The sequence below is a fragment of the Bradyrhizobium sp. BLXBL-01 genome, from assembly GCF_051853025.1.
GTDB lineage: Bacteria > Pseudomonadota > Alphaproteobacteria > Rhizobiales > Xanthobacteraceae > Bradyrhizobium.
Genome location: NZ_CP182471.1, coordinates 6,218,208 through 6,327,975, shown reverse-complemented (window position 1 = coordinate 6,327,975; position 109,768 = coordinate 6,218,208). Strand labels below are relative to the sequence as shown.

109 protein-coding genes, 2 pseudogenes and 1 riboswitch (2 of these 112 only partly in view) are annotated in these 109,768 nt (G+C 64.8%); of the genes and pseudogenes, 46 read left to right on the top strand and 65 right to left on the bottom strand.

The genetic code is table 11. The features are described from left to right. The 6 genes from ACNJYA_RS29465 to ACNJYA_RS29440 form a co-directional block, all read right to left on the bottom strand. Positions 1-294: the 5' portion of a DUF1801 domain-containing protein gene (locus tag ACNJYA_RS29465; RefSeq protein ID WP_212254902.1), read on the bottom strand. It extends 144 nt beyond the left edge of the window; the window shows 294 of its 438 coding nt (coding positions 1-294); its start codon is at positions 292-294; the stop codon falls past the left edge of the window. 11 nt (positions 295-305) lie between these two features. Continuing rightward, positions 306-509 (bottom strand): hypothetical protein, encoded by a 204-nt coding sequence (locus tag ACNJYA_RS29460; protein WP_260374909.1) that lies wholly within the window; start codon positions 507-509, stop codon positions 306-308. Positions 510-552: 43 nt separating this feature from the next. Beyond that, positions 553-981 carry an SRPBCC family protein gene (locus tag ACNJYA_RS29455; protein WP_172786873.1) on the bottom strand — a complete coding sequence of 143 codons (429 nt, stop codon included), beginning with the start codon at positions 979-981 and terminating at the stop codon, positions 553-555. Next, on the bottom strand, positions 978-1,301 hold the full coding sequence (locus ACNJYA_RS29450; RefSeq protein ID WP_172786872.1) for an ArsR/SmtB family transcription factor: 324 nt from the start codon (positions 1,299-1,301) through the stop codon (positions 978-980). The genes ACNJYA_RS29455 and ACNJYA_RS29450 overlap by 4 nt, the downstream gene beginning before the upstream one ends. A 246-nt stretch (positions 1,302-1,547) precedes the next feature. Next, on the bottom strand, positions 1,548-1,997 hold the full coding sequence (locus ACNJYA_RS29445) for a DsrE family protein (RefSeq protein WP_439401151.1): 450 nt from the start codon (positions 1,995-1,997) through the stop codon (positions 1,548-1,550). Between the two features lie 40 nt (positions 1,998-2,037). After that, a complete protein-coding gene (locus ACNJYA_RS29440; protein ID WP_439401150.1) occupies positions 2,038-2,658 on the bottom strand; it encodes a hypothetical protein in 621 nt (206 codons plus the stop codon). Positions 2,659-2,960: 302 nt separating this feature from the next. Here ACNJYA_RS29440 and ACNJYA_RS29435 point away from each other — a divergent pair, with 302 nt between their 5' ends. Then, positions 2,961-4,526: an SUMF1/EgtB/PvdO family nonheme iron enzyme gene (locus ACNJYA_RS29435; RefSeq protein WP_439401149.1), complete on the top strand. Its 1,566-nt coding sequence runs from the start codon at positions 2,961-2,963 to the stop codon at positions 4,524-4,526. Positions 4,527-4,542: 16 nt separating this feature from the next. Further along, entirely contained in the window at positions 4,543-5,007 is a 465-nt protein-coding gene (locus tag ACNJYA_RS29430) for a DUF4399 domain-containing protein (protein WP_439401148.1), read from the top strand. Here ACNJYA_RS29430 and ACNJYA_RS29425 read toward each other — a convergent pair whose 3' ends face one another. The 10 genes from ACNJYA_RS29425 to pqqA all read right to left on the bottom strand — a co-directional run bounded on the left by ACNJYA_RS29425 (position 5,008) and on the right by pqqA (position 15,306). Then, positions 5,008-6,063, bottom strand: a complete 1,056-nt coding sequence (locus ACNJYA_RS29425) for a 2-oxoacid:ferredoxin oxidoreductase subunit beta (protein WP_025034408.1) — start codon at positions 6,061-6,063, stop codon at positions 5,008-5,010. It lies immediately after the preceding gene. 186 nt (positions 6,064-6,249) lie between these two features. Then, positions 6,250-8,097 carry a 2-oxoacid:acceptor oxidoreductase subunit alpha gene (locus ACNJYA_RS29420; protein ID WP_439401147.1) on the bottom strand — a complete coding sequence of 616 codons (1,848 nt, stop codon included), beginning with the start codon at positions 8,095-8,097 and terminating at the stop codon, positions 6,250-6,252. Beyond that, on the bottom strand, positions 8,067-9,866 hold the full coding sequence (locus ACNJYA_RS29415) for an FAD-dependent oxidoreductase (protein ID WP_439401146.1): 1,800 nt from the start codon (positions 9,864-9,866) through the stop codon (positions 8,067-8,069). The genes ACNJYA_RS29420 and ACNJYA_RS29415 overlap by 31 nt, the downstream gene beginning before the upstream one ends. Before the next feature lie 356 nt (positions 9,867-10,222). Continuing rightward, positions 10,223-10,900, bottom strand: a complete 678-nt coding sequence (locus tag ACNJYA_RS29410) for a hypothetical protein (RefSeq protein WP_439401145.1) — start codon at positions 10,898-10,900, stop codon at positions 10,223-10,225. Between the two features lie 13 nt (positions 10,901-10,913). Further along, positions 10,914-11,900 carry a prolyl aminopeptidase gene (gene pip, locus ACNJYA_RS29405; protein ID WP_439401144.1) on the bottom strand — a complete coding sequence of 329 codons (987 nt, stop codon included), beginning with the start codon at positions 11,898-11,900 and terminating at the stop codon, positions 10,914-10,916. Further along, positions 11,890-13,071 carry a pyrroloquinoline quinone biosynthesis protein PqqE gene (pqqE, locus tag ACNJYA_RS29400; protein WP_439401143.1) on the bottom strand — a complete coding sequence of 394 codons (1,182 nt, stop codon included), beginning with the start codon at positions 13,069-13,071 and terminating at the stop codon, positions 11,890-11,892. Before pqqE ends, pip begins: the two co-directional genes overlap by 11 nt. Further along, a complete protein-coding gene (gene pqqD / locus ACNJYA_RS29395; RefSeq protein WP_439401142.1) occupies positions 13,068-13,379 on the bottom strand; it encodes a pyrroloquinoline quinone biosynthesis peptide chaperone PqqD in 312 nt (103 codons plus the stop codon). The genes pqqE and pqqD overlap by 4 nt, the downstream gene beginning before the upstream one ends. 12 nt (positions 13,380-13,391) lie before the next feature. Continuing rightward, positions 13,392-14,147, bottom strand: coding sequence for a pyrroloquinoline-quinone synthase PqqC (gene pqqC / locus ACNJYA_RS29390; RefSeq protein WP_439403484.1), 756 nt, complete (start codon positions 14,145-14,147; stop codon positions 13,392-13,394). Between the two features lie 20 nt (positions 14,148-14,167). Next, entirely contained in the window at positions 14,168-15,097 is a 930-nt protein-coding gene (gene pqqB / locus ACNJYA_RS29385) for a pyrroloquinoline quinone biosynthesis protein PqqB (RefSeq protein WP_439401141.1), read from the bottom strand. Between the two features lie 128 nt (positions 15,098-15,225). Further along, on the bottom strand, positions 15,226-15,306 hold the full coding sequence (gene pqqA, locus ACNJYA_RS29380; protein ID WP_007595659.1) for a pyrroloquinoline quinone precursor peptide PqqA: 81 nt from the start codon (positions 15,304-15,306) through the stop codon (positions 15,226-15,228). A gap of 260 nt (positions 15,307-15,566) precedes the next feature. On the opposite strand from pqqA, the gene ACNJYA_RS29375 reads away from it, so the two are divergent. The 6 genes from ACNJYA_RS29375 to ACNJYA_RS29350 all read left to right on the top strand — a co-directional run bounded on the left by ACNJYA_RS29375 (position 15,567) and on the right by ACNJYA_RS29350 (position 20,143). Further along, the gene (locus ACNJYA_RS29375; RefSeq protein ID WP_036007354.1) at positions 15,567-15,824 is read left to right on the top strand and encodes a DUF6894 family protein; all 258 of its coding nucleotides are present in this window, start codon (positions 15,567-15,569) and stop codon (positions 15,822-15,824) included. 229 nt (positions 15,825-16,053) lie between these two features. After that, positions 16,054-17,454 (top strand): amidase family protein, encoded by a 1,401-nt coding sequence (locus ACNJYA_RS29370; RefSeq protein ID WP_439401140.1) that lies wholly within the window; start codon positions 16,054-16,056, stop codon positions 17,452-17,454. Positions 17,455-17,456: 2 nt separating this feature from the next. Continuing rightward, the gene (locus tag ACNJYA_RS29365; protein ID WP_439401139.1) at positions 17,457-17,933 is read left to right on the top strand and encodes a glutathione peroxidase; all 477 of its coding nucleotides are present in this window, start codon (positions 17,457-17,459) and stop codon (positions 17,931-17,933) included. Positions 17,934-17,944: 11 nt separating this feature from the next. Further along, positions 17,945-18,187: a DUF3297 family protein gene (locus ACNJYA_RS29360; RefSeq protein WP_029674077.1), complete on the top strand. Its 243-nt coding sequence runs from the start codon at positions 17,945-17,947 to the stop codon at positions 18,185-18,187. A 196-nt stretch (positions 18,188-18,383) separates the two neighbouring features. Then, on the top strand, positions 18,384-19,553 hold the full coding sequence (gene tarD / locus ACNJYA_RS29355; protein WP_439401138.1) for a D(-)-tartrate dehydratase: 1,170 nt from the start codon (positions 18,384-18,386) through the stop codon (positions 19,551-19,553). A gap of 302 nt (positions 19,554-19,855) precedes the next feature. Beyond that, entirely contained in the window at positions 19,856-20,143 is a 288-nt protein-coding gene (locus ACNJYA_RS29350) for a GIY-YIG nuclease family protein (protein WP_212254521.1), read from the top strand. 145 nt (positions 20,144-20,288) lie between these two features. Here ACNJYA_RS29350 and ACNJYA_RS29345 read toward each other — a convergent pair whose 3' ends face one another. Both ACNJYA_RS29345 and ACNJYA_RS29340 read right to left on the bottom strand, forming a co-directional pair. Continuing rightward, complete coding sequence (locus ACNJYA_RS29345) at positions 20,289-21,641, bottom strand: malonyl-CoA decarboxylase (RefSeq protein WP_439401137.1); 1,353 nt, start codon at positions 21,639-21,641, stop codon at positions 20,289-20,291. Between the two features lie 282 nt (positions 21,642-21,923). Then, complete coding sequence (locus ACNJYA_RS29340; RefSeq protein WP_212254523.1) at positions 21,924-22,724, bottom strand: AraC family transcriptional regulator; 801 nt, start codon at positions 22,722-22,724, stop codon at positions 21,924-21,926. A gap of 61 nt (positions 22,725-22,785) precedes the next feature. Here ACNJYA_RS29340 and ACNJYA_RS29335 point away from each other — a divergent pair, with 61 nt between their 5' ends. Continuing rightward, positions 22,786-23,958 carry an MFS transporter gene (locus ACNJYA_RS29335; protein WP_439364090.1) on the top strand — a complete coding sequence of 391 codons (1,173 nt, stop codon included), beginning with the start codon at positions 22,786-22,788 and terminating at the stop codon, positions 23,956-23,958. Positions 23,959-24,262: 304 nt separating this feature from the next. On the opposite strand, the gene ACNJYA_RS29330 is transcribed toward ACNJYA_RS29335, so the two are convergent. The 5 genes from ACNJYA_RS29330 to ACNJYA_RS29310 form a co-directional block, all read right to left on the bottom strand. Then, positions 24,263-27,415 carry an efflux RND transporter permease subunit gene (locus ACNJYA_RS29330; protein ID WP_439401136.1) on the bottom strand — a complete coding sequence of 1,051 codons (3,153 nt, stop codon included), beginning with the start codon at positions 27,413-27,415 and terminating at the stop codon, positions 24,263-24,265. A gap of 12 nt (positions 27,416-27,427) precedes the next feature. Continuing rightward, positions 27,428-28,621, bottom strand: coding sequence for an efflux RND transporter periplasmic adaptor subunit (locus tag ACNJYA_RS29325; RefSeq protein ID WP_025034426.1), 1,194 nt, complete (start codon positions 28,619-28,621; stop codon positions 27,428-27,430). Between the two features lie 400 nt (positions 28,622-29,021). Beyond that, positions 29,022-30,095, bottom strand: a complete 1,074-nt coding sequence (locus ACNJYA_RS29320) for a hypothetical protein (protein ID WP_439401135.1) — start codon at positions 30,093-30,095, stop codon at positions 29,022-29,024. 82 nt (positions 30,096-30,177) lie between these two features. Then, complete coding sequence (locus ACNJYA_RS29315) at positions 30,178-31,668, bottom strand: flavin-containing monooxygenase (RefSeq protein ID WP_439401134.1); 1,491 nt, start codon at positions 31,666-31,668, stop codon at positions 30,178-30,180. A 99-nt stretch (positions 31,669-31,767) separates the two neighbouring features. Further along, positions 31,768-32,217 carry a cupin domain-containing protein gene (locus tag ACNJYA_RS29310; RefSeq protein ID WP_024339447.1) on the bottom strand — a complete coding sequence of 150 codons (450 nt, stop codon included), beginning with the start codon at positions 32,215-32,217 and terminating at the stop codon, positions 31,768-31,770. Between the two features lie 187 nt (positions 32,218-32,404). On the opposite strand from ACNJYA_RS29310, the gene ACNJYA_RS29305 reads away from it, so the two are divergent. After that, positions 32,405-33,430 carry an AraC family transcriptional regulator gene (locus ACNJYA_RS29305; protein WP_439401133.1) on the top strand — a complete coding sequence of 342 codons (1,026 nt, stop codon included), beginning with the start codon at positions 32,405-32,407 and terminating at the stop codon, positions 33,428-33,430. Positions 33,431-33,438: 8 nt separating this feature from the next. On the opposite strand, the gene ACNJYA_RS29300 is transcribed toward ACNJYA_RS29305, so the two are convergent. Together ACNJYA_RS29300 and ACNJYA_RS29295 are read right to left on the bottom strand one after the other, a co-directional pair. Next, complete coding sequence (locus tag ACNJYA_RS29300; RefSeq protein WP_439401132.1) at positions 33,439-35,304, bottom strand: ATP-binding protein; 1,866 nt, start codon at positions 35,302-35,304, stop codon at positions 33,439-33,441. 121 nt (positions 35,305-35,425) lie between these two features. Then, positions 35,426-36,058, bottom strand: a complete 633-nt coding sequence (locus tag ACNJYA_RS29295) for a cupin domain-containing protein (protein ID WP_212254532.1) — start codon at positions 36,056-36,058, stop codon at positions 35,426-35,428. Positions 36,059-36,277: 219 nt separating this feature from the next. On the opposite strand from ACNJYA_RS29295, the gene ACNJYA_RS29290 reads away from it, so the two are divergent. The 11 genes and pseudogenes from ACNJYA_RS29290 to ACNJYA_RS29240 all read left to right on the top strand — a co-directional run bounded on the left by ACNJYA_RS29290 (position 36,278) and on the right by ACNJYA_RS29240 (position 54,580). Next, on the top strand, positions 36,278-37,969 hold the full coding sequence (locus ACNJYA_RS29290; RefSeq protein ID WP_439401131.1) for a peptide ABC transporter substrate-binding protein: 1,692 nt from the start codon (positions 36,278-36,280) through the stop codon (positions 37,967-37,969). A gap of 27 nt (positions 37,970-37,996) precedes the next feature. Further along, the gene (locus ACNJYA_RS29285; protein WP_212254533.1) at positions 37,997-38,947 is read left to right on the top strand and encodes an ABC transporter permease; all 951 of its coding nucleotides are present in this window, start codon (positions 37,997-37,999) and stop codon (positions 38,945-38,947) included. Positions 38,948-38,951: 4 nt separating this feature from the next. Next, entirely contained in the window at positions 38,952-39,827 is an 876-nt protein-coding gene (locus ACNJYA_RS29280; protein WP_212254534.1) for an ABC transporter permease, read from the top strand. Positions 39,828-39,880: 53 nt separating this feature from the next. Continuing rightward, positions 39,881-41,209 (top strand): NAD(P)/FAD-dependent oxidoreductase, encoded by a 1,329-nt coding sequence (locus ACNJYA_RS29275; protein WP_439364081.1) that lies wholly within the window; start codon positions 39,881-39,883, stop codon positions 41,207-41,209. Between the two features lie 7 nt (positions 41,210-41,216). Next, entirely contained in the window at positions 41,217-42,143 is a 927-nt protein-coding gene (locus ACNJYA_RS29270) for a 2-hydroxyacid dehydrogenase (protein WP_439364080.1), read from the top strand. Between the two features lie 195 nt (positions 42,144-42,338). Continuing rightward, positions 42,339-44,195: an ABC transporter ATP-binding protein gene (locus tag ACNJYA_RS29265; RefSeq protein ID WP_439401130.1), complete on the top strand. Its 1,857-nt coding sequence runs from the start codon at positions 42,339-42,341 to the stop codon at positions 44,193-44,195. A 444-nt stretch (positions 44,196-44,639) separates the two neighbouring features. Continuing rightward, positions 44,640-45,155 carry a hypothetical protein gene (locus tag ACNJYA_RS29260; protein ID WP_172786837.1) on the top strand — a complete coding sequence of 172 codons (516 nt, stop codon included), beginning with the start codon at positions 44,640-44,642 and terminating at the stop codon, positions 45,153-45,155. A gap of 302 nt (positions 45,156-45,457) precedes the next feature. Continuing rightward, entirely contained in the window at positions 45,458-48,787 is a 3,330-nt protein-coding gene (locus tag ACNJYA_RS29255; protein WP_439364078.1) for an adenylate/guanylate cyclase domain-containing protein, read from the top strand. Positions 48,788-49,028: 241 nt separating this feature from the next. Beyond that, the gene (locus ACNJYA_RS29250; protein WP_257187566.1) at positions 49,029-50,309 is read left to right on the top strand and encodes an HlyD family efflux transporter periplasmic adaptor subunit; all 1,281 of its coding nucleotides are present in this window, start codon (positions 49,029-49,031) and stop codon (positions 50,307-50,309) included. A gap of 12 nt (positions 50,310-50,321) precedes the next feature. Then, positions 50,322-52,505 (top strand): glycosyltransferase, encoded by a 2,184-nt coding sequence (locus tag ACNJYA_RS29245; RefSeq protein WP_439401129.1) that lies wholly within the window; start codon positions 50,322-50,324, stop codon positions 52,503-52,505. Between the two features lie 171 nt (positions 52,506-52,676). Then, positions 52,677-54,580, top strand: a pseudogene (locus tag ACNJYA_RS29240) (diguanylate cyclase domain-containing protein). A 31-nt stretch (positions 54,581-54,611) separates the two neighbouring features. On the opposite strand, the gene ACNJYA_RS29235 reads toward ACNJYA_RS29240, so the two are convergent. Continuing rightward, a complete protein-coding gene (locus tag ACNJYA_RS29235) occupies positions 54,612-55,835 on the bottom strand; it encodes a polyhydroxyalkanoate depolymerase (RefSeq protein WP_172786833.1) in 1,224 nt (407 codons plus the stop codon). Positions 55,836-55,990: 155 nt separating this feature from the next. On the opposite strand from ACNJYA_RS29235, the gene ACNJYA_RS29230 reads away from it, so the two are divergent. Further along, positions 55,991-56,647: a glutathione S-transferase family protein gene (locus ACNJYA_RS29230; protein WP_212254542.1), complete on the top strand. Its 657-nt coding sequence runs from the start codon at positions 55,991-55,993 to the stop codon at positions 56,645-56,647. A gap of 281 nt (positions 56,648-56,928) precedes the next feature. On the opposite strand, the gene ACNJYA_RS29225 is transcribed toward ACNJYA_RS29230, so the two are convergent. Beyond that, positions 56,929-57,153, bottom strand: a complete 225-nt coding sequence (locus ACNJYA_RS29225; RefSeq protein WP_172786831.1) for a hypothetical protein — start codon at positions 57,151-57,153, stop codon at positions 56,929-56,931. A gap of 182 nt (positions 57,154-57,335) precedes the next feature. Between ACNJYA_RS29225 and ACNJYA_RS29220 the strand changes: the two genes are divergently transcribed. Beyond that, positions 57,336-57,692, top strand: a complete 357-nt coding sequence (locus ACNJYA_RS29220) for a hypothetical protein (protein WP_439364076.1) — start codon at positions 57,336-57,338, stop codon at positions 57,690-57,692. 9 nt (positions 57,693-57,701) lie between these two features. Here ACNJYA_RS29220 and ACNJYA_RS29215 read toward each other — a convergent pair whose 3' ends face one another. Beyond that, positions 57,702-58,805: a mandelate racemase/muconate lactonizing enzyme family protein gene (locus ACNJYA_RS29215; RefSeq protein ID WP_439364075.1), complete on the bottom strand. Its 1,104-nt coding sequence runs from the start codon at positions 58,803-58,805 to the stop codon at positions 57,702-57,704. A gap of 173 nt (positions 58,806-58,978) precedes the next feature. Between ACNJYA_RS29215 and ACNJYA_RS29210 the strand changes: the two genes are divergently transcribed. The 4 genes from ACNJYA_RS29210 (at position 58,979) to ACNJYA_RS29195 (ending at position 63,309) form a co-directional block, all read left to right on the top strand. After that, the gene (locus tag ACNJYA_RS29210; protein ID WP_439401128.1) at positions 58,979-59,812 is read left to right on the top strand and encodes an AraC family transcriptional regulator; all 834 of its coding nucleotides are present in this window, start codon (positions 58,979-58,981) and stop codon (positions 59,810-59,812) included. Positions 59,813-59,948: 136 nt separating this feature from the next. Then, complete coding sequence (locus ACNJYA_RS29205) at positions 59,949-60,875, top strand: SMP-30/gluconolactonase/LRE family protein (protein WP_439401127.1); 927 nt, start codon at positions 59,949-59,951, stop codon at positions 60,873-60,875. Between the two features lie 177 nt (positions 60,876-61,052). Beyond that, entirely contained in the window at positions 61,053-61,646 is a 594-nt protein-coding gene (locus tag ACNJYA_RS29200; protein WP_172786826.1) for a GNAT family N-acetyltransferase, read from the top strand. 16 nt (positions 61,647-61,662) lie between these two features. Then, the gene (locus ACNJYA_RS29195; RefSeq protein WP_439401126.1) at positions 61,663-63,309 is read left to right on the top strand and encodes a GMC family oxidoreductase; all 1,647 of its coding nucleotides are present in this window, start codon (positions 61,663-61,665) and stop codon (positions 63,307-63,309) included. A 1,032-nt stretch (positions 63,310-64,341) separates the two neighbouring features. On the opposite strand, the gene ACNJYA_RS29190 is transcribed toward ACNJYA_RS29195, so the two are convergent. Next, positions 64,342-65,184, bottom strand: a complete 843-nt coding sequence (locus ACNJYA_RS29190; protein WP_172786789.1) for an AAA family ATPase — start codon at positions 65,182-65,184, stop codon at positions 64,342-64,344. A 105-nt stretch (positions 65,185-65,289) separates the two neighbouring features. Beyond that, positions 65,290-65,535 carry a GlsB/YeaQ/YmgE family stress response membrane protein gene (locus ACNJYA_RS29185; protein WP_172786788.1) on the bottom strand — a complete coding sequence of 82 codons (246 nt, stop codon included), beginning with the start codon at positions 65,533-65,535 and terminating at the stop codon, positions 65,290-65,292. A 288-nt stretch (positions 65,536-65,823) separates the two neighbouring features. Between ACNJYA_RS29185 and ACNJYA_RS29180 the strand changes: the two genes are divergently transcribed. The 3 genes from ACNJYA_RS29180 (at position 65,824) to sseA (ending at position 68,581) form a co-directional block, all read left to right on the top strand. After that, positions 65,824-66,999 (top strand): vWA domain-containing protein, encoded by a 1,176-nt coding sequence (locus tag ACNJYA_RS29180; RefSeq protein ID WP_260383638.1) that lies wholly within the window; start codon positions 65,824-65,826, stop codon positions 66,997-66,999. A gap of 127 nt (positions 67,000-67,126) precedes the next feature. Next, complete coding sequence (locus ACNJYA_RS29175; RefSeq protein WP_028179894.1) at positions 67,127-67,540, top strand: rhodanese-like domain-containing protein; 414 nt, start codon at positions 67,127-67,129, stop codon at positions 67,538-67,540. Positions 67,541-67,726: 186 nt separating this feature from the next. Beyond that, the gene (gene sseA / locus ACNJYA_RS29170; protein WP_439401125.1) at positions 67,727-68,581 is read left to right on the top strand and encodes a 3-mercaptopyruvate sulfurtransferase; all 855 of its coding nucleotides are present in this window, start codon (positions 67,727-67,729) and stop codon (positions 68,579-68,581) included. Positions 68,582-68,599: 18 nt separating this feature from the next. Here sseA and ACNJYA_RS29165 read toward each other — a convergent pair whose 3' ends face one another. Continuing rightward, entirely contained in the window at positions 68,600-69,355 is a 756-nt protein-coding gene (locus ACNJYA_RS29165) for a hypothetical protein (RefSeq protein ID WP_439401124.1), read from the bottom strand. A gap of 364 nt (positions 69,356-69,719) precedes the next feature. On the opposite strand from ACNJYA_RS29165, the pseudogene ACNJYA_RS29160 reads away from it, so the two are divergent. Then, positions 69,720-70,918: pseudogene (locus tag ACNJYA_RS29160) on the top strand (L,D-transpeptidase family protein). 54 nt (positions 70,919-70,972) lie between these two features. On the opposite strand, the gene ACNJYA_RS29155 reads toward ACNJYA_RS29160, so the two are convergent. Beyond that, entirely contained in the window at positions 70,973-71,935 is a 963-nt protein-coding gene (locus ACNJYA_RS29155) for a D-2-hydroxyacid dehydrogenase family protein (protein WP_439401123.1), read from the bottom strand. A gap of 130 nt (positions 71,936-72,065) precedes the next feature. Continuing rightward, complete coding sequence (locus ACNJYA_RS29150) at positions 72,066-72,281, bottom strand: hypothetical protein (protein ID WP_260382551.1); 216 nt, start codon at positions 72,279-72,281, stop codon at positions 72,066-72,068. A gap of 235 nt (positions 72,282-72,516) precedes the next feature. Here ACNJYA_RS29150 and ettA point away from each other — a divergent pair, with 235 nt between their 5' ends. Continuing rightward, positions 72,517-74,166, top strand: coding sequence for an energy-dependent translational throttle protein EttA (ettA, locus tag ACNJYA_RS29145; protein WP_439364067.1), 1,650 nt, complete (start codon positions 72,517-72,519; stop codon positions 74,164-74,166). Between the two features lie 7 nt (positions 74,167-74,173). Then, positions 74,174-75,400 carry a lytic murein transglycosylase gene (locus ACNJYA_RS29140; protein ID WP_439364066.1) on the top strand — a complete coding sequence of 409 codons (1,227 nt, stop codon included), beginning with the start codon at positions 74,174-74,176 and terminating at the stop codon, positions 75,398-75,400. A 182-nt stretch (positions 75,401-75,582) separates the two neighbouring features. Here the strand turns inward: ACNJYA_RS29140 and ACNJYA_RS29135 are convergent, their stop codons facing one another. Further along, a complete protein-coding gene (locus ACNJYA_RS29135; RefSeq protein WP_025034459.1) occupies positions 75,583-75,864 on the bottom strand; it encodes a hypothetical protein in 282 nt (93 codons plus the stop codon). 211 nt (positions 75,865-76,075) lie between these two features. Continuing rightward, positions 76,076-76,396, bottom strand: coding sequence for a hypothetical protein (locus tag ACNJYA_RS29130; RefSeq protein WP_172786779.1), 321 nt, complete (start codon positions 76,394-76,396; stop codon positions 76,076-76,078). A gap of 126 nt (positions 76,397-76,522) precedes the next feature. Here ACNJYA_RS29130 and ACNJYA_RS29125 point away from each other — a divergent pair, with 126 nt between their 5' ends. From ACNJYA_RS29125 to bfr, 3 genes are all read left to right on the top strand, one after another. Next, positions 76,523-76,837: a hypothetical protein gene (locus ACNJYA_RS29125; protein WP_260382555.1), complete on the top strand. Its 315-nt coding sequence runs from the start codon at positions 76,523-76,525 to the stop codon at positions 76,835-76,837. A 160-nt stretch (positions 76,838-76,997) separates the two neighbouring features. Beyond that, on the top strand, positions 76,998-77,270 hold the full coding sequence (locus ACNJYA_RS29120) for a (2Fe-2S)-binding protein (protein WP_172786777.1): 273 nt from the start codon (positions 76,998-77,000) through the stop codon (positions 77,268-77,270). A 132-nt stretch (positions 77,271-77,402) separates the two neighbouring features. Further along, the gene (gene bfr / locus ACNJYA_RS29115; RefSeq protein ID WP_172786776.1) at positions 77,403-77,891 is read left to right on the top strand and encodes a bacterioferritin; all 489 of its coding nucleotides are present in this window, start codon (positions 77,403-77,405) and stop codon (positions 77,889-77,891) included. A 101-nt stretch (positions 77,892-77,992) separates the two neighbouring features. On the opposite strand, the gene ACNJYA_RS29110 is transcribed toward bfr, so the two are convergent. The 4 genes from ACNJYA_RS29110 to ACNJYA_RS29095 all read right to left on the bottom strand — a co-directional run bounded on the left by ACNJYA_RS29110 (position 77,993) and on the right by ACNJYA_RS29095 (position 80,576). Further along, positions 77,993-78,595, bottom strand: coding sequence for an MSMEG_1061 family FMN-dependent PPOX-type flavoprotein (locus tag ACNJYA_RS29110; protein ID WP_439364065.1), 603 nt, complete (start codon positions 78,593-78,595; stop codon positions 77,993-77,995). Positions 78,596-78,673: 78 nt separating this feature from the next. Beyond that, the gene (locus tag ACNJYA_RS29105; RefSeq protein WP_172786774.1) at positions 78,674-79,027 is read right to left on the bottom strand and encodes a hypothetical protein; all 354 of its coding nucleotides are present in this window, start codon (positions 79,025-79,027) and stop codon (positions 78,674-78,676) included. A gap of 127 nt (positions 79,028-79,154) precedes the next feature. Then, positions 79,155-79,496: an MmcQ/YjbR family DNA-binding protein gene (locus ACNJYA_RS29100; RefSeq protein ID WP_439364064.1), complete on the bottom strand. Its 342-nt coding sequence runs from the start codon at positions 79,494-79,496 to the stop codon at positions 79,155-79,157. 18 nt (positions 79,497-79,514) lie between these two features. Next, complete coding sequence (locus tag ACNJYA_RS29095; protein ID WP_439364063.1) at positions 79,515-80,576, bottom strand: alpha/beta fold hydrolase; 1,062 nt, start codon at positions 80,574-80,576, stop codon at positions 79,515-79,517. 125 nt (positions 80,577-80,701) lie between these two features. Between ACNJYA_RS29095 and ACNJYA_RS29090 the strand changes: the two genes are divergently transcribed. Together ACNJYA_RS29090 and ACNJYA_RS29085 are read left to right on the top strand one after the other, a co-directional pair. Further along, positions 80,702-80,971, top strand: a complete 270-nt coding sequence (locus ACNJYA_RS29090; RefSeq protein WP_172786771.1) for a DUF2277 domain-containing protein — start codon at positions 80,702-80,704, stop codon at positions 80,969-80,971. A 93-nt stretch (positions 80,972-81,064) separates the two neighbouring features. Continuing rightward, positions 81,065-81,280, top strand: a complete 216-nt coding sequence (locus tag ACNJYA_RS29085; protein ID WP_172786770.1) for a hypothetical protein — start codon at positions 81,065-81,067, stop codon at positions 81,278-81,280. A 7-nt stretch (positions 81,281-81,287) separates the two neighbouring features. Here ACNJYA_RS29085 and ACNJYA_RS29080 read toward each other — a convergent pair whose 3' ends face one another. The 3 genes from ACNJYA_RS29080 to ACNJYA_RS29070 all read right to left on the bottom strand — a co-directional run bounded on the left by ACNJYA_RS29080 (position 81,288) and on the right by ACNJYA_RS29070 (position 83,147). Beyond that, the gene (locus tag ACNJYA_RS29080; RefSeq protein ID WP_212254557.1) at positions 81,288-81,785 is read right to left on the bottom strand and encodes a collagen-like protein; all 498 of its coding nucleotides are present in this window, start codon (positions 81,783-81,785) and stop codon (positions 81,288-81,290) included. 173 nt (positions 81,786-81,958) lie between these two features. Further along, positions 81,959-82,207 carry a helix-turn-helix domain-containing protein gene (locus ACNJYA_RS29075; protein WP_172786768.1) on the bottom strand — a complete coding sequence of 83 codons (249 nt, stop codon included), beginning with the start codon at positions 82,205-82,207 and terminating at the stop codon, positions 81,959-81,961. 172 nt (positions 82,208-82,379) lie between these two features. Continuing rightward, positions 82,380-83,147, bottom strand: a complete 768-nt coding sequence (locus tag ACNJYA_RS29070) for an SDR family NAD(P)-dependent oxidoreductase (RefSeq protein ID WP_439364062.1) — start codon at positions 83,145-83,147, stop codon at positions 82,380-82,382. 111 nt (positions 83,148-83,258) lie between these two features. On the opposite strand from ACNJYA_RS29070, the gene ACNJYA_RS29065 reads away from it, so the two are divergent. After that, on the top strand, positions 83,259-83,744 hold the full coding sequence (locus tag ACNJYA_RS29065) for a J domain-containing protein (RefSeq protein ID WP_172786766.1): 486 nt from the start codon (positions 83,259-83,261) through the stop codon (positions 83,742-83,744). Between the two features lie 91 nt (positions 83,745-83,835). On the opposite strand, the gene ACNJYA_RS29060 is transcribed toward ACNJYA_RS29065, so the two are convergent. The 3 genes from ACNJYA_RS29060 to ACNJYA_RS29050 form a co-directional block, all read right to left on the bottom strand. Next, positions 83,836-84,087 carry a hypothetical protein gene (locus tag ACNJYA_RS29060; protein ID WP_172786765.1) on the bottom strand — a complete coding sequence of 84 codons (252 nt, stop codon included), beginning with the start codon at positions 84,085-84,087 and terminating at the stop codon, positions 83,836-83,838. 240 nt (positions 84,088-84,327) lie between these two features. Next, a complete protein-coding gene (locus ACNJYA_RS29055) occupies positions 84,328-84,588 on the bottom strand; it encodes a hypothetical protein (RefSeq protein WP_172786764.1) in 261 nt (86 codons plus the stop codon). A gap of 157 nt (positions 84,589-84,745) precedes the next feature. Continuing rightward, positions 84,746-85,129 carry a RidA family protein gene (locus ACNJYA_RS29050; protein WP_439401122.1) on the bottom strand — a complete coding sequence of 128 codons (384 nt, stop codon included), beginning with the start codon at positions 85,127-85,129 and terminating at the stop codon, positions 84,746-84,748. A gap of 486 nt (positions 85,130-85,615) precedes the next feature. On the opposite strand from ACNJYA_RS29050, the gene ACNJYA_RS29045 reads away from it, so the two are divergent. Next, positions 85,616-86,050 carry a hypothetical protein gene (locus ACNJYA_RS29045; RefSeq protein WP_212254559.1) on the top strand — a complete coding sequence of 145 codons (435 nt, stop codon included), beginning with the start codon at positions 85,616-85,618 and terminating at the stop codon, positions 86,048-86,050. Between the two features lie 144 nt (positions 86,051-86,194). Here ACNJYA_RS29045 and ACNJYA_RS29040 read toward each other — a convergent pair whose 3' ends face one another. Further along, positions 86,195-86,890, bottom strand: a complete 696-nt coding sequence (locus ACNJYA_RS29040; protein WP_439401121.1) for a glutathione S-transferase family protein — start codon at positions 86,888-86,890, stop codon at positions 86,195-86,197. Between the two features lie 230 nt (positions 86,891-87,120). Then, complete coding sequence (locus tag ACNJYA_RS29035; protein ID WP_439401120.1) at positions 87,121-87,768, bottom strand: glutathione S-transferase family protein; 648 nt, start codon at positions 87,766-87,768, stop codon at positions 87,121-87,123. Positions 87,769-88,005: 237 nt separating this feature from the next. On the opposite strand from ACNJYA_RS29035, the gene ACNJYA_RS29030 reads away from it, so the two are divergent. Continuing rightward, positions 88,006-88,443, top strand: coding sequence for a VOC family protein (locus ACNJYA_RS29030; RefSeq protein ID WP_212254562.1), 438 nt, complete (start codon positions 88,006-88,008; stop codon positions 88,441-88,443). A gap of 333 nt (positions 88,444-88,776) precedes the next feature. Here the strand turns inward: ACNJYA_RS29030 and ACNJYA_RS29025 are convergent, their stop codons facing one another. From ACNJYA_RS29025 to ACNJYA_RS28990, 8 genes are all read right to left on the bottom strand, one after another. Further along, positions 88,777-89,304 (bottom strand): mismatch-specific DNA-glycosylase, encoded by a 528-nt coding sequence (locus ACNJYA_RS29025; protein ID WP_439401119.1) that lies wholly within the window; start codon positions 89,302-89,304, stop codon positions 88,777-88,779. 36 nt (positions 89,305-89,340) lie between these two features. Further along, positions 89,341-89,862: a hypothetical protein gene (locus ACNJYA_RS29020; protein ID WP_439401118.1), complete on the bottom strand. Its 522-nt coding sequence runs from the start codon at positions 89,860-89,862 to the stop codon at positions 89,341-89,343. A 100-nt stretch (positions 89,863-89,962) separates the two neighbouring features. After that, entirely contained in the window at positions 89,963-91,861 is a 1,899-nt protein-coding gene (gene thiC / locus ACNJYA_RS29015; RefSeq protein ID WP_439401117.1) for a phosphomethylpyrimidine synthase ThiC, read from the bottom strand. A 170-nt stretch (positions 91,862-92,031) separates the two neighbouring features. After that, entirely contained in the window at positions 92,032-92,640 is a 609-nt protein-coding gene (locus tag ACNJYA_RS29010; protein ID WP_439401116.1) for a thiamine phosphate synthase, read from the bottom strand. Continuing rightward, the gene (locus tag ACNJYA_RS29005) at positions 92,627-93,409 is read right to left on the bottom strand and encodes a thiazole synthase (protein ID WP_439364055.1); all 783 of its coding nucleotides are present in this window, start codon (positions 93,407-93,409) and stop codon (positions 92,627-92,629) included. The genes ACNJYA_RS29010 and ACNJYA_RS29005 overlap by 14 nt, the downstream gene beginning before the upstream one ends. 195 nt (positions 93,410-93,604) lie before the next feature. Continuing rightward, on the bottom strand, positions 93,605-93,802 hold the full coding sequence (gene thiS / locus ACNJYA_RS29000; protein ID WP_439364054.1) for a sulfur carrier protein ThiS: 198 nt from the start codon (positions 93,800-93,802) through the stop codon (positions 93,605-93,607). Between the two features lie 7 nt (positions 93,803-93,809). Continuing rightward, positions 93,810-94,820 (bottom strand): FAD-dependent oxidoreductase, encoded by a 1,011-nt coding sequence (locus ACNJYA_RS28995; protein WP_439401115.1) that lies wholly within the window; start codon positions 94,818-94,820, stop codon positions 93,810-93,812. After that, positions 94,808-94,936: riboswitch (TPP riboswitch) on the bottom strand. It overlaps the preceding gene by 13 nt. Positions 94,937-95,138: 202 nt before the next feature. Then, positions 95,139-95,699 carry a lytic transglycosylase domain-containing protein gene (locus tag ACNJYA_RS28990; RefSeq protein ID WP_212254570.1) on the bottom strand — a complete coding sequence of 187 codons (561 nt, stop codon included), beginning with the start codon at positions 95,697-95,699 and terminating at the stop codon, positions 95,139-95,141. Positions 95,700-95,928: 229 nt separating this feature from the next. Here ACNJYA_RS28990 and ACNJYA_RS28985 point away from each other — a divergent pair, with 229 nt between their 5' ends. After that, on the top strand, positions 95,929-96,129 hold the full coding sequence (locus tag ACNJYA_RS28985; protein ID WP_172787194.1) for a hypothetical protein: 201 nt from the start codon (positions 95,929-95,931) through the stop codon (positions 96,127-96,129). Here the strand turns inward: ACNJYA_RS28985 and ACNJYA_RS28980 are convergent, their stop codons facing one another. Beyond that, entirely contained in the window at positions 96,130-97,452 is a 1,323-nt protein-coding gene (locus ACNJYA_RS28980) for an ATP-binding protein (protein WP_439401114.1), read from the bottom strand. Positions 97,453-97,463: 11 nt separating this feature from the next. Then, on the bottom strand, positions 97,464-98,234 hold the full coding sequence (locus ACNJYA_RS28975) for a response regulator (RefSeq protein ID WP_172787196.1): 771 nt from the start codon (positions 98,232-98,234) through the stop codon (positions 97,464-97,466). A gap of 177 nt (positions 98,235-98,411) precedes the next feature. On the opposite strand from ACNJYA_RS28975, the gene ACNJYA_RS28970 reads away from it, so the two are divergent. Beyond that, a complete protein-coding gene (locus ACNJYA_RS28970; protein WP_439401113.1) occupies positions 98,412-98,951 on the top strand; it encodes a hypothetical protein in 540 nt (179 codons plus the stop codon). Between the two features lie 226 nt (positions 98,952-99,177). Next, complete coding sequence (locus tag ACNJYA_RS28965; protein ID WP_172787198.1) at positions 99,178-99,699, top strand: PRC-barrel domain-containing protein; 522 nt, start codon at positions 99,178-99,180, stop codon at positions 99,697-99,699. Positions 99,700-99,908: 209 nt separating this feature from the next. On the opposite strand, the gene ACNJYA_RS28960 is transcribed toward ACNJYA_RS28965, so the two are convergent. The 7 genes from ACNJYA_RS28960 to ACNJYA_RS28930 all read right to left on the bottom strand — a co-directional run bounded on the left by ACNJYA_RS28960 (position 99,909) and on the right by ACNJYA_RS28930 (position 108,374). Next, positions 99,909-100,739: an ABC transporter permease gene (locus ACNJYA_RS28960; protein ID WP_439364050.1), complete on the bottom strand. Its 831-nt coding sequence runs from the start codon at positions 100,737-100,739 to the stop codon at positions 99,909-99,911. Beyond that, positions 100,736-101,998: an ABC transporter permease gene (locus tag ACNJYA_RS28955; protein ID WP_439364049.1), complete on the bottom strand. Its 1,263-nt coding sequence runs from the start codon at positions 101,996-101,998 to the stop codon at positions 100,736-100,738. The genes ACNJYA_RS28960 and ACNJYA_RS28955 overlap by 4 nt, the downstream gene beginning before the upstream one ends. Positions 101,999-102,232: 234 nt before the next feature. Next, on the bottom strand, positions 102,233-103,282 hold the full coding sequence (locus tag ACNJYA_RS28950) for an ABC transporter substrate-binding protein (RefSeq protein WP_260382578.1): 1,050 nt from the start codon (positions 103,280-103,282) through the stop codon (positions 102,233-102,235). A 65-nt stretch (positions 103,283-103,347) separates the two neighbouring features. Beyond that, positions 103,348-104,457: an ABC transporter ATP-binding protein gene (locus ACNJYA_RS28945; protein WP_439364048.1), complete on the bottom strand. Its 1,110-nt coding sequence runs from the start codon at positions 104,455-104,457 to the stop codon at positions 103,348-103,350. 330 nt (positions 104,458-104,787) lie between these two features. Beyond that, the gene (locus ACNJYA_RS28940) at positions 104,788-106,356 is read right to left on the bottom strand and encodes a DUF4403 family protein (protein ID WP_439364047.1); all 1,569 of its coding nucleotides are present in this window, start codon (positions 106,354-106,356) and stop codon (positions 104,788-104,790) included. 129 nt (positions 106,357-106,485) lie between these two features. Beyond that, on the bottom strand, positions 106,486-107,124 hold the full coding sequence (locus ACNJYA_RS28935; RefSeq protein WP_172787204.1) for a Vgb family protein: 639 nt from the start codon (positions 107,122-107,124) through the stop codon (positions 106,486-106,488). 29 nt (positions 107,125-107,153) lie between these two features. Continuing rightward, on the bottom strand, positions 107,154-108,374 hold the full coding sequence (locus ACNJYA_RS28930; RefSeq protein WP_439364046.1) for a helix-turn-helix domain-containing protein: 1,221 nt from the start codon (positions 108,372-108,374) through the stop codon (positions 107,154-107,156). A 90-nt stretch (positions 108,375-108,464) separates the two neighbouring features. Here ACNJYA_RS28930 and ACNJYA_RS28925 point away from each other — a divergent pair, with 90 nt between their 5' ends. Both ACNJYA_RS28925 and ACNJYA_RS28920 read left to right on the top strand, forming a co-directional pair. Then, positions 108,465-109,259 carry a DUF899 domain-containing protein gene (locus ACNJYA_RS28925; protein ID WP_212254580.1) on the top strand — a complete coding sequence of 265 codons (795 nt, stop codon included), beginning with the start codon at positions 108,465-108,467 and terminating at the stop codon, positions 109,257-109,259. Then, entirely contained in the window at positions 109,256-109,531 is a 276-nt protein-coding gene (locus tag ACNJYA_RS28920; protein WP_212254581.1) for a hypothetical protein, read from the top strand. Before ACNJYA_RS28925 ends, ACNJYA_RS28920 begins: the two co-directional genes overlap by 4 nt. 1 nt (position 109,532) lies before the next feature. On the opposite strand, the gene ACNJYA_RS28915 is transcribed toward ACNJYA_RS28920, so the two are convergent. After that, positions 109,533-109,768, bottom strand: the 3' portion of a protein-coding gene (locus ACNJYA_RS28915; protein ID WP_212254582.1) for a dienelactone hydrolase family protein. It continues 493 nt past the right edge of the window; only the last 236 of its 729 coding nucleotides appear in the window; the start codon falls outside the window, past its right edge; the stop codon is at positions 109,533-109,535.

Here is a 109,768-nt window from a genome sequence, read left to right as displayed (position 1 = left end):
GAAGAGACCTGCGGGATCGGCCAGCGCCGCGCCCTTGGCGAAGGTCAGCTTCACCACCTCCTTGTAAGTCTCGCCGGTGCAGATGATGCCATCGTGCTCCCAGACGGGGACGCCGCGCCATTTCCACGCCTCGACGACGTCAGGATCGGCTTCCCTGATCAGGCCGCGGACGCGCGCGAGCATCGCGCCGCGCCAGTCGCCGAGCTCCTTGATCCGGCCGTCGATCAGTTTTGATGGCGAAGCGTTGCCTGCTTCCTTCGCGCTGCTCGTCTTCGCCGCCACGGGCTTCTTCATCATGGCCTCGTTCACGCGTTGCTGCGGCCGCGATAAGGCAGCGCGAACAGATACAGCCCGGTCGCGAGCAGCGGAATCAGCGGCACCAGCGCCAGGAAGCCGATCCACGCGGCCTGGACCTGCATCGTCATCGCCACGATGTTGGCGATGACGGCGAGCGTGAATGCCATCGACAGCCAGCGGTGAATTTGCCGAATCCACATCTGCGTGCTCATTGGGGACCTCCTGTTGGATTGATCGAAATGGACGCCGGCGGAGCTAGCTCGCCCGCGCCAGCAAATCGTCCAGCTTGGCCAGGAACTGCTTCCAGCCGGCATGCGCGCCGCCGAACGCCTGCTTCTGCGTCGGGCGGAAGCCCGCCTGCTCGACGCGCAGATGCGTACCCGCGCTGGTCGGCGTCAGCGTGAAGGTGACGATGCTTTTCAGATCGAAGGCGGCGTCCTCATGCGAGAAATTCCAGGTGTAGGCCAGCGTCTTCTGCGGCTCGATGGTGAGCACCTCGCAATCCAGCACGCCGCCCCACTCGCCGCGCAGGTTGAAGCGATGGCCGACGACCGGCTTGAAGTCGTTCTTCATCAGCCATTCCTCGATCAGATGCGGCTGCGTCAGCGCGCGCCAGAGCCGCTCGGCGGGATAAGCAAATTCGCGCTCGATGACGACGGAGCGCGTCTCGGCGGGTTCGTTCATTGGTCCATCCTCTTCAGGAGATCGTCGAGAGCGTCGAGCCTTTTCTGCCAGAACCCGGCCATCTGGCCGGTCCAGTCGATCAGCGGATTGAGCGCACCGGGCTGCGCGCTGTAATGGGTCTGCCGTCCTTCATGGCGGTCGCGCACCAGGCCCGCCTGCTTCAACGCGCCGAGATGTTTCGACACCGCCGGCTGCGACACGCCGGATCGCGCCGTCAGCGCCCCGACCGTCTGCTCCCCCTCGCGGCACAGCCGTTCGAAGATCGCCCGCCGGGTCGGGTCGGCGAGCGTCCTGAACAGGAGGTCGGGGGTGGAGGGCATGCGGGATCCATAACTAGGAAGTTATGGGTTTATGCATAACCGTAGAGTTATGGGTTAGTCAAGTGCGACGGGAGGATACAGCGACGGCCGGCGCAGCCCTCTCCCCGTCATTGCGAGGAGCCCTTGCGACGAAGCAATCCAGTCTGCCTCCGCGGAAGGATTCTGGATTGCTTCCGCCTTCGCTAAGGCTTCGGCGGACAAGTCGCTGCGCTCGCAATGACGGGGAGTGGCGGCGCCGTGCCCGGCCTACGGCCGGAGATACAAATACCCCTGCGATTGCAGCTCGGCCAACCGGACCACGCCGCCCTTCTCGGCGTTGACGAAACCCGGCAGCAGCTCGTTGAGCGTCACGTTCTGCGCTTTCATCGTGTTGCCGCAGGCGGCGAGCTCGACGCCGTCCTTGGAGAAATCGCCGACGCGCTTGCTGACATCGGGATTGGCCTGCGCCGAGTGAAACGCCTTCAGCGCCTGGCCGTGGATCACCAGCGCGATCGTCACATGCTCGGGGCCGCCGACGCCGTCGATGTGGTTCTGGATGTTGCCGAGCACGAAATTGACCTTCTCGGCATCGCTGAGGTGATAGACCACCTTCAGCTTGGCGCCGATGCCCGCCTCCGTTGCGGCTTTCGCGCTGGAGGCGCCGAGCGCTGCACCCAGTGCCGAGATGGCGCTCCACAAGATGTTCCGGCGGTTCATGACGATTTCCTTCGACGAGGCCAAATTTGCCGAAGGCATATCACTTGTGGCGTAGCGCCGCGAGTTCCTTGCGATCGGTCACCAGCGAAGCGCATTCGCTGTTGTCGGTGCGGTCGAGGCGGAAGATCTTGTCGTCGGCGCCGGCCGTCAGCGAGTGCTCGGCATCGTCGTCCGGCTTGTTGTTCTGCCAGACGCGCACCCGTTCGAGCCGGACGATCGCCGACTTGTCGTCCTTGGAGAGCGCAACGCCGATGCCGCCGCCCTCGCAATCGACGCCGCAGCCGAGCCGCACCTCGTTGCCGCTCTTGGTGAACACGGCGTGGTTGCACGAGCCGCTGGAATCGAAATCGCCGCTGCGATGACGGTACCTGAAACCGAGGCGGAAGGAGTTGTGAAGCTCCTTGTCCTCCTTGTCGAGTTCAGCCGAGATCAGCAGCTTCATCGAAGCGACCTTCTGCTTCGGGTGCCGCGCCAGATGGTCGGCATCGTAGCGGCGGACGAAGCAGGCATAGGCCTTGTTGCCGGGGGCGCCCGCATACATGCGCGTATTGAACGTCTCTGCCTCGGCCTTGCTGGCCTCGCGAATATCGTCGCCGTCCTCGGCCCGGGCAGTGCCGATGAATGCAGCCAGGGCGAGCGGAAGGACAAGGGCAAGCTTCATGATCGCACCGAACGCCTGATGGGCATTGGCCCGCCATCCGCGGGCCGGTCTGCCATTGGTCGCAGGCGCAGTGGAGCGCGTTCAACCGCCGCACGTCGCTCGATGTCGGGCAGCGGCCACGGCGGGCCTTAGTCACCACTCCAATCGAGAAGGTTCAACGGGTGCGACGACTTGATTCCTCGGAACCCGACGCCGGTGCTTGCTGCGACATTGTCTCGTTTCGTCAATGTGGTAGCCTTCACAGACGACCGCCTTTGGCAGTCGTAGGCTGGGGCTGCCTTGTAAGTTTGTGGAGTCCCCGCATGGGTGAAATTCGCAACTTCAGACCCGGAAATCCCGATGAGCCGCCGCCGCACAGCGGACTGCCTCGTCGTCTCGCCGCGATCATCGTCGGTGACATCGCCTCCTACAGCCGGTTGATGCAGGCCGACGAGGAAGGCACGCATGCCCGCGTCAAGCGGATCGAGCGCGACATCATCCAACCCAGCATTGTCGAGCACCATGGGAGTCTGGTGAAGACGACCGGCGACGGCTTCATCGCCATTTTCGACAGTCCCGTCGAGGCCGTTCGATGCAGCATCGTCATCCAGCAGAATCTCGTCGGTCGCAACGCCTCGATTCCCAAGCATTCCCGGCTCGAATATCGGATTGGCGTCAATCTCGGTGACGTCATTGTGGAGCCGGACGACATCTATGGTGACGGCGTCAACATCGCCACGCGTATCGAGGGCATCGCAGAGCCGGGGCAGGTCTACATATCCGGCGCGATCTACGAGCAGATCAAGCACAAGATCGTGTGCGGTTATGAGTCGCTCGGCGACCGCAAGGTCAAGAACATCACCGATCCCGTGCGCGTCTATCGCGTGCTGCCGGATGCAGATGCCGTCGGCAAGACACGAAGCCGGCGCGAGAACGTCCTGCTCTTTCTTCTGATCACGGCATTGCTGGTCATTGCCGGCTACGTGCTTTGGTACGTGCTGGTGCAGCACCGCAGCCAGGTGGGGCAACAGGCTGCCGCTCCCCCGATCGCGGCGCCGTTGGCTTCGCCGACGCCGCAATCCGTTCCGTCGTTACCGAGCCCGGCAGCACCGGCGCCACAAGCCGCACCCGCGGCCTCTCCGGTGCCCACAACGGTGCCATCGCCCGCAGCATCGCCTTCACCGTCTCCGGCATCCAGTCCATCGGTGACGCCGGTCCGGGAACCCGAGATGATCGCCATTCGCGGCGGCAGCTTCGCCATGGGAAGCAACGACGATCCGACCGAGCGTCCCGTCCACCAGGTCACGATCAAGCCGTTCTCGATCGGAAAATATCCGGTCACGGTGCGTGAGTGGAACGAATGCGCGGCTGCGAAGGCGTGTGCTTTCACCGCGACCGGCAAGGACGATGCACCGGTCAGCAATGTGAGCTGGACCGACGCACAGCAATATGCCGCCTTTCTGTCGCAGGCGACGAAGAAGCCGTACCGGCTCCCGAGCGAGGCCGAATGGGAATACGCGGCGCGCGGCGGTACGCAGACAAAATATTGGTGGGGCGACAAGCTCCAGCCTGGCATGGCCGGATGCAAGGATTGCGGCGATCTCGCAGCCGAGCAGCCGGCGAAGGTTGGCAGCTTCAAGCCCAATCCCTTCGGGCTCCACGACATGGGCGGCGGCGTCGACCAGTGGGTCGAGGATTGCTGGCACAAGAATTATCAGGGTGCACCGGTCGACGGTTCGGCATGGACCGGCGGCGACTGCTCATCGCACGTCCTGCGCTCGGGCTCCTGGAAGAACGATTCGAGATACGTGCGGCCGTCCAACCGCGATGGCTATGATACCAACGTCCGTTACCCCACGCATGGATTCCGTGTCGCGCTCACTCCTTGAGGCTGGAGGAGGTTTGATGAAAATCATTCGCTGCGCCGCGCTGGCGGCGGCGCTCGTATTGCTGCCAGTCGTTTTGCTGCCAAGCCCTGCTTACTCTCAGGGCAAAACCGCTCCCAAAGATGCAAAGCTCTATTTCATCACCCCGCAGGATGGGCAGAAGATCCGAGGTGGGTTCTGGGTCCGGTTCGGTCTGCGCAACATGGGCGTGACGCATGCCGGCGATGACTACCAGAACGCCGGTCATCATCATCTGCTGGTCGACGTCAACGAGCCCATCGACATCAAGGAACCGATCCCGCAGGACAAGTCCCATCTGCATTTCGGGGCAGGGCAAACCGAAACGTTTCTCGAGCTTCCGCCCGGCACGCACACGCTGCAACTGGTGCTGGGCGATGCGAAGCACTACCCCTTCGACCCGCCCGTCGTGTCTGACAAGATCACCATACGAGTCAGGCAGCCCGTTTCAGTCCGGCGCCGTTGATCACCGCAGGCTGGCGTTGATCTTGTCCAGCACCGCCGAACCCGGGCAGAGCGTGTCCGCCTCCAGCGCGTTGAGCGGGGTCTCGACCGTATTGAGATGCTCGTGCAGGTCGTCGGCATCGGGATCGACGTACAGAAGACCGGTGACGATCTGGCCCTTGGCGGCGTGCCGCGCGAGGAAGGTCTGGGCGCCGAGACGGTCATGCGGATCGTAGTCGGCGTCGATCTTGCGCAGCGCGATCTTGCTGCCGTCGTGCTGCTCGACCACCTGCACCGTGCCAGGCGCGTAGTCCACCGCGATCGGGTCGCGGCCGACCAGCACGTCGAGCCGGTTCACGGCGTCGTTGTGCTCGCGGACATAATCGAAGCTCTTGGTCGAGCCGGCATGGTTGTTGAAGGCGATGCAGGGGCTGATGACGTCGATGAAGGATGCGCCCTTGTGGCCGATCGCGGCGGCGATCAGCGGCACCAGCTGGCTCTTGTCGCCCGAGAACGAGCGCGCCACGAAGGTGGCGCCTAACTGCAGCGCGATCGCGACGAGGTCGATGGCGTTGTCGGTGTTGGTGACGCCCTTCTTGCTCTTCGAGCCGCGGTCGGCGGTCGCCGAGAACTGGCCCTTGGTCAGGCCGTAAACGCCGTTGTTCTCGACGATGTAGGTCATGTTGACGCCGCGCCGGATCGAATGCGCGAACTGGCCGAAGCCGATCGAGGCGGAATCGCCGTCGCCGGAGACGCCGAGATAGATCAGATCGCGGTTGGCGAGGTTGGCGCCGGTGAGCACGGATGGCATGCGGCCGTGCACGGAGTTGAAGCCGTGCGAATTGCCGAGGAAATAGTCCGGCGTCTTCGACGAGCAGCCGATGCCGGAGATCTTTGCCACCCGATGCGGCTCGATCGACAACTCGTAGCACGCTTCGATGATCGAAGCCGTGATCGAATCGTGACCGCAGCCGGCGCACAGCGTCGAGATCTTGCCCTCGTAATCGCGATGCGTGTAGCCGAGCGCGTTCTTCTTCAGGCCCGGATGATGGAATTTCGGTTTTGCGATGTAGGTCATGAACGTTTCTCTCTGCTCCCTCTCCTCGCGGTATCTTCTCGCGAAGAGAACGATCGAATAGTCCCCCGCTGTATCCACATCGTCATTGCGAGGAGCCCTTGCGACGAAGCAATCCAGAGTCTTTCCACGGAGGCAGTCTGGATTGCTTCGCTGCGCTCGCAATGACGATGTGGATGCGATTTACCATCATGACACGGCCTTGCGGAGCGGGGTCACCTTGAGGTGGTCCTGGTGGTCGCCAATGGCTTTGGCGATGAAGCGGGCGGTGATCGGCGTGCCGTCATAATGCACAATCGGCACCAGACGGACGGGATCGATGCCGTTCTCGTTGACGATGAGCTGGCGCAGCTGGCTGTCGCGGTTCTGCTCGACGACATAGACGAAATCGTGCTCGGCGAGGAAGCTTGCCACACTCGAATGGAATGGGAAGGCGCGGATGCGCATCCGGTCGAGCTGATGCCCGCGCGCCTCCAACAGTCCGATCGCCTCGTCCATCGCCGGCGAGGTCGAGCCGAAATAGATCACGCCATATTTGGTCGGCCGTTCCGCATTGGCCTGCAGCGGCCGCGGGACGAGGTCCTGCGCCGTTTCGAACTTGCGCACCAGGCGCTGCATGTTGTCGGCGTAGACCGTGCCTTCCTCGGAATAGCGCGCATAGCGGTCGCGCGACGTGCCGCGGGTGAAGTAGGAGCCCTTGGTCGGATGCGTGCCGGGATAGGTGCGGTAGGGAATGCCGTCGCCGTCGACGTCGAGATAGCGGCCGAAGTCGCGGCCTTCCTCCAGCATCTCCGCCGTCATCACCTTGCCGCGGTCATATTGCCGCGCATCGTCCCACTTCAGCGGACGGCAGAGCCGGTGGTTCATGCCGATGTCGAGATCGAGCATCAGGAAGATCGTGGTCTGCAGACGCTCGGCGAGATCGAAGGCGGCAGCCGCGAACTCGAAGGCCTCGGCCGGGTCCTCCGGGAACAGCAGCACGTGCTTGGTGTCGCCATGCGAGGCATAGGCGCAGGCGATGATGTCGCATTGCTGGGTGCGGGTCGGCATGCCCGTGGAGGGGCCGGCGCGCTGGATGTTCATGATCACGGCCGGAATCTCGGCAAAGTACGAGAGGCCGATGAACTCCGTCATCAGCGAGATGCCGGGGCCTGATGTCGCGGTGAAGGCGCGGGCGCCGTTCCAGGAGGCGCCGATGACGATGCCGATCGAGGCCAGCTCGTCCTCGCCCTGCACGATCGCATATTTCGCCTTGCCGGTTTCAGGATCGTGCCGGTACTTCTTGCAATGGGCGGTGAAGGCCTCCGCCACCGAGGATGACGGCGTGATCGGATACCAGGCGCAGACGGTGGCGCCGCCATAGACCGCGCCGAGCGCGGCGGCGCTGTTGCCCTCGATGAAGATGCGGTCGCCGACCTTGTCGGACTTCTTCACGCGAAGCCCGATTGGGCATTTCAGGTTCTGCAAGGCCCAGTCGCGCCCCAAGTGCAGCGCGTGGACGTTGGAGGAGAGTAGCTTTTCCTTGCCCTTGTACTGCTCGCCGATCAGCTGCTCGATCAGCTTGGGGTCCATGTCGAGCAGTGCACTGAGCGCGCCCAAATAGATGATGTTCTTGAACAGCTGGCGCTGGCGCGGATCGGTATAGGTCGAGTTGGTGATCGCGGTCAGCGGCACGCCGATCACGGTGATGTCGTCGCGGAATTTGGTCGACGGCATCGGCTTGGTGGAATCGTAGAACAAATAGCCGCCGGGCTCGATACCGGCGACGTCCTTGTCCCAGGTCTGCGGGTTCATCGCCACCATCAGGTCGACGCCGCCGCGGGCGCCGAGATAACCTTCTTCCGTCACGCGCACCTCGTACCAGGTCGGCAGGCCCTGGATGTTGGAGGGGAAGATGTTGCGCGGGGACACCGGCACGCCATGGCGCAGGATCGCACGCGCGAACATCTCGTTGGCGCTGGCCGAGCCCGAGCCGTTGACGTTGGCGAAGCGGACGACGAAGTCGTTTACGCTGCTGAGCGGCTTTTTGTCGGACATGTCGAACCTGCGTGGGTCATTTCGATGAAATATTTCTGCATGTCCCAGGCTCCGGTGGGACAACGCTCGGCGCACAGCCCGCAATGCAGGCAGACATCCTCGTCCTTCACCATTACGCGCCCGGTCTTGAGATCGCTGGACACGTAGAGGTCCTGGTCCGGGCGCGGCGAGGGCGCCTTCAGGCGCTGGCGCAGGTCGCTCTCTTCGCCATTGTCAGTGAAGGTGATGCAATCCATCGGGCAGATGTCGGCGCAGGCGTCGCACTCGATGCAGAGCGAGGTCGAGAACACGGTCTGCACGTCGCAGTTCAGGCAGCGATGGGCTTCGCCCAGCGCGAGCTTGACGTCATAGCCGAGCTCGACCTCGGCGCGGATGTCCTTCAGCGCAACGACCTTGTCGCGATGCGGCACCTTGTAGCGCTTGTCGTTGGAAATGTCGTTGTCATAGCTCCATTCGTGGATGCCCATCTTCTGCGAGGAGATTTGCACCTCCGGCAGCGGGCGCTCGGTGATGTCCTCGCCCGAGAGCATCTTGTGGATCGACAGCGCGGCGTCATGGCCGTGCGCGACCGCCCAGATGATGTTCTTCGGGCCGAACGCGGCATCGCCGCCGAAGAATACTTTCGGATTGGTCGAGGCGAAGGTCTTCGGATCGACCTTGGGCATATGCCATTTGTCGAACTCGATGCCGCAATCCTGCTCGATCCAGGGGAAGGCGTTCTCCTGGCCGACCGCGACCAGCACGTCATCGCAGGGAATGGTCTGATCGGGATCGCCCGACGGCACCAGATTGCGGCGGCCCTTGGCGTCGTATTCGGCTTTGACGTGCTGGAAGGTGACGCCGATCAGCTTGCCGGCGACATGCTTGAATGACACCGGGACCATGTAGTTGAGGATCGGGATATCCTCGTGGATCGCGTCCTCCTTCTCCCAGGGCGAGGCCTTCATCTCCTCGAAGCCGGAACGCACGACCACCGTGACTTTCTCGCCGCCGAGCCGGCGTGCGGTGCGGCAGCAGTCCATCGCGGTGTTGCCGCCGCCGAGCACGATGACGCGCTTGCCGATCTTGTCGACATGGCCGAACGATACATTGGCCAGCCATTCGATGCCGATATGGATGTTGCTAGCTGCTTCCTTCCGGCCGGGAATGTCGAGCTCGCGGCCGCGCGGCGCGCCGGAGCCGACGAAGATCGCGTCGTATTTCTCCGCGAGCAGCGCCTTCATGCTGTCGATGCGGTGACCGCCCCTGAACTCGACGCCGAGGTTCAGGATGTAGCCGGTCTCCTCGTCGATCACCGAGTTGGGCAGGCGAAATTTCGGGATCTGCGTGCGCATCATGCCGCCGGCTTCCGGGTCGGCATCGAACACGGTGCAGTGATAGCCGAGCGGCGCGAGATCGCGCGCCACCGTCAGCGAAGCGGGACCGCCGCCGACCAGCGCAATGCGCTTGCCGTTCTTCGGACCGGGCTTCGGCAGACGCTGCTTGATGTCGTCCTTGAAATCCGCGGCAACGCGCTTGAGGCGGCAGATCGCGACGGGCGTTTCCTCGACGCGGCCGCGCCGGCAGGCCGGCTCGCATGGACGGTCGCAGGTGCGTCCCAGGATTCCGGGAAACACGTTCGATTTCCAATTGATCATGTAGGCGTCGCTGTAGCGGCCTTGGGCGATCAGTCGGATGTATTCGGGAACCGGGGTGTGCGCAGGACAGGCCCATTGGCAATCGACCACTTTGTGAAAGTAGTCGGGGGCCGCGATATCGGTCGGTTTCATTCCTACCCTGTCCGCGCAGGCTCAAAGACCCCGCGGCCTTTTTTGTTGAGCTTTGGCGAGCGCTTAACGCGCTTCGATCTGGTTTCTGAATGACGTCATTGGGTTAGCTTATTAGAACCGTTCCGAAGTACAACGGCAAATTTGCCCGCTTCCCCGCTTTCATGGGAGCTGCGCGTGCACGGCATTAATGACCGCGCGCGGATGTGCGTGCGGTGCAGCATCGCACTCTGCTCCATCCCCGTCATTGCGAGGAGCACTTGCGACGAAGCAAATCCAGACTGCCTCTGCGGGAAGATTCTGGATTGCTCCGCTGCCTCGCAATGACGGCGTTGGCGGCAGCGCAGCAATTTCCAACGTCAGTTCTGTGCGATGTCGCTCTTCGCGAGGTCCCACATCAGGCAGTAGGTGCCGACGGAGATGGGGAGCGGGAAGGGCGCCGCAGCCGGGCCGGTGAAGCGCTCGGCGATGACGGCGGAGACCGCATTGACGTGCGTGCCGTCGATCAGGACGAACCAGTCGCGCGCGCCCTCGTTGCGCACCGCCGGAATTCCCGCCGTTGCGCCCGACAATTCCGGCTCGGTTTCGAGCAGATGCATCGAGATGATGCCGTCGCATTTGTCCGGCACGAGCTTCTCTTGCAGTGCATCACGCCAGGGCGCGGCATTATCAGGCGTCGGCCGCAGCCGCACCACGCCGAGCGCAGTGCCGCGCCCGGTGCCCTCGCTGATGGTGATGCGCGCGACCACGCGCAGCATGTCCTGAAAGCGCGCCATGGTCTGCCGCGACCAGTCGGTCGGGCTCGCGAGGCGCGCCTTGTAAGCGGGGCCGTCGAGCACGTCGAGAGCCTCGGTCGAATACAGGCACAAATATTTGGGATTGGCGGCGTGCGCGACATAGCGCCGCGCTTCGAGGAATCCGTCGATCGCGACGCGCTCTTCCAGATGCTCGCGATCGTACCAGCGGTTGAAATCGGCTTCATCCGAAGCGTCGATGTTCATCGACGTCAGCAGCATGCCCTTTCCGGCGAGCGGCATTCTTCTTGTCCTCTCATCGCCCGATCTTCGACGCAAGGTCCGCGATCGACTTCATGACCGCGTCCCTCACGCCGCCATCATAGAGCGAATGGCCGGCTTCTTCCACGATGCGAAGCTCGGAACCGGGCCAGACTTTCGCAAGGGCCTGGGATGTCGCGGGAGGACACAGTAGGTCATAGCGACCCTGCACGATGATGCCGGGAATGCCGGCGAGTCTTCCCGCATTCTGTAGCAGCTGGTTCTCTGTCATGAAGCTGTCGTTGATGAAATAATGCGCTTCCATGAACGGCGTCGCCGGCAATGTGCGCCAGACGTTGAGCGCGGCGAGGTCGAGCCGCGTCCGGGCCGGCTTGTGCTCGGACAAGGTGCGCTCGGTGTCGTGCCAGGCCTTCGCCGCCGGGCCATGCACGGCGGGGTCGGCATCGAGGATGCGGCGCCAATAGGCATCCACCGGCCGGTCGCGCTCCTCGGGCGGCAGCACGCTAAGGAAATCCTCGTACAGCGCCGGATGGAATTGCGACAGGCGCGAAGTGAAGGCGGTCTCGACCTCGGCCCGCGTGCCGAGAAACGTCGCGCGCAGCGCAATGCCCGAGACGCGCTCGGGGTAGGCCTCTGCATAAGCCAGCCCCAGCGTCGCGCCCCAGGAGCCGCCGACCAATATCCAGCGTTCGAAGCCGAATTTTTCGCGGATCGTCTCCATGTCCGCGATCAGATGCGCAATCGTGTTGTGCTCGCGCGATCCCTTGGGACGGCTGCGGCCGCAGCCGCGCTGGTCGAACAGCACGGCGCGGAAGCGGTCGGGATCGAACAGGCGGCGATGGTCGGGCTGGCAGCCGCTGCCAGGCCCGCCATGGAGATAGACCGCAGGGATTCCATCCGCGCGCCCGACGCTCTCGACATAGAGCTCATGGCCGTCGCCGACGTCGAGCATGTCGGAGGTCAGCGGCGCAAAGGGATCGGCGCGTTTGGCCGCTGTGCCTGCGTCCGCGTCAGGCGTCATTCTCGGGTTCCAGGGTGCCGCCGGCGAAGTTGCGGTAGAGGAAGCGGTTGGTTTCGCCCTCGGCTTCGGCTTCCGCCTGCTTGAAGATGGTCTCGTGCAGCGGCGACAGCGCGCAGGCCGGGTCGGTGTTGGCGGCATCCCCGGTCAGCGCGAAGGCCTGGCAGCGGCAGCCGCCGAAATCGATCTCGCGGAATTCGCAAGTCCTGCACGGCTCCTTCATCCAGCCGGTGCCGCGATAGCGGTTGAAGGCCTCCGAGTTCTGCCAGATCCAGGCGATCGAATGGTTGGAGCGCACCGATTCGAAATCGAGCCCGGTGATGCTCTCGGCGGCGTGGCAGGGCAGCACCTTGCCGGCGGGCGAGATGTTGAAGAACTGCCGGCCCCAGCCGCCCATGCATTTCTTCGGCCGCAGCGCGTAATAATCCGGCACGACATAGTCGATCGTCAGCCGGCCCTTCAGCCGCTCGCGCGCCTCTTCGACAAGGCGGGTGCACTCATCTAACTGCGCGACCGTCGGCATCAAGGCGGCGCGGTTCTTCAGAGCCCAGCCGTAATATTGCACATTGGCGACCTCGAGCCGGTCGGCATCGAGATCAAGCGCCATCTGGATGATGTCCGGCAGCTGGTGCAGGTTCTGCCGGTGCATCACCGCGTTCACGGTGAGCGGCAAATCGAGCTCGCGCGTCCATTTCGCGACCTCGAGCTTCTTGCGGTGAGCGTTCTTGTAGCCGGCGACACGATCGGCAAGGCCGTCCTCGATGCCCTGGAAAGAGATCTGCACATGGCAGAGCCCGGCATCTGCGAGATCGCTGAGCTTCTCGCGCGTCAGCAGCACGGCCGATGTGATCAGGTTGGTATAGAGCCCGGCGTCGCTGGCATGCTTGACCAGCTCGACCAGGTCCTTCCGCGCCGTCGGCTCGCCGCCGGAGAAATGCACCTGGAGCACGCCGATCTCGGCGAGCTCGCTCAGCACCTTCTTCCACTCGTCGGTGGTCAGCTCCTTGCCCGAGCGGTCGAGCTCGACCGGGTTGGAGCAATAGGGGCATTGCAGCGGGCAGCGATGGGTGATCTCGAGCAGCACCGCGAGCGGAATGCCGAACGTCTCCGCCGTCGAGCGCTGCTTCTCCAGCACCGCGAGGCTGTCGCTGGGCGGGATGGTCACGTCGCTCATGACGTCTTCTCCCTGATCTCGGTGAGAAAGCCCTTGTCGGCGAGGTCCTGCAGCATGACGATGATGTCGGCGAGGATCGCTTCGCGCGGCGCGGCGTATTTCGCCGCCAATTGATCGGCGACGTCGCCGACATTGCGCTCGCCGTTGCAGAGCTGCAAGACCTCGACCGCGATCTCGTCTGGCGCCAGCACCCGCTCCGGCGCCAGGATCACCCAGACCTTCCGCGTCTCGTCATATCTGAGCTTGGCATGCCGCGGCAGCACGGGGCGGCTTGCCTCGCTGACGCTGATGTTCCGCGGCCCGACCATAAGTCTAATCCCTCAGCTCGCTTTGGGCACGAACGCGCCCGGCGGAATGTGGCCCTCGACATAGGCATGCTGGAGCGCATCCAGCTGCACCCATAGCACGTTGGTCTTGAAGATCAGCGCGTTGCAGACCTGCGCGCGCTGCTCCGGCGTCGTGGCGTGCCTCTTGACATAGTCTAGCGCGAAATTGGCATCGCGCGGCGCCTGGGTCAGGCGGCGCTTGAAGTAGCTCATGATGTCGGGGTTGACGAAATCATAGTGCTCCAGCATGCCGGCGATGCGCTCTTCATGCAGGTTCGGCGCGAACAGCTCGGTCAGCGAGGAGGCGATCGCCTCCAGCGGGCTTTTTTCGCGGCAGAAGTGGACATAGGCCTCCACCGCAAAGCGCGTCGCCGGCAAGATGCCTTCGGTGGATTCCACGTATGCGGTGTCGAGTCCGAGCCCTTCGGTCAGCTTGATCCAGCGCTCGATGCCGCCCTCGCTGCCGACATCGCCGTCATGGTCCTCGATGCGGTGGCGCCATTCCACGCGCGTGGCGCGGTCGCGGAACCGCGAGATCACCACCGCGTCCTTGATCGGGATCGTGCTCTGGTAATAGTAGCGGTTGAGCGCCCAGGCCTGCACCTGGCCCTTGTTCAGCTTGCCGCCATGCAGCAGCTTATGGAACGGATGCAGGCTGTGATAGCGCGTGGCGCCGATGTGGCGCAGCGTCGCCTCCAGCTCCTCGGCCGAGTTGAGCCTCAAATCCTTGCCGATCGAGAGCGCGGTCATTCCAGTCAGTGATGCGGCGTTCACAACACGATCTCCGTTCCATCCGCGGGTATCTGCCAGCCCGCCTGTTCTACCATTTTCCGCTCCGGGGAGCCGGGCAGCAGCGCCGGATTCGAGTTGTTGATATGCAGAAACAGTTTCCTGTCGATATTGAGGTCGGCCAGCCGCGCGATGGCGCCATCCGCGCCGGACATCGCGACATGGCCCATGCTCTTGCCGGTCTTGTGGCCGAGCCCTGCCCTGATCATCTCGTCGTCGCGCCAGACCGTGCCGTCGAAGAACACCAGTGCAGCGCCGTCGATCTCGGCCTTGAGCGCATCGGTCACCTCGGCGCAGGCGGCGATGAAGTAGAAGAACTTGCCGGTGGCCTTGTCGGTGATCTTCAGGCCCAGCGTGTCGCCGTCGCCGCTCACCCCGCCCGGATGCACCTTGCCTTCGAGATACCAGGCCGACTTGCCCGGCACGGCAAAGGGCAGCACCTCGAGCCCTGAGCGCGTGCCGTCCGGCAGCCGCGGCTCGAACGGCTCGCGGATCGCGATCGGCTGGCGCCGCACGTTTTTTTCGTTCAGCACGTTGAAGATGCTGTTGCTGGCAAGGATCGCCAGCACCTTCTCGTGCGCATACACCGTAAACGGCGAGCCCTCGCGCATCGACAGCAGGCCGGCCACGGCATCGACTTCGCTGTTGGTCAAAATCACGCCCGCAACCGGCGTGTGGCGCAGCGCGCCCGCCTTGGGGTGCAACTGCGGCGTGGCATTCAGTTGCTGGCGAAGATCGGGCGAGGCGTTGATCAGGAACCAGTGCTCGCCGTCGCCGCTGAAGGCGACCGAGGCTTGGGTTCGAAAGAGCTCATGTCCATTCGCACGAGCCGCGCGGCAGCCTTCGCAACCGCAATTCCACTGCGGAACTCCGCCGCCGGCCCCGGCGCCCAGGACGACGACGCGAAGCATGATCCGTCTCCTGGAGGCGAATTCGCGAGGTGGATCTCAGGCCGAGACAGTTTCGGACAAGGTTTCTGTCTGCCGGAAACGTATCGTGACCAAGAACCACCTGCGCAGAACGCGATCTCGCCAGCCGCTTACTTGCGGGTGGCGCTCACATACATGTTGATTTCCATGCCGCAGGGCACTTCGACGATCTTCGGGGCTTTCCAGGCCATTTGGCTCTCCATTTTTTGCAAATTCGGACGCATCCGCCCGCAGTTAAATTAGTGCGGGCGGAGAACTTCGCCAGTGAAATTTTCCCGACCTAGGTAGTAGGCTGAGGAATGTTGCACTGCAAAGATGGCGTATTGCGGCCGCAAAGATGAGCGGATCAGATACGCAAAATTGCCGATAGGTCGTGATCCCTGTCGGGATAAACCAGTTGTGAGTATGGACCGGCTTCTCATCGGCGACAGACGACCCCATTGGATCAGGCATGCCCAGATATTTCTTCAACACCCGCATCGGCGACGAACTGATCGTGGATCCTGACGGCGAGGACCTGCGCAACCCCGATCGCGCCTGGGAGGTCGCGCGCCAGATGATCCTCGAGGTCGTGAAGTCGGAAGGAACCCAGCCGGCGCTGCTGGAGGCGGTCATCGAGGTCACCGACGCCGACGGCGAGATCGTGCTGGAGTTTCCCTTCACCGAGGCGCTGCTCGACATGCCGGACCAGTCCGCGACAAGGCATTAGCCGGGCGCGACGCGGCGAGAGAAGCCCGCGCCCCCTCCACGTCATTGCGAGGAGCCCTTGCGACGAAGCAATCCAGACTGCCTCCGCGGCGGCAGTCTGGATTGCTTCGCTACGCTCGCAATGACGGAAGATGCACCAATCCGAGCCCCCGCCGCCCTTCACCCCGCGAAATCCGCATGGCTTTGCCCCGTTCCCGGCGCTAAAAGACGCCGGTCATACGGAGCAAGCCATGCAAGATCTCTGGCGCCTGTCGGCCGCCGACCTCGCCACCCTCGTCAAATGCCGGAAAGTCTCCGCCAGGGAGGCCGCCAAGGCCGGTCTCGCGCGGCTCGATGCCGTCAATCCCCAGCTCAACGCGGTGATCGACCACCGGCCGGAGGACGTGCTCAAGCAGGCCGATGCCGTCGATGGCGCCATTGCCAGGGGCGAGGACCCCGGCGTTCTCGCTGGCGTGCCCGTCACCATCAAGGCCAATGTCGACCAGGAAGGCTTTGCCACCACCAATGGCCTCAAGCTGCAGCGCGACCTGATCGCGCGCGAGGACAATCCGGTCGTCGCGAATTTCCGCAAAGCCGGCGCCATCCTGCTCGGCCGCACCAATTGCCCGGCCTTCTCCTACCGCTGGTTCACCACCAATCTGGTCCATGGCGACACCAAGAACCCCCGTGACGCTTCGCTGACGCCGGGCGGCTCCTCCGGCGGCGCCGGCTCGGCGGTCGCGGCCGGTATCGGCCACATCGCCCACGGCACCGACATCGCCGGCTCGATCCGCTATCCCGCCTATGCCTGCGGCGTGCACGGATTGCGCCCGACGCTCGGCCGCATTCCCGCCTTCAACCGGGCGCTGCCGGAGCGACCGATCGGGCCGCAGATCATGGCGGTGTCGGGCCCGCTGGCGCGCACGGTCAATGATCTCAAGCTCTCGCTCGAAGCCATGGCGGCCCGCGACATCCGCGATCCCTGGTTCGTGCCGGTGCCGCTGCAAGGCCCCACTCGGGACAAGCGCGCCGCGCTCTGCCTCAATCCGGGCGGCCTTGCCACCGCGCCGGAGGTGAAGGCGGCGGTGAGCGATGCCGGCAAGCGGCTGGAGCGCGCCGGCTGGACCGTCGATGTGATCGAGGACACCCCTCCGATGCGCGAGGCAGTCGAGTGGCAGATCAAGCTCTGGCTCGGCGACGGCTATGAGGCGCAGCTGGAGATGGCCGAGCGCGAGGGCGATCCCGGCGCGCTGGCCTGTCTGCGCGGCAACCGCGCCAGGGTCACGCCGATGGACCAGGCCAATTACGCCAAGGCGCTGACCCGGCGCGCCACGCTGACCCGCGAGTGGATGCTGTTCTTCGAAAAATACGCCGTGCTGCTGACGCCGGTCTCCGGCGAATTGCCGTTCCCGGATCATCTCGACCGCAAGGATGAGGGCTCCTTCAAGCGCGTCTGGGAAGCGCAGCTGCCGCAGATCGCGATCCCCTTCATGGGCCTGCCGGGCCTCGTGGTCTCCACAGGTCTCGTCGGCAAGGCGCCGGTCGGCGTGCACGTCGTGTCGGGACGTTATCGCGAGGATCTGTGCCTGCTGGCAGGCGAAGCGATCGAGGCCGGCGGCGTGCCGCCGTCGCCGATCGATCCCGTGGGCTAGCGATGACTGCCATCTACGACTTCAAGGCCAACTCGCTCGCCGGCGAGGAGGTCGCCCTGCGACGTTTCGAGGGGCAGGTGCTCTTGATCGTCAACACTGCGAGCAAATGCGGCTTCACGCCGCAATATCGCGGCCTGGAGGAGCTGCATCGCGATCTCTCGCCACGCGGCTTCGCCGTGCTCGGCTTTCCCTGCAACCAGTTCGGTGCGCAGGAGCCGGGGCAGGCGAGCGAGATCCAGGAATTCTGCTCGACCCATTACGACGTCACCTTCCCGCTGTTCGAGAAGATCGACGTCAACGGGCCGAAGGCGCATCCCTTGTACGAGTACCTGAAACGTCAGCAATCCGGGCTTCTCGGCGCCGCCATCAAATGGAATTTCACCAAATTCCTGGTGAACCGTGAGGGGCGCGTGGTCGCGCGCTACGCGCCGACCGCCCGGCCCGAAGGTTTGCGCAATCAAATCGAAACACTGTTGTGAGCGAGACAATCATGAGTGACGAATTTCCGGACCGCCTGTCGGTCGACCCGAACAGCCCTTATTACAACGCGGACATTCTGGCGCGCGATGTCGGCATCCGCTTCAAGGGCATCGAGAAGACCAATGTCGAGGAGTACTGCATCAGCGAAGGCTGGGTCCGCGTCACCGCAGGCAACGCCAAGGACCGCCACGGCAACCCGCTGACCATCAAGGTGCACGGTCCGGTAGAGCCATATTTCAGGGATAAGAAATAAGCCACTGTCATTCCGGGGCGTGCGATAGCGCGAACCCGGAATCTCGAGAGTCCCCGGTGCGCTATTGCGGGGAACGCACACTCTCTCCTCGTCATTGCGAGGAGCCCTTGCGACGAAGCAATCCAGACTATTTCCGCGGTGACGGACTGGATTGCTTCGCTGCGCTCGCAATGACGAAAGTGAAAGGCCCAACCCCATGTCCGTCCGCATCGTCGACATCCGCGAGATCACAAAGCCGATCTCATCGCCGATCCGCAACGCCTATATCGACTTCACCAAGATGACGACCAGCCTCGTTGCCGTCGTCACTGACGTCGTCCGCGACGGCAAGCGCGTCGTCGGCTACGGCTTCAACTCCAACGGCCGCTACGGGCAGGGTGGTCTGATCCGCGAGCGCTTTGCCGCGCGCATCGCGGAGGCCGATCCGAAATCGCTGCTGAATGCCGCCGGCGACAATCTCGATCCCGACAAGGTCTGGGCCGCGATGATGACCAACGAGAAGCCGGGCGGTCACGGCGAGCGCTCGGTCGCGGTCGGCACCATCGACATGGCGGTGTGGGATGCAGTGGCGAAGATCGCGGGCAAGCCGCTGTTTCGTCTGCTCGCCGAACGCCACGGCGTCGAAGCCGATCCGCGCGTCTTCGTCTACGCGGCCGGCGGCTATTATTATCCCGGCAAGGATCTCTCGATGCTCCGGGCTGAGATGCGCGGCTATCTCGACCGCGGCTACAACGTCGTGAAGATGAAGATCGGCGGCGCTGATATCGACGAAGACCGCACCCGCATCGAGGCGGTGCTGAAGGAGATCGGCAAGGACGCGCAGCTCGCCGTCGACGCCAACGGCCGCTTCAACCTGGAAACCGCCATCGCCTACGCCAAGATGCTCCGCGACTATCCCTTGTTCTGGTACGAGGAGGCCGGCGATCCCCTCGACTACGCGCTGCAGGCCGCGCTCGCCGAGTTCTATCCAGGCCCGATGGCGACCGGCGAGAACCTGTTCAGCCACCAGGACGCCCGCAACCTGATCCGCTACGGCGGCATGCGCCCCGACCGCGACTGGCTGCAATTCGATTGCGCGCTGTCCTACGGCCTGTGCGAATACCAGCGCACGCTGGAGGTGCTGAAGACCCATGGCTGGTCCCCCGGCCGCTGCATCCCGCATGGCGGCCACCAGATGTCGCTCAACATCGCCGCCGGCCTCGGCTTGGGCGGCAACGAAAGCTACCCCGACCTGTTCCAGCCCTATGGCGGCTTCCCCGACGGCGTCCGCGTCGAGAACGGCCACATCACCATGCCCGAGCTTGCCGGCATCGGCTTCGAAGGCAAGTCGGATCTCTACAAGGAGATGAAGGCGCTGGCGGAGTAGGCCCCCGCTGTGGCGCCACTCGCCGTCATTGCGAGCGAAGCGAAGCAATCCAGAGTCTCTCCGCGGAGCCAGTCTGGATTGCTTCGTCGCAAGGGCTCCTCGCAATGACGGTGGAGAGAGTTGCGCAAGGAGCCGCCGCACACTCCGTCATTGCGAGCGCAGCGAAGCAATCCAGAGTCTTTCCGCGGAGACAGTCTGGATTGCTTCGTCGCAAGAGCTCCTCGCAATGACGCTGTGGCGAAAGTCTCGTAATCATCTCTTGGTTGTGCTATCGTAGAAGCTGTCCTCAGCCGAGTACGATCATGAAGCAACCCTGCGTGTACATGTTCGCCAATCGTCGCAACGGAACGATCTACACGGGTGTCACCTCCAATCCGCCGCGCCGCGCGTTCGAGCATCGCGAGGGATTGGTCAAGGGCTTTTCCTCAAAGTACGGCTGCAAGCTTCTCGTCTGGTACGAGCTGCACGCCACTATGACCGACGCGATTGTGCGCGAGAAGCAGATCAAGGGTGGCAGTCGGGCCAATAAGCTTGCCCTAATCGAGAGCCTCAATCCGAATTGGGACGATTTGTACGAGACGCTGATCTGACTCTAGAGGATGTGCTGGCAGTTGGCTGCCACACACTCCGTCATTGCGAGCGCAGCGAAGCAATCCAGAGTCTTTCCGCGGAGACAGTCTGGATTGCTTCGTCGCAAGGGCTCCTCGCAATGACGATGTGGTAAGCGTCCGCCCCTTACGACAGCCGCATATCCAGCAGCCTTCGCCCTTCACCCTTCAGCAGCTTCTTCACCGCGCTGGACGCCACGACCTCGCCGTCGTTCGCATAGGCCTCGTGGTTCTTCTCGATGTCGTCGAGGCGGTAGAGGTAGTTGACCATGACGCCGGCGGACTCGCGCAGGCCCTTGGGCGAGAGGTCGCCCAGCCAGTTGATGCGCTCCAGCCGCGCGCCGTTGCCGAGATGGAAGCGGGCGACGGAATCGATCAGCTTGCCCTTCGGCGTGCGCGCCTTGAGGAAATAGTGCGCCGCGAGCGGCTCCAGCACGGCGCGGAGCAGCGCCGCCGTCTCCGGGCTTTCGAACCATCTGGGATCGTCGAGGCGCTTGAGCACCTCGCGGTCCTCGTCCGACAGCGGCAGATCCTTGTCCTGCTTCACCCAGGCCATGAAGCCGGGCACCGGCGACAGCGTCACGAAGGTGTCGAGCTTCGGTAGCTCGCGGCGCAGCTCTTCCACCACCTGCTTGATCAGGAAGCTGCCGAAGGAGATGCCGCCCAGGCCGCGCTGGGTGTTGGAGATCGAATAGAACACGGCGGTGCGCGCGCGCTCGATCGGCAGATGCTGGCGGTCGACCGCGAGCAGGGGCTGGATCGCGCCGGGGATCGTCTCGGTCAGCGCCACCTCGACGAAGATCAAGGGCTCGTCCACCATCGCGGGATGGAAGAAGGCGTAGCAGCGCCGGTCGACCGGATCGATGCGGCGGCGCAAATCGTCCCAGTCCGAGATCTCGTGCACGGCTTCATAGCGAATGATCTTTTCGAGGATGTTGGCCGGGGTCGACCAGTCGATCCTGCGCAGCACGAGAAACCCCCTGTTGAACCACGAAGAGAGAAGATGCGAGACGTCGCGGTCGAGCGCGGCGAGATCGGTGTGCCCGTTCATCATGCCGAGCAGATCGGCGCGCATGTTGACGAGATCGCCGGTACCGCCGGGCGCACGGTTCAGGCGGCGGATCAGCTCCTGCCGCCGCGGCTCGGAGGCGAAGTGCAGGGCGCTGGCATCCTCGTCGCTCGGCTTGGCGCGCCATTGCTCGATGGCCTTGGACAATCGTTCCCGGTCGGGTCCGAAAAAACGTACCAGTCCTTCGAAGAAGGTGCGGCGTCCCTCCGCATCCAGCTCCTGATAGAGATCGAGCACCTCGCGCGCCATGGCTGTGCCGGATGCTTCGCCGCGGCCGGACAGCAGCGCGCCGCAAAGCTCGAGCAGTCCATCGGCATCCCGTTTGGTATTCGAGGCGTCCCCCCGGCGAAGCAACGTGCGGCCGCGCTCGGAGATGGTGGCAAGCAGGTCGGAGAAGAAGGCGTTGGCCATCTGGGCTTTCGTATCGGGTCGGTGTGATGCGGGAGCTTACACGGGATTTGGGTGCAAGCCGATCACAATCAAGCAGGCGAATGCGGCATCTTTAGTTGGGCCGTGCGTTTGGAGAATGGCGGCATGTCGGACGGAGGGGACGGAGCATGCGGTGGCATTTGGGAACGAGGCGGCAGCCACATTCTCCGTCATTGCGAGCGCAGCGAAGCAATCCAGAATCCCTCCGCGGCGGCATTCTGGATTGCTTCGTCGCAAGGGCTCCTCGCAATGACGAGATTGGGGCTACCCCTTCCCCGCAAACTCCGTCGGCGTCCGCCCCGTCACCTGGCGGAACGCGGCCGAGAACGCCGGCACGCTGGCATAGCCGAGCTGGGTCGCGAGCTGCTTCACTGACACGCTCGCATCCGTCGATATCCGCTCGATCGCCGCTGCAATCCTCGCGCGCTGGCACCAGCTCTTGAAGCTCAGCTGCGTCTCGCTCGAAAACAGCCGCGACAGCGTACGCCCGGAGGTTCCGACCTCGCGCGCCAGCGTGTCGATGTCGTGCAGGCCGGTGGGATCGTCGAGCACGATCATCGCGGCGCGGCGGCAGCGTGGCTCTCGGGGCAGCGGCACGAAGGTCGCGGAATCCTCGGCCTGCTGCAGTTCCAGCATCACCAGGCGCACCAGCAGCTCGGTGCGCTCCTCGGTGCTGCGCCCGTCGAACAGGGCAAGGATCGCCTGATTGAGCAGCGGTGACACCCGCACCACGAATTCCCGGGACAGGCCGTCATAGCGCTGCTCGCGTTCCAGCCAGGGCAGGTCGAAATAGAGCGTGCGCATTTCGATGTCGGCGAGCAGGTCGATGGCATGCTGGAGCCCGGCCGGCACCCAGACCGCGCGGTCCGGCGGCACCAGCCAGCGTCCCCCCGGCGTCGTCACCTGCATCGTGCCCTTTGCCGCATAGATCAGCTGCGCCTCGCGGTGCATGTGCAGATCGATCCGCATCCCCTTGGGATAATCGCGAGCGACCAGATGCACGCCCGCGGGCGAGCGGTGATTGCTCCGGACCTCCCGCAGGATTGGCGTTTCCAAGACAGTCATTGGCGGCATCCCGTCATGGCGAGGACATATAACTCATTTCGGAGCAGGAGAGGATTCGGGAATGAACAGCCCCAGCCGGGTCATCGGTTTCGTCAATGCCGGCCATTTCATCGACCATTATTCGATGCTGATCTTCGCCGCCGCGGTCATCATCATGGGCCCGGCGCTCGGCATGGCCTATTCGGAACTGTTGCCTTACGCGACGCCGGGCTTCGTCGCCTTCGGCGCCGGTTCGCTGCTCACCGGATGGCTCGGCGATCGCTGGAGCCGCCGCCACATGATGCTGATCTTCTTCGTCGGCATCGGCCTCTCCATGATCGCGGTCGGCTTCGTGCAAACGCAGGTCCAGCTCGGCGCGGCGCTGCTCGCGATCGGCATCTTTGCCTCGATCTATCACCCCGTCGGCACCGCCATGATCGTGTCCTATGCCGACCGGCTCGGCCGCGAAATGGGCATCAACGGCGTCTGGGGCAATCTCGGCGTGGCCTCGTCGGCCCTGGTCACCGGCGTGATCGGCCAATATCTCGGCTGGCGCTTCGCCTTCATCGTTCCCGGCGTGGTCACGGTCCTGATCGGAATCGCCTTCGCGCTGGGCGTCGTGCACGAGGACCGCAAGGGCTCGAAGCAGGCCGCAGCGCAGGCGCGGGTGGCCAAACGGGACATGTGGCGCGTGATCCTGGCGCTGTTGATCGTGGTGATCGCGATCTCCACGACCTTCAACGCCGTGACCGTCGCGCTGCCAAAGCTGTTCGCCGAGCGCCTTGCCGACCTGACCAGGAGCCCGGCGCTGCTCGGCGTCATCGCCGCCTGCGTCTACGTGTTCGGCGCGATGACGCAGTACACGATCGGCCGGCTGCTCGACCGCTATTCGCTGAAGACGGTGGCGCTGCCGCTGTCCTTCATGCTGGCGCCGTTCCTGTATCTGGCGGCGAGCCTGTCCAACCTGCCGTTGATCGTCGTCTCGATTGGCATCGTCATGGGCGCGTTCGGTCAGGTCACGGTGAACGATGCCATGGTCGGCAAATACACCACGGAAGAGTGGCGCTCGCGCGCCTATGCCGTGCGCTATTTCGTCGGCTTCACCGCGGCCGGCGCCTCCGTCGGTCTGGTCGCCTGGCTCTACGAACAGGGCGGCTTCGTCACCATGCTGCACGCCTTCGCCGCCCTCTGCCTGCTCGCCATCGCCGCCGCGCTGATCCTGCCGCGCGAGATCCGCACGCCGCAGGCGGCGTGAGCCGAACTCGCTCCACTCGTCATTGCGAGGGGCCCTTGCGACGAAGCAATCCAGAGTCCCTCCGCGGAGCCAGTCTGGATTGCTTCCGCCTTCGCCAAGGCTTCGGCGGACAAGTCGCTGCGCTCGCAATGACGAGGGGCGCGCGGACGATCGCTCATTCCGCCCATGATGCCATTCTGCCAGTGTTTTGCCCGACGGAGCAAGTCGATTCGGCAAGACCGAAATTCTCGTAAGCCTTTTCAACCCCATCCCTACTGTGCATGGGGTTGTTTTCGCACTTTTGTTTCGAGCGGACCAAAAGCAGCTAAGGCTTCACCTCCGCCACCGCCTTCACCGCCTTCTTGCTCGCCCGCCAGTTCTCGAAGCGCTGCACCACCACGAAGAACGCCGGCACGAACAGCACCGCAAGGCAGGTCGAGGCCAGCATCCCCGAGAACACGGTGATGCCGATCGACTTGCGCGCGCTGGCGCCGGCGCCGGTGGCGAGCACCAGCGGCACGACGCCGAGGATGAAGGCGAACGAGGTCATCAGGATCGGGCGGAAGCGGGCGCGCGCCGCCTCGATCGCGGACTCCAGGATCGGCTTGCCGTCGCGGCCGTGCAGCTCGAGGCCGACCTCGACGATCAGGATCGCGTTCTTCGCCGACAGCGCGATGAGCAGGATCAGGCCGATCTGGCAATAGAGGTTGTTGTCGATCTTGAGGGCGGAGAGGATCAGCATCGGCCCGAGCAGCGACAGCGGCACGGCGAGGATCACCGAGATCGGCGCATACCAGCTCTCGTATTGGCCGGCGAGCACGAGATAGACCAGCAGCATGGCGAGCCCGAACACCCAGTAGATCTGGTTGCTGACCGCCTTCTCCTGATAGGACATCGCGGTCCATTCATAGCCGGTGCCCGGCGGCAGCGTCTTGTCCGCGATCTCCTCCATCAGCTTCAGCGATTGGCCGGAAGAGTAGCCCTGCGCCGGCAGGCCGATCACGGTCGAGGACGGATAGAGGTTGTAGAGGCTGATCAGCGACGGACCCGTGGCCGGCGTGATCTTGGCGACGGTGCCGATCGGGATCATGTCGCCGTTCGAGTTGCGCACCTGCATGTTGGCGATGTCGCGCTCGGTGACGCGGAACGCCGGATCGGCCTGGGTGTAGACCTGGAACACGCGGCCGAACTTGTTGAACTGGTTGACATAGGACGAGCCGAGATAGGTCGACAGCGCCGAGAACACCTGATCTGTCGTCACGTGCAGCGTCTGGGTCTTGACGCGGTCGATCTCGACGTTGAATTGCGGCACCGACGAGCGGAACGAGGACTGCACGCGCTGCAGCGCGCTCTGGCTCTGGCCATTGCTGACCATCGCGCCGGTGATGGCCTGCAGCTTGGCGAAATCGCTGTTGCCGTCGCGCAGCTCGACCTGCATCGAGAAGCCGGCGGCGTTGCCGATGCCCTGGATCGGCGGCGGCGGCAGCACGATGGTGCGGGCCTCCATGATGGCCGCGAGCTTGTCGTTGAGGCCAAAGACCAGCGAGCGCAGATCCTCGCCTGGCCCTTTGCGCGCGTCCCAGTCCTTCAGGATGATGTAGGCGACGCCGGCATTGGCGAGGCTGGCGCTGTTGTCGAGCGCGGAGATGCCGGCGATGGTGATGACCTGCGCTACGCCGGGCGTGTCCTTGATCAGCCCGCTCGCTTTGTCGAGCACGGCCTGCGTCCGCTCCAGCGCGGCGCCGTCGGGCAGCTGCACGGCGGCGATCAGATAGCCCTGGTCCTCGATCGGCAGGAAGCCGGTCGGCACCCGCGACAGGCCGTAGCCGCTGGCTGCGATGACCAGCAGCGCGAACGCGACCGAGATGGTGGCGTGCTTGACCAGAAACGTGATCAGCCTGGTGTAGCCGCGCTCGAGGCGGTTGTAGACCGCATTGAAGCCCCGATAGAAGAAATTGCGCTGCTCCGGCGGCACCGCCGGCCGCAGCCACAGCGCGCATTGCGTCGGCTTCAGCGTCGCTGCGTTGATGGCGGAGAGCAGCGCGGTGGCAGCGATCACCAGCGCGAATTGCGAGTAGATGCGTCCCGTCAGTCCTGCGAGGAACGAGGCCGGCAAAAACACAGAGATCAGCACCAGCGTGATGCCGACGATCGGCGCGAACAGCTGGTCCATGGCGCGGATCGCGGCGTCGTGGCCGTTCATGCCCTGCTCGATGTTGTGGGCGGCGCCTTCGACCACGACGATGGCGTCGTCGACCACGATGCCGATTGCAAGCACGATCGCAAACAGCGTCGACATGTTGATGGTGAAGCCGAGCGCCGCCATCGCCGCGAAGGCGCCGATGATGGTGACGGGCACGGTCGTCGCCGGCACCAGCATCGCGCGCCAGTCCTGCAGGAAGACGAGGATCACGACCAGCACCAGCAAGCCGGCCTCGATCAAGGTCATGTAGACCTCGTGCACCGAGGCCTCGACGAACTTGGTGGTGTCGAACGGCGTGTCGTACTTGATGCCTTCGGGGAAGCGCTTGGCGAGCTCGGCCATCTTCTTCTCGACGGCCTGCTCGACCTGGAGCGCGTTGGCGCCGGGCGACTGGAACACGCCGATGCCGGTGGCCGGCTGCTTGTTGAGCGAGAAGATCTGGCTGTAGGTCTGCGCGCCGAGCTCGACCCAGCCGACGTCGCGCACCCGCGTGACGTCGCCGCTCGAGCCTGTCTTGACGATGATGTTCTCGAACTGGCCGGCGTCGTCGAGCCGTCCGTTGACGTTGAGCGTGTACTGGAACGCCTGTCCCGGCGGCGTCGGCGGCGCGCCGACCTGGCCGGCTGAGACCTGCTGGCTCTGCTGCTGGATTGCGTTGATGACGTCCTGCGGCACCAGGCCCCGCACCTGCAGCTTGTTGGGATCGAGCCAGATCCGCATCGAATATTGGCCGGCGCCGAACACGGTGACGTTGCCGACGCCGGGCAGGCGCGAGAGCTCGTCGCGGATGTTGATGGTGGCGTAGTTGCTCAAGTAAAGGCTGTCGTACCTCGCATCCGGCGAGGTCAGCGTCACGAACAACAGGATCGAGGTCGACCGCTTCTGCACGGTGACGCCCTGGTTCTGCACGGCTTGCGGCAATTGCGACAGCGCGCTGGAGACACGGTTCTGCACCAGCACCTGCGCGAAGTTGAGGTCGGTGCCGATCTTGAAGGTGACGGTCAGCGTGTAGGTGCCGTCGGAGCCGCTGTAGGACTGCATGTACAGCATGTCCTCGACGCCGTTGACCTGCTGCTCGATCGGCAGCGCCACGGTGTCGATCACCGTCTTGGCGCTGGCGCCGGGATAGCGCGTGGTGACCTGCACGGTCGGCGGCACCACGTCGGGATATTGCGCGATGGCGAGATTGAACAGCGCGACGCCGCCGATCAGGATCATCAGGAGCGCGATGACGTTCGAGAGGACCGGCCGCTCGATGAAGAACTTTGAGATCATGGCTGGCAGCCCTTACTTGCTCGAGGCCTGCGACTGCTCGATCTTCGTCATCTGCGGATCGATCTTCTGGCCCGGGATGACGCGCAAGAGCCCCGCGGTCACGACGCGGTCCTCCGGCTTCAGGCCGCTTTCGATCACGCGCAGCCCGTTGTCGACCGGGCCGATCTGCACCTTGCGCTGCTCGACGACGTTGTCGCTGTTGACCACCAGCAGATAACGGCCGCCCTGGTCGCTCCCGAGCGCGGTGTCGGGAACGAGGAGCGCGCTCTTCTCCTGGTCGAAGGGCACGCGGACGCGGACGAAATAGCCGGGCAGCAGCACCCGCTTGTCGTTGGGGACGAGGCCGCGCACCGCCAGCGTGCCGGTCGATTGATTGAGGGTCGGCGAGACGTAGTCGAGCTTGCCCTCATGCGGATAGCCGGTCTCGGTCTGCAGCCCCACTTGAATCGGGAATTGCTTCATATCCGTGGGCGTCAGTCCGCGGCGGGCCGCCTCGGCGCGGATGCGCAGCACGTCCTGCTCGTTGACGGTGAAGTTCACATAGATCGGGTCCATCGCGACGATGGTGGCGAGCTGGGTCGGCGAGGAGACGCCGACCAGTTCGCCGACCGAGACCATGTGCGCGCTGACGACGCCGTCGAACGGCGCGGTCACCCTGGTGTAGCCGTAATTGACCTCCGCCAGCCTCGTATTGACCTGGGCCTGCTGGAGGTTGGCCTGAGCGTTGTCACGGGTCGATGTCGAGGTGTCGAGGGTGGACTGCGAGACCGCCTGGCGCTGCACCAGCTCGACCTGCCGCTTGTAATCGGCTTCGGTCTGCTTGACCGTGGCTTGCGCGCCGACCTCCGCGGCCTTCGCCTGCTCGACCTTGAGCTTGTAGGTCTCAGGCTCGATCGTGAACAGCTGGGTGCCCTGCTTGACGAACGTGCCGTCCTGATAGTCGATCGTTTGCAGAAAGCCCTGCACGCGCGCGACGAGATCGACGCTCTTGATCGGCGCCGTGTTGCCGGTGGCCTCGACGTAGCGCGTCACCGGGCGCTGCACCGGCGTCGCGACGTCCACCTTGGGCGGCGGCGGCGCCACGAACGTGTTCTTGTCCTCGCAGCCGGCGAGCATGATCACGGCGGTCGCGGCGGAAAGGACCTGCCCGATACGCGTCCACGCTTCTTTGCGTCGTGCGGGAGAGGTGGGATTCGCGCGCGTCATTCGGTGGTCCCCGATTGCTGTCTGTCGGTGCGGCAGGCTACCAACAAATGCGCGGCCGCGAAACACCATAGCCATGGCGGTCACGTGCCTTGCACTGCAAACGGCGGCGTGCCCTTTGGCAGATTTATTTGCGACAAATCGCTTTTATCTGTCGGAACGATTCGCCGATCCGGACGGAGTAATGTTCCCGGCGGGAGCGGAGCGAAGCAATCCGGGATCGTTCCGCGGTGGAAGCCTGGATTGCTTCGTCGCAAGGGCTCCTCGCAATGACGGCGGATGTGTGCGAGGGCGCGCCGCGCGCTCCGTCATTGCGAGCGAAGCGAAGCAATCCAGAGTCTGTCCGCGGGGGCACTCTGGGTCGCTTGCCCGCAAAGCCTTGGCGCGGCGTTCGACCGCCTCCTCAGCGGCCCCTGATCTCCGCGTATTTCGCCATCGCCTTCTCGAACTTGCGGTTGAACAGCCACATCGCAGCGAGGATCTCGCGGTAGCTTGCCGAGGTTTTCGCCCGGTCGGCCCGTCCGAAGGCAAAGATGCTGTTGTTGCGCAGGTGCTTCATGATCGTGGGGCTGGAAACCCCATAGTTCAGGAGATCGCCGGATTTGAGCGCCGACCGCGTCGGGGTGGGAACGATCTGGATCAGCTCGAACAGCTTCATCTGGTCGATCGGGTCGGGCAGCGTCTTCACGATTTTCGGGATCTCACGAAACAGATCGGCGTGCGCGTTCATCAGGCCGTCGCGCACATTGGTCCAGTGGTTGAAGCGGTGATCTGTGCCGCGGGCGCGCGCCTCCTCCTTGTCGTCGCGTGCGCTCAGGTGCGGATCGATCGCGGCGATGTCGCCCTTGATGGCCTCCCATTTCCGCCTGCCGTTGCGGTCTTCGGAGGGGCCGGTCTGGAAGCTGCCCATATAGGTGTTCGAGCGCGCATTGCGGACATTCTGCTTGCCGTTGGTCTCCGCAAAGAACAGCCCGAGGCTGATCCGCCCGGCAGCTTCGGCATGTTCGGGGGCGAGGCCCTTGGCGCGCGCAATCGCAACGGCAAGATCGATGACGTCCCTGAATGGTGTCGGCGAGCTCTGCGCGCTCGCAGGCGGCGCCTCCATGAGGTCGAACAGCCTGCCGTATTCGTCGACCAGCGGCTCGATCTCGGCATCGAAGTAGGCCGGAGGAATCTCGAACTTGTTCGGCCGGCCGATCCGCGACGGCATGACGTCGGTGAGGTCCTTGTAAGCACTGATCACGGCGACGCGCGCGAGATAGAGCGCCTGTCCCGGCAGGTTCGGCAGCGGCTCCTTCGCCTCGATCTGGCGCCGCCGCTCGGCGAGGATGGATTTGAAGTCGCCGAGCGCGCGCTCGTAGGCCGCGAGCGCCTCCGACTGCTGTGGTGTCGGCGCCGCCTTCTGCGCTACGGCGGGCGCCGCGACGAGGAAGGCAGCAGCCGCAAGGGCCGCGGCGGCAAGTCGTCTCGATCCCATGGCCGATCCTATGGCTGGTTCCCCTCGATTCGGTGGCCAGCGAGATCGTAAACGTCGGAGGCGAGCTGCCGCAATTCCCCTCTCACGCCGCCCGGTAGTCCGGCGCCGTCGCCAGGAACTTGGCGTAAGCATCCGCATCCGGCGGCTGGAAGCGCCCCGCGAGCCCGCCGCGCTTCTGCTGCTTCGTGCCGATGTCGGCCATCAGCTCGTCGAAATGGCGGTAGTGATAGGGCGCGACGCAGAGGCCGCCATAGACGCCCGCGGCCGGCCGCTCGACGCGCCTGAAGTGCAGCATCATCTCGATGTTGTCGCGCATTGCCTGTGCCGTCGGCTGCTTCGCGAGCTGGCCGTCGGCATAACGCACCAGCCAGTTGGCCGCGAGGTCGGCGCACAGCACGGTGCAGAATGAGGAGTTGAAGCCGACGAAGCCGAGCTCGGGCAGATCAGGATTGGCGATCAGGCGATAGAGCCGGTACTGCCCGTCGGCATCGACCAGCTTCGCTTGATAGGCCTCGGGCAGGAACGGCACGCCGAGCTTGTAGCCAATCGCGAGCACCGCGACGTCGGCGCCCACGCGTTCGCCGCCGCTCATCACGATGCTGTCGCCCTCATAATGGTCGAACGTGCCGAACACGGCCTTGATGCGGCCGTCGGCGACCATCGGATAGAAGTCAGGCGTTGCGATCGGCACCGAGCAGTTGACGCCGTCCTCGATCCGCTCCTTCGGCACCATGTTGCAACGGGCGAGCTTGAGCTGCGCCTTCAGCAGGCTCTCCAGCCCGCGCCAGTTCGCCCAGACCAGCGGCGCGGCGATGCGATGCGCGAGCCGCCCCATCGCGCCGATGCCCCAGCCGGGAAACATCTCCTCCTGCGCGCGGATGTAGAGGATGCGCTTGAAGTTCACGAGACCGCCGATGAAATAGGGAATGCGCCAGACCGGCTCGCGCATCACGATCGTGACCTCGCGCGCGCCTGACTTCACCGCGTTCACGGCGATGTCGGTCGCGGACTTCGAGCCGCCGAGCACGACGACGCGGCGTCCTTTCGCCAGCGTCGGATCGCCGTATTTCGACGAATGCAGGATCTGGCCGCCCTGCGCCAGAAAGCCGCCCTCGCCGGGGCAATGCAGCTCGCGCGGCTCGTTGAATTGCCCGGTGCAGACCGCGACGAAATCGAAATCCTCGTTCGTGCCCGTGCCGTTCTTATCCTTCAAGACCAGTGTCCATCCCGGTCTGCTGTCGGCACGGCGCGCCATGCCGGCGACTTCGGTGTTGAGCCGCAGCATGTGGTCGAGGCCGAAGCTTTTGGCATAGTTGGCGAGATAAGCGTGGACCTGCGGCCCGGTCGGCCATTCCGGATAGGCCTCCGGCATGGCGCGGTCGGTGTAGCGGTAGAGCTCCTTCGGGCTCTGGGTCTGCACCTCTGGGTAGGAGCGCGCCGGCTCCCAGACGCCGCCGAGATCTGAGCTGCGCTCGACGATGGTGACGCGGTGGCCTCGGGTGGAGAATGCTTTCGCGGCGGCAAGGCCGGAGACGCCGGCGCCGATCACGCAGACATGTTTTGGGCTGACCATGGGATTGCTCGATGTGTTTGGCGCGCAAGCGACCGCGTTCGGCCGCAAGGCGCGGCCGGCCGGGCTGCGAGCAGATGGAAGCGGAGGAAGCGGCGACGGCTAGTCGTTGGCCTCGGGCGGCAGGAAGTCGACCTCATGCAGCGCCGAGATGCGCACGACTTCCGCGGGGTCGGTCAGATTGTGCAGCTGGTTGAACAGCGCCTCCAGCTTCTGCATCGGCGAGACCCAGAACAGCGCCCGGCACGGCTTGTCGGATTTGTTGAAATAGCCGTGCGGAATGCCGCGGGGCATGCGCACGAGGTCGCCGGCATGGGCCTTGACCCATTGACCGTCGAGCTTGAGATCGAGCGTGCCTTCCTGCACCAGGATGAACTCGTCCTGGGTCGGGTGGATGTGCACCGGCACGAACTGGCCGGGATCGCTGTTGGTTTCGAATGCGAAGGTGGAATCGGTCACGGCCTTGGGGAAATAGACCTGGCCGAGGATGTTCCAGCTCTTGCCGCCATAGCCCGTGCCGTTGGCGGTAATGCCTTTTTCGAGTGCAGTCATGGCTTGCTCCTCATGGATTCCGGCGGGGACGGAGCATCGGCCGGGGACGGGCCGCCTGTCTATCCGCTAAACGAATCCGGAGCGCCTGTTGCCGTGCAGCACGATGATTTTGCGAGTTGCGCCCCTTTTCGCGCCCGCGGAACTATTATAGGCTTAAAGTAATTCCGGGCGCGAAGCATGGTCGACGATGTCCGCAGCCGAGCTGGAAATGAGCGCAAGAGCCTCTGCAGCCGAACGGCTTGCGGCCTTCGACCGCGTCACCACGGACGACGTCGACGAGGCGGCCGAGCAGATCGGGCGCATCTTCTGCCCGCATGATCTCAGGCCGACGAAGGCGCGGGCGGCCGGCTTCTCGGCCCGACACAATTGCGCGGGCTTCGACGGCTTTTCCATTAATTACGTCGCCTATGGCGGATCGGTCAGCATCGATCCCGGCTGCCTCGAGCGCTTCTTCCTGGTGCAGGTCCCGCTCGCGGGCAGCGCCCGCATTCGTGCCGGTCATCGCGAGCTCGATGCGGCGCCGGGCCGGACGGCATCGCTGCTGTCGCCGACCATTCCGACCCGGATGATGTGGAGCGATTGCGCACAGGCGATCCTGCTGCTCGACCGCCGCATGGTCGAGCAGCGCGCCGCGGCCTTGTCGGGCAGGGCGACCGGGGCGGTCGAGTTCGATCCGGTGATCGAGCTGGATGCGCCGTCGGGGCGGGCCCTGCAGGCCCGGCTCGCCGAACTGATGACGCTCGCCGAGCGTCTCGGTCCATCGGGCCGGCTGTCGCCGGTCGCAATGGCCGATCGGCGCGAAGCGCTGCTCGATCATCTCCTCAACGGGCAGCGGCATAGCCACTCGGATGCGATTGAAACCTTCTCGGGCCAGGCCGAGCGCCTGCCGCGCGCGCTCCGCGCCGCACGCGACCATCTGGCCGACAATGCCGGCGAGCCGCTCGATCTCGCGCAGCTCGCCTGCGCCTCCGGCATCGGCATCCGCGCGCTGCAGCTCGGCTTCCGCCGTCACTTCGGCCTGTCGATCTCGCAGATGCTGCTCGACATGCGCCTCGCCGGCCTTAACGCGCGCCTCGCGCAGGCCGCGCCCGATGCCTCCATCACCGAGATCGCGTTCGATCTCGGCTTCACCCATCTCGGCCGCATGGCCGGCGCCTACCGCGAAAAGTTCGGCGAGACGCCATCGGCGACGCTGCGCCGAAGGATGAGCTAGCGCGGACGCTACTTCCGCGACCGCGTCGTGCCACTATCTTCCGCGGCCTGCCTGCGCAGAAACGCCTCGACGTCGGCCTGCACCGAGTAGGGCGTCGGGATCGCGTCGCCGGCGGAATCGACTGCGGTGTCGAGGCTGCGCCGCAGCAGGCGTGCCAGCTCGGCCTTGCGGTAGGGCTTTCGCAGCAGCGGCGCACCCATGGTGGCGCGTCCCTGTGTATGCAGGGAATCGTAGGCGTAGCCGGAGGTAAAGAGGACCCGCAAGGACGGTCGTGCGGCCACCATCTGCTCGGCGAGCTCGCGTCCGTTCATGCTGCCGGCCATCACGATGTCGGTGAAGAGCAGGTCGAACGCGAACGGGGTGCCTTCGGCCGCGATGGCGAGGGCCTCGGTCGCATCGGCGGCGGGGATGACCTTGTAGCCGAGCCCTTCGAGCTGGACCGTGACGTAGTGTCGGACTTCGCGGTCGTCCTCGACACAGAGGATGGTTTCGGTCCCGCCGACGATCTTGCGATCGTCGTAGCCGGTCGGGCGCAGCGTGCTCGCCTCCGCCTTCGGCAGGTAGATCGTGAAGATGGTGCCGCGTCCTTCTTCCGAGGCGACCTTGATGCCGCCGCCGGACTGCTTGACGAAGCCGAACACCATGCTGAGCCCGAGCCCCGTGCCTTTGCCGACCTCCTTGGTCGAGAAGAACGGATCGAAGATGCGTTCGAGAATGGCCTGCGGAATGCCGGTGCCGGTGTCGGTAATCTCGATCTCGACATAGTCGCCGGCATAGCCGGCACCGACCGCCAGGGCCTCGCGCACGCCGAACACGACGTTGCGCGTCGTCAGCGTCAGCCTGCCGCCGTCCAGCATGGCATCGCGGGCATTGATGGCGAGGTTGAGCAGCGCCGAGCTCAATTGCCCGCGGTCGGCGTAGGCCAGCCAGACGTTGCCGCCCAGCTTCGTCACGATCTCGATCTTCTTGTCGAAGGTTGCGAGCAGCAGCTTGGCGAGCTCCTCGATGAGCTCGTTGACGTCGATCTCGGCCGGCTGCAGCGCCTGCTTGCGGGCAAAGGAGAGCAAGCTCGACGTCAGCGCGGCGCCGCGATCGGCGGCCTCGCTGATCAGCTTGGTGATGGTCGCGAGCGGCGGGTTGTCCTTGACGGCGTCGGCGAGGATCTCGATCGTGCCTGTTATCACCGTGAGCATGTTGTTGAATTCATGCGCGATGCCGCCGGTGAGCTGCCCGACAGCGTCCATCTTCTGGGATTGGATCAGCTGCTCCTCGGCAGCGCGCGTCTGGGTGATGTCCCTGACGAAGGTGTTGATGATGGAGCGCTCTTCGATCCGCAACACCGTGCTGGACGCCTCGACCAGAATTTTATCGCCGTTCCTGTGCACCAGGGTGACTTCGAAGCGCATGCCGGCCGGCGCGGCGGACAATTCCGGAACGAGGCGCGCCATGCGTTGCCTGAAGCCGGCGCGCAGCGGCTCGGCGACGAGAAGATCGACGACGTCGGCGCCCCGCGCCTCCTGCCGCGTCCATCCGGTCAGCGCCTCCGCCTGAAAGCTCCACTCCAGCACGGTGCCGCTCTCGTCGATCTGAATGTAGGCATCGAGCGCGGTCTTGATGACGGCTTGCATCATGTGCGTGTTGGTCTGCGCCTGCCCGGCCAGCAGCTCAGCGGTGCGTATTTCCCGCGACGTCTCGATCGCACGCGCGCAGAGAAGGACGAGCAGCACCGCCACGGCGGCGCTGACCAAGAGCGCGAGGAGCTGGGCCGTGCCGAATTCGGCACTGCCGGTCGCCAGAGAGGAGGCGAGGAAGGCTGCAGCAGTCATGATGGCCTGTGCGGCCAACGCGAGGGTCAGAAGCCTCCTGAGTTTCATGGTCTCACACCAAAGACGCCGGCCGCCCCCGCCGCTTCGCGAGCTGCGGGCATCATGTGAGCTACAGACTAGGCGCGGCGGCGTCGAGGGGCAATTTCCGGTGGTGCGGGACGGGGCCGCTTCAACCCGCCGGCGAGTCGGTCTGCCGCAGCGTCGTCACCCAGATCACGCGCGCCACCTGCTGGGTCGGGTTGTCGAACATGTGCGGCACGATGCTCGGAAAACGAAAGCTGTCGCCGGCTTCCAGCACATGGGCCTGACTGTCGAGCCACAGCCGCAGGCTGCCCGCGAGGATGTAGCCCGCCTTCTCGCCGGTGTGCTGCAGGAAGTCGGTGCCGGAGGAGGCGCCGGGGTTGAGCGTGAGCTCGTAGAGCTCGAGCTGGCCTTTGCCTTCCGGGGTCAGCGCTTCCTTGACGACGCCGCTGGCGGTGAGCCGCAGCAGCCTCCGGTTGCTCTTGCGCACGATGTAGCGCTGCCCGTCGGCGGGATCGCTACTCTCGAAGAAATAGGAGATGGGGACATCGAGCGCGATGCCGAGCAGGCGCAGGGTGCGGATCGAGGGCATCGCGCGTGCGCGTTCGAGCTGGCTGATCATGCCGGTGGACAGGCCGGTCTTGTTGGCGACGTCCTGGATCGAAAGGCCGGCGCGCTGCCGCAGCAGCCGCACGGTTTCACCCAGGCGCTGGTCGACCGCATCGTCAGCTTCGATCGTGGAAGCGTCCTTGGTGCCGTTGGTATCGCCGCGACCATCCATGTCGCTCTCCCATGCATCATCTCAGCCTCGGGCATCGCGCCTCGTGGCTTCAGTCGGATTGAAAAGCGAACGCATTCTAGCAATGCGATTGACAGCTGTATTTAGTCGTGATGAACTTTTGGAAGAAAAATTTAGAAGCACTAAAGCCCACTCCTGTCCCTTTGCCGGGGTCTCGGGGGCGCGGGAGACGGTGCCGCGTGCGGAAACGGAGAGTGGGTCATGGCAGACGACACCGGCAAGTTCGGCGTTGGGGCAGGGCATCTCGGCATTCCGAATCGCCGTCAATTCTTCCAGCTCGGCGCAGGCGCGGCGGCGGGATGGACGCTTTCGAGCAGTGCGTTGGCCCAGACTGAACGCCCGACCGCTCCGCCGGACAAGCCGCGCGGGCAGGTGATCGCGGCGCTGTCGCAGGAGCCGACCGTCTTTCATCCCTTGATGCCGGGCATCGAGGTCGATCTGGGCATCTGGTGGCAGGTGTTCTCGCCGCTCTGGTACATCGATCCCGACGGCAAGTTCGTCCCCGACCTCGCCCGCGAAGTCCCGACCCTCGAGAATGGCGGCCTGTCGGCGGATGGGTTGACCTGGAAGATCAAGCTCCGCAGCGACGTGAAGTGGCACGACGGCACGCCGTTCACGGCGGAGGATGTCAAATTCTCCATCGAGCTGATCAACAATCCCGGTTTCCGTGCGCGCAGCCGGGTCGGCCACAGCCTTGTCAAGGACATCACCGTCGTGGCGCCCGACGAGATCCATTGGCGGATGGAAGCGCCCTATTCGCCCTATATGTCGATCCTGGCGTCGTTCACCTTCATCGTGCCCAAGCACATCCTGGAGAAGGTATCCGATCCGAACGCCTCACCGTTCCACAATGCGCCTGTCGGGACCGGCCCGTTTCGCTGGGGCGAGCGCGTGCCCGGCGACCATATCCAGTTGAACGCCCACACCGGTTATCATGGCAAGGGGCCGTACCTCGAACGCGTGGTCTTCAAATACATCCCTGATCTCACCGTGCTCTACACCCAGTTCCGCACCGGTCAGGTCGACTATACGGGCCTGCAAGGCATCTTGCCGAACTTCGTGCAGGAGGCAAAGACGCTGAAGGGCCGCAAGATCTTCGTTTCGTCGACGTCCTCGGTAGAGCATATCGCGCCGAACCTGGATTTTGGCCCTTTCACCGATCGTGCCGTGCGCGAGGCGCTCTATCTCGGCATCAACAAGCAGGCGATCATCGACGCGCTCTATTACGGCCTGCCGACGCAGACCGAGAGCTTCGTGCCGCAGCAGGCCTGGTCGTTCCAGCAGGGGCTGCCGCAGCACAAATACGATCCTGCCAAGGCCAACGCGCTGCTCGACGCCGCGGGCTGGGTTCGCGGCGCCAGCGGCATTCGCGAGAAGGGCGGCGTCAAGCTCGAGTTCGCCAACTCGACGACGGCGGGCAGTGCCGTGCGCGAACAGTGCCAGCAGCTCCTGATCCAGGACTGGCGGGCCATTGGCGCGGCGATGCGCGTCAACAACATGCCGGCGGCCGTGATCTGGGGCGACTTCTGGCAGCAATCGAAGTTCAATTCGGTGATCGTCGGCGTGAACTTCATGCTGGGCAGCGACCCCGACGTGACGCCGCGCTTCGGCTCCGGCGCCATTCCCGCCAAGGGCGGCCGCGGCTACAACACGTATCAATATCAGAGCGCGGAGGCCGACCGGCTGCTGTCTCAAGGCGCCAAGCAATTCGACCTGGCGCAGCGCAAGGCGACCTATGGCGAGCTGCAAAAGCTGATCCGCAACGACCTCGCCATCCTGCCGCTGTTCCAGGGCTTCATCGCCGAGGGCATCAAGGAGGGGCTGCAAGGCTTCCGTCCCAACATCAACATGTCGATCAACAGCTGGAACATGCGCGAATGGTATTGGGCGTGATGCGTCCAATGCGCTGGATCGCCTGAGATGGCCCGTTACGTCGTCAACCGCCTCGCCCAGGCGATCATGCTGCTCGTGATCGTCTCGGGAATCGGCTTTGCCATCCTGCATCTGGCGCCCGGCGGCCCGCTGTCGCAGTTTGCCGTCTCCGGGCAGATGACGCAGGAGGATCTCGACCGCGTCACCAGGCAGCTCGGTCTCGATCGGCCGCTGCCGATCCAGTATCTCGACTGGTTCGGCCGCATGGTGCGGGGCGATTGGGGCAAATCCTATCGCGACGGCGAGCCGGTGCTGTCGGTGATCTCCTCGCATCTCGGCGCCACGCTGGAGCTGATGGCGACGGCGACCATCATCGCGGTGCTGCTCGGCTGCTGGATCGGCATCCTTGGCGCGCTGCGCCGCTACTCGTTGTTCGATACGCTCGCCACCGTCGGCGCCATGATCGCGCTGTCGATCCCGACGTTCTGGTTCGGTCTCGTCACCATCTACGTCTTCTCGGTCAAGCTCGGCTGGCTGCCGGCGGGCAATCGGCACACCATTGGCGACGGCTCCTTCCTCGACCTGCTGCATCATCTGATCGCGCCGGCCGTGGTGCTGGCGCTGGTCGAGACCGCGATGTGGGGCCGCTTCATGCGCTCCTCGATGCTCGAGGTGATCAACCAGGACTACATCCGCACCGCGCGCGCCAAGGGCATGCCGGAATGGCGCATCCTCACGGTGCACGCGCTGCGCAATGCGCTGTTGCCGATGATCACGGTCGCCGGCCTGCAGTTTCCGACCCTGCTCGGCGGCGCGCTGGTGGCGGAGACCGTGTTCACCTGGCCGGGCATGGGCCGGCTGTTCCTCGATTCCATCGGCTACCGCGATTATCCCGTGGTCATGGGTATCCTGATGTTCTCGGCGACGATGGTGCTGATCGGCTCGCTGCTCGCCGACATCCTCTATGCCGTCGTCGATCCGCGCATCCGGGTGGGCTGAAGCGATGGCGACCGCAACCCTCTCCACCGTTCAGCTCGCGCCCGGCCAGGCCGCGTGGCGGCGCTTCCGCCGGCATCGGCTGGCGCTCGCGGGCGCATTGATCATTCTGGTGCTCGTGCTCGGCTCGGCCTTCGGTCCCTATCTGCTGCCGTTTGACGACACCTATATCGACATCATGAAGCGGTTCGCGCCGCCGCTCTCCGGCGCGCATATCCTCGGCACCGACGAGCTCGGCCGCGACGTGCTGGCGCGGCTGTTGATGGGCGGGAGGGTCTCGCTGTCGATCGGCATCGTCGCGATGGTGATCGCGATGGCGGTCGGCATCGTCGTCGGCGCCTTTGCCGGCTTCTATGGCGGCGCCGTCGGCGCGGTGCTGATGCGGCTCGTCGACGCCGTGCTGTGCTTTCCGACCATCTTCCTGCTGCTGGCGCTCGCAGCGCTCACCGAGCCCGGCCTCGTCACGACCACCGTGCTGATCGCGGCGACGGCCTGGATGGCGGTCGCGCGCGTCGTCGAGGCCCAGGTGCGCTCGTTGCGCGAGCGGGAATTCGCGGTGGCCGCGCTCGCCTTCGGCTCCTCGAACCTGCGCATCATGTTCCGCGAGCTCGTGCCCAACGCGATCGCGCCGATCGTCGTTGCCGCGACGCTCAACGTCGCCAAGGCGATCCTGCTCGAATCCTATGTCAGCTATCTCGGCTACGGCATCCAGCCGCCGGCGGCGAGCTGGGGCAACATGCTCAACAATGCGCAGATCTATCTGACCAGCGCGCCCTGGCTCGCGATCGCGCCTGGCGTCGCCATCACGCTCGCGGTGACCAGCTTCAACTTTCTCGGTGACGGCCTGCGCGACGCGCTCGATCCGCGAATGAACATCCCCTGACGCGCAAGACTGTCTGACGCGCAAGACCTCGAACTGAACTCCAGGAGTGCCCCATGTCCCCGCCGCTCAACCGCATCAACAGCGACGAACGCCTGCCGGCGCAGGTGGATGTCGTCGTCATCGGCGGCGGCGTGATCGGCGTATCCGCGGCCTATCATCTGGCGAAGAAGGGCCACTCCGTCGCGCTGGTCGAGAAGGGCCATGTCGGCGGCGAGCAGTCGAGCCGCAATTGGGGCTGGTGCCGCCAGCAGGGCCGCGCCCGCGAGGAGATCCCGCTCGCGCGCGAGGCGCTGCGGCTATGGGAGGACATGCAGAACGATGCCGGCGTCGATGCCGGCTTCCGCCGCACCGGCGTCTTGTTCCTCACCAAGAGCAAGGACGAACTCGCCGGCTGGGAGCGCTGGGCCGCGGTCGCGCGCGAGCAGCAGGTCCACTCCACCGTCCTGACGCCGGCGGAGGTCGCCGAGCGCATGCCTGGTAATGCCGACACATGGGTCGGCGGCCTGCACACGCCGAGCGATGGCCGCGCCGAGCCGTCGATGGCCGTCCCTGCGCTCGCCACCGCCGCGCGCAAGCACGGCGTCACCATCCATCAGGGCTGCGCCGCGCGCGGGCTGGAGACGACAGGCGGGCGTGTCAGCGCCGTCGTCACCGAGAAGGGTACCATCCGCACGCAGTCGGTGCTGCTGGCGGGCGGCGCGTGGTCGTCGCTGTTCTGCCGCCGCCACGGCATCGAGCTGCCGATCGGCCTCGTCAACGCCACCGCGTGCCGGACCACGCCGGGACCGGAGATCACCTCCGGCGCGCTCGGCACCGATTTCTACTGCATCCGCCGCCGCCTCGACGGCGGCTTCACGCTGGCGTTGCGCAACCGCGGCACGGTCGAGCTGTCGCCGGACCTGTTCCGTTACGCGCGCACGTTCTGGCCGACCTATCAGCACCGCAAGAACGGATTGAAGCTCTCGTTCGGCAAGACGTTCTTCGACCAGCTCATGCGCGGCACCAGCTGGAGCTTCGACAAGCCGTCGCCGTTCGAGGCCGAGCGCGTGCGCGATCCCGCGCCCGACATGTCGCTGGTCAATGCGGCGCTGGCGGCGCTGATCAAGTCGAACCCCGGGCTGAAGGACATCGAGATCGCAGAAGCCTGGGGCGGCACCATCGACTGCACGCCCGACACCATTCCGGTGATCTCGCCGGTCGACGCGCTGCCGGGCTTCTTCCTCGCCACCGGCTTCTCGGGCCATGGCTTCGGCATCGGTCCCGCGGCCGGCAAGCTCGCCGCCGACATCGTGACCGGCTCGACGCCGCTGGTCGATCCCGCCGCTTACAGCCACAAGCGCATGATCGACGGCCGTCGGCTCGCGCCGGTCAGCCCGTTCTGAGGCGGGCATGACGGTTCTCTACAAGGCCAACATGGTGCGCGGCGCCGAGTGGGCGCGCTTCTTCGCGGAACGCGCGCCCGACATCCCGTTCCGGCTCTGGCCCGACATCGGCGATCCCGCCAATGTGCGCTATCTCGTGGCCTGGGTGCCGCCGGACGCCATCGCGACGACGTTCCCGAATCTGGAGCTGGTCTTCTCGGTCGGCGCCGGCGTCGATCAGTTCGACATCACCAAGTTGCCGCCGCATGTTCCGCTGGTCCGCATGATGGAGCCCGGCATCACCGATCGCATGGTCGAATATGCCTGCATGTCGGTGCTGGCGCTGCATCGCGATCTCGTGCAGTTCATCGCCCAGCAGCGCGATCAAGTCTGGCGCGAACTGCCGGCGACGTACACGAGCGAGCGGCGTATCGGCGTGATGGGGCTCGGCCAACTCGGCCAGGCGGTGCTGGAACGGCTCAAGACGTTCGGCTTTCCGCTCTCGGGGTGGAATCGTTCGCCGCGCGAGATCGAAGGCGTCACCTGTTACGCGGGCGCCGACTCGTTACCGGATTTCCTGGGGCAGAGCGACATTCTGGTCTGCCTGCTGCCGTTGACCTCGGAGACGCGCGGCATCCTCAACGCCAAGCTGTTCGTGCGCCTGCCGCGCGGTGCCCGGCTGCTCAATGTCGGGCGGGGCGGGCATCTGGTCGAGGCCGACCTCATCGCTGCGCTGGACAGCGGTGCGCTGTCGGCTGCCGTGCTCGACGTCGCCGAGCCCGAGCCGCTGCCTGCGGGCCATCCGTTCTGGAGCCATCCGCGCATTCTCCTGACCCCGCACATCGCCAGCACGACAAAGCCGGAAACGGCGGTCGGCTATGTGCTTGATACCATCGCGCGACACCGCCGCGGCGAGGCCTTGCCGGGGCTGGTCGATCGCAAGCGGGGGTACTGAGGTCATGATGGGAACACCGGTGCAGCCACGAGCGAAGTTCACTTCTCCCGCTTGCGGGAGAGGTCGGCGCGCAGCGCCGGGAGAGGGCTCTCTCCTCTTGGGGGTTCTCGCTTGCGGAGACACCCTCTCCCCAACCCTCGCCCGCAAGCGGGGGAGGGAGCGCACCTTCTTCGCGGCAGGCCTTGAGGTCTACCTATGACCAGCGCCGCGACCAAACCCATCGTTGCCCAAGCCCCCGTGCTGTCGGTCGCCGGCCTCACCACCTCCTTCATGCTCGAGCGGCAATGGCTTCCCGTCGTCCGCAATGTCTCGTTCGACATCGCGCCCCGGGAAACCGTGGCGATCGTCGGCGAGTCCGGTTCGGGCAAGAGCGTGACCGCGCTGTCGATCATGCGGCTCATTCCGAAGGAGATCGGCCGCGTCGAGGGGCGGGTCATGCTGTCGGGGCGCGATCTGCTCGCGCTGCCCGAGGCGGGCATGAAGGACATCCGCGGCAATGACGTCGCCATGATCTTCCAGGAGCCGATGACGAGCCTCAATCCGGTGCTCACCATCGGCTTCCAGATCGCCGAAGCGCTGATCCAGCATCGCGGCCTGTCGCGCGCGGCGGCGGAGGCGGAGACCATCCGCCTGCTCGATCGCGTCCGCATCCCGGCGGCGGCATCGCGCTTCCACGAGCATCCGCATCGCTTCTCCGGCGGCATGCGCCAGCGCGTGATGATCGCGATGGCGCTGGCCTGCAAGCCGAAGCTCCTGATTGCGGACGAGCCGACCACCGCGCTCGACGTCACCATCCAGGCCCAGATCCTCGAGCTCTTGAAGGAGCTTCAGCAGGAGGAGGGGATGTCGATCCTCTTCATCACCCACGACATGGGCGTAGTCGCCGAGATCGCGGACCGCACCGTGGTGATGTATGGCGGGCAGGCGGTGGAGACGGATGCCACCGCGCGCATTTTCGCCGCGCCTGCGCATCCCTACACGCGCGCGCTGCTCGCGGCCGTGCCGCGCCTCGGCTCGATGGATGGGCGGCCGCGGCCGATGCGGTTTCCGATCGTCGACAAGGTGACGGGCACATCGGACGAGCCGTCCGAGACGCCTGACACGGTCTCACCCGCCGCGCCGCCTTTGCTCGAAGTCTCAAATCTCACCACGCGCTTTCCGATCCGCTCGGGCCTGTTAGGCAAGGTCTCGGGCCGCGTCCATGCGGTCGAGAACGTCTCCTTCACCTTGCGTGCCGGCGAGACATTGGCCCTGGTCGGTGAATCCGGCTGCGGCAAGTCGACCACCGGCCGCTCCATCCTGAAGCTGACGGAGCCGGACAGCGGGACGGTCCTGATCGACGGCCAGGATGTGCTGGCCATGAACGGCCGAGCCTTGCGCGATGTGCGCAAGCACATGCAGATCGTGTTTCAGGACCCGTTCGCGAGCCTCAATCCGCGCATGTCGGTGGGAACGGCGATCGCTGCGCCCTTGCTTGCCAACGGACTCGCGACGGCGTCGCAGGCGCGCGACAAGGTTGCCGACCTGCTCGTCCGCGTCGGCCTCTCAGCCGACATGGCCGCGCGCTTCCCGCACGAATTCTCCGGCGGCCAACGCCAGCGCATCTGCATCGCGCGCGCGCTCGCGCTCGGGCCGAAGCTGATCGTCGCCGACGAAGCGGTCTCGGCGCTCGATGTCTCGGTGAAGGCGCAGGTCGTCAACCTGATGCTCGACCTGCAGGCCAGCATGGGCCTCGCCTATCTCTTCATTTCCCACGACATCGCCGTGGTCGAGCGCATGAGCCACCGCGTCGCCGTGATGTATCTCGGCGAGATCGTCGAGATCGGCCCGCGCGCATCGGTGTTCGGCAACCCCCAGCATCCCTACACCAGGAAGCTGATGGCCGCCGTGCCGGTGCCCGACCCGTCACGCCGCGGCACGCGACGCCAGGCCTCCAACGACGAGATCAGAAGCCCGGTCCGCGCGCCGGATTATCAGCCGCCGGTTCGGCAATATCGCGAAGTGACGCCCGGCCACGTGGTGCAGGTGTGGGGCGAGGAATGGTCGGCCTGAGGCTGCGAGCTTCACGAAACCAAGCGCGGATCTTTGATTTCGGCCAGACGTGATCAGCTTGCTGACCAACCGCGCGTTGCAGATCCAGCGTGTTCGCCTTCCGTTATCGCACAATGCAGACGCGTCCTCCGGAAATTGTGACCGAATAGAGCGACAGGGAGGAGCCGTGTGTGAACCGCTTCATACGCGATCGCTCTTTTTCGGAATTACCACTCATCCAACGAAATTGCCGCACCCGGATCATTTCAAACACGGGTGAGACGCAATGCCTGCGCAGCCACATGCTCGCAGCTTTGGATTGGCTCCGTCTCGTTCACGAGCAAAGCCGGTCCCATCACTCAGCAAAGATCCTTCAGTAATTTGGAATGAAAGGGCATCGCGCAACTCATGCAGCTTCTGTTCGGGGTCGGCCGGTAGGCTGCTACTTACTCAGAAGGAGCTCCTATGAAGATAAGCAGCGCAATTTCCAGCGCCTTCTCTGCAACAAGGCGCGTCGGCAATCTTCGGATCGCCCGTTCCAGTCTGATTAAATCGGCCCATCTTCTTGAAAGAATCGGGCTGGCCGCCGTTGGGGCCTCTGGCGGCCTCTATGTTGGAGCGACCCTGTTACGTCAGAAAGCCGGACTGTTTGAAAGCGGCTGGATCGTCCTGATAACGATGCTCTACGGAGCGCTTGGCTATTACGTGGGGATTGATTTGTCCGGCAATGGTGCACAGAAGCCGACATCGAGTATCTCGGAAGAATGGAACGGTTCCGAGCCGGTCGAGATCATGAGTGCGGCGGGAACGTTTGGCGCGGCAATCGCTGCAACTCTCTCCGTCAGCATCCTTGTCCTTGATCAAAATCTGCCTAACGGCCTGATCGGCTTTGTTGCCGGCTGCTGGGTGGTTGGTTCTTCGCTTCAGGTTGCGGCGGGCACGATGGCTCGCAGTTATGAAGCGCCTATCAGCGAGCAGTGAAGGAAGCTGCGGTCGCGGAGAACGTCCGCTTGGCACAAGCCGCAGTGCTGGTTCGGCTCTGGTTCGAAACGACCGCGACGATTCTTCGCAACCTCTGCCGTCCAATGCTGCGTGCCGACGATGTTTGGTAGCAAGCCTGTTCGCATCGAGCTGCGTCACCGCTTGAACGCAATATCGGTATTGAGAAACCTAGGTTATCGCGCAACAAACAAAACGTGCCATCATGGTGGTGTTGGTATATTGTCCCCGCGCGCCGTGGTCCAAAATTCTGCTAACCGCCAACCACACGATCGGTGGAGCCAATGCAGATTGCGGAGTGGCTCGATAAGCTGGGGCTTGCGCAATACGCGCAGCGCTTCGCCCAAAATGGGATCGACATAGGCGTCCTTCCCGAACTGATGGACGAGGACTTCGAGAAGCTCGGAGTCCTGCTCGGCCATCGCCGCAAAATGCTCCGTGCTATCGCTGACCTCGATCCGGCCGCGTTGATCGCATCTCCCGCTCGTCCCCAGGACGCCGAGCGGCGTCACCTCACCGTCATGTTCTGCGATCTGGTCGGCTCGACTGCGCTCTCGGCGCGTCTCGATCCCGAGGACATGTGGGAGGTGATCCGCGCCTATCGCGCTGCCTGCGCGAGCGTGGTTGGTGCTTATGATGGCAGGATCGCCAGATTCGTCGGTGACGGAATACTGGTCTATTTCGGCTATCCGCGCGCCCACGAAGACGATGCCGAGCGCGCGGTGCGCGCCGGCCTCGACATGATCGCCGCGATACGCCAGCTCAAGACGGGGACTGACGAACGAGCCGAACTGCGGATCGCAATTGCGACCGGACTTGTGGTGGTCGGCGACCTCATCAGCGGAGATGCGTCGGAGGAGCACGCAACCATCGGCGACACGCCAAACCTCGCCGCCCGGCTCCAGAGCCTGGCGGAGCCGGGGGTCGTCGTCGTTGCTTCATCGACGCGCCGGCTGCTTGGCGATCTCTTCTCCCTGCGCAATCTCGGCCGCCGGGAGGTCAAGGGAATGGCAGACCCCATCGCAGTCTGGGCGGTGGAAGGAGCAACCGCATCCGAGAGTCGCTTCGAGGCAGTCCGTGCCGCGCGCTCGATCGGCTTTGTCGGTCGCAAGAACGAGATCGAATTCATCCTCTCGCGCCAGCGGGAGGCATGGCTGGGCCGGGGCCAGATCGTGTTGATTTCCGGCGAAGCGGGCATTGGCAAGTCGCGTATTGTGGCAACGCTGTCGGAAAGCCCCTCGTTGGGAACGCACCGTCGCGTGCGATATCAGTGTTCGCCTTACCACACCAACAGTGCGCTTCATCCCTTTGTTGCGCAGCTCGAGCGCGCCGCCGGAATTCGCTCGCACGACACGCCGGATCAAAAGCTCGACAAGCTCGAGGCAATGCTGGCGATAGGAACCCAGCAGGTCGCCCGGGCAACACCGCTGATTGCGGCGCTGCTTTCGATTCCGACCGGCGACCATTGCCCGCCCCTCGGCTTGAGCCCGGCGCAGCAGCGGCGCCAGACATTTGCCGCCCTTCTGGATCAGCTTGAGGGACTGGCGCGAGACCAGCCGCTGCTGATCATCTGCGAGGATATGCATTGGGCCGATGCGACGACACTTGAGCTGTTCGATCTCGCGGTCGATCGGATCAGAGGACTGCCGATCCTCGTGCTCCTGACGTCCCGGCCGGAGTTCGAGCCCTCCTGGTCGGGCCTTGCCAACGTCAGTCTGTTGCGGCTCGACCGGCTCGATCGGCAGGACACGCGCGCGCTCGTCGAGCAGATTGTCGTCGGTCGCCAGCTGCCACGCGAGATGATGGAGCAGATCATCGACAAGACCGATGGCATTCCGTTATTCGTCGAGGAATTGACCAAGATGGTGCTGGAGTCCGGGCTGCTCGTCGAGGATGCCGGGCGCTACCGCCTGAACTGTCCGCTGCCGCCGCTTGCTATCCCTGCGACGCTGCAGGATTCGCTGATGGCGCGGCTCGACCGGCTCGCTCCGGTCAAGGAGGTGGCTCAGATAGGCGCCGCCATTGGCCGCGACTTCTCGTACGCGCTGTTGAAAACCGTGGCGGGACGCGACGATCTGACGCTGGGCGCGGCGCTGGGACAACTCGAAGAGGCCGAACTGCTGCTGCGTCGTGGGACGCCGCCCGAAGCAAATTACAGTTTCAAGCACGCTCTTGTTCAGGAAGCGGCCTACGAGAGTCTGCTTAGGAGCAAACGGCAGGTGCTTCACACACGGATTGGCGATGTCCTGCGCGAGAAGTTTCCAGTTGTCGCCGAGACCGAGCCGGAAGTCCTGGCGCACCACTTCACCGAGGCGGGGCTGAGCGAGATCGCACTCGAGTGGTGGCGCAAGGCGGGCCAGCAGGCGTTGAAACGCTCGGCCTATTCCGAGGCGATCGCGCATCTCGGCAAGGCCATCGCGATCGCCGATCAATTGCCTGACGAACCCCGCCGGATGATGAGCAGGCTGCATCTTCAAATCGCATATGGCCGTGCCTTGCGGGGCAGCCTCGGCCACAGCGCTCCGGAAACGGTCGCGGCATGGACGCGCGCGCGACAATTCGCGGCTGGTATCGATGATCCCGTTGAACTTGCGCCGGTCCATTCCGGCCTCTTCAATGCCTGCCTGACGCATGGCGAACTTGCTCCGATGCGGGAGCTGGCAGATGCCATCAGAAACGCCGCTGAGCGACGGCCGGACTCGCCGGTGGCCGCCGTCGTGGCCCATTGGACCGGCGGCGTGACGTGCTGGTTCGCCGGCGAGTATTCGAATGCGCGTACGCATCTTGAGCGGGCGCTGGCGATCTATCGGGCCGAACCGGATCCCGCGACTTTCAGGGCTTCGGCGCTGGATCTTCCGTTCGTCATCATGCGATTTCTCGCCCTGGTGCTCTGGCCGCTCGGCGACATCGCTCGTGCGCGCAGGCTCGCCGCGGAAGCGGTGGGTACTCCGGGAGAAAAACGGGCGCTGTCCCAGGCCAATGCGCTGGTTCATCGCGCCGTGTTCGACGGAGTATGCGGGGGCATGTTGCAGCAGACAGAGACGATCCTGGCGCTCGGTCTCGCGCGCGACCATACGATGCCGTTGTACGTGGCCGCCGGCACCTACCTGAATGGCCTCGCCAAGTGGCGTGCCGGCGATCGAATGGCCGGACTGGCGGACATGCGTCACGGCTGGACCTTCCTGCACGAGAACGATTGCTACCTCTGCGAACCGTTCTGGGGGATGCATGTCGCCCTGGCGATTGCAGATGTCGGCGAAGTCGAGACCGGGCTGGAAATCCTGGACGAATTGATCGCCGGGACGGGACAATCCGGCCAGCATTGGCTTGACGCCGAGCTGCACCGTGTCCGCGGTAAACTCTTGTCACGCGAAAACCCTTCGGACGAATCCAGTGCCGAAGACGCCCTCAAGCGAGCGCTGGACATCGCACGACATCAGCAGACCAGGACTTTCGAGCTGCGCAGCGCCCTTGAACTTGCACGCCTGTACAAGACAAATGGCCGAGCGGGTGCGCTATCCGAAGTGCTCGCGCCCGTGCTCGCTCAATTCGAGGCGGAGCATGGTCTTCCCGAATTCGCGGAAGCGAAAGCGCTGCTTAGGAATGGTCGTTAGCCGCGCCGTCATTCGATCGGTACAAGCGCCGCGCCGACTTGAAGCCAGAATAGGTCGGCTTCTTGTTATCGATCCCGAGCCGTAGTTCTCCGGTTTTGACACGTCTTAACCTGTTGTGGTGAAAGCTAGATATGCTTCTCTTGGTTGCGGGGAGGAGTCTGCTGCTGCGGCGGCCACGCGGCGATTGGCTTGCCTTCGCAGGGGCAGGCGGAGCGACCAAAGCCCATTTGGAGATCCAGTCGTGGTTCGCTTGCATGTCGAACGTTTCATTCGCAGCCGGATCGCTCGGCGGTCCCTGGCACTCGGGATCATCGCTCTCAGCGGATGGGCCCTGCTGCCGTATGTGACTTACCGAATCGCCCCCTCCGCCTATGTCAATGCCGAGCTCATGCGGGTGACTGCACCGATGGCGGGTCAGCTCTCGTCAGATCTTCCACGCAAGGGTGAATATTTCGAGCACAACCGGATGGTGCCGCTGGTCGAGGCGCGTTCGCCGGATCGCCGCCACCTCATGGACCTTGATCAGCAGCTGGCCATGTCCACCAAACGCGCCGAGCTCGCACGCCGGCAACTCGAGGAAATCGCCGAGCTCGATCGCAAGCTCCGCGAGCGAAGCGAGGACTATCGTTCGGGGATGTTAGCGCGCCTGAGCCACGAGATAAGTGAAACGGAAGTTGAAAAAGGCGGCTGTCTCGCTGAGGCGCGGCAGCGCAACGATGTCGCGGGCCGGATGGAGAGGCTCGTGAAGCTCGGCATCAGTTCGCAGATCCGCTCCGGTGAGGCCCAGGCCTCACAGGAGGCAACCGCAACGCGGTGCCAGATGGCCGGTGAACGCCTGCAGCGCCTCAAGACGGAATTGGGGGCGGCCGAGAAGGGCATTTATCTTCGTGGCGATGCCAACGACGTGCCCTATTCCCAGCAGCAGCGCGAGCGGCTTGTCCTCCGCCGCCAGGAGCTCGAGACCGACCTGTTGCAAAACAGCTCACGTGCCGCGCAGTTGGCCGCGGAAATTGCAGAGGAACGCACTCGACTTGATCGTCTCGATCACTACGATCTGTCCTTGCCCGCAGCCCATGTGGTCTGGTCGGTCGCGGCCAGCCCGGGCTCGATGGTCACGGAAGGGCAGTCGGTCTTCGATTTCGCAGATTGCAAACGCCGGTTTATCGTCGTTGAACTACCCGAGCGCGATTTCGAGAAGATCAAGGCCGGAGATGCGGCTACCGTCCGCCTGATTGGGAGTCGCGAATGGAAGAGCGGCCAGATCCGGCAGGTCCGCGGATCGGCCGCGTACGGCGATGATCGGCTGCTTGCGGCTCGGGTGCCGCGGCCTGATCCGGGCAACATTACAATTGAGATATCGCTTCCGCCCAATGAGACGTCGGCCGACCGCAACGGCTCCTGCGATATCGGACGGTTGGCTGAGGTGCGCTTCGAGCGCAGAACCGACGGCCTGCTGCGATTGGTCGGCTCGAAGTTGAAATGGCTGACCGCTCGCCTGGAGCTCGACCAATCGCCCCTGTGAGCGAGATGTTCCATGCAAGCCATGACTCTGCCTCTCTCTCAGCTGTTCGCGCCGATGCTGGGCATCTTTGCTGCGATGTATCTGTTGGCGCCGACCTTCCCAGTCGCGCGCTCTTGGGCGCGTCTTGCGGTCTTTGTCGTGGTGTGGCTTGTGGTGGCCCGCTATCTCGAATGGCGTATTTTCACCACCGTGCTGCCGGCAAGCGGGACCTGGTATCAGGTCGGCTGGATCTGGTTCTGTCTGTTCGTCGAGCTTCTGACTTTCACAGATCAGTTCATTCTTTATCTGACGTTCCTTCGCAGGACCGATCGCCGAAGCGAAGCAGATCAGCACGAGCGTCGGCTTCGCAGCCTGCCGGATGATGAGCTGCCCTCGGTCGACGTCTTTATTCCGACCTATGACGAGCCATTCGAGGTGCTGGAAAAGACGATCACCGGCGCGCTGTGCCTGGACTATCCGAACCTCCAGGTCTGGGTCTTGGATGATGGTCGCAGGCCTTGGCTCAGGGCGCTCTGCACGCAAAAGGGCGCCGGCTATCTCACACGCGCCGACAATTTGAATGCCAAGGCCGGCAATATCAATCATGCCCTGACCAAGACGAGTGGCGAGTTCTTCGCGATCTTTGATGCGGACTTCGTGCCGCAGCGCAATTTCCTGATGCGCACGATGGGCTTCTTCGCTGATCCAAAGGTCGGAATCGTTCAGATCCCGCACGCCTTCTACAATGAGGACCCGATGCAGGCGAATCTCGGCCTGCACAGGGGACTGCCGGATGAACAACGGTTCTTCTTCGATTCCATCATGCCCGCGCGCGACGGCTGGGATGGTGCCTTTTGTTGCGGTTCCAACTCCGTCACGCGTCGCGCAGCACTCCGCGCGGTAGGCGATGCCTTGCCGACCCAGTCCATTACGGAAGACATCCTGCTGACGCTCGTCCTGCTGCGCAAGGGATACGTCACCCGCTATCTCTGCGAACCGCTGGCGATTGGGCTGGCGCCGGAAAGCCTTGATGCCTTTTTCGTGCAGCGGCAACGCTGGGCGCGTGGCGCGATCCAGACGCTGTACCTCGCCGCCGGCCCGCTCGGCCCCGGACTGGGCTTGATGCATCGGCTCCTCTTCTTTCCGACGCATTGGCTCTCATTGGGCTTGCGGGCGCTCATGGTCGTGGTGGTTCCGATCGTGTTCATGTGGACCGGCTTGGCGCCTGTCGTCGATGTCACCCCCGAATCGGTGTTCTACTACTTGTTCCCCGCGATTCTGGCGCTCAACGGCGGCATCTCCTGGTTCGCGCCGCACGTGCATTTTCCGCTCGCCGCTCAGGTGTCGGCGACGATCCAGAGCTTCAAGATACTGCCGACGGTGCTGGGGACTCTCGTCAAGCCGGCGGGACATGCGTTCAAGGTGACGCCGAAGGGCGCTGCCGCGCGGCGCGCAACTTACGCTGCGGAGATATTCTGGCCGTCGGCGGTCCTGATGGCGTTGACGGTTGTCGGTGTGGTTCTGAACACGATTCCGGAATGGCGCATCATCGATCATCCGGCGGCTCTACCGATGGTCGCCTTCTGGTCGGTCGTGAACATCGTCGTGCTTTTCTTCGTCTGCATGACCTCGCTGCAGGCGCGGATGGGGCGTACCGAGGAGCGTTTCGACATCGACGAAACTATCTCGATCCAGACCGGGACCGGCGAGCAGCTTTCTGGACGCGTGAGCAACATCTCCCTCTCTGGCGCCGGCGTTCTGCTTGGCTCCGGCATTGACTGTCCTCGCGCCGGAGAACCGCTGCGCGTGCACATCATGCAGGTGGGATGGATCGATGCGGTGATTGCGCAACAAAGGGGCCGGCTCATCGGGGTGCAGTTCAAATTGCCGCAGTCGCTGGAACGAGACCTGCTGATCCGCAAGCTCTTTACCGTCGCCCGTCTGAAGCGGAACGGTGTCATCGCGTGCTCGGTGAATAGGGCGATGCTTAAGAACATCTGGTCGATGGCCGCGCCGTTGCCCCACATTGTTGCAGGCGGCGCGAAGCCCGCGTCGGTCTCGCCGACCGAGCGTCTGCCGGCAGAGAGCATGGTCATTCGGCCTCAACCCCGGACAGACGATTTTGCACATCTTGCCGGAGCTCGAAGCCTGCATCCGACGAGTTTCACTGAACCTGGCTTTGGCCGGGTGGCCGGCACAGTGCTCGAGGCGAGTTGATTGCTGTGTTGTCCTTCTCGTCGGACCAGTCCATGGGCTATCGATCGACGGTCAAGCCGCTCATCGATGCCGTCAGTCTCCTTCCGGTGCTCCGCCAAAAATCACAATCGGAACGAGCAACCATCCTTCAGCCCAAGGCGTTTACGGGGTTGAGGGTGCAGGGAGCATCTCTTGATCGATCACCGCAGCGATCTTCGGAAAGGGCGTCTGACGCTCTGGGCCTCCGCATTCGTGGCGGTCGCTTGCTTGGCGATTGTCGCGCTCAGCGGCTGGCGGGAGTGGTCCTCGCGACAGACGCTGCTGAAGGGCTCCGAAACAGACATGGCCAATCTGGCCCGGTCGGTGACGCAACACGCGGACGATACGTTCGAGCTCGCGGACACCGTTCTCAATGTGTTGGTCGGCCAACTCGAACTCGAGGGAACCAGCCCGGCGGCGATCGCCAAGATTCAGACCTTTCTTTCCCGGCGCAAAGCCGCGAACCGGATTCGCGCTGTGTTCGTCTATGACGAGACCGGCCGCTGGCTCGCAACCAGCGAGCCCGTGGATTTCGCCGGCCTCAACAACAGCGACCGCGAGTATTTCCAGCATCATCGCGCCGTGGCTGAGCGAGGAACCTTCATTGGGGGGCCAGTGAGGAGCAGGTCGGGGGGCAATGGATCATCACAGCGTCAAGGCGCTTCGATCATCCTGACGGCAGTTTTGCCGGAGTGGCTCTTACCACGATCGATGTCGACTATTTTTTACAGTTCTATCGCGGATTCGACGTCGGCCAGAACGGCTCAATTGCACTGGCGACCGCGAAAGGCGTTGTCCTCGCGCGTAGCCCGGACAACGGATATACGGGCCGCGATCTGTCGAATGCACCGCTTTTTAGGAATTTCCGCGAGCGGCCAACTGCGGACGTCTACTACTTCACGTCGCCTCTCGACGGCGTTCGGCGTCTGAGCTTTTATCAACTAAGCAGTCGCTACCCCGTTGTCGTGGTTGCGACGGAATCGGAAGACGACGTCTTGGCCCCCTGGCGCAGAGCGGCGCTGACGCGCGTGGCTGCGGTGCTGGGACTGATAGGAGGGCTCGCTGTTGCGGGGGGTTTGCTGGTGCGCCAGTTGCACATGCGGCAGAAGATGGCCGCTGCTCTGATCGCCAAGGAGGCGGATTTTCGTCTCCTCGCGGAGCAGTCGGGAGACATGGTCATGCGCATAGCGGTCGATGGACGGATTCTCTATACGTCGCCGTCCAGCGCGCGAGTTCTCGGCTGGGCTCCGAACGAATTGGTGGATACGTCGGCCCTCGCCGGCATAAATCCGGCGGATCTGGCGCGGGTTGAGGAGACGATCTCCGCGTTGATGAACGGTGAAGCCGAGGAGGCAAGAATCACTTATCGCACTCGGCATCGCGAGAAAGGCGAGGTCTGGATCGAAACCGCGCTGCGCGTCGCCAGGAGTGCGCAGAGTGGAGACATCAACGGCGTGGTGGCGATCTCGCGCGACATGACCGAACGTAAGGACCTGGAAGATAAGCTGGCGGCTCTCGCCAGTTCGGATGGCCTGACGGCCTTGGCAAACCGCAGACACTTCGACGAGCGGCTAGAGGCGGAATGGGACCGGGCCAGGCGCGAAGGAAGGCCTCTGTCACTTTTGCTGATGGACGTCGATCATTTCAAGAGTTTCAATGATCAGTACGGGCATCAGGCGGGCGATGCATGTCTCCGCTCGGTGGCCGAGGTCCTGGCGGAGCAGGCCAGGCGGCCGGCAGACTTGGCCGCTCGGTATGGTGGTGAGGAATTCGCCTTGCTGCTACCAAATACCGACACGGGAGGGTGCGAGCAGGTCGGCGAGCGAATCCGGCAAGCGATTCAGGACCTCGGCATCCTGCACGCGCTCAATCCGCCATCCAAGCAGGTCACCCTCAGTATTGGTGGCGCCACACATATGTCGTTCGGCGATAAGGCTGATTGCACGTCGTTGATAGCGGCTGCGGATAAGGCGCTCTACGCCGCCAAGGAGAGCGGGCGCAACCGCCTTGTGATGTCAGGGCAAGTCATCGCGTGGCCCGGCGCGATACGAGCTTGAAGAGCAGCTCTAGTGCGCGGCGGCGTGACCCTCACGAATTGACGTGCACGAAATCGCGCAGCAGCGGATAGATCTCGTTGTTCCAGCGCTTGCCGGAGAACACGCCGTAATGGCCGACGCCGGCCTGCATGTGGTGGACGCGGCGATAGGCGCGCACGCCGGTGCAGAGGTCCTGGGCGGCCAGCGTCTGCCCGATCGAGCAGATGTCGTCCTTCTCGCCTTCGACCGTCATCAGGCCCATGCGGCTGACGGCTTTGGTGTTCACGGGACGGCCGCGATGCATCAGCTTGCCTTGCGGCAGGAGATGCTCCTGGAACACGTCGCGCACGGTCTCGATGTAGAACTCGGCCGGCAGGTCCATCACGGCGAAATATTCGTCGTAGAACGTCTTGATCGTCGCGGCCTTCTCCTTCTCGCCCTTGGCAATGTGGTTGGCGAGATCCATGTGCTGCTTGATATGGCGCTCGAGATTCATCGAGACGAAGGCCGTGAGCTGCACGAAGCCGGGATAGACCTTGCGCAAGGCGCCGCGGCATTGCACCGGCACGTAGTTGATCAGATTGCGCTCGAACCATTCGATCGGCTTGCTCTTGGCGAACTCGTTGACCCTGGTCGGCTGGATCCTTGTGTCGATCGGGCCGGCCATCAGCGTCAGCGTCGCCGGGCGCGAGGGATGGTTGTCCTCGCACATGATCGCGGCGGCCGCGAGCGCGGAGACGGACGGCTGGCAGATCGCCACCATGTGCGGGCGCGGCCCGAGCTGTCCGAGGAAGTCGATCAGGTGCTCGGTATAGTCGTCGAGCCCGAAACGGCCCTCGCTGCGCGGGATGTCGCGCGGATTGTGCCAGTCGGTGATGTAGACGTCGTGGTCCTGCAGCAGCGTCTTCACCGTGCCGCGCAGCAGCGTCGCGAAGTGTCCGGACATCGGCGCCACCAGCAGCATGCGCGGCTGCTCGCCGACGCCTTCTTTCCTGAAATGCAGCAGCGAGCCGAACGGGGTCGCGTAGGCGATCTCCTCTCTGACCGCGACCTCGCGGTTGCCCACCATGACGCTGTCGATGCCGTAGGCGGGACGGTCATAGGTGAGGGTGGAGCGCGAGATCAGCTCCAGCGCGGCCGATACCCGGCCGACCACCTGGTCCGATAGGCCCTGAGGCACCAGATGGAGGAATTTGAGCGCGGACGAAGCCCCCGCGCGCCAAGGCGCGGTCAGGTCCATGTGGTTCTGAAAAGCCTGATAGTACATCGACATCATACTGAATCGCCCACCCCGTCCCGTGCTGCTATGCAATAAGGACGCCAGACGGCGATCGGGCCTCGCGTAAAACTGGCACGTCGCTTGCTGTTCATGCCGTGGAAGCAGAGGCCACGGGCAGGCCGGGCCGATGTCGGGACCAGGGAAAGGGTCATATGGCGAAGGCGACACTGACCATCAGCAGCAAGAATTACTCGTCCTGGTCGCTGCGTGGCTGGCTGCTGACGAAATTCTCCGGGCTCGATTTCGAGGAGATCGTCACCGCGCCGGACGATCCGTCGGCGCGGGCCGAGATCCTGCTGCTGTCGTCCTCGATCCTGGTGCCGTGCCTGCGGCACGAGGGCGCCGTGGTCTGGGACACGCTGGCCATTGCCGAATATCTCAACGAGGTGATGCCGGACGCCGGCCTGTTGCCGGCCGACCGCATCCAGCGCGCCCATTGCCGCTCGATCTCAGGCGAAATCCATTCCGGTTTCACCACGCTGCGCGCCTCGCTGCCGGTCAACCTGAAGGGACACTTTCCCGGCTTCAAGATCTGGTCGCGGGCGCAGGCCGACATCGACCGGGTCTGGTTCATCTGGCGCGACTGCCTGGAGAAATCGGGCGGCCCCTTCCTGTTCGGCGACAAGCGCACCATGGCGGACGCGATGTACGCCCCTGTCGTGACGCGCTTCGTGACCTATGACGTCAAGCTCGCGCCGCCGCTGAAGGCCTATGCCGACACCATCATGGCAATGCCCGAGATGCAGGAATGGATCGCGGCGGCCAAGGAGGAGCCGGCCGAGATCGAGGAGCTCGAGGTCGAATATTAGGCAGGTGTCGCACGGCCTTGCCTGTTTCGGCGGCGAGGCACCGTCCGCTGCGACCGCAGCGCTATGTCTTTGCAACAATTAACCTTTGGTGCCGGTGAGAGGCGTCTGCGATCCTGCCGGCTGCGCAGATATTGTGCGCGCCTGTCGGACCCGCCGCGAGATCTAGCCGTGAACAGATGCGTACAGGGCGCTTCGGCTGATTCGGACGTGATTCGTTCGGGCCGCGTTCCGAAGGTTAAAGCGGAGCGCGGCTCCGTCGCATTTTGAAACAGAGAACGCCTTCAGGCGGCCCCGCGCTGCTTCACGCGCGGCAGGCGCCAGCCGATCACGGTTGCTTCCACCGCAATCCCGGCCTCCTGGTTTTGCCAGCGTCCCTCGACATAGCGGCAGGCGAACGGCAGTTGATACGTCCCGCTGTGATCCTCGCACAGCACTTCGAGTGGCAGGCCCGGCGGTGGTTCTCCGGCGCCGTCGAATTCCGCCAAACGTCTATCGCGCGTTGCCATTCTAATATTCTCCCCTAAACAAAGCCGCGGACAGAACGCCCACTTCTTCCGCGCGCGGATCATCGTTCCCGTCCAGGGAACGGACACAAGCTCAACGCGAGAATGCGGTGCCAGTGTGGTAGCCTCACGCGGCTGCGCACAAACAGCGCACATTGATGTGATCGACTGACCGAGGAACTTTCATGCTGCTTCGAAACGCCGGCATTTGTTTCGCGATATTGCTGCTCGCAGCGCTGGCGCCTCTGCCGGTGCTCGCGCAGGACGTGCCCGGCATCGAGATTTGCACGGTCGAGAAGACCATGGAGCGCCGCACCAGCTGCCTGCAGAGCAATGTCGACTTCCTGCAGAAGACGATCACCAAGCTCACCATCGACCATCAGCAGAAGCTGGATGCCGCGGGTCGTCAGATCGATGCGTTGAAGACCGCCGTCGCCGGCCTGCAGAAGACGCTTCTCGATCTCCAGGCCGCGCAGGCGAAGACTGCCGAGGATCTGAAGAAGAAACAGGACGCGCCGCCGGCGAAGGACGCTGCGAAATAACCGCGCTGGTCACATCACGCGATAGCGCTCCATCACGCCACGATCGGGCTCGTACCCTAGCCCGGGACCCGAGGGCACCGCGACGTGGCCGGTCGCATCGACATCGGCGCGGCCGCCCCAGAGGCAGGCTTCGCGTTTCAGATAGAACATCTCGACCAGCCCGTCGTCGCGCGTCGCGAGCAGATGCAGCGTCGCCAGCAGGCCCGGGCCAAAGTAAGGCGAGTGCGGCACGATCTTGATGCCGGACCGATCGGCCAGCGCCGCGACCTTCAGGAATTCCGTGATGCCGCCGACCTTGGTCACCGAGGGCTGGGCGTGGCTGACCGCGCCTGCCTCCATCATCTGGCGGAATTGATATTCGGTGCAGGCATTCTCGCCGGCGGCAATTCCGAGCCCGCTCTTGCTGCGCACCTCGGCTAGCGTGGCAAAGTCTTCCGGCGGCCAGACCGGCTCTTCCAGAAACATCGGCTGTGCGTCGCGGCATGTCGTCGCGAAGGCGATCGCCTGCTCGCCCGTCAGCGGGCAGTTCATGTCGACCATCAGCGGAATGTTGGGGCCGATCGCCGCGCGCGCGGCGAGCACCGCAGGGGTCGTGGTCTCGTGCAGCTTGATCGCGCCATAGCCGAGCGCGAGCGCCTTCCTGCATTCGGCGGCGATGTTGTCGGGCGAGCCGATCCGGAGCAGGCTCGCGTAAGCCGGAATCGCCGTGCGCCTCATCTCGCCCAGCAGGCGATGCAGCGGCACGCCGGCGACCTTCGCGGCCAGGTCCCACAACGCGATATCGAGCCCGGAGATCGCGAACATGGTGATGCCGTAGCGGCCGAACAGATGCAGGTTGCGCTGGATCTGTTCCATCACTGCGGCAATGCCGGCCGCATCGGGCACCTTCAGCCCGCGGGCCTGCGGCGCGATCATCTCCTCGACCGCGCTGCGGGTCGTGCGCGGGCAGACATAGGCGAAGGCATCGCCCCAGCCGGTCAGTCCGGCATCGGTCGTGACTTCGACGAGGACCATGTCGAGGGCCGTGATGGCGGAAGCGCCCTGACGGAAGCTCGCGACACCGGAATCATAGGGGATGCGGATATGGTGCGCCCGCACATCGGTGATTTCCATGACGCGGGTTCCTCTTTCTGGTGAGCGGTTTCGACGAGTGTAGCCACGAACACGGGGGCGTTGCCAGTGGCCGTTGGCCGGCTATCCTCGTGCGAAGGACAGCAATGCCGATCAAGCAGGGCGATGCCGCGCGGCGCATCATCGCCGCGCTTCGAACGAGGGCCTGAACCGCCATGAATCCAGCCCAGCGTGCGCTCTGGTACATCGAGAGCCATCTGGCCGAGCCGCTGACGCTCGACGAGATCGCTGCGATCTCGGGCGTGTCGCGGTTCCACATCGTGCGTGCGTTTGCCGCAGCAGTCGGTCTGCCGGTGATGCGCTACGTGCGCGCGCGGCGGCTGACGGAGGCGGCGCGCTGCCTGGCAAAGGGCGCACCCGACATCCTGTCACTGGCGCTGGAGGCGGATTACGGCTCGCACGAAGCTTTCACCCGCGCGTTCCGCGACCAGTTCGGCACCACGCCCGAAGCGGTGAGGGCGGCAGCGTGCGTCAACCAGCTCAGGCTACAGGAGCCGATCCTCATGGATTCCACCATGCTCGACCATCTTGTCCCACCGCGCTTCGAGACGGCAAAGGCCTTCCTCGTCGCCGGTCCCGCCGAGCGCATCGCCTGCGACAACGGCGCCATGATCCCCGGTTTATGGCAGCGCTTCAATCGGGAGGTCGGCGACATTCCCGCGCCCATCGGTCAAGTCGCCTATGGCGTCTGCTGCAACGGCGATGATGCCGGCAATTTCGATTACATCGCCGGCGTCGAGGTCGCCGATTTCTCCGACCTGCCGCGCCGCTTCGGTCGCATCCGCATTCCGGAGCAGCGCTATGCGGTGTTCACGCACAAAGACCACGTCGCCTCGATCCGGCGCACCGTCAACATGATCTGGAATCAATGGCTGCCAACGTCTGGCCTGACAGCCGCGGACGCGCCGAACTTCGAGCGCTATGACGAGAAATTCGATCCCGCCACCGGCAACGGCGGCTTCGAAATCTGGATACCGGTCAAAGAATAACACGCAACGCTGGCATACCGTCCCGCTTGCTTGGCAAGCCCCAGTGACTTTGCCATAACGGCAGGCAAATCTTGCCTGCGGGGGCCCGTGCCGGACATCCCGTGCAAGCCATAACAAGCAGCCGGGAGGGTCTCCAATGTCCAACGTCCGCGTTCTCGCCACCGACCTCGAATTTCCCGAAGGGCCGGTCGTGATGCCGGACGGTTCGGTGGTGCTGGTGGAGATCCGCGGCCAGCGCCTGACGCGCATTTATCCCGACGGTCGCAAGGACATCGTGGCGAAAATTCCCGGCGGTCCGAATGGCGCCGCGCTCGGGCCCGACGGCAAGATCTACATCTGCAACAATGGCGGCTTCTCCTGGATTCCGGCCGGCAAGATGATCATGCCGGGCCCGCAGCCGGACGATTATCTCGGCGGCGCGATCCAGCGCGTCGACCTGCAGTCCGGCAAGGTCGAGACCGTCGTGAGCAAATGCGGCGCGCACGATCTGCGCGGGCCGAACGACCTCGTCTTCGACAAGCACGGCGGCCTCTGGTTCTCCGATCTCGGCAAGCGCCGCGCGCGCGACATGGACGTCGGCGGCATGTATTACCTCAAGCCCGGCATGAGCGAGATCGTCGAAATCGTGCACGGCATATTGCCGGCCAACGGCATCGGCCTGTCGCCGGACGAGAGCACGGTCTACATCGCGGAGACGCCGACCGGGCGGCTCTGGGCCTATGAGCTCTCGGCGCCGGGCACGCTCAAGCCGCGCGATCCGATCTATCGCGGCGAGCGCGGCCAGCCGATCTGCGGCCTCGGCGGCTACCAGATGTTCGACTCGCTCGCGGTGGAAGCGAACGGTAATGTCTGCGTCGCCACGCTCGTCTCCGGCTGCATCTCGGTGGTCGCGCCCGACGGCACCCTGGTGGAACAGGTCCCGACCGGCGACCGCGTCACCACCAACATCGCCTTCGGCGGCCCCGAGCTCAAAACCGCCTACATCACGCTGTCGGGCAGGGGCGAGCTGATCGCGATGGACTGGCCGCGCGGCGGATTGCCGTTGAATTTTTTGAATAAGTGAGAATGTGTTGAGCCGGCATTCTGAACGTGCTGTACAAATTCCGCCGTCATTCCGGGATGCGTGCGCAAGCACGCAGGCCCGGAATCCATAACCCCGGCTCGTGGTATGGATTCCGGGCTCGCCGCTTCGCGTCGCCCCGGAATGACGACCAGTCGTTTTTCTTGGAGACAACCTCAAATGCCCTGGCCCGACCCCATCACCCTGCGCGGACAGCACGCCCGTCTCGAGCCGCTGTCGCATGATCATCGCGAGGGGCTGGTCGAGGCCGTCAAGGACGGCGAGCTGTCGAAGCTGTGGTACACGGCGATCCCGCTGCCGGAGAACATGGGCAAGGAGATCGACCGTCGCCTCGGCCTGCAGGCTGCCGGCTCGATGCTGCCCTTCACCGTGTTCGACGCCGGCGGCACCATCGTCGGCATGACCACCTACATGAACATCGATGCCACGAACCGCCGCGTCGAGATCGGCTCGACCTGGTATGGCAAGAGCGCGCAGCGCGGCCCGCTCAACACGCAGTGCAAGCTGCTGCTGCTGCGCCACGCCTTCGAGACGCTGAACTGCATCGCGGTCGAGTTCCGCACGCACTTCTTCAACCACCAGAGCCGCCGCGCCATCGAGCGCCTGGGCGCCAAGCAGGACGGCATCCTGCGCAGCCACCAGATCGCGCCGAACGGCACGTTGCGCGATACGGTCGTCTACAGCATTACCGCCGCCGAATGGCCGACGGTGCAGGCGCACCTGGAATTCCAACTCAACGACAAGCCGCGCTAGGGGCGGCCGAGGGACCATGGATAGATTTGATTATGTGATCGTCGGCGCGGGCTCCGCCGGTTGCGTGCTCACCAGCCGGCTCAGCGAAGATCCTGACGTCAGCGTCTGCGTGCTCGAGGCGGGCCCTTCCGACTGGCATCCCTACATCCATCTGCCGGCGGGCTTCATCAAGACCTTCCACATGAAGAGCATCAACTGGGCCTACCAGCAGGAGCCAGGGCCCTGGACCGGCGGGCGCAGCATCTACGCGCCGCGCGGCAAGACGCTCGGCGGCTCGTCCTCGATCAACGGCCACATCTACAATCGCGGCCAGCGCATGGATTTCGACACCTGGGCGCAGATGGGCAATCGCGGCTGGGGCTATGCCGACGTGCTGCCCTACTTCCGGCGCTTGGAGAAGCGGGTCGGCGAGGGCGAAGACACCTATCGCGGCCGCGACGGCAACCTCATCGTCACCACCATGAACTGGCGCGATCCGCTCTGCGAGGCCTTCATGGAAGGCGCGGTCTCGCTCGGCATTCCCCGCAACCCCGATTACAACGGCAAGACCCAGGAAGGCGTCTCCTACTGCCAGCGCACCATCAACAACGGCCTGCGCGTCTCCGGCGCGACCGCGTTCCTCAAGCCGGCGATGAAGCGGCCCAACGTGCATGTGCATACCCATGCACACGCGACCGAGATCATTTTTGAAGGCAAGCGCGCGGTCGGCGTGCGCTACATGAAGGGCGGGCGCGGCGGGCAGCCGGTCGAAGTGCGCGCCAACAAGGAAGTGATCCTGTCCGGCGGCACCTATAATTCGCCGCAGCTGCTTCAGCTTTCCGGCATCGGCTCGCCGGATCTGTTGCAGCAGCACGGTATTGCCGTGCGGCACGCGCTGCCGGTGGGCGAAGGCCTGCAGGACCATTACGCGCCACGGACGGTAGCGCGCGTAAAAGACATCAAGACCATCAACGAACTTCGCCGCGGCTGGCGGCTCTGGGTCGAGGCGATGAAATGGGCCACCGCGCGCCGCGGCCTGCTGTCGCTGTCGCCGACCATGGTCTATTGCTTCTGGCATTCCGGCGAGAGCGCCGAGAGCTCCGACCTGCAGCTCACCTTCACGCCGGCAAGCTACAAGGAAGGCGTGCAAGGCCAGCTCGAGGACGAGCCCGGCATGACCGTGGCGTCCTGGCAGCAGCGGCCCGAGAGCCGCGGCTATGTCCGCATCCGCTCCAGCGATCCGTTCGCGCCGCCGATCATCCAGACCAATTATCTCGACGCCGAGCTCGACCGCCGCGTCATCGTCGGCGGCATGAAGCTGGCGCGCCGCCTGCTGAAGAGTGCGCCGCTGTCGCCTTATTACGCCTACGAGGATTTCCCCGGCCCCAACGTCAACACCGACGACGAATTTTTGCACGCCGCCACCGAGCGCGGCACCACCACCTTCCACCCCGGCTGCACCTGCCGCATGGGTCCGGCGGATTCCACCTGGGCGGTGGTCGACGACCACCTTCGCGTCCACGGCCTCGAAGGCCTCCGCGTCATCGACGCCTCCGTCATGCCCCGCATGATCTCGGCCAACCTCAACGCCTCCACGATGATGATCGCCGACCGCGCCTCGGACCTGATCCGCGGCAAGCAGCCGATGGAAGCCGCAAGGATTCCGGAGACGGCGGTGGCGTGAGCAGCCGATCTGCGTAGGGTGGGCAAAGCGAAGCGTGCCCACGCTTCTGTTGCAATATTGTAGAGGTGGTGGGCACGGCGCAAGTGCGCCTTTGCCCACCCTACAAGCTACGGCTCGGCTGTGTCGCTGCCGCGTCAACCCCTGCACGCAAAAATATTCCACTTTACCGAAATTCGGAATTGCGGCATAGATCGAAACAGCCCGGCCCGACGAAGAGGGGCGGTTCGCGAGTCGTTCGAAACGCGGGCCGGGTTGCGATGGACGCGGCAGCGTCGACACGAAGGTGCGGGCAGGGCGGGTAGTCCCTGTGAGTCCGCGGCCACGTGCAGACGAACGGCGCCGAAGTCCGGCGAAGCCTCTTGGCGAAGCTGGATGAGCTGCGTACGGCAAAACCGTGTGGTCCTGGCCGTCGTTGCTACGGTCAAGCCTTCCGCGAAGGTGCGCGCGAGCCCAACCGGGCAGACGGCATCGTCAATTCGCGGGGCGAGGGAGGCCAGAAGGAATTCGGCTCCCGGGAGAGCGCGGCATAAGCCGTCCGACCATCGCGCAGGGAAGGCCGAGTGATCGGCGACACCTGTATGCTGCTGTGCGGTTTCTCTGCGTGTGCTTTTCGCGCAGCGGACCGCGGGTGCCCGTCGGCACCCGGTCTTCCCTGCGCCCTCTTTCTTTCGGGGCGATGGAATGAAGCAAAGCTCGGGCGAGATGAGCCGCGAGGCTGCGAAGGTGTGTCTGCGGCTACGCACGCGCTGTCATCGCCCGCGAAGGCGGGCGATCCAGTACTCCGAGAAGGTGCGCTAGAACCGAGAAGCCGCGGCGTACTGGATTCCCCGCCTTCGCGGGGAATGACAGTGGCATTTGGAGAATGACGCCGTTGCCCCTTGCCCGCACTCGTGCCCCGGACGCAGCGCAGATATCGTAAGGTGGGCAAAGCGAAGCGTGCCCACGATCGGCATCCATCACGGAGGAAGGGTGGGCACGGCGCTCTGCGCCTTTGCCCACCCTACGGCACCATGCGACGCGTTACGGCGTGCCTTACACTTCCCGCCGGCTCAAGAACGCCAGCCGCTCGAACAGATGCACGTCCTGCTCGTTCTTCAGCAGCGCGCCGTGCAGCGGCGGGATCAGTTTTCGCGGGTCGCGCTCGCGCAGCTGCTCGGCGCTCATGTCCTCGTTGAGCAGCAGCTTGAGCCAGTCGAGCAGCTCCGAGGTCGACGGCTTCTTCTTCAGGCCAGGCACCTCGCGCACCTCGAAGAAGATGCGCAACGCTTCCTCGACCAGGCGCTTCTTGATGCCGGGGAAGTGCACGTCGACGATGCGGCCCATCGTGTCGGCGTCGGGGAACTTGATGTAGTGGAAGAAGCAGCGGCGCAGGAACGCATCCGGCAGCTCCTTCTCGTTGTTGGACGTGATCATCATGATCGGGCGCTGCTTGGCCTTGATCGTCTCGCCGGTCTCGTAGACATGGAATTCCATGCGGTCGAGCTCGAGCAGCAGGTCGTTCGGGAATTCGATGTCGGCCTTGTCGATCTCGTCGATCAGGAGCACCGGGCGCTGCTCGCTGGTGAAGGCGTCCCACAGCTTGCCGCGCTTGATGTAGTTGCGGATGTCGGACACGCGCTCATCGCCGAGCTGGCTGTCGCGCAGGCGCGACACCGCGTCGTATTCGTAGAGTCCCTGCTGCGCCTTGGTGGTGGACTTGATGTGCCAGGTGAGAAGCGGCGCGTTCAGCGCCTTCGCCACTTCCTCCGCCAGCACGGTCTTGCCGGTGCCGGGCTCGCCCTTCACCAGGAGCGGGCGCTCCAGCACGATCGAAGCGTTGACGGCGACCTTGAGGTCATCGGTCGCAACATAGTCCTTGGTGCCGGTAAATTTCATCGCGCGTCCTTGTTGGTCGTCGTCCCGGGAATTGCCAATTGCATCGCCCCGGTCGCGACATGGGAACGGCCGCGCAGGGCGGCCGTTCCTGGTTCGGTCAGGCTTTCAGACCCGTCTTATCAGCGAAAGGATGACGAGCACAATCACTGCGCCGATCGTGGCGTCGACGATGGCGCCGATCGTGCCCGTTGCCAGCTGGATGTGCAGCTGTGGCAGCACCCAGCTCGCCACCAGCGCGCCGATGATGCCGACGACGATGTTGCCGACCAGCCCAAATCCCGCCCCGTGGACAATCTTGCCGGCCAGCCAGCCGGCGATGGCGCCGATGATCAGCGCCGCGACAATTCCCATTGCAAACGTCCCCCAAACAACCCCTTGAGGCCGGCAATTCTAGAGCAAAAAGCCTGCCGGTCCACGTTGAATCACCACGGTCGTGATCTTGCTTCACCTCTCCCCAGCGGGGAGAGGTCGATTTGCTCCCGGCGATGCGGAGCATCGTCCGGTGCAAATCGGGTGAGGGGGCGCCGGTCCCACGAGGAAGCGAAGCCCCTCACCCGGCACTGCGTGCCGACCTCTCCCGATGGGAGAGGTGAAGTGCCGCCCCTTGACGTCAGCCACCCGACGGGCAATCTGTCACCCATGTTCCTGCAATTCTTCACCTCTCTGCGCGATGCGCAGGTCCCCGTGACGCTGCGCGAATACCTCACGCTGATGGAGGCGCTCGACGCCGACCTTGCCGACTACACGGTCGAGAATTTCTATTACCTGTCGCGCGCCTCGCTGGTGAAGGACGAGCGCAACCTCGACAAGTTCGACCGCGTCTTCGGCACCGTCTTCAAGGGGCTGGAGAGCCTGCTCGACGCCATGGACAAGGCGGAGATCCCCGAGGAGTGGCTGAAGAAGCTGGCCGAGAAATACCTGACGGAAGAAGAGAAGAAGCAGATCGAGGCCATGGGCTGGGACAAGCTCATGGAGACGCTCAAGAAGCGCCTCGAGGAGCAGAAGGGCCGCCACCAGGGCGGCAGCAAATGGATCGGCACCGCCGGCACCTCGCCGTTCGGCGCGCACGGCTACAATCCCGAAGGCGTGCGCATCGGCCAGGAGAAGAACCGCAACAACCGCGCCGTGAAGGTGTGGGACAAGCGCGAATTCAAGGATCTCGACGGCAACGTCGAGCTCGGCATCCGCAACATCAAGGTGGCGCTGCGGCGCCTGCGCAAATTCGCGCGCACCGGCGCGCCCGACGAGCTCGATCTCGACACCACCATCCGCGAGACCGCCAATCACGGCTATCTCGACGTCCACATGCGCCCCGAGCGGCGCAATGCGGTGAAGCTGCTGGTGTTCTTCGACATCGGCGGCTCCATGGACGCGCATATCGAGCAGGTCGAGGAGCTGTTCTCGGCGGCGAAGAGCGAGTTCAAGCACATGGAGTATTTCTACTTCCACAACTGCCTCTATGAGGGCGTGTGGAAGCAGAACAAGCGCCGCTTCACCGACCGCACGCCGACCTGGGACGTGCTGCACAAATACCCGCACGACTACAAGGTCGTGTTCGTCGGCGACGCCTCGATGTCGCCTTACGAGATCATGGTGCCCGGCGGCTCGGTCGAGCACGTCAACGAGGAGCCCGGCTCGGTCTGGCTCGACCGCATCATCCGCACCTATCCGCACACGGTGTGGCTGAACCCGGTGCAGCAGAAGCACTGGGACTATTCGGAATCCACCACCATCATCAAACGCATCTTCGCCAATCGTATGTATCCGATCACGATCGAGGGGCTGGAGAGTGCGATGAAGGAATTGACGCACTGATTGCTGTCATTCCGGGGCGATGCGAAGCATCGAGCCCGGAATCCATCGGGCCGCAGCGCGTGTAGAGAAATGGATTCCGGGTTCGCGCTACGCGCGCCCCGGAATGACGAAAGAGAAGGGAACAGATATGCCCCAGACCATCACCCGCGGCATCAAGGCGCTGATCGACGAGGCCAATGCCGAGATCGAGACGCTCACCGCCAAGGACGCGATCGAGATCTCCAAGAACGGCGACGTCGTCATCGTCGACATCCGCGATCCCCGCGAGATCGAGCGCGACGGCCGCATCCCGGGCGCGTTCGCTTGCACCCGCGGCATGCTCGAATTCTGGATCGACCCGCAGAGCCCCTACGCCAAGCCGATCTTCCAGGAGGACAAGAAGTTCGTCTTCCACTGCGCCGGGGGCCTGCGCTCCGCGCTCGCGGCCAAGACCGCGCAGGACATGGGCCTCAAGCCCGTCGCCCACATCGCCGGTGGCTACGCCGCCTGGCGCGATGCCGGCGGGCCGACCGAGAAGTGGGAGCCGAAGAAGAAGGGGTGAGAAGTGCTGCGCCGTCGCGCCAATCTCCGCTGTCATTCCCCGCGAAAGCGGGGAATCCAGTACGCCGCAGCCTCTCGGCTCAATCATAACCGCCTCTGGAATACTGGATCGCCCGGTCAAGCCGGGCGATGACAGCGGAGTTTGATGCGCATTGCTTCAACTTCGGAACGACAAGAAAGACATCGCATGACCGCCACCGACCCCCTCGTCTCCACCGAATGGCTCGCCGCTCACATGGGCGATGCCAACGTCAAGATCGTCGACGCCAGCTTCAAGCTGCCGGGCGTGCTGCCGCTGCCGAAGGACGATTATCTCGCCGCGCATCTGCCTGGCGCGGTGTTCTTCGACGTCGATGCGGTGTCGGATCATTCCAATCCGCTGCCGCATATGTTTCCGAGCGCGGAGCAGTTCGGCCGCGACGTCGGCAATCTCGGCATCGGAAACAGCGACACCGTCGTGCTCTACGATGCCGGCGGCTGGGTCGCAGCGCCGCGTGCCTGGTGGATGTTCCTGTCCTACGGCCACGGCAATGTGCGCATCCTCAATGGCGGTTTGAAGAAGTGGCGCACCGAGGGACGCGCGATCGAGAGCGGCGAGGTCAAGCCGAAGCCTGCGACCTTCACGGCGAGCTATGATGCAAAGCGCGTGCGCAGCATGCAGCAGCTGATCGCCAACCTCGAAAGCCGCAAGGAGCAGGTGATCGACGCGCGCGCTGCCGATCGGTTCGAAGGCCGCGCGCCCGAGCCGCGGCCGGGCATCCGCTCCGGCCACATTCCCGGCGCCCGCAACGTGCCCTACAACCTCTTGTTCGATGCCGCGACCGGCGAGATGAAGCCGCTCGAGGAGCTCCGCGCCGCCTTCACCAATGCCGGCGTCAAGCTGGATGCGCCGATCGTGACGAGCTGCGGCTCCGGCGTCTCCGCCGGCGTGCTGACCCTCGCGCTCTACCGCCTCGGCATCACCGACACCGCGCTCTATGACGGCTCGTGGTCGGAATGGGGCCAGGCCGGCGGCCCGGCTATCGCGACCGGTCCGGCGTGAGGTTGTCGGAGTGACGAGTCAGCGCGTACGTGCGGTCGTTGTTGTCGCGAAAGCCGGCTGCTGCTGACCGAACGGATCGAGCTGCTGCTGCAGCTGCTGAGGCGGCGGGCGCCGCACCACGCGTTGGCGCTTCTTGACCTTGGCCTTGCGCTTGGTGGCCTTGCTGTCCGGCTTGCTGCTCTCGGCCTTGGCCTTCGCCGGCGCGTCCGTCGCGGCCGGGGCAGCGTTCAGCGCAGCGAGCCTTGCCGAGGCGACATCGATCGCCGCGGCCGCGAGGGCAGGGTCAGCCGGTGCCGGCTCGCTGGCGGTTTCGGCAGGCTGGGCCTCGGGAGTCGCGGCCGTGGTGTCGGCGGGGGTCAGCGTATCCGTGGAAGCCGGCGCTGCCGCCGCCACGATCGGCTCGGGCCTGGCTGGCTCGATGGCCGGCGCTTCGGCCTGGGGCGTGGCGGCCTCAGGCTGAGCCTCGGTCTCGGTCGTCAGTGCGGCAACCTGTTCGGGCTCGCTCAGGGGCAGAGCGATGGTCGGCACCTGGTCGCGGAGCGATGGCGTGGTCTCGGCGGGCAACTCCGGCTCGGCCCGCAGCACCGCGAGCACCGGCTGGGCCGGCTCGGGCGCTTGCGCAAACACCTGCTCCTGCGGGCCGTTCCGCCAGCCGGGGTTGCTGGCATATTGCTGATGGGTCGCCCGCAGCAGCGCGGCGGCCCCTAGGCCGAACACCAGGATGGAGGTTGACAGCAGGATCGCGGCAAACAGGAAGCGAAAGCCGGGAAGCATCGAGCGATTGCGAATTTCCGCCCCGGCGGCGGAGTGGCCGGGGCCCAAGAGCCATCTGAACGCGGTGACGGTACTGCTTGCCGCGTTCGCCACGCGGGATCGAAGCTCAAAAAAGTGGCGAATCAGGCTGATTCGACCATATCGCAACGCTTCCGGATCGTTCCGTTAAAATCGCGGCCCAACATCGCGGCAAATGATGGCGCGATACGATTTCAGCCCCGTGATGCAACGGGGCAACGGTAGTCTTGCGGATCACAAAACGGCAAGTCCGGCGCAAATAAGCCTGATATGTCTTGAATGTGCCGCTATCTTCCGTCATCTGGCCGTTAACGGTCCGATCGGGCTTGGGGACTATACAAGAGCGATGATGATCAAACACTTTCTGACGATATGCGCTGCCGCAACAGTCGCTGCGGCGGGAACCTCGCTCGCTCAGGCTCAGAGCTATCCGGTCCAGCAGGTCCCGAGCTATGGCGCCCCGGCCGAATATCGGCCCGGTGACCGCGTACCGAATTTCGACGCGCTCGACGAAGACGACGACGCGATGCCGCATGCCTCGCTGCCGCCGCCCGGTCCGGCTGACGATCCCCGCTACGGCCGTCCGATGGGCGCGCCTCCAGTCTATTCGGCCGCCCCGCCGCAAGGCCCGGTGATGTCGCCTGATGATCCGCGTTACGGTCGCCCGGCTGGCGCCCCGCCGGTCTATTCGGCAGCGCCGCAGGGCCCCGTGATGTCGCCCGACGATCCCCGCTACGGCGGCCCGCCGGTCCGCCGGCGGTGATCTACGCCGACCGTCCCCCTCAGCAGGCGCCTGCCAATGATGGTCTGCGTCCGCCCGAGGCTGTCGGCGGTCCCGCCGCGACCGGCACGGTCCAGGCCGGGCAGCCGCCCGTGGGCACGGATGGCCGCCCGGTGACCTTGGCCGCGCTGCCACCCGAGGAGCAGCCCGATGCCGCGCCGGTGCAGCTGCCGCCGAACCTGCGCCGTCAGGAGGTCGCGTTCCAGACCAAGGAGCCGGCCGGCACGCTCGTGGTCGATACGCCCAACACCTACCTCTATTACGTGCTCGGAGGCGGCCGTGCGATCCGCTACGGCGTCCGTGTCGGCCGCGACGGCTTCACCTGGACCGGCGTGCAGAAGATCACCCGCAAGGCCGAGTGGCCGGATTGGCATCCGCCGACCGAGATGATCGAGCGTCAGCCCTATCTGCCGCGCTTCATGGCCGGCGGCCCGGGCAATCCGCTCGGCGCCCGCGCGATGTATCTCGGCTCGACCGTGTACCGCATCCACGGCACCAACCAGCCCTCGACCATCGGCAAGTTCGTCTCGTCGGGCTGCATCGGCATGCTGAACGAGGACGTCTCCGACCTGTTCGATCGCGTCAAGGTCGGCACCCGCGTTGTCGTGATGCCGGGCGGCCCGCCGCCGGGAACGGCGACGGCCTCAGCCGCGCCGACGCAGAGCGCGGCCGGGCCGGCTCCGATGTCCGCCCAGGCGGGCCCGGTCCCGGGGACGCAGCCCACTGTCGTGCCGCCGCTGCCCGCGCCGGTCACCGTGCGCTGAGCGCCTCAACATCAATGTTTGCGAAGGGCGTGCCGTCGGCACGCCCTTTTGATTTCAGGCCAGCCTGCGCGGCAGCTCGCCGCCCTTGGTGAAGGCGTCGATCGCCTCGACCATCTGGCCATAATGGATGCGCAGACCATCCGTGGTGGCGTAGCCCAGATGCGGCGTCAGCACGACATTGTCGAGCTTGCGGAAGGGATGGTCGACCGGCAGCGGCTCGACCGAGAACACGTCCAGGCCTGCACCCGCGATCTTGCGCTCCTGCAAGGCTTCCAGCAGCGCCTGCTCATCCACGATCGGCCCGCGCGCGGTGTTGACCAGGAAGGCCGTCGGCTTCATCCGCGCAAGATCCGCGCGGCTCACAAGCCCGCGCGAGCGCTCGCTCAGCACCACGTGGATGGTGACGATGTCGGCCTTGGCGAACAGCTCCTCCTTGGTGGCGTAGCCGACACCAACAGCCGCGCACTTCTCCGGCGTCAGGTTCGGGCTCCAGGCGATCACGTTCATGCCGAACGCTTTCGCAATGCCTGCCATCTTGCTGCCGAGCTTGCCGAGCCCGACGATGCCGAGCGTCATGCCGTCGATCTCGACGCCGGCAAATGTCTGCCAGGATTCGCCCGCATGCATCCGCGCGTTCTCACGGCCGATGCCGCGGGTCAATTCCAGGATCAGGCCCATGGCGAGCGGCGCGGTCGGATCACGGGAATATTGCGTGCCCCCGATGGCGATGCCGCGCGCTTTCGCGGCCTCGATGTCGATCGCAGCGTTGCGCATGCCCGACGTCAGCAGCAGCTTCAGCTTCGGCAGGCGATCGAACAGGCTCTGGGGAAATGCCGTGCGCTCGCGCATCGCGCAGATGATCTCGAAGTCGGTGAGCGCACTGGCCGCGGCCTGCTCGGAGGCGAAGGGATGGCTGAACACGGTGACGTCGACGCGGTCTGACAGTTTCGGCCAGTCTGCGACGTCGAGGGCGAGGTTGAAATAGTCGTCGAGGATTGCGCAGCGCAGCCGGCTCATCAGCGATCATCCATGGCGAGAGGTGATGGCGCCGGGCGGGCGCCGTCGTCGGAACCTGGCCATGGTTGCGCGCAATCGCGCCAGCGCGCAAGCAGCCTGCGGCTTCAAAAGTCCGATAGGAGGTCGTCTCTCAGACGTCGCGGGGCTTCAAGCGGAACGGCGCATCCAGGCCGTGCTTGGCGCGCCAGGCGGGCCCGGGGCCGCGCATGTAATGCAGTTCGGGCCGGTAGGGATTGAAGGCGGTGGCGAAGAAGCGCTTCCAGAAGGCCTTGATCTCCGAGGCGAACCCGAAAGTGCGCCCGGCTCCTGCCGGAACGGGAAGAGAATTGGTCTCGATCAGAGCCATGATGCGGCCTCGCTGTGCTCCCCATTCGTTCTGAGCGGGTGGCGCTGTTTCCGCGCGAAACCGAGCTTTGGCCTGCTTTATTAAAAAATGGTTTCAATTGTCCGGATCTGCGTCCGGATGGTGTCCGTCCCGTATTCATCCGTGGTGAACGGAGGGAAAACGTTGCCCTTTGAAGGCGGGATCGTTACATCGCTGGCGAAGCAAATTTCCTCAAATCGAAGGTTTCACGGGACCGATGGCGCGCCAGTTCATCTATTTCATGCAGGGCCTGACCAAGAGCTACCCGACCCGGAAGGTGCTCGATAACATCCATCTGAGCTTCTACCCGGATGCCAAGATCGGCGTGCTCGGCGTCAACGGCTCGGGTAAGTCGACGCTGCTCAAGATCATGGCCGGTCTCGACAAGGAATATACCGGCGAGGCCTGGGTCGCCGAGGGTGCCCGCGTCGGCTATCTGGAGCAGGAGCCGCAGCTCGATCCCAAGCTGACCGTGCGCGAGAACGTGATGCAAGGCGTCGCCAAGCAGAAGGCGATCCTCGACCGCTACAACGAGCTCGCGGTCAACTATTCGGACGAGACCGCCGATGAGATGACCAAGCTGCAGGACGAGATCGAGGCTCAGGGCCTGTGGGATCTCGACAGCAAGGTCGACCAGGCCATGGACGCGCTGCGCTGTCCGCCCGACGACGCCGACGTGACCAAGCTCTCAGGCGGTGAGCGTCGCCGCGTCGCGCTGTGCCGCCTGCTGCTCGACCAGCCCGAGCTCTTGCTGCTGGACGAGCCGACCAACCATCTCGACGCGGAATCCGTGTCGTGGCTGGAAGGGCACCTGCGCAACTATCCCGGCGCGATCCTGATCGTCACCCACGACCGCTACTTCCTCGACAACGTCACCGGCTGGATCCTCGAGCTCGATCGCGGCCGCGGCATCCCGTACGAAGGCAATTACTCGTCCTGGCTGGTGCAGAAGCAGAAGCGTCTGGAGCAGGAGGGACGCGAGGATGCCGCGCACCAGAAGACGCTCGCGCGCGAGCAGGAATGGGTGGCGTCTTCGCCCAAGGCACGCCAGGCCAAGTCCAAGGCGCGCTACCAGCGTTATGAGGAACTGCTCAAGCAGGCCAGCGAGAAGCAGACCCAGACCGCGCAGATCATCATCCCGGTGGCCGAGCGGCTCGGCGCCAACGTGGTCGATTTCGAGGGTCTCAGCAAAGGCTTTGGCGATCGCCTCCTGATCGACGATCTCACCTTCAAGCTGCCGCCCGGCGGCATCGTCGGCGTGATCGGCCCCAACGGCGCCGGCAAGACCACGCTGTTCAAGATGATCACCAAGCAGGAACAGCCGGACAAGGGCTCGATCACGGTCGGCGAGACCGTGCATCTCGGCTACGTCGACCAGTCGCGCGACGCGCTCGACGGCAAGAAGACCGTGTGGGAGGAAATCTCCGGCGGCAACGAATTGATCCTGCTCGGCAAGAAGGAAGTCAATTCGCGCGGCTATTGCTCGTCGTTCAACTTCAAGGGCGCTGACCAGCAGAAGAAGGTCGGCGCGCTCTCGGGCGGTGAACGCAACCGCGTGCATCTGGCAAAAATGCTGAAGTCCGGCGCCAACGTCCTGCTGCTCGACGAGCCGACCAACGACCTCGACGTCGACACGCTGCGCGCGCTCGAAGAGGCGCTGGAGGACTTTGCCGGTTGCGCCGTCATCATCAGCCACGATCGCTGGTTCCTCGACCGCATCGCGACGCACATCCTCGCCTTCGAGGGCGAGAGCCATGTCGAATGGTTCGAAGGTAATTTCCAGGATTACGAGAAGGACAAGATGCGCCGGCTCGGCCAGGACAGCATCATCCCGCACCGCGTGAAGTACAAGAAGCTGACGCGGTGATGGCGGCATGATGCGGCGGGCGCTCATCGCTGCGGTGATCGTCATCACCTGCGGCTGGTCGTCCGCCCGCGCCGCTGACGCCGCCTTCACGCAGTTCATCGCCTCGCTGTGGCCGGAAGCCCAGCAGGCCGGCGTCTCGCGCGCAACGTTCGACGCGCAGACGCGCGGGCTGGAGCCCGATTACAAGCTGCCCGATCTGCTCTTGCCGGGACGGCCGGCGACCGGCGCGCCGTCGCAGGCCGAGTTCGTGCAGGTGCCGGCGGACTACGTCAAGGAAGCTTCGATTGCGCGGCTGGCCGGCGAGGGCCAACGGCTGCTGCAGAAATATCGCGCGGCGCTGACCGAGATCGAGAAGAGCTCCGGCGTGCCGGCAACAATGATGCTTGCGATCTGGGGCCGCGAGACCGATTACGGCCGCTACACGCTGCCCTATGATCTGGTTCGCGTGCTGGCGACGCAGGCCTATGTCGGCCGGCGCAAGGATCAGTATCGCAACGAGTTCATCCTCGCGCTGAAGATCCTCGGCGAAGGCGTGGTGACGCGCAAGGACATGCGCTCGTCCTGGGCGGGTGCCACCGGGCTCACGCAATTCCTGCCGTCCGAATATTACAAGCATGGCGTCGATTTCGACGGCGATGGCCGCATCGACATCTGGCACTCCGTGCCGGATGCGCTGGCCTCGGCCGCGCAGCAGCTCGTCAACAAGGGCTGGCAGAGCGGCCTGCGTTGGGCCTACGAGGTGCAGGCCCCGGCCAAGGTCGATTGCACGACGGGCGTGCCGGAGGTAACCAAGCCGATCGCCCAATGGCTGCGCGAGGGTTTTGTCCCGGTGCGCGGCCAAAAGCTCAGCGCGGCCGAGCAGGCGCAGCCGGCCTCGCTGCTCCAGCCCGAAGGCATCTACGGGCCGTCGTTCCTGACCACGAAGAACTACTTCGTCATCAAGGAATACAATTTCTCCGATCTCTACGTGCTGTTCGTCGGCCATCTCAGCGACCGCATGACGAGCCCGCTGCCCTTCGCAACGCCCTGGTCGGCTTCGAAGCAGTTGCGCACCAAGGACGTCGAGACCATGCAGCGCGGGCTGACGCGCATCGGGCTCTACAAGGACAAGATCGACGGCAAGGCCGGCATGCAGACGCGCGCCGCGCTCGGCGCCTATCAGAAGTCGGCGGGACTCAAAGTCGATTGCTGGCCGAGTGAAGAGGTGCTGCGTTCGATCCAGGCGGCGCGGTAGAGCATGATCCGGAAAAAGTGTGAAGCGTTTTTTCCGAAAAGATCATGCTCAAACAAAGACCTAAAGCGCGATGACGATTCGTCCAAATCTCATCGCGCTTTAGTGTCTCACCAAAGAAAAAGCCCGGCCGAGGTGCTCGGCCGGGCTTCGATCGCCGCGCTCATGAGCGCGTTGCGATCAGATCAGTAGCAGACGCGAACCGGGCGGCTGACCCAGCCGTAGCCGTCCCAATAGCGCTCGCGGCGCCAGTAGCAGGGCGCGGGCGGCGGGGGCTCGGCGATGTAAACCGGGCCGCCATAGGCGGGACGGCTCGACGCGATGGCGCCGCCGACGATCGCGCCGCCGATCAGGCCGGCCGCGATGCCGGCGCCGACGTTGTCACCGGCTTTGGCGGACGGAGCGGCGGTCACCAGCGAACCGGCGACCGTCGCGACCGTGAGGGCGGCAACTAAAGTCTTGTTCATGCTCTTGGCTCTCCTGGGAGATGGGTTCCTCCTGTTAGAGGCGCCCGGGTTTCAAAGGTTCACGCACACTCTGATGGAATTGGCCTTGCAGCTAGGAAGCGCGCAAATGGTCAATCCACGGTAAACGCACACGGACCTGTGACGAGAAAAAGCGGTCTTTTTCAGGCCCCGAGATGAACGGCAACTCCGTAGTCAACCGGCTTGGCGTGCCTCAGCCGCAGACTCGGACGCGACGGACGCGCCAGGCATAGCCATCCCAGAAGCGCTGCTTCTGCCAGACGCAGCCGCCGTAATAGTCGTCGGCCACATAGCCTGGACCAGGGGCGTAGTAGCGCGGCGGGTAGTAGCCCGGCTGATAGTAGCCATAGCCGGGTCCGTAATAATACGGAGAAGCCAATGCACCGCCGACAATGGCGCCGCCGATGATCCCGGCTGCCACGCCTGCGGCGACGCCGCGCTGGGCATGGGCCGGCGATCCGGCCGTCAGGGCCAGGGTGGCGACGGCAGCGACCGCCATGAGCGACTTCTTCATTGCTTGACCTTTCAGACCAACACACGGGAACCCTTTGGGCCGCAAGGTTCCATATTTCGCTGAAATGATCAATGAACGGCACCTTTGCCGGAGACGACCAACTAATATGGGCCCCACTGGGAGACGATGATGGGCAACGCGATGGTCAATGCCTTGATTGCGGCCGGGATCGTTTTCGCGATCGGCTACGGCTGGATCGCACATCTCCAGAACCGCGCACGGCGCTCCCGCGCCACCGCAGGCAGCGACCGCGGGAGTGGCGGCGGGGACAGCAGCTATTCCGGGACGAGTGACGGCTTCTCGCTGGGAAGCTGGTTCTCCGGCGGCAGTTCGGGGAGCTCGAGCGACGGCGGCAGCTGTTCGAGCAGCGATAGCGGCAGCAGCAGCGGCGGCGACTGTGGAGGCGGTGGCGACGGTGGAGGAGGCGGTGGCGGCGACTAGTCCGGCCCAATCTTGATCCAGCGCAACAGCTTATTTTAGAGCCGTTCTAGGCTTTGATCAGGCCAGTTTGGAATAGCTTCAAATACCGGTTTTTCCTTTTGCATCCGGCCGGCCTGTTAAATATCGATGATGGCGCATCACCGAAGGGCCTGCCGCTTCCATGATCGTTTGTTCCTGTAACGTGCTGAGCGATGACGATATCCGCGCCGCCGTCGCCGAGTCCGACGATGCCGTGCGCCATGCCAAACAGGTCTATGGCTGTCTCGGCTGTAGCGCCGAATGCGGCCGCTGCGCACGGACGATCAAGACCATCATCGACGAAGCGCTTGGGCCCTGCGCGCAGTCCTGCTGCGCCGGCTGTCCGCATAGCCACACCGTGGCCGCCAACGACGAGACCGCCGAGCCCGCCGAGTTCGCGCTCGCGGCCTGCTGAAAACTTCCGCACCCCCGGCTGAGCTTTTCCCCGGCTGCGTTCCCGCAGCCGGTTGCCCTCGTTCGCAAAGTGATTTAGAAGCGTTCTAAACTCGGTTAGGGCCGATTTGGATTGCAAGAGCTGGAGTGAACCATGCAGGGCGACGCAAAGGTCATCGAATATCTCAACAAGGCGCTGCGTCATGAGCTGACTGCGATCAATCAGTACTGGCTGCATTACCGCTTCCTCGACAATTGGGGCCTGCTGGACATGGCCAAGGTCTGGCGCAAGGAGTCCATCGAGGAGATGGAGCACGCCGACAAGCTCACTGAGCGTATCCTGTTCTTCGACGGCTTTCCGAACATGCAGGTGCTCGACCCCCTGCGCATCGGCCAGAACGTCAAGGAGATCATCGAGTGCGATCTCGCCGCCGAGATGAGCGCGCGGGCGCTTTATCAGGAAGCGGCGACCTACTGTCACAGCGTCAAGGACTATGTCACGCGCGACCTGTTCGAGAAGCTGATGAGCGACGAGGAGCATCACATCGACTTCCTCGAAACCCAGCTCGATTTGATCGGCCGCATCGGCCTCGAACTCTACACCCAGAAGCATGTCGGCGGGCTGGAAGGCGACGGGCATTAAGCGCTAACGCCGCGACAGACGCCGTCGCGACACACTCCCATGTCGTCCCCGCGAAAGCGGGGACCCCGCAAGGCTGGGACGACGCTGTGATGCCGTGCGGCCTACAGCTGCGTCTTGTAGAGCTCTTCCACGGCCTCCTGGCTCGCGGGCTCGCCGAGGCCGGTCTGCTCGTGAACGACCGTGACGATGCTCGGCATCACCGAGCGCGGCACCTTCTCCGACGACCACAGCTTCGAGCGCATCAGCGCCTTGCCGCAGTGAAAATAGACTTCGCTCACGGTGACGTTCAGCACCGCGCGCGGCGGCTTGCCGAATTCCTCCATCGAGGCGAGCAGATCCGGGTCGGCCGACAGCGTGCCGCGTCCGCCGACGCGCAGCGTCTCGTCGATGCCCGGAACGAAGAACAGCAAATGCACGAAGCCTGAGCCTTCGACCACGTTGCGGAAACTGTCGATGCGGTTGTTGCCGGAGCGGTCGGGCATCAGCAGCTGGTTGGGGCCGGCGACGCGGACGAAGCCGATGCCGCCGCCGCGCGGAGAAGCGTCGACGCTGCCGTCCAAGCCCGATGTCGCGAGCACGCAGAACGGCGACATCTCGATGAACTTCTTCGCGTGCGCGTCGATCGCGGGCCGTGCTTTCGCGATCACGCGCGGGCTCGGCTTGGCATAGATGGTGGCGAGGTCTTCGGCGCTAAGATCGGTCAACGGCGTGCCTCCGCTTCAAGCTTGGCTCTAGGCTACCCGATCGGGCCATCTCCAGCCAATGGAATTCATCAAGACGCGCTACACCGCATCCGCCGGCACGAAGCAGCTGATGATGATGGCCCCGCGGTGGTGGACGTACCACACCACGGCCTGGCCGACTGGATTGCCCTGGTCGCGGATGATGGCGCGTTCGGGCACTTCCATCCATTGCCCTTCGATCGGCACCCAATAGCTGCCCGCGCGCACGTCGTAGTCGGTGCGATGGCCGTCGGAGATGTCGCAGCAGGGCACGCCGTTCGGCGCGATCACGCTCTTGAACCAGGCGCGGATGTCGGGCGGGACGTGATCATATTGCCCGTTGTCGAACGCGAACGCAGCGCTCGTCAGCGCCGTCATCGCGATCAGCCAAACGCACAGTGCGAGCCTTCGCATGCGATCCTCCGCCGCATTCCGATTCGTATCGTTGATGCGATTAAGCCCGAGCTGACAGCGCATTGCATGCTCAAATAATATGCGCGCGAGAGGCGCGGCGGCATGATGCGTTGCGGCATGATCTTCGCTATGGCGTCTCGATCGAGGCAAGCAGCGATTTTGGCGCGACATTGCGCCAGGCCATATCGAGCGCGCTTCGCAGCGTTACCTGATCGACCTTCGCCAGCTTCACATTCGTGCTGCCGTTCTTGCCCCAGGCGCCGGGCACGGGGCGAAACATCGCCGGCTCCGCATCGATGAGCATGGCCTGCTGGTCCGGCGTCAGCTTCACCATACCCCATGTGTCATCGGGATAGCCTATCGTCGCGAACACGCGCTTGCCGACGCGGAAGTCGGCATGGCCGTGATGCGCGCCCTCGATAACACCGGGAAGTGCGAGTGCAGCCTTACGAAAGCGGGCTTTCGACATATCGTCTGGCTGCCGCTCCTACATCGTCCGCTGCGGCGCGGTCTGTAGCAATTGCCTGACCTGCTCGCTGTAGAACTTTGCATTGCCGGTGGTGCCGTGGCCGCGCGTCTCGGCGCTCGCCGGGATCAAATAGAGGCGGCCGTTCTTGACCCGCTTCATGGCAGCGTCCGTGAGGCCGGTCTCGGGCGGGTTGCGTTCGTCATCGGCCGAATTGATCAGCAGCAGCGGGGCCTCGATCGCCTCCAGCTTCTCGCTCGCATTGTAGTCGTGCGAGGATTCCCATTGATAGACGAAGTCGTTGGCGTCCGCCGTGATCGGCGTCGCGAGCCGGTCATCGACGATCTTGTCGGCCTTCGCCGCGGTCGGCGCCTGCGATTGATAGGCGAGCGTCCCGCCGATGCTGGCAATGCCGTAGGCGGTGATGGCATATTTCATCATGCGCGGCTGGCCGGTGTAATTGCCGCCATTGTAGTCGGGATCGTTGCGGATGGTGTCGAGCATGATCCGCCGCATCATCCAGTTGCGCGATGCCATCTCGGTCGGCTGCGAGGCCATCGGGATCAGCGCGTCCATCGCCTTCGGATATTTCTCGCCCCACAGCCAGGTGTGCATGCCGCCCATCGAATTGCCGATCACGAGCCGCAGATGCTTGACCCCGAGGCCTTCCGTCACCAGGCGATATTGCGCCTCGACCATGTCCTCGTAATTGTATTTCGGAAAGCTCGTTTTCATGCCGTCGGAGGGCTTCGACGATTTGCCGTGGCCGACATTGTCGGGAATGATGATGTAATATTTGGCGGCGTCGAGCGGCTGCCCCGGGCCGAACAGCTCGCCGGCAAAGGAAGGCGTCAACACGCTCGCGCCCGACCCGCCTGTGCCGTGCAGCACCAGCACGGGCTGGCCCGAGGGTTCGCCGACCGTGGTGTAGTGCAGCTTCAGTTCCGGCATGGTCTCGCCGGTGTGGAACTTGAAATCCCGGGCGATCCAGTCGCCCTGCTTCGGTGGCGGATAGTCGACTGCCCATCCTGACGTCGAGATCGATAGCAGGATGGCCGACAGCGCGACGCAAGAAGCTCTCATGTTCCTCTCCCCCGTGCGGCTCGTGTCCGGCGGCCGCTTTTGCGGCGGAACCTAGCACAAATGCGGGAACGATGTAGGATTTCCCCTCCGCCAACCGTCCTCGAGGAAATATCCGGAGAAAGTGCATGTGCCGCAATATCAAGACGCTGTTCAACTTCGAGCCCCCGGCGACCGAGGATGAGATCCATGCCAGCGCGCTGCAATTCGTGCGAAAGCTGTCGGGTTTCAACAGACCGTCTCAGGCCAACGAGGCGGCGTTCGAGCGTGCGGTGGCCGAGGTCTCCGAGGCCGCGCGAAAACTCCTGACTTCACTGCATACCCATGCGCCGGCGCGCGACCGCGAGGTTGAGGCGGAAAAGGCCAAAGAGCGCTCGCGGCTGCGCTTCGGTACGTGAGCTCAGGCAGCGTGGTCCGTGATCTGCCTCACGGTATCTGCTGCCTCGGCTTGCGAAGGTGGCGGCCGGGGTTTTGATCGCCCGGAGCACGACATGAGCCGCCCCCTTCTTCCCTTGAAAGCAGGTGCCATCGTCTTCACGCTGCTGTGGACCGCGTGGATGATGTGGTGGAGCGGCTCGTTCTCCAGCGCGAATGTGGTCATCCTCGCCCTGTGCGGCGCGGCGGTCGGCTATCTCTGGTATCGCGCCATGCGCTGGCAGTTCGAGCGCATGGGCATGCTGCCGCGGCGCGAGGATCAGCCCAAATAGACTGGGGCTAACTCTTCTGGCCCTGCTTCTTCTTCTTCTTTTTCTTCTTGTGATCGTCGCCGTCGTCGCCCTCGTCGTCGACGATTGCCTCGTCGGTCTCCTGGACAGCGGCTTCGAGCGCTTCGCGCTCAGCGGCTTCGCGCTCGCGTTGGCGGCGGCGCTCGTCCCAAGCGTCGAAGAGCTGGTCGAGCCACGGCAGCACCTGCTCGATCGACGGCAATTGGCCGGGCGGACCCGGCTCGCCGCGCGGGCCTTGCGGCCCCGCCGGCCCCTGCGGTCCGACAGGTCCCAGCGCGCCGGCTGGCCCACGCGGACCGGCTTCGCCCTGCTTTCCTTGCGGTCCGGCCTTTCCGACCGGGCCCGGCTTGCCCTGCGGCCCGGGCTTGCCGCGCGCGCCGTCGGGGCCGCGCCGGCCCGGATGACCTTGTGGTCCCGGTCGTCCCGGCTCGCCTTGCCGCCCACGAGGACCCTGAGGCCCCGGCCGTCGTCCCTGGTCGTCTGCCACGCCATTGCTCCCTTCACCCGAAGCAAGCTACTTAGCGGCGTTTGACGACAGCAGCAATTCTGCCCGCGCATCGTGCCCGGCTTGATCAACATCAATCCAACGGAGCAACCAGCCGTGTCATCGATCGCGCGCGGCTGCGCAGCGCGTCGTCGCGGGTGGACTAAAGTCGCGCGCTAGTCCTGATGGGCAGGCACGTCGATGCCAGAGGCGGCATAGAGCTTGATCTTGTTGCGCAGCGTGCGCACCGAAAGGCCGAGCACGCGCGAGGCCCGCGTGCGGTTGCCGTCGCAGCGCGCCAGCGTCTGCAGCACGAGCTCACGCTCGACCTCGTCGACGGTGGCGCCGATCAGAAGCGGAACGATCTGGTTCGGGGCAAAGAATTGTGCGTCCGGCTCGGACGCGGCGACATGAACAGTGGTCATCAACACACCTCCCGATCAACGCCCGCTTCCATCGTCGGAAGCGGATCGAGAACCAACGACCCCCAAGCCGTGAATCTACGGTGGTCTGGTTTGGTTAATGAAGGGTTAATCGGGGTGGCCGCGCCGAATTGATCTTGAGAATGCCCAAATGCGGCCGCGATTGACGAGCCTCTCACACCGTTCGGTAGCCGCCGTCCACCATCACGATGCTGCCGGTGACAAAGGCCGACAGATCGGAGGCGAGGAACACCGCAGGCCCCACGATGTCCTCGGGCTTGCCGGTGCGCGCCAGCGGCGTGTGATCGACGAAGGCCTGCACCAGCGCCGGATTTGTCGCACGCACATGGACGTTGATGTTGGTCTCGATAAAGCCGGGCCCGATCGCGTTGACGCGCACGCCGTCCTTGCCGAGCTCGACCGCGAGCGCCTTGGTGAAGCCGAGCACGCCGTGCTTCGAGGTGGTGTAGGCCGCCGAGCTCGGCGTGCGCAGATGCACGAAGGACTGGATCGAGCCGATATTGACGATGCGGCCTTTGCTCGCGCGCAACGGCGCGAGGAACGCCTGCGTCATGTTGAAGACGCCGGTGAGGTTGAGCGAGATGATGTCGTTCCAGTCCTTCGCCACCGTCTCGGTCTCCGCGGTGAAGGCGTTGCGGCGGGTGATGCCGGCATTGTTGACGAGGATCGAGACCTGCCCGACCTTGTCCGCGACCTGCTTCGCCAGCGCAAAGCAATCCTCGCGCCTGGTCACGTCGAGCGCAAAGCTCTCGGCCTTGCCGCCCGATGTTCGGATCTCCTGCGCCGCCTCCGCCGCCGTCTCGGCGTTGACGTCGAGCAGCACGATCTGCGCGCCCTCCCGCGCATAGCCGGCGGCGATCGCCCGGCCGATTCCGGAACCGGCGCCGGTGACGACGGCAATGTGGTTCGCGAGCAACGCCATGGCATATTCCTCCCGTTTTCGTTTCGAAGTTTCACGAAAAGCTAACTCGAAATTAAGGGGTCGGAAACGGCGGCCTTGGCATACTGATCTTGATTGCTAAACGTTGCGCGCATGATGGAACGGCTCGACTCCTGGAAACTCGCTCTGGAACGCCTGCGGTCGGCGCAATCGCCGGATTGGGCCGAGGCCGGCCGGCTGGTGGCCGAGATCGCGCGGATGAGCGGCGACGTCACGCTGCGCCAGGCCGCCGAGCAGGCGCTGCCGGTGCTGCGCCAGGCCGTCGACAATGACGATCACAGCGTGACGCTGGCGGCCCAGCGTCGTCTCGGTGTGGTGCTCGAGGTCGTGCACGATCTGACCGCACCGCGCTTCGGCCGCCGCAACGCTGCGCCGAAGAAGCTCTCCAGCGAGGATCGCGCCCGCAAGGTGCTCGGCCTGCCGCTCGCGGTGCAGCTCACCTGCGAGGACATCAACCAGGCCTATCGCCGCGCCGCCAAGGGCCTGCATCCCGACCAGGGCGGCAGCGCCGAAGCCTTCATCGACCTCGCCGCCGCGCGCGACATCCTGATCCATCCCGGCGCGCACAAGGACGCGTGAAGGCGCCACGGCTCGCGTTCACGCGGGCACAAAAACAACCGGGCAAGGACGTTGGCGTCCTTGCCCGGCTCTTCGTCCGCCGATCGAAACTTTACCAGGTGCAGCTACCGCTCTTGAGCGCGGCGTCCTTCGCCGCGAGGGCGTCGAGGAAGGTCGGCACGCTGGCGCTGGCGCGGTGGTAGCCGGCCGGCCACGGCGTGGTCGGGATGCTCTCGTCCCAGATCTGGCAGAAGCCGGTGTCCTGCCAACGGATCAGATGATAGCTGGCTTCGGCCGGGCTCGCGGCGACGAACGCAGTGACGGCAAGACCGGCGGCAGCGCACAGCATGGAAATACGACGCATGATCAGCTCCTCAAATGAATGATGTGATGCGCCTCCCGACAATGACGGGGAGGGGTGGTGCGGGACGCGCTTGGCTGCGCCCCGGACAAGATGTGAGTAGTTCCACCGGCCGCCGAGGTTCAAACAATGTGCGCTGGACCTGCGCGATTTCGGCCGGGGAAACGCTTCAGGCCAGCGCAAAGAAAAAGGGCGGATCGCCCGCGCGACCCGCCCTTCGAATGCGATCTCTTGCCGTAGAGCTCAGAGCGTGCACTTCCGCTCGGTGCGCATCTTGATCTGCAGGTCGGAGGCCTGCTGGAAGGTCGGGAGCGGCTTGCTGACGACCTTGTAGGTCGAGACCCCGAACTGGAACGGCTTGTATTGCAGGTCCTCGTTCCAGACCTGGCAGATGCCGGTGTTGTCCCAGCGGATCACGTAATAGCCGACCTTCGCTGAGGCCGGCACGGCGAACACGGACGAGGCGATGCCGGCAACGGCACAAAGCGCGAGAAGGCGACGCATGAAGTATCTCCTTGTGGGACATGGGACCGAAAAAATTCGTGCGGTAAAAGCAGGCCCTTTGCAAGCCGGCGAGCCGCCATTCACGGACATGTCAGCCGTGCCTCGAGCATTTGGTTTGGCAGCGTGCCCGATGGGCCACACGCAGCTTAATCCGCTCCTACTTGGCCAATGAGGCGACCGCCTCGATCTCGATCAGCATCTTCGGATCGGGCAGCGCGTGCACCACGCATGTGGTGCGCGCCGGGTACGGCGGCGGGCCGAAGGCGCCGGCATAGAGCGCGTTCATCGCGGCAACGTCCGAGGCGCGGGTCAGGAGCACGTTGACCTTGACGAGATCGTGCATGCCCGCGCCGGCCTCGCTCAGCACGCGCTTGATGTTGACGACGACGTTGGCGAACTGTGCCTCGAAGCCATCGGGCAGCGCGCCTGATACATCGAAGCCGGGAATGCCGGAGACGAACAGGAGATCGCCAACGCGCGTCGCAAAGGACAGCGGCGGCGCCTTGATGTGCGGCGGGGGCGCGAAATGCTGGATCGACATGGGATCACCTCAGGACGGGGGCGGACGCATGAGCGTAGCGGCAAGACGTGGGCTGCTCAAAACAAAAATGCGAAAACAACCCCATGCACAGTAGGGATGGTGCGGAGAACATTGGGATTTTTGAAAATTCGGGATAGCGGAAGTATCCGCTTGCTCCGTCGGGCAAAACAGGGGCAGTATGGCACGATGGCGATGGTGCCTTCGATCGCTGGTGGTTCGCCTTTTCCTGCTGGCGGCAAGAGCCGGTATCCATCCATCTCGTCATTGCGAGGAGCTCTTGCGACGAAGCAATCCAGACTGCCTCCGCAGAACGATTCTGGATTGCTTCGCTACGCTCGCAATGACGGGGCATGAGGACCTTCCGCGAGTCTCGCCGCCGCTGCACTTGCGGAAACTGCCGTCCCATCATGTTGCCGCCCCGATCGATCAGGTACATTCGCTCCGTCTGATTCGAATCCTCCCCTAAAAAAGCCCCCGGAGACCCCCATGAAGCTCGCATCCACCTTCCGCGCCGCGTGCGTCGCCATTGCCGCGCTGGCCGGCCTCTCGACGACCGCGCGCGCCGACAGCGGCTTCGTGACGCTGACGATCTACAAGGCCGGCTGGATCATCGGCGGCTCCGGCGGCTCCGGCGTGCTGAACTTCCGCGGCCGCTCTTACGGGCTCTCCACCGGCGGCATCGACTATGGCCTGGTGTTCGGGGGATCCAAGACCGTGCTGCGCGGCCGCGTCAGCAACATCAACCGCCCTTCGGATGTCGCCGGCGTCTACGGTGCCGCCGGCGCGGGCCTCGCCGTCGGCGCCGGCGCCCGCGCCATCGTGCTGACCAACCAGAAGGGCGCGGTGCTGGAGCTGACCGGCACGCAGGTCGGCCTGATGGCGAATGCAGATCTCAGCGGCCTTGCGATCACGATGCGGTAAAGCGAGGTGCCGTAGGGTGGGTTAGCCCTGCGGATGCGCGAAGCGCATCTGCGGGGCGTAACCCACCTTTTCGGCGTCTCCGGAGACGAACAGTGGTGGGTTACGCTTCGGACAGCGCTTCGCGCCGCCCGAAGCTAACCCACCCTACGATTTTTCGACCATCGCATGCATCCGCTCGCAATGCGCGACGAGGTTGGCGTGCGCATCGAGGAAGGCCTTCAGCGGCGTCGGGATCGGAAAGAAATAGATGTTGGCGATGAAGCCGTAGATGCCGGCATCAACGCTCGTCGGCGCCGCGCCGTGCACGAAGCCTTGCGCCGGCACGATCTCCGCCAGCACCTGCAGATCGGCGAGGCCCCGGGCATAGGCCTGCTCGGGCGTGTAGCGGCCGATGCCCTGGAAGTGATAGCGCTGCGCGTTGTAGGCCTTGGCCTTCTCGAAGCCATCGGCGTCGATCTGCGGATGCTGCGCGATGAAGGCGTCGCGGAACGCCGGATAGAAGCGCTCATCCTTCCAGCGCGAATAGGACATCACCCAGTAGAGATCGTCCAGCATGCGCGTCACGAAATGGTTGGTGCGGCGCTGCGCCGTCGACAAGCCGGCATCGATCGTCAGGCGATATTTCGCGGTCGCATGCGCGATGATGGTCTCGCTGTCGCCGATGATCTCGCCGTCGTCGACGACGTAAGGCAGCTGCCCGCGCGGCGCTGCGGAGGCATCGAACAGGTGCTCATGCACGAACGGCACGCCCGCGAGCCTGAGGAAGGCGAAGACCTTGAGGCCGTAGCCGTTGTTGTCGGCGACGCCGAACAGTTGCGGATAGGAGTAGAGGGTCAGCATGGCGGGCTCCTCTGGGATGGTGGAGGCTAGAATGCAGGAGGGTCGCGGCCGGCGCAACGGTTGGGCCTGGCACAGCTCTCGTAGGGTGGGTTAGCCGCTCACGAGCGCATTCGTTCAACGCGAAGGTGCAAGGCGTAACCCACCACCTTCGTATCCGCCGAAACAGAAGCGGTGGGTTACGCCGCACGGCCCGCGCTTCGCGCAGCCGCGCGTCTAACCCACCCTACGAATTACGAACGCGACGCCGCGTTGAACACCGCCAGTTGCGCGTCGAACGCCCGCCGGAACGCCGGCCGCGCCTCGCCGCGCGCGACATAGGCGGCAATGTCGGGGTATTCGTCGAGCAGGCCCGCCGAGTTCAACCGCCGCAGCACCGTCACCATCATGAGGTCGCCGGCGCTGAAGGCGCCGTCGAGCCAGTCGGCCTTGCCGAGGCGGCGCGACAATTCGCCGAGCCGGATGCGCACGTGCTCCTGCAAGCCTGGCAGGCGCTCGGCGTACCAGCTCCTGTCGCGCTCGAACATCATGGCCATGCTGAGCTCGACGATCGGCGGCTCCACCGTGCTCAGCGCAGCGAACATCCATGCGATGGCGCGGGCGCGCGCATTCGCATCCTTCGGCAGCAAGCCGTCATGGCGTTCGGCGATGTGGAGCACGATCGCGCCGGACTCGAACAGTGCGAGGTCGCCGTCCTCATAGGTCGGGATCTGGCCGAACGGATGCAGCGCGCGATGCGCCGGCTCTTTCATCGCGGCGAACGAGACGAGGCGAACGTCGTAGGGCTGGCCGACCTCCTCGAATGCCCAGCGGACCCGCATGTCGCGCGCCTGCCCGCGGCCGCGGTCGGGCGAGGATTCGAAGGCGGTGATGGTGGGCATGGGGGGCTCCGGGTGTTGCGTGCTGTGTTCAGAGGACGAACCGGCGGTCGGGATTCCGACAACTCGGCCTGTGGTTATGGGTCCCGGCGCCCGTGCGCAATTGCGCACTAGGCCGGGACGACACCTGCGGGGGCGGAAAAAAGTGGGGCTCCCCTGTCGGAATGCTGCCCGCTCGCTCGTCCTTGGGACAGCGGCGCCCCTCCGAGCGTCCAGCCCCAGCCGAAAGGATACAAGTTCATGACCTCGATCACGCCGTTTCTCTGGTTCGACAACAATGTCCCCGAGGCCGTCGCGTTCTACAAATCGGTGTTTCCCAACGCCAGGGTCGAGACCGTCAGCGACTTCATGGCGGTGTTCGAGCTGGAGGGCCAGCGCTTCCACGCGCTCAATGGCGGGCCGCAATACCGCTTCAACGAGGCGGTGTCGTTCTTCATCAGCGTCGAGACGCAAGGCGAGGTCGATTATTTCTGGAGCCGTCTCACCGCCGACGGCGGTGAGGAATCGAGGTGCGGCTGGCTCAAGGACAAATTCGGCCTGTCCTGGCAGGTGATCCCGACGGCGCTCGGCCGCTATCTCGGCGACCCCGACCGCACCAAAGCCAACCGCGTGATGCAGGCAATGATGGGGATGCGGAAGCTCGTGATCGCGGATCTGGACAAGGCGTATGCGGGGTGAGGGGGACGGTACCGTAGGGTGGGCAAAGGCGCTCTTCGCGCCGTGCCCACGCACCGCCGGGACTCGCGAAGAATTCGTGGGCACGGCGCTGCCGCGCCTTTGCCCACCCTACGAAGCTGGATCCTCGTGGCGAGGAGGCGCGAAGCACCGTTTCGAACCATGAAGGCCCGCATCTCGCCCGCGGCGATCCTTCGAGACGACCGCTGCGCGGTCTCCTCAGGATGAGGTCTGTGGGTGTGGCGCGCTCTCGTAGGGTGGGTGAGCCGAAGGCGTAACCCACCACGTCTGCATCGGCGGCGACAGAAGAGGTGGGTTACGCTGCGCCAACCCACCCTACGCAGCAATCCACCTAGCCAACTCCCGCCACGGCTCGATCGTCCAATGCCCCGACGCCGCCCCCGACGGCGACGGCAATACAAATATCTCCGGCAAACTCTCATCCCGCTTCTGCCGCCCCAGCGCAATCGCAGCTGACGGCCTGCCGTAAAACAAGCTCGCCGCCTTCTTGCTCGTGAACGCCATTGTCCGTGGCCGGCACTTGTCCATCTTCGCCCTGAAGCCTGATACGTCGATCGTCTCCGCCGCGATCTGGTGATCCATCCCGGCGCCCGTCTTGCAGAGATCGGTGAAGCCGATCCCGAGCTCGATCAGCGATGCGAACTCGCCTGGCTGATAGCGCCGCGGCGTGATCCCGGCCTCATGGATCGCGCGCCAGAAGCGGTTGCCGGGATGGGCGTAATAGTGCCCGAGCTCCGCCGAGCGCGTCGAGGCGGCGGTGCCGACGAAGACGAGGCGGAGGTTGGGACGGAGCTGGTCGGGGAGGCGGTGGGGAAGAGCGCCGGACAAATCAGTTCTACTCATCCTGGGTCTGCGCTGGTGCGGCGCACCTCAAGGTAGCTAGCCAACCGGCCATTCACCTTCATAACCTGCTTCGCGCATGATCGGTGCAACGCGTTCGGTCCAGACATACCCGGCTTCGGTTCTTTCTGCGTAGCCGAGTGGAACCAACGCATCGAGCACCGATGCCAATCGTCCGTCTTTCCCGAACGCAAGATCCCGGCGCGTCGAAAATCCCCAGTATTGCGTGCCATAATCGCCAAACAAATAGATCAGCGTATACAGCACCTCCTCGAAAGTGGGGCCGATATGGTAATTGGCAATCGCAGTGCGGAAAACATCTTCTAATTCGCAATCGATAACAAAATTGGCCGCGCCTCCGTTCTTCTCATCGAGAGCCCTAAATACCTTCAGCTTCCAGAGGCAGTTGGCCACACTTTCAAATGTCGAATCCGACAAGTGGTGATAGACGGGCTCGGTAATACCCGGAAATTTGAAGTCCCAACCCTTAGCCCAACCATCCGCATGACGCGCAAGCGCTAGCGCCATTTGGCCATAGGCGTTGAGCTCAGCTTCATTCATCGCGTGGTCCGAACTAAGCTGCCCGGGATTTGCAAGAGTTGAAGACATGGCGCTCCCGTCATACGGGACCGCCATGTCTTGTTGAAAGGGTCTCGGTGCCTCACAACACCCGATTACTCTCCTTCACCTTCTCCGCATCCAGATACAAGCTCTCGCCCATCTCCTTGAACTTCGCGCTCATCTTCGCCATCCCATCCTCGGCCGTGCCGCTGATCGACATCCCCACGCTGTTCGGATCGTTCAGCGTCGCCGCATAATCCCGCACGTCCTGCGTGATCTTCATCGAGCAGAATTTTGGGCCGCACATCGAGCAGAAATGGGCGACCTTGTGGGCTTCCTTCGGCAGGGTCTCGTCGTGGAAGCTCTTTGCCGTGTCCGGATCGAGGCCGAGGTTGAACTGGTCGGTCCAGCGGAATTCGAACCGCGCGCGGGAGAGGGCGTCGTCGCGCAGTTGCGCGGCGGGGTGGCCCTTGGCGAGGTCGGCGGCGTGGGCGGCGATCTTGTAGGTGATGACGCCGGTCTTGACGTCGTTGCGATCGGGCAGGCCGAGATGCTCCTTCGGCGTGACGTAGCAGAGCATGGCGCAGCCGAACCAGCCGATCATGGCGGCGCCGATGCCCGACGTGATGTGGTCGTAGCCCGGCGCGATGTCGGTGGTCAGCGGTCCTAATGTGTAGAACGGCGCTTCGCCGCACTCCTTGAGCTGCTTGTCCATGTTGATCTTGATCTTGTGCATCGGCACGTGGCCGGGGCCTTCGATCATGACTTGGCAGCCCTTGTCCCACGCGATCTTCGTCAGTTCGCCGAGCGTCTCCAACTCGGCAAATTGTGCGCGGTCATTCGCGTCCGCGATCGAGCCGGGACGCAGGCCGTCGCCGAGCGAGAACGAGACGTCATACTTGCGCATGAGGTCGCAGATCTCGTCGAAATGCGTGTAGAGGAAGCTCTCCTTGTGATGCGCGAGGCACCACTTCGCCATGATCGAGCCGCCGCGGGAGACGATGCCGGTGACGCGGCTGGCGGTGAGGTGGATGTATTGCAGGCGCACGCCGGCGTGGATGGTGAAATAGTCGACGCCCTGCTCGCACTGCTCGATGAGCGTGTCCTTGTAGAGCTCCCAAGTGAGCTTGACCGGATCGCCGTTGCATTTCTCCAGCGCCTGGTAGATCGGCACGGTGCCGATCGGCACTGGCGAGTTGCGCAGGATCCACTCGCGCGTGGTGTGGATGTTGCGGCCCGTGGACAGGTCCATCACGGTGTCGGCGCCCCAGCGGATCGCCCACACCATCTTCTCGACCTCCTCCTCGACCGACGACGTCACGGCGGAGTTGCCGATATTGGCGTTGATCTTGGTGAGGAAGTTGCGGCCGATGATCATCGGCTCGAGCTCTGAGTGGTTGATGTTGGAGGGGATGATGGCGCGGCCGCGCGCGATCTCGTCGCGCACGAACTCCGGCGTGATGAAGGCCGGCACCGATGCGCCGAAGCTCTCGCCGTCGGCGAGGGCCGTTTCCGCGCGCTCGAGCTGTGCCTTCCGGCCAAGGTTTTCGCGGGCGGCGACGTAGATCATCTCCTTGGTGATGATGCCGGCACGGGCGAATTCGAGCTGCGTGATCTTGTGGCCGTCGAGGCCGCGCAGCGGCTTGTGATAGGCCGAGAAGGCGCGCGCGGCCTTGTCGGTGGAGACGCTGCCATTGTCCTCCGGTTTGATCTGCCGGCCCTCATATTCCTCGACGCCGCCGCGCTCCAGCACCCATTGCTTGCGATTGCGGGCTAGGCCCGCGTTGACGTCGATGGTGACGCTGGGGTCGGTGTAGGGGCCGGAGGTGTCGTAGACCGGCAGGTTCGGCTCGCCGGCGCCTTCGGACAGGATGATCTCGCGCAAGGGCACGCGGATATCAGGCGCGGCATCGGGGGTCGCGAAGATCTTGCGCGAGGAGGGCAGGGGGCCGGTGGTGACGGCGGGGACGGTTTTGTCGGGGTTGGAGCGGATGTTCATGGGATCCTCCGGTTAATTCTGGTGTGCGTGCGTTTGAGCGACGGCGGTGAATTCTTGCTCCGTCATTGCGAGCGCAGCGAAGCAATCCAGAAATGCGTCCACGGAGACAGTCTGGATTGCTTCGTCGCAAGGGCTCCTCGCAATGACGCCTGGTGAGGGCGGGACCTGCATCATGCCGCCTCCTTCGAACCGTCGAGCCATTGCCGCACGCGGGCGTCGGGGTCGGGGTTCTGGGTGACGTCAGACACGACCGCGATTGAGTCCGCGCCCGCGGCAAAGATCTCCGCGGCGTGCTCGAACTTGATCCCGCCGATGGCGACCAGCGGGATGGTGCCGATGCGCTGCTTCCATTCGGTGATCTTCGGAATGCCCTGCGGCTCGAAGCGCATCGATTTGAGCGTGGTGAAGAAGATCGGGCCGAGCGCGACATAATCCGGCTTGGCTTTGAGCGCGGTTTCCAGCTCGGCGTCATCATGGGTGGAGATGCCGAGGGAGAGGCCGGCCTCGCGGATCGCGTTGAGGTCGGCTTCCGCCAGATCCTCCTGGCCGAGATGCAGATATTTTGCCCCCGCGACGATCGCGGCGCGCCAATAATCGTTCACCACCAGCTTGGCCTGCGTGTCCTTCGTGATGGCGAGCGCGTCGCTGACGATCTGGAGCGCGTCGGCGTCGTTCAGCTCTTTGGCGCGCAGCTGGATGGTGCCGACGCCGAGCTTGGTCAGGCGTTCGACCCATTGGAGGCTGTCGACGACGGGATAAAAGCGATCAGGATACGGCATGCCAGAACGGGGTCCCAACGACAGGGGTGGAGGGCGAGGCGAAGTCGCGGGCGTTCATCAGCCCGGCCTCGTAAGCGGTGCGGCCGGCCTCACAGCCCATGCGGAAGGCGTTGGCCATCGCGACGGGATCGGCGGCTTTGGCAATGGCGGTGTTGAGCAGCACGGCGTCATAGCCGAGCTCCAGCGCCTGCGCGGCGTGGGAGGGCGCGCCCAGGCCGGCGTCGACCACCAGCGTGATGTCGGGCAGCCGCTCGCGCAGCAGCTTCAGCGCATCGCGGTTGGTGATGCCTTTCGCGCTGCCGATCGGCGCGGCCCATGGCATCACCACCTTGCAGCCGGCATCGACGAGGCGGCTCGCGACCGAGAGATCCTCCGTGCAATAGGGGAACACCTCAAAGCCGTCCTTGATCAGGATGCCGGCGGCTTCGACCAGGCCGACGACGTCGGGCTGCAGCGTGTCGTTGTCGGCGATGACCTCGAGCTTGATCCAGGAGGTCGCGAACAATTCGCGCGCGAGCTTTGCCGTCGTCACCGCCTCGCGCACGGTGCGGCAGCCCGCGGTGTTCGGCAGCACGGTGACGTCGAGCTCGCGGATCAGCTTCCAGAACGCATCTCCGGTCTTGCCGCCAGCGGATTCGCGCCGCAGCGACACCGTGACGATGTTTGACCCGGAGGCGCGGATCGCGCCTTGCATGATCGCAGGCGAGGGATAGAGCGCGCTGCCGATCAGGAGGCGGGAGGCGAAGGTTTTGCCGTAGAAGGTCACCATGTCGGAGGTGTCTCCTTAGTGGATGCTGTCAGCCCAGATGTAGCTGTCATCCCCGCGAAGGCGGGGATCCAGTACGCCGCGGCAGTGCGGCTGGAACCGTGAAGCCGCGGCGTACTGGATCGCCCGGTCAAGCCGGGCGATGACAGGGGAGTGTGGGGCGCGCGCGGGCGCGACAAATAGACAGCAATCATCACCTCACCCTCCCTGCCGCGGCGTGATGATCTCGATCTCGTCGCCGGCCTTCAGGCGCGTCTCGGCCCAGCGGCTTTTCGGCACGACGTCGTAATTGAGCGCGATGGCGAAATGAGTGCCTTCGTAGTCGAGCTCGGCGAGCAGCGCATCGACGCTTGCCGCGCTGACCTCGCGCTGTTCGCCGTTTATGATCACAAGCATTGGACGATCACGCGCATTGCATCACCTCGTTGTCGATCTGGCCGCGCTCGACATAGGCGAGCGTCAGCTCGGCGAGCGCGGGGGCGATCAGGAAGCCGTGGCGGTAGAGGCCGTTGACGCTGATCCTGCGATCGCGAATGCCGATGCGCGGCAAATTGTCGGGAAAAGCAGGCCGAAGCCCCGAGCCGAATTCGAGGATGCGGGCCTCACCGAAGGCCGGATGCACGGTATAGGCCGCGCCCAATAGCTCCAGCGCCGAGCGCACGCTCACGCCGGTGTCCTCCGCCTCGATCGAGGTCGCGCCCAGCATGAACAGGCCGTTCTCGCGCGGGATCACATAGAGCGGCCAGCGCGGATGGATCAGCCGCACCGGGCGCGCCAGCTGCACCTCACAGGTCTCGATCAGGATCATCTCGCCCTTGACGCCGCGAAGCTCCGGCTCCTCGTCGCGCGCGGCAAGGCCGCGGCAGTCGATCACGATGCCGTCCAGCTCGGCAGCGCTGACGTCGCTGCAAAACTTGATGGTGCCGCCGGCGGCGCGGATGCGCTCGTGCAGCTTCGGCAGCACGCGGCGCGGCTCGACATGGCCCTCGGCGGGGAAGAACAACGCGTCGCGGAAGCGGCCCTCCAGCGACGGCTCGAGCGCGGCAAGGCCGGCGGCATCGAGCCGGCGGTGATGCTCGGTCATGCGCGCGAAGCGCTCGAAATCGTTGCGCTCGCGTGGGTGGGCAACGACCAGCGAGCCGTTGAACGGCGTGTCCGGCAGCTCGCGCCGCCAGAGATCGAGCGAGCGCAAACCGAGGCGGCTGATGATGGGTTCGGCGACCTCGGCCTCGCAATAGGGCGCGAGCATGCCGCCGGCCCAATGGCTGGTGGCATCCGTCATCGCCTCGTCACCGCGCTCATGCAAGGTGACGGCGTGGCCGGCCTGGGCGAACAGCAGCGCCTGCCAGGCGCCCGCGATGCCTGCGCCGATGATGGAAACCGGTGAATCCGGTCGCTTGGTCGTCTGCAACATCCCTGTCCCTTCGCCGGCATGACCCGGATCAGGTTCAAAGGGTCACCGCGGTCCTGGGCGGTATTGCCCATTTAGCGGTATCTCAGCTCCTCCTCGGAGCACCCCTCGGAACAGTGCCAATGTATGCCAGCAGGGCGGGGTGGTCAACGCGTGTTGGCTCGGAACCCGTCCGTGCCCCGGACGCAGCGCATCACGCAGTGGTGCGCTGCTGAGCCGGGGCCCATTTTGCCGAGGGTGCTGGGTCCCGGCTCTGCGCAGCAGCGTTACCGGACGATGCTTCGCATCGCCTAGGCTGCAGCGCGTCCGGGACACGAGAGCTTACTTGAGCGCCTGCGCCCGCGCGTTGCGGACACGCTGGGCGAGCTTTCTGTGCGTTGGCGCGGCGAACATCGGCTGCGGATTGCCGTTCGGCTCGAGCCAGGGCTGACCCATAGTGCCCTGGCCCATGGTCTCGCCCGCATTGGCGACCTGCACGGCCTCCTGCCGCTGGCGCTTTGCAGCGTAGTAATAGCCGCCCGCGAAATAACGCACGGCTCGCGCGTGATCGCCATTGGCGGCGCGATAAGCGCCGGCGAGGTACTTCACGGCGTAGGTGAGGTTGGTGTTGGGATCGCGCAGGCCTGCGGCATCGCCGGTGTAGCCGACCCCGCGCGCGGTCGCGAGCTTGATCTGCATCAGCCCGATGGTGCCGCCGCGGCCGACGAGGTGCGGCTGATAGCGGCTTTCGCGCATGATGACGCGATGCACCAGCGCCTCCGGTACGCCGTTGGCGCGGGCATGGGCGGCAACCATCTCGGCATATTCGGCTTCGCCGGCGAAAGCTGCCTGCGGCAGCGTCAATCCGGCCGCGAGCAGCGCGACGACACGTAAGATTTTCATCGAAATATTCCTCGGCATAACGGACCCGCCCCCAGCGCGTTAGGCCGTGGGAACACGGCGATGATGTGGCGAAATGTCACCAGCTGCGATTTTCGCCGGCTCGTCGCGTTTACGACTTAAACCTGGGTTAAGCTCCGAGTTGGTGAAGCGCCTTACGCGACAGCGGGTCTGTCCATTCGCGCATTCGCCCAACAATCGTCACTCAAGACCAGCACTCGGGAGAACGTCCATGACCCCTGTAGACATCGACGACATCCCCAAGCAGAACCCTTGTGCACAATGTGGCACACCGATCCCGTTCCCTGACTGGATCGAGCCAGGCGAAGGCCGCGTCTCCTACCTCTGGACCTGCCGCGCCTGCAATTATCGCTTCGAGGCGGTGGCGATCTTCCCGCACGAGGCCATCGAGCACCCGCCGCTCGCGGCTTGATCACGCGGCAAGGCGCGGCGCCTGCGAGACCGGCAATTGCATCCGTACGATCAGGCCATGCGGCTTGCGGTCGTGCAGCGACAGCTCGCCGCCATGGGCGAGTGCGATCGCGCGCGCGATCGACAGGCCGAGCCCGAAGCCGGTGGACTCGTCCATGGTGCGCGCCTCGTCGCCCCGCACGAACGGCTCCAGCATCTCCTGCTTGCGCGCACCCGAAATGCCGGGGCCGTCGTCCTCGACGTCGATGACGAGCGTGGTGTCCGAGACGTCGAGGCGGATCGTCACCTCGGCCCCGAAGCGCACGGCGTTCTCGACGAGGTTGGTGACGCCGCGATGCAGATCGTCCGGCCGCGCGGCGGCAGTCGCGGACGCCGGCCCCACATAGTGCACGACATGGCCCATGTCGCCGAACTGATCGGCGACGAGCTGCAGCGTGCTGGCGATGTCGACCAGCGTCACCGCCTCGATCTTGCGGTCGTCGCGCAGCAGCGACAGCACCGATTCCAGCATTGCGCGCATCTGGTCGAGATCCATCAGCATGCGCTTGCGGTTGGCCTCGTCCTCGATGAACTCGGCGCGCAGGCGCAGCCGCGTGATCGGCGTGCGCAAATCGTGGCTGATCGCGGCCAGCATCCGCGTGCGATCCGACATCAGGCGGGCGATCCGCTCGTGCATGCGGTTGAGCGCGCGCGCCACCGCGCGGATCTCCTCCGGGCCGCGCTCGGGCAGCGGCTCGGCGGTGCGGTCGAGGCTGAAATTCTCCGCCGCCTCGGCGAAGGACGACAGCGGCCGCGTCAGCGCGCCCGCCGCCCATAGGCCGAGCACGGTGACGCAGAAGAACGCGCTCACCAGCGCCATCAGCCAGGGCGCGCCCCAGAACCACGGCCGCGGGCCGCCATCGACTTGGCCCGCGATCACGGTGCCGTCGGGCAATTGCACGCCGATACGGGGCTCGATACCGCCTGAAGCCAGCAGTCCGGTCCTGTAGGCGCGGTCGAGATGACGGTGCATCCCGCGCACATGCAAGGTGTCGCTCTCCGCGAGATTGGCCGTGCCGGGCGCCAGCATCTCGATGCCGAGCCTGGGGAAGGCGCGCGCGAGATCGGCGACGAGGCGCGGACGCTCGCTCGCCTCCGCCGCACCGAGCAACAGCGCGGCATCGGCCAGTTGATGCGCCCGGTCCGGCGACGCATCAGGGCGGTCCGGCCGGCTGACCAGGAAGGCGGTGGTGACGACGAGATGGAGCGCCACGGTCGAGGCCAGCACCAGCGCGGCAATCTGCCCGCCGATCCCGCTGAGATGGAAGAACGAGAACGGCTTCATCGTGGTCCCCCTCAGCGGCTCAGGGGCGCTGCGACCGCTTCGGGGCCTGCTGCCTCAGGTCCCGCGACCTCGGTTCGTGGCGTGAACAGATAGCCGCCGGAGCGCACCGTCTTGATCAGGGTGGGATCGGCCGGATTGGGCTCGATCTTGCGGCGGATGCGGCTGACCAGCACGTCGATGGAGCGCTCGAACGAGCCGGTGTTGCGCCCCTGCGTGAGGTCGAGCAGGCTGTCGCGCGACAAGACGCGGCCGGGCCGCTCGCAGAACGTGCGCAGCAGGTCGAACTCGGCGCTGGTCACCGCGACGCGCGCGCCCTCGGGATTGCGCAGCTCGCGCAGGCGCAGATCGATGCGCCAGCCTTCGAAGGTGAGCATGGAGGCACCTTCGATCGAGCTTGCCGCCTGCGCGGCCGCCTGGCGGCGCAGCACCGCGTTGATGCGGGCGAGCAGCTCGCGCGGGTTGAACGGCTTCGGCAGATAATCGTCCGCACCCATCTCGAGGCCGACGATGCGGTCGACGTCCTCGCCGCGCGCGGTCAGCATGATGATCGGCGTCTGATTTTCTGCGCGCACCTTGCGGCACAGCGTGAGGCCGTCCTCGCCGGGCAGCATGACGTCGAGGATGATGAGGTCGACGCGGTGATCGGCCATGGCGCGCGACATCTCACGGCCGTCGGCGACGGCAGTGACGTTGCAGGCGTTGTTGCGCAGGTATTTCGCAATCAGCGTCCGGGTTTCGCGATCGTCCTCGACGACCAGGATGTTGGGATTGGGAATGGCCATGCGCCCTTGTTTGTCCAAAATTCGGGTCAAATGGCGAAGATTTTTGTTTCGGATTGTTTCTGGCCGGCTGCCCGCAACGGACGGCAATCGACCGGGCATGGCGCGGCAAGTTCTCGTTAAGCGCGTCGACCCTACCGTGGCGCCGTTCGCCACACCCGCAAGAACCACGGAGCCATCATGACCTCGATTACGGCGGCCTCCACCGGCAGTCATCAGTCGCTGCTGCAGCGGCTGCAGCAGCAATTGCAATCGCAAGTCTCCGCCGGCGCGATCTCGTCGTCGGACCAGTCCGCGCTCTCGACGGCGCTGACCGACATCGAGAAGGCGCTCCAGCAGAGCCGGGCGAGCGACCGGTCGAGCGGCACGCGTCCCTCCAAGGAGGCGATGCAGTCGAAGCTCGACGACCTCATCTCGAAGGAAGTCTCGAACGGGACGCTGACCTCCGAGCAGGCCGAGGAGCTGAAAAGCGTGTTTCAGTCCACCTCGGCGAGCGGTCCCGACGGCGCGGGCGATCCGTCGCCGGACGACAATTCGTCGGATTCGTCGACGACCGGGTCGGCCGGCAGCACGTCGGCCGACGCGACGACCAAGGATATCCTTCAGCAATTCCTCAAGGCGCTCCAGCAATCGCAATCGTCGGCATCCTCCTATGGTGCCAATGGCAGCTCAACCGGCAATTCGAGCCTCTCCGCTCTCCTGATCGACTACGAGAGCTGACCTCGGCGACGCCGGGTCGGCGCGGTCCTCGCCGCGACCATGCCTCACCCCAGCGTGCATGGTCGTCGGCGGGGAACCGTGCATCGCAAAATGTTCCTGAGTGACGCAGGAACTAACCTCGTGGATGCTCCGCTCGCGCATTGCGCGACGAAATTGCGGCGCGCACGGAACTGCGCGTGATCAGCGCTGTTTTCTCCGCACAAGGTTTTCGCAAGGAGAGGACAACATGATGAAATCGATCGTCACCGGCCTCGCCGGTACCGCCCTGCTCGCGACCGTCGCGTTCGCGCAAACGCCGCCCGCCACCACCGACAAGGCGGCCCCTGCGGCCACCGCAACGACCACGACGGCTTCCGGCCAGTGGCGCACCTCGAAGATGGACGGCCTGAAGGTCTACAACGAGGCCAACGAGAACATCGGCACGATCAACGACCTGCTGATGGACAAGAACGGTGACATCAAGATCGCCGTGATCGGCGTCGGCGGCTTCCTCGGCATGGGCGAGCATCTGGTCGCCGTGCCCTACGAGAAACTGAAGTTCGTCAACGAGCCCGTCGCCTATACCGGCACCGGCGCGAACACCGGCGCCAAGCCCGCCGGGACGACGACCGGCGCTGCGACCGGCACCGACAGGCCCGCGGCGCCCGCGGCGACGTCGTCCGCGTCGAAATGGTATCCGGATCACGCCGTGTTCAATGCCAGCAAGGACGAGCTGAAGAACATGCCGCAGTTCAAGTACGCGGAGTAATGCGGTTCGCGTAACGGCCTGAACGAAGCGCGCCTGGTTTTCACCGGGCGCGCTGTCGTGTCTTCGTCCGCCCGCGTCATTGCGAGGAGCTGTTGCGACGAAGCAATCCAGAGCTATCTCCGCGGATGCATTTCTGGATTGCTTCCGCCTTCGCCGAGGCTTCGGCGGACAAGTCGCTGCGCTCGCAATGACGGAAATTGTGCCGGCAATCAGCCCCCGCTGCCCTTGAGCCGTTCGTTGCGCCGGCGCAGGGCTTCCAGGGTGGCCAGGAGGATGACCGAGATTGTCGTCAAAATCACCGCCGCTGCGGTGATGGTGGGGCTGATGTTTTCGCGGATGCCGCTGAACATCTCGCGCGGCAGGGTGCGCTGCTCGGGACCTGCCATGAACAGCACGATCACCACCTCGTCGAAGCTGGTCGCGAAGGCGAACAGCGCGCCTGACGCCAGGCCCGGCAGGATCAGCGGCAGGATCACGCGACGGAAGGCTTCGAGCGGCGAGGCGCCGAGCGAGGCAGCGGCCCGTGCCAGATTGGTGTCGAAGCTCTGCAGCGTCGCACCGACCGTGATCACCACGAAGGGTGTCGCCAGCGCGGTGTGAGCCAGGATCAGGCCGAGATAGCTGCCCGTCAGCCCGATCGGTGCGAAGAAGAAGTACAGGCCGACCGCGGTGATGACCCCGGGCACGACCACCGGCGACAGCACGAAGGCCAGCACGAGCGGCTTGAACCGGCTCTTCCACTGCGCCAGCCCCAGCGCGGCCATCGTCCCAAGGACCATGGACAGCAGCGTCGAGGCGACGCCGATGATCATGCTGTTCTTGAGCGAGTTCATCCAGCGCGGCGAAGTGATGAAGTCGTCGTACCAGCGCAAGGAAAGGCCCGGCAGCGGATAGGTGAGGTACGCGCTAGAGCTGAACGACAGCGGCATGATCGCAAGGATCGGCGCGATCAGGAAGATGAACACCAGCGTGGAGACAACGATGGTCGCGGTCCACGCGATGCGCTGGCTGGGCGTGCGCAAGGAGGAATTGTCGCTCAATTCTTCATCCCTCCCGTGACCTGCTGGCCCTGCACCAGCTTGCCGTAGACGAGAGCGAGCAGAACGGTGGCCAGCAGCAGCACCGCACCCAGCGCCGAAGCAAGGCCCCAATTGGCCGTCTCGGTCGTGTAGAGCGCGATGAAGTAGCTGATCATCTGGTCGGCGGCGCCGCCGACGAGGGCCGGCGTGATGTAGTAGCCGAGCGCCAGGATGAAGACGAGCAGGCTGCCCGCGCCGATGCCGGGCTGCGTCTGCGGCAGATAGATCCGCAGGAAGGCGGTGAGGGGTGGCGCACCGAGCGAAGCGGCGGCCCGCATGTAAGCAGGCGAGATCGCCTTCATGCTGCTGTACAGCGGCAGGATCATGAACGGCAGCAGGACGTGGGTCATGGCGACGCAGACGCCGAAGCGGTTGTAGATCAGGCGGAGCGGCGCGTCGATGATGCCAAGCCAGTGCAGGCTGTCGTTGACGACGCCCTTGCTCTGCAACAGGACGATCCAGGCGCAGGTGCGGACCAGGAGCGACGTCCAGAACGGCAGCAGCACGAAGATCATCAAGAGGTTCGACCGGCCAGGCGGCAGCGTCGCCAGAAGGTAAGCGACCGGGAAACCGAGGATCAGGCAGAGCGCCGTGACACCGAGGCTGATGAGAAAGGTGCGGAGGAAAATGTCGCGGTAGATGGCCTGATCCGGTGGAGCGGCGACGATCGCGCCGTCCGCGTTTCGCGTCAGGTCGAGCGCAGCGAGCAGGTAGAAGCCGGTGATCGGGCCGCTCGCCTCCTTGATCGTGGTCCAGGTGGCGCGTTCGCGCCAGGCGGGGTTGATCTTGCCCAGCGTCTCCTTGGCCGTCCCCGGCTCCGGCACCGCCTTCAGATTGCGCGCCGTGCTGGTCAGGATCGTGCGGAAGCCGTTGAGCGCGTAGTTGAGCCGTTTGGCCGCAATCGCGACGGTGCCGGCGGCGCGCGCCGCCAGGATGTCGCTTGCCAACGCCGCATAGGCCTTCTCATCCGGCAGGTCCTTGCCGTCCCAGCTGGCGAGAGCCGCTGTTGTTTGCGGCAGGACCTGACGCACCTCCCAGTCCTCGACCGCGCGCCACAGCATACCGGCAATCGGGCCTGCGAAGGTGAAGAGCAGAAACAGCAGAAGCGGCAGGACCAGCGCCAACGCCTTGACCTGGCGTGTCCGCTCAGCGCGCCTCAATCGGCGTTTAAGCGGCACCTCGGCCTGCGCATTGGCGCCGGGCAGGGACGTGGTTGTCATGGCGTGAGCCTCGTTGACGAGAGGCCTGAGCAAGCGCCTCGTCCTTCGAGACGACCGCTTCGCGGTCTCCTCAGGATGAGGCTCATCGACATGGGTGCCTGCAAAGTCGCCGCCACAAATCCCGCCCTCATCCTGAGGGCCCGCCGCAGGCGGGCGTCTCGAAGGATGCGCCGCGGGCGAGCTCTTCGCGACATTCTTCCCTCCGCCTGTGCCGCACGCCGGTACTGTCGCGCGCTATTTCGCGGCCCACTTGTTGAAGCGCTCGGTCAGGCGGTCGATGTTCTCGAGCCAGAAGGCGACGTTGATCTCGACCGCGTTCTTGATGTTGTCGGGCGCTGTCGGCAGGTCCTTCAGAACGGCGGGCGGGAGCCGGCCGGCGGCGTCCTTGTTCGACGTCCCGTAAGCAATGTTCTCCGACAGCTTGGACTGGTTCTCCGCCTTGCCGACGAAATCCAGGAACTTGTAGGCCGCGTCCTTGTTCGGGCTCCCCTTCAGAATGACCCAGCTGTCGAGGGTGAACAGCGCGCCGTCCCACACCATGCCGAAGTTCTTCTTTTCGTTCTTGTTCGCGGTGTCGATGCGGCCATTGTAGACCGAGGTCATCGCCACCTCGCCGGAGGCGAGCAATTGCGGCGGTTGCGCGCCGGCCTTCCACCAGACGAGGTCGCCCTTGATGGTGTCGAGCTTCTGGAACGCGCGCTCAACGCCCTCGTCGGTCGCCAGCACGTGGTAGACGTCCTTTGGTGGGACGCCGTCGGCCATCAGCGCGATCTCCAGCGTGGTCTTCGGACCCTGACGCAGAGCGCGCTTGCCCGGAATCTTCTTGGTGTCGAAGAAGTCGGCCCAGCCCTTCGGGGCCTCCTTCAGCTTGTCCTTGTCGTAGCCGAGCACGAAATCGTAGAGGATGGCGCCGACGCCGCAAGGATTGACCGACGGCGGGATATAGGCAGCCTCGCCGCCGATCTTGGAATAGTCCAGCTTCTCGAACAGGCCTTCCTCGCAGCCGACCGCGAGCTCGTCGCTCTCGACCTGGACGACATCCCAGGTGGCGGCACCTCCCTGCACCTTGGCGCGCAGCACGCCGACGCCGCCGTCCCAGGATTCGTCGTTCATCGCAACGCCGGACGCCTTCTTGAACGGCTCGAAATAGACCTTCTTCTGGGCCTCCTGATACGCGCCGCCCCACGAGACGACGGTGAGGTCACGCGCCTCTGCGATCGTGGCCAGCGCAGCACTGGCGCTCAGTGCCGCGGCGAAACCCAGAGCAATCTTGCGCTTCAGCATGGTCTTCGTTCCTTCTTTATGTGAGTTGCGTTGACATTGATTGTTTCAGCTTCGCCGGCGGCAGATCAGACCGGATCGAGGGCGAGGCAGTCCTCCGGGCGGAAGGTGATGAATACGGTTCCGCCATGTTTCAGGCTGTCATGCGCTCCCGGCTGAAGCTTGACCATGAACTCGGCGTTGCCGGCGACATCGAGCACGGCCAGCGCGTGATCGCCGAGATAGATCGTGTTCTGGACCGTCGCCGGGAGCCGGTTCGGTCCCTCACCGGAATTGCCATTCGTGACGATTGCGACACGCTCCGGCCGCACCGACAGGGAGGTCGATGCGCCCGCGCCTGACACGTTGACCGCCCGCGCTGTCACGGTGCCGCCACCGGCCAGCGCGATGCTGCAATAGTCCTTGTCGATCGTCTCGACGGTGCCGGCGAGCACATTGTTCTCGCCGATGAAATGGGCGACGAAGCTGTTCACGGGATGCTCATACAGCGCGTCGGGGCGGTCGATTTGTTGCACGATGCCGTCGTTGAAGACGGCGATGCGGTCCGACATGGTGAGCGCTTCGCTCTGGTCGTGGGTGACATAGACGATCGTGATGCCCATCGTCTCGTGCAGCTGCTTGATCTCCAGCTGCATCTGCTCGCGCAGACGCTTGTCGAGGGCGCCGAGCGGCTCGTCCATCAGCACGAGCTGCGGATTGAACACCAGCGCGCGAGCCAGCGCCACGCGCTGCTGCTGACCGCCGGACAATTGCCCGGGCCGCCGGTGCGCCAGGGTTTCCATCTTGATCATGCGCAACGCCGCGTTGACGCGCTCTTGCGTTTCCGCCTTGCTCGACTTGCGAACCGATAGCGGGAAGGCGATGTTTTCCGCGATCGTCAGGTGCGGAAACAGCGCGTAGTTCTGGAACACCATGCCGATGTCGCGCCTGTGCGGCGGCACGTTCTTGATCGGCCGGTCCGCCAGGTAGATCTCGCCATGGGTCGGCACCTCGAAGCCGGCCAGCATCATCAGCGTGGTCGTCTTGCCCGAGCCCGAGGGGCCGAGCAGGGTGATGAACTCGCCCTTCCTGATATCGAGGTCGAGGTTCTTCACCACGAGATGCTCGCCATCATAGGTCTTCTGAATGCCTGAAAAACGCACCAGCGCCGGCGCAGGCGTGACCATGCCGGCTTCCATGTTGTCCTCGCGTTGTCCCCTACAATGCCGTGCGAGATTAGCATCCTGCAGCGAGAATGCCAGCGGCGCAAGCGACGAGGAATTGTGAGGGTCCGGTGAGTGGCGGGACGATCCCTTATGAAAGCTTTCCCTGCGGCCATCCTTCGAGACGCCCGCCTTGGGCGGGCTCCTCAGGATGAGGATGGAGGGCGTGGCTGCAGTTTCAGAGGGCACTGACGTCGAATAGCCTCATCCTGAGGAGGCGTGTAAGCGCCGTCTCGAAGGACGAGGCGTGCGCGCAGGCCGCTGCAACAAGTCAAATGCGACGGCCCTGCGACGAGCAGGGACGCGCTACATCCCCGACAGCTTCGTCACGAATACGTTCAGCGCTCCGCCGGCTTCGGCGACCACGCGCAGCGTCTTGGAATCGAAGGCGATGTCGGCGAGTGTCAGGCTGTCGATCTTGGCCTCGACCTTGAGGCCGTCCTCGCTCTTCTGGTAATCGGCGATCGCGGCCGCGATCTTCTCGCGGGCGTTGGCAGCGATCGGCTTCAGATCGAGGGTTGCCTTCTGCAGCAGCGCCTGCTGCATCTGCGGCATCACCGCGCGGGCGGCGGCACCCAGGAGGCCGAAGGCAGCCTCGGATTCCACGGCGAGCTGGATGTCGGTGAGCCGCAGCGTCTGCTGCGCCTGGTCGAGCACCGGCCGGCCCCAGATGTGCACATTCGCCTCGGCGCCGAGGCCGAACCAGCTCTTCTTTTCCTTGGCGCGCACCAGAAGCGAGATCAGCAGCCGGTCGCCCGAGGGGATGACGTTGGCACTCTTGACGGTGACGTCGACCGGGCCGGAGCCGTCCTCGGGATAGGTGCGGCCGACCATCTGGGCCGCGATCAGCTTGTTGATCTCGGTGAAGGGCACGTCGATCGGCACGCCGATGTTCACGCCGGTGCCGGTCGGCGGCACGATCGAGATCTTGTCGGGGAATGGACAGTCCGGCTTGGTCTGCGTCGAGGTCACGCGTGTCTCGGCTTCGAGGCCGAGCAGCAAGGTCACGGCCTGCGCATCGACGCGCGGCTGCGCCGCGATCGCGCGCACCGGCTTCATCTCGAGCCAGAGCGGCGGCAGCGCTGCCGAAGCGCTGGATCCTTGCAGCGGGATCGAGCGGCAGGCCTTGATCCATTGCGCTTTCGCATTCTCGCGCAGGCTGGGATCGCTGCGGATGCGCTCCGAGACGGCGTTGATCTGCTCGCCGACAGTCTTGTCGATCAGCGGCTTGACCTGCGCGGGCACGTTGACCTTGGCGCCGGCGACGTTGACGTTGGTGTCGCCGAGATTGACCTGGGCGCCGAGGTTGGGCTCCAGATGCCAGGCGGCGGCGAGCTTCGGGCGCGAGGTGACGACGACGTTGCCCTTGATCTCCGCGCTCGCGTTCAGGTTCTTGATGTTGACCGCGCCGATCCGCTTCGCGGCGTCACCGCCGAGGACGCTGCCGAGCGCGTCGCCAAGCGCGCCGGTGGCCTTCGACGACAGCGAGCCCGTCACGTTGAGCTTGCCGGTGAGCGGCGTCGAGATCGTCAGCACGTCCTTGTCGCCGTTTGCCGCCATCGGGCCGCGGACGGCGGACCAGCCGATATCGGCGTTCTCCAGGATCTGCGAGATCGGGTTGTCGGCCTTCCCGGCGAAATTGCGCGGCGCGGCTTTCTCGGCCTGCTCGCGGATCGCCGACAGCGCGATGGCGACCGGCGCGATCACGATGGAGCTCTTCGAAGCCGGCGGCAGCGGCGGCAGCTGCGCGACCGGCGGCGCCGAATTCGTCGCGCGCGGCGACAGCAGGTCCATCGCCTTCAGGCTGATGAAGAACGACGCCGCGAGCACCGCGACGCCGATCAGGATTGTCTTCAGATTCCACGTCAGACGCATCAATCCCCCAAGCCGCCCGGGCGGGGATTCTACAGGGCGGGCGAGGAGGGCGCTAGAGCGCACCGGTGGGGTGGAATTGGGGCGAACAGGTTAACGGGTGTGAACGGGACGTTGCCGCGTATTGCGGGCCTAGCCGTGCCGCGGACGGCGGACCGCTCTCACCTTGCCGCGATCTCCGCCACCGCAATAGAAGCGGTCACCGCCGTCGGACTCCAGGCCCGAGACCATGGTGCCAGCGGGCATGTCGAGCTGCTCGAGCACCTTGCCCGTTTCAGGATCGATCCGCCTGATATCACTGTCCTCGCCTTCCCAGGTGCCATGCCAGAGCTCGCCATCCACCCAGGTCACGCCGGTGACGAAGCGCTTGCTCTCGATGGTGCGGAGGATCTTCCCCGTCTCGGGATCGATCTGATGGATCTTGCGCTCGCGATATTGTCCGACCCAGAGCGAGCCCTCGGCCCAGGCCAGGCCGGAATCGCCGCCGCCGCCGGGCGCCGGAATCGTGCCGAGCACCTTGCCCGAGGCCGCATCGATCTTCTGGATGCGGTCCTCGGCGATCTGGAACAGATGCCTTCCGTCGAACGCCGTTCCCGCATGAGCGGCGACGTCGATGGAGCGCGCGATCTTGCCGTCGGCCGGATCGACCGCGTTCAACTTGTCGCCGGAGGCGAACCAGACATGCGTGCCGTCATAGGTGACGCCATGCACGGCCTCAACGCCTGGAAAGGGCCCATACTCCGTGACGATCTCGGCGGCTGAACGTTTCATGTGCTCGATCCCTGTGCTCAACGCGCATCCTATGTCTTCAGGAGCGGTGTGGGGAGTAACAAGCCTGTCGGGAAACCGGGGACGGGCGGTGTCATCCAGCGGCGCGCCCGTCCGTGTCCGAACGATTGCACCTTGCCCGACCGCGCCAGGTCTTCGAGGGCGCGCTGCACGGTGCGCGGGCTGATGCGAAGCGCAAGTGCGAGTGCCGAGCTCGACCACGGCTCGCCGTCGGCGAGAAAGGCGAGGACAGCGGCGTGCTTTTCCTCATCGGGCCGCGCCAGCACGAGGACGTCGCGCGTCTTCCGCGGCGCCAGCACGAAGCCCTGCTGCGTCGCGCTGATGTCGGCCAGCGGCTCGAGCTGGGTGCGGAGCCGTCCGATCTCGACGCGCAAGCGCGCGCGGTGCGATTCGTCGGCGTGCCTGGCTTGAAATGCGCCCGAGATCAGCGTCTCGCGCGAGACATCCGCGGGCCATGCCTGCGCCAGGAGACGCGCGAGCGCGAACAGCACGGGACGCGTTCCGAGCGACACCGCGACGCCTTGCCTGCGGACAACGTGATGGAAGGTGTCCACGACGAGCGCCGTCGAGGTCGCCAGCCGTTCGACCTCTCCCAGCAACAACGGATGTTCGCTGCCGCGCGCGATCAGGCGTGCTGCCGGCGTGACGAGGATCAGGTTCGCGCTGTCCACCTCGGCCAGGAGCGCCGGGATGCTGGCAAGGCGCGCCGCGTCAGCCGCGCGGCTGAGCGCCGCGCGCGCGTCTTTCGTTCTGAGTCGCCTGATGGCGATGCCGGCGACCACGAGTTCGCGGACGACTTGGGACGCGGGCGGGAGCGGCGTGGGACGGACCTCGGCCAGCGTGCGCTCGGCCTCGTCAAGGCGCCCGACCAGAAGCAGGCGGCGCGCCTCGATATGGCCTGCATGGGCGGCATTGACGAGATCGCCGTGCTTTTCGAGCGTCGCGCGGGCCGCCGCGAGCGTCTTCACCGGCCAGTTCAGATCGCGCGAGACCAGCGCGATCTCGGCTTCGGCCACCAGGCACCTTGCGCGTGCCACCGCCTCGCGCGGTCCGAAGGCGCGCGCAGCGCTCCGCAGCAGCGTCTTGGCCTTGGCGAGATCGCCGAGCTGCGCCATCGCGATGCCGCGGAGCGCCAGCGACGGTGCGTCGTTGCGCAGCGCGACGCGGTTCAGCGCGCCAAGCGGATCGCCGGCCTCCAATGCGCGCGCGGCGGCCGTGATCAGCGACTCCATGTCAATCCCGCCACACTTGTTACTCCCACCGCGCAACCGCTTGGTGCCAGAAATTGTTGGCAGGACGTCAAGCAAAAGCTTTGGAGAGTCATGATGACATCAGCAGAAAAGGCCGGAACCAACGGACAGACCGCCATGCAGACCCCGCCGGTGGTGTCGGCGCACGACTGGGAGGCCGCCCGCCAGCAACTGCTCGTGAAGGAAAAGGCGCATACCCGTGCCCGCGACGCCCTGGCCGCCGAGCGCCGGCGCATGCCATGGATGGAAGTTAGCAAAACCTATGCGTTCGAGGGGCCCGGCGGCAAGGTCAGCCTGGCTGATCTGTTCCAGGGCCGGCGACAGCTGATCGTCTACCGCGCCTTCTTCGAGCCCGGCGTGTTCGGCTGGCCCGATCATGCCTGCCGCGGCTGCTCCATGGTGGCCGACCAGGTCGCCCATGTCTCGCATCTGAACGCCCGCGATACCACCCTGGTGTTCGCCTCGCGCGCGCCGCAGTCCGACATCGTCAGGCTGAAACAGCGGATGGGCTGGACCATGCCCTGGGTCACGGTCACCGACAGCTTCGATGCGGATTTCGGCGTGGACGAATGGCACGGCACCAACGTGTTCTACCGCGACGGCAACCGCATCTTCCGCACCTATTTCGTCAAGAGCCGCGGTGATGAACAGATGGGCGGCACCTGGAACTATCTCGACATCACCCCGCTCGGCCGGCAGGAGGTGTGGGAGGATTCGCCTCCGGGCTATCCGCAGACCCCGACCTACAAATGGTGGAACTGGCACGACAGCTACACAGACGGTGCGGCGCCCGACAAGAAATGGGTGGAGATCTCGGACGCCGGCGAGAAAGCCTTCCGCGAGGAGGCTGCGGGAGAACGGCAATGACCGGTCCGGTCAGCGCGGCCCCCAGCGTCAGCCCCGACGCTGTGGCGGCCGCGCGCCACCTCGCCAGATGGCTGGGCCTGGCGGCCACGCCGACCTTCGCGATGATGGCACTGCTGACGGCCATGCTCGGCGACGGCCCGGCGGATACGCTGTGCAGCGCCGGGCAGGGCTCGCTGCTCGGCGGGATGGTGCCGATGTATCTCCTGATGAGTGCGTTTCATGCAGCGGCTTGGCTGAGGTTGATCGCGGAGTGGCGGGGCGCAGCCGCCTAGACTAGCGCAGCTTCAGCCCAAACACTTCCTCGAACAGGCCGAGCATCGCGGCCCATGACCGCCGATCCGCGGCGGCATGGTAGGCGTGGTTCGGCAAGGCGGCGCCGACGAGCTCCGGATTGGTGAAGCCATGCGCCGCGCCGCCATAGACGTTGACCTGCCAGTCCACGCCGGTCCTGCGCATATGCTCCTCGAAGCTGCCAAGCTGGGCCATCGTCACCAGCGCATCGGCGGCGC

What these genes read in the sequence shown, in the direction of transcription:
- ACNJYA_RS28980 (WP_439401114.1), bottom strand. Translation starts at nt 97,452, where the DNA reads ATGAAGCCGTTCTCGTTCTTCCATCTCAGCGGGATCGGCGGGCAGATT.
- ACNJYA_RS29125 (WP_260382555.1), top strand. Translation starts at nt 76,523, where the DNA reads ATGATGGGCAACGCGATGGTCAATGCCTTGATTGCGGCCGGGATCGTT.
- ACNJYA_RS29280 (WP_212254534.1), top strand. Translation starts at nt 38,952, where the DNA reads ATGGCGACCGCAACCCTCTCCACCGTTCAGCTCGCGCCCGGCCAGGCC.
- ACNJYA_RS29265 (WP_439401130.1), top strand. Translation starts at nt 42,339, where the DNA reads ATGACCAGCGCCGCGACCAAACCCATCGTTGCCCAAGCCCCCGTGCTG.
- ACNJYA_RS28975 (WP_172787196.1), bottom strand. Translation starts at nt 98,234, where the DNA reads ATGGCCATTCCCAATCCCAACATCCTGGTCGTCGAGGACGATCGCGAA.
- ACNJYA_RS29135 (WP_025034459.1), bottom strand. Translation starts at nt 75,864, where the DNA reads ATGAACAAGACTTTAGTTGCCGCCCTCACGGTCGCGACGGTCGCCGGT.
- ACNJYA_RS29420 (WP_439401147.1), bottom strand. Translation starts at nt 8,097, where the DNA reads ATGTCCGACAAAAAGCCGCTCAGCAGCGTAAACGACTTCGTCGTCCGC.
- ACNJYA_RS29175 (WP_028179894.1), top strand. Translation starts at nt 67,127, where the DNA reads ATGCCCCAGACCATCACCCGCGGCATCAAGGCGCTGATCGACGAGGCC.
- ACNJYA_RS29230 (WP_212254542.1), top strand. Translation starts at nt 55,991, where the DNA reads ATGGCGAAGGCGACACTGACCATCAGCAGCAAGAATTACTCGTCCTGG.
- pqqD (WP_439401142.1), bottom strand. Translation starts at nt 13,379, where the DNA reads ATGGTCGGGCCGCGGAACATCAGCGTCAGCGAGGCAAGCCGCCCCGTG.
- ACNJYA_RS29235 (WP_172786833.1), bottom strand. Translation starts at nt 55,835, where the DNA reads ATGATGTCGATGTACTATCAGGCTTTTCAGAACCACATGGACCTGACC.
- ACNJYA_RS29335 (WP_439364090.1), top strand. Translation starts at nt 22,786, where the DNA reads ATGAACAGCCCCAGCCGGGTCATCGGTTTCGTCAATGCCGGCCATTTC.
- pqqA (WP_007595659.1), bottom strand. Translation starts at nt 15,306, where the DNA reads ATGGCCTGGAAAGCCCCGAAGATCGTCGAAGTGCCCTGCGGCATGGAA.
- ACNJYA_RS29435 (WP_439401149.1), top strand. Translation starts at nt 2,961, where the DNA reads ATGGGTGAAATTCGCAACTTCAGACCCGGAAATCCCGATGAGCCGCCG.
- ACNJYA_RS29225 (WP_172786831.1), bottom strand. Translation starts at nt 57,153, where the DNA reads ATGGCAACGCGCGATAGACGTTTGGCGGAATTCGACGGCGCCGGAGAA.
- ACNJYA_RS28965 (WP_172787198.1), top strand. Translation starts at nt 99,178, where the DNA reads ATGATGAAATCGATCGTCACCGGCCTCGCCGGTACCGCCCTGCTCGCG.
- ACNJYA_RS29105 (WP_172786774.1), bottom strand. Translation starts at nt 79,027, where the DNA reads ATGCGAAGGCTCGCACTGTGCGTTTGGCTGATCGCGATGACGGCGCTG.
- ACNJYA_RS29195 (WP_439401126.1), top strand. Translation starts at nt 61,663, where the DNA reads ATGGATAGATTTGATTATGTGATCGTCGGCGCGGGCTCCGCCGGTTGC.
- ACNJYA_RS28940 (WP_439364047.1), bottom strand. Translation starts at nt 106,356, where the DNA reads ATGCGTCTGACGTGGAATCTGAAGACAATCCTGATCGGCGTCGCGGTG.
- ACNJYA_RS29130 (WP_172786779.1), bottom strand. Translation starts at nt 76,396, where the DNA reads ATGAAGAAGTCGCTCATGGCGGTCGCTGCCGTCGCCACCCTGGCCCTG.
- ACNJYA_RS28950 (WP_260382578.1), bottom strand. Translation starts at nt 103,282, where the DNA reads ATGCTGAAGCGCAAGATTGCTCTGGGTTTCGCCGCGGCACTGAGCGCC.
- pqqE (WP_439401143.1), bottom strand. Translation starts at nt 13,071, where the DNA reads ATGAGCGACGTGACCATCCCGCCCAGCGACAGCCTCGCGGTGCTGGAG.
- ACNJYA_RS29200 (WP_172786826.1), top strand. Translation starts at nt 61,053, where the DNA reads ATGCCCTGGCCCGACCCCATCACCCTGCGCGGACAGCACGCCCGTCTC.
- ACNJYA_RS29120 (WP_172786777.1), top strand. Translation starts at nt 76,998, where the DNA reads ATGATCGTTTGTTCCTGTAACGTGCTGAGCGATGACGATATCCGCGCC.
- ACNJYA_RS29330 (WP_439401136.1), bottom strand. Translation starts at nt 27,415, where the DNA reads ATGATCTCAAAGTTCTTCATCGAGCGGCCGGTCCTCTCGAACGTCATC.
- ACNJYA_RS29345 (WP_439401137.1), bottom strand. Translation starts at nt 21,641, where the DNA reads ATGGCCAACGCCTTCTTCTCCGACCTGCTTGCCACCATCTCCGAGCGC.
- ACNJYA_RS29030 (WP_212254562.1), top strand. Translation starts at nt 88,006, where the DNA reads ATGACCTCGATCACGCCGTTTCTCTGGTTCGACAACAATGTCCCCGAG.
- sseA (WP_439401125.1), top strand. Translation starts at nt 67,727, where the DNA reads ATGACCGCCACCGACCCCCTCGTCTCCACCGAATGGCTCGCCGCTCAC.
- ACNJYA_RS29290 (WP_439401131.1), top strand. Translation starts at nt 36,278, where the DNA reads ATGGCAGACGACACCGGCAAGTTCGGCGTTGGGGCAGGGCATCTCGGC.
- ACNJYA_RS29440 (WP_439401150.1), bottom strand. Translation starts at nt 2,658, where the DNA reads ATGAAGCTTGCCCTTGTCCTTCCGCTCGCCCTGGCTGCATTCATCGGC.
- ACNJYA_RS29370 (WP_439401140.1), top strand. Translation starts at nt 16,054, where the DNA reads ATGCAAGATCTCTGGCGCCTGTCGGCCGCCGACCTCGCCACCCTCGTC.
- ACNJYA_RS29220 (WP_439364076.1), top strand. Translation starts at nt 57,336, where the DNA reads ATGCTGCTTCGAAACGCCGGCATTTGTTTCGCGATATTGCTGCTCGCA.
- ACNJYA_RS28935 (WP_172787204.1), bottom strand. Translation starts at nt 107,124, where the DNA reads ATGAAACGTTCAGCCGCCGAGATCGTCACGGAGTATGGGCCCTTTCCA.
- ACNJYA_RS29050 (WP_439401122.1), bottom strand. Translation starts at nt 85,129, where the DNA reads ATGTCGATCCAGCATTTCGCGCCCCCGCCGCACATCAAGGCGCCGCCG.
- ACNJYA_RS29155 (WP_439401123.1), bottom strand. Translation starts at nt 71,935, where the DNA reads ATGAGCCGGCTGCGCTGCGCAATCCTCGACGACTATTTCAACCTCGCC.
- ACNJYA_RS29100 (WP_439364064.1), bottom strand. Translation starts at nt 79,496, where the DNA reads ATGTCGAAAGCCCGCTTTCGTAAGGCTGCACTCGCACTTCCCGGTGTT.
- ACNJYA_RS29285 (WP_212254533.1), top strand. Translation starts at nt 37,997, where the DNA reads ATGGCCCGTTACGTCGTCAACCGCCTCGCCCAGGCGATCATGCTGCTC.
- ACNJYA_RS29070 (WP_439364062.1), bottom strand. Translation starts at nt 83,147, where the DNA reads ATGGCGTTGCTCGCGAACCACATTGCCGTCGTCACCGGCGCCGGTTCC.
- pqqB (WP_439401141.1), bottom strand. Translation starts at nt 15,097, where the DNA reads ATGCTTCGCGTCGTCGTCCTGGGCGCCGGGGCCGGCGGCGGAGTTCCG.
- ACNJYA_RS29095 (WP_439364063.1), bottom strand. Translation starts at nt 80,576, where the DNA reads ATGAGAGCTTCTTGCGTCGCGCTGTCGGCCATCCTGCTATCGATCTCG.
- ACNJYA_RS29450 (WP_172786872.1), bottom strand. Translation starts at nt 1,301, where the DNA reads ATGCCCTCCACCCCCGACCTCCTGTTCAGGACGCTCGCCGACCCGACC.
- ACNJYA_RS28990 (WP_212254570.1), bottom strand. Translation starts at nt 95,699, where the DNA reads ATGAAAATCTTACGTGTCGTCGCGCTGCTCGCGGCCGGATTGACGCTG.
- ACNJYA_RS29150 (WP_260382551.1), bottom strand. Translation starts at nt 72,281, where the DNA reads ATGGCTCTGATCGAGACCAATTCTCTTCCCGTTCCGGCAGGAGCCGGG.
- ACNJYA_RS29260 (WP_172786837.1), top strand. Translation starts at nt 44,640, where the DNA reads ATGAAGATAAGCAGCGCAATTTCCAGCGCCTTCTCTGCAACAAGGCGC.
- ACNJYA_RS28995 (WP_439401115.1), bottom strand. Translation starts at nt 94,820, where the DNA reads ATGTTGCAGACGACCAAGCGACCGGATTCACCGGTTTCCATCATCGGC.
- ACNJYA_RS29325 (WP_025034426.1), bottom strand. Translation starts at nt 28,621, where the DNA reads ATGACGCGCGCGAATCCCACCTCTCCCGCACGACGCAAAGAAGCGTGG.
- ACNJYA_RS28920 (WP_212254581.1), top strand. Translation starts at nt 109,256, where the DNA reads ATGACCGGTCCGGTCAGCGCGGCCCCCAGCGTCAGCCCCGACGCTGTG.
- thiS (WP_439364054.1), bottom strand. Translation starts at nt 93,802, where the DNA reads ATGCTTGTGATCATAAACGGCGAACAGCGCGAGGTCAGCGCGGCAAGC.
- ACNJYA_RS28925 (WP_212254580.1), top strand. Translation starts at nt 108,465, where the DNA reads ATGATGACATCAGCAGAAAAGGCCGGAACCAACGGACAGACCGCCATG.
- ACNJYA_RS29215 (WP_439364075.1), bottom strand. Translation starts at nt 58,805, where the DNA reads ATGGAAATCACCGATGTGCGGGCGCACCATATCCGCATCCCCTATGAT.
- ACNJYA_RS29255 (WP_439364078.1), top strand. Translation starts at nt 45,458, where the DNA reads ATGCAGATTGCGGAGTGGCTCGATAAGCTGGGGCTTGCGCAATACGCG.
- ACNJYA_RS29375 (WP_036007354.1), top strand. Translation starts at nt 15,567, where the DNA reads ATGCCCAGATATTTCTTCAACACCCGCATCGGCGACGAACTGATCGTG.
- ACNJYA_RS29415 (WP_439401146.1), bottom strand. Translation starts at nt 9,866, where the DNA reads ATGAAACCGACCGATATCGCGGCCCCCGACTACTTTCACAAAGTGGTC.
- ACNJYA_RS29065 (WP_172786766.1), top strand. Translation starts at nt 83,259, where the DNA reads ATGATGGAACGGCTCGACTCCTGGAAACTCGCTCTGGAACGCCTGCGG.
- ACNJYA_RS29425 (WP_025034408.1), bottom strand. Translation starts at nt 6,063, where the DNA reads ATGACCTACATCGCAAAACCGAAATTCCATCATCCGGGCCTGAAGAAG.
- ACNJYA_RS29020 (WP_439401118.1), bottom strand. Translation starts at nt 89,862, where the DNA reads ATGAATGAAGCTGAGCTCAACGCCTATGGCCAAATGGCGCTAGCGCTT.
- ACNJYA_RS29300 (WP_439401132.1), bottom strand. Translation starts at nt 35,304, where the DNA reads ATGAAACTCAGGAGGCTTCTGACCCTCGCGTTGGCCGCACAGGCCATC.
- ACNJYA_RS29275 (WP_439364081.1), top strand. Translation starts at nt 39,881, where the DNA reads ATGTCCCCGCCGCTCAACCGCATCAACAGCGACGAACGCCTGCCGGCG.
- ACNJYA_RS29430 (WP_439401148.1), top strand. Translation starts at nt 4,543, where the DNA reads ATGAAAATCATTCGCTGCGCCGCGCTGGCGGCGGCGCTCGTATTGCTG.
- ACNJYA_RS29210 (WP_439401128.1), top strand. Translation starts at nt 58,979, where the DNA reads ATGAATCCAGCCCAGCGTGCGCTCTGGTACATCGAGAGCCATCTGGCC.
- ACNJYA_RS29320 (WP_439401135.1), bottom strand. Translation starts at nt 30,095, where the DNA reads ATGGGATCGAGACGACTTGCCGCCGCGGCCCTTGCGGCTGCTGCCTTC.
- ACNJYA_RS29005 (WP_439364055.1), bottom strand. Translation starts at nt 93,409, where the DNA reads ATGGTGACCTTCTACGGCAAAACCTTCGCCTCCCGCCTCCTGATCGGC.
- ACNJYA_RS29090 (WP_172786771.1), top strand. Translation starts at nt 80,702, where the DNA reads ATGTGCCGCAATATCAAGACGCTGTTCAACTTCGAGCCCCCGGCGACC.
- pqqC (WP_439403484.1), bottom strand. Translation starts at nt 14,147, where the DNA reads ATGACCGCGCTCTCGATCGGCAAGGATTTGAGGCTCAACTCGGCCGAG.
- ACNJYA_RS29165 (WP_439401124.1), bottom strand. Translation starts at nt 69,355, where the DNA reads ATGCTTCCCGGCTTTCGCTTCCTGTTTGCCGCGATCCTGCTGTCAACC.
- ACNJYA_RS29010 (WP_439401116.1), bottom strand. Translation starts at nt 92,640, where the DNA reads ATGCCGTATCCTGATCGCTTTTATCCCGTCGTCGACAGCCTCCAATGG.
- ACNJYA_RS29185 (WP_172786788.1), bottom strand. Translation starts at nt 65,535, where the DNA reads ATGGGAATTGTCGCGGCGCTGATCATCGGCGCCATCGCCGGCTGGCTG.
- thiC (WP_439401117.1), bottom strand. Translation starts at nt 91,861, where the DNA reads ATGAACATCCGCTCCAACCCCGACAAAACCGTCCCCGCCGTCACCACC.
- ACNJYA_RS29460 (WP_260374909.1), bottom strand. Translation starts at nt 509, where the DNA reads ATGAGCACGCAGATGTGGATTCGGCAAATTCACCGCTGGCTGTCGATG.
- ACNJYA_RS29445 (WP_439401151.1), bottom strand. Translation starts at nt 1,997, where the DNA reads ATGAACCGCCGGAACATCTTGTGGAGCGCCATCTCGGCACTGGGTGCA.
- bfr (WP_172786776.1), top strand. Translation starts at nt 77,403, where the DNA reads ATGCAGGGCGACGCAAAGGTCATCGAATATCTCAACAAGGCGCTGCGT.
- ACNJYA_RS29245 (WP_439401129.1), top strand. Translation starts at nt 50,322, where the DNA reads ATGCAAGCCATGACTCTGCCTCTCTCTCAGCTGTTCGCGCCGATGCTG.
- ACNJYA_RS29085 (WP_172786770.1), top strand. Translation starts at nt 81,065, where the DNA reads ATGAGCCGCCCCCTTCTTCCCTTGAAAGCAGGTGCCATCGTCTTCACG.
- ACNJYA_RS29075 (WP_172786768.1), bottom strand. Translation starts at nt 82,207, where the DNA reads ATGACCACTGTTCATGTCGCCGCGTCCGAGCCGGACGCACAATTCTTT.
- ACNJYA_RS29410 (WP_439401145.1), bottom strand. Translation starts at nt 10,900, where the DNA reads ATGCCGCTCGCCGGAAAGGGCATGCTGCTGACGTCGATGAACATCGAC.
- ACNJYA_RS29365 (WP_439401139.1), top strand. Translation starts at nt 17,457, where the DNA reads ATGACTGCCATCTACGACTTCAAGGCCAACTCGCTCGCCGGCGAGGAG.
- ACNJYA_RS28970 (WP_439401113.1), top strand. Translation starts at nt 98,412, where the DNA reads ATGACCTCGATTACGGCGGCCTCCACCGGCAGTCATCAGTCGCTGCTG.
- ACNJYA_RS29055 (WP_172786764.1), bottom strand. Translation starts at nt 84,588, where the DNA reads ATGCGTCGCCTTCTCGCGCTTTGTGCCGTTGCCGGCATCGCCTCGTCC.
- ACNJYA_RS28945 (WP_439364048.1), bottom strand. Translation starts at nt 104,457, where the DNA reads ATGGAAGCCGGCATGGTCACGCCTGCGCCGGCGCTGGTGCGTTTTTCA.
- tarD (WP_439401138.1), top strand. Translation starts at nt 18,384, where the DNA reads ATGTCCGTCCGCATCGTCGACATCCGCGAGATCACAAAGCCGATCTCA.
- ACNJYA_RS29350 (WP_212254521.1), top strand. Translation starts at nt 19,856, where the DNA reads ATGAAGCAACCCTGCGTGTACATGTTCGCCAATCGTCGCAACGGAACG.
- ACNJYA_RS29340 (WP_212254523.1), bottom strand. Translation starts at nt 22,724, where the DNA reads ATGACTGTCTTGGAAACGCCAATCCTGCGGGAGGTCCGGAGCAATCAC.
- ACNJYA_RS28985 (WP_172787194.1), top strand. Translation starts at nt 95,929, where the DNA reads ATGACCCCTGTAGACATCGACGACATCCCCAAGCAGAACCCTTGTGCA.
- ACNJYA_RS29035 (WP_439401120.1), bottom strand. Translation starts at nt 87,768, where the DNA reads ATGCCCACCATCACCGCCTTCGAATCCTCGCCCGACCGCGGCCGCGGG.
- ACNJYA_RS29295 (WP_212254532.1), bottom strand. Translation starts at nt 36,058, where the DNA reads ATGGATGGTCGCGGCGATACCAACGGCACCAAGGACGCTTCCACGATC.
- ACNJYA_RS29040 (WP_439401121.1), bottom strand. Translation starts at nt 86,890, where the DNA reads ATGCTGACCCTCTACTCCTATCCGCAACTGTTCGGCGTCGCCGACAAC.
- ACNJYA_RS29455 (WP_172786873.1), bottom strand. Translation starts at nt 981, where the DNA reads ATGAACGAACCCGCCGAGACGCGCTCCGTCGTCATCGAGCGCGAATTT.
- ACNJYA_RS29180 (WP_260383638.1), top strand. Translation starts at nt 65,824, where the DNA reads ATGTTCCTGCAATTCTTCACCTCTCTGCGCGATGCGCAGGTCCCCGTG.
- ACNJYA_RS29315 (WP_439401134.1), bottom strand. Translation starts at nt 31,668, where the DNA reads ATGGTCAGCCCAAAACATGTCTGCGTGATCGGCGCCGGCGTCTCCGGC.
- ACNJYA_RS29205 (WP_439401127.1), top strand. Translation starts at nt 59,949, where the DNA reads ATGTCCAACGTCCGCGTTCTCGCCACCGACCTCGAATTTCCCGAAGGG.
- ACNJYA_RS29140 (WP_439364066.1), top strand. Translation starts at nt 74,174, where the DNA reads ATGATGCGGCGGGCGCTCATCGCTGCGGTGATCGTCATCACCTGCGGC.
- ACNJYA_RS29305 (WP_439401133.1), top strand. Translation starts at nt 32,405, where the DNA reads ATGTCCGCAGCCGAGCTGGAAATGAGCGCAAGAGCCTCTGCAGCCGAA.
- ACNJYA_RS29190 (WP_172786789.1), bottom strand. Translation starts at nt 65,184, where the DNA reads ATGAAATTTACCGGCACCAAGGACTATGTTGCGACCGATGACCTCAAG.
- pip (WP_439401144.1), bottom strand. Translation starts at nt 11,900, where the DNA reads ATGACGCCTGACGCGGACGCAGGCACAGCGGCCAAACGCGCCGATCCC.
- ACNJYA_RS28955 (WP_439364049.1), bottom strand. Translation starts at nt 101,998, where the DNA reads ATGACAACCACGTCCCTGCCCGGCGCCAATGCGCAGGCCGAGGTGCCG.
- ACNJYA_RS29310 (WP_024339447.1), bottom strand. Translation starts at nt 32,217, where the DNA reads ATGACTGCACTCGAAAAAGGCATTACCGCCAACGGCACGGGCTATGGC.
- ACNJYA_RS29045 (WP_212254559.1), top strand. Translation starts at nt 85,616, where the DNA reads ATGAAGCTCGCATCCACCTTCCGCGCCGCGTGCGTCGCCATTGCCGCG.
- ACNJYA_RS29060 (WP_172786765.1), bottom strand. Translation starts at nt 84,087, where the DNA reads ATGCGTCGTATTTCCATGCTGTGCGCTGCCGCCGGTCTTGCCGTCACT.
- ACNJYA_RS29025 (WP_439401119.1), bottom strand. Translation starts at nt 89,304, where the DNA reads ATGAGTAGAACTGATTTGTCCGGCGCTCTTCCCCACCGCCTCCCCGAC.
- ACNJYA_RS29270 (WP_439364080.1), top strand. Translation starts at nt 41,217, where the DNA reads ATGACGGTTCTCTACAAGGCCAACATGGTGCGCGGCGCCGAGTGGGCG.
- ACNJYA_RS29360 (WP_029674077.1), top strand. Translation starts at nt 17,945, where the DNA reads ATGAGTGACGAATTTCCGGACCGCCTGTCGGTCGACCCGAACAGCCCT.
- ettA (WP_439364067.1), top strand. Translation starts at nt 72,517, where the DNA reads ATGGCGCGCCAGTTCATCTATTTCATGCAGGGCCTGACCAAGAGCTAC.
- ACNJYA_RS28930 (WP_439364046.1), bottom strand. Translation starts at nt 108,374, where the DNA reads ATGGAGTCGCTGATCACGGCCGCCGCGCGCGCATTGGAGGCCGGCGAT.